91 protein-coding genes (1 of these 91 running past the window's edge) are annotated in these 115,343 nt (G+C 69.6%); 47 read left to right on the top strand and 44 right to left on the bottom strand.

The window, feature by feature from the left end; translation table 11 throughout:
- On the bottom strand, positions 1-574 hold the 5' portion of the coding sequence (locus WC969_00455) for a DUF4239 domain-containing protein (protein ID MFA6028298.1). The gene continues 203 nt to the left of window position 1, outside the view; 574 of the gene's 777 nt are visible here — the first part of the coding sequence; it begins with the start codon at positions 572-574; the stop codon falls past the left edge of the window.
- 134 nt (positions 575-708) lie between these two features.
- On the opposite strand from WC969_00455, the gene WC969_00450 reads away from it, so the two are divergent.
- Positions 709-1,341: a hypothetical protein gene (locus WC969_00450; GenBank protein ID MFA6028297.1), complete on the top strand. Its 633-nt coding sequence runs from the start codon at positions 709-711 to the stop codon at positions 1,339-1,341.
- Between the two features lie 110 nt (positions 1,342-1,451).
- Here WC969_00450 and WC969_00445 read toward each other — a convergent pair whose 3' ends face one another.
- The 5 genes from WC969_00445 to WC969_00425 form a co-directional block, all read right to left on the bottom strand.
- Entirely contained in the window at positions 1,452-1,712 is a 261-nt protein-coding gene (locus WC969_00445) for a type II toxin-antitoxin system RelE/ParE family toxin (GenBank protein MFA6028296.1), read from the bottom strand.
- Entirely contained in the window at positions 1,705-1,977 is a 273-nt protein-coding gene (locus WC969_00440; protein MFA6028295.1) for a type II toxin-antitoxin system Phd/YefM family antitoxin, read from the bottom strand. Before WC969_00440 ends, WC969_00445 begins: the two co-directional genes overlap by 8 nt.
- Positions 1,978-2,488: 511 nt before the next feature.
- The gene (locus tag WC969_00435; GenBank protein MFA6028294.1) at positions 2,489-2,815 is read right to left on the bottom strand and encodes a hypothetical protein; all 327 of its coding nucleotides are present in this window, start codon (positions 2,813-2,815) and stop codon (positions 2,489-2,491) included.
- Positions 2,812-4,056, bottom strand: coding sequence for a propanoyl-CoA acyltransferase (locus tag WC969_00430; GenBank protein MFA6028293.1), 1,245 nt, complete (start codon positions 4,054-4,056; stop codon positions 2,812-2,814). The genes WC969_00435 and WC969_00430 overlap by 4 nt, the downstream gene beginning before the upstream one ends.
- A gap of 27 nt (positions 4,057-4,083) precedes the next feature.
- A complete protein-coding gene (locus WC969_00425; GenBank protein MFA6028292.1) occupies positions 4,084-4,878 on the bottom strand; it encodes an SDR family NAD(P)-dependent oxidoreductase in 795 nt (264 codons plus the stop codon).
- A gap of 268 nt (positions 4,879-5,146) precedes the next feature.
- Here WC969_00425 and WC969_00420 point away from each other — a divergent pair, with 268 nt between their 5' ends.
- A complete protein-coding gene (locus WC969_00420; GenBank protein MFA6028291.1) occupies positions 5,147-6,457 on the top strand; it encodes a hypothetical protein in 1,311 nt (436 codons plus the stop codon).
- 48 nt (positions 6,458-6,505) lie between these two features.
- Here the strand turns inward: WC969_00420 and WC969_00415 are convergent, their stop codons facing one another.
- Positions 6,506-7,948: a glycoside hydrolase family 30 beta sandwich domain-containing protein gene (locus WC969_00415; GenBank protein ID MFA6028290.1), complete on the bottom strand. Its 1,443-nt coding sequence runs from the start codon at positions 7,946-7,948 to the stop codon at positions 6,506-6,508.
- Positions 7,949-8,004: 56 nt separating this feature from the next.
- Positions 8,005-9,030, bottom strand: coding sequence for a hypothetical protein (locus WC969_00410; protein ID MFA6028289.1), 1,026 nt, complete (start codon positions 9,028-9,030; stop codon positions 8,005-8,007).
- Between the two features lie 91 nt (positions 9,031-9,121).
- Between WC969_00410 and WC969_00405 the strand changes: the two genes are divergently transcribed.
- Positions 9,122-10,156 (top strand): ankyrin repeat domain-containing protein, encoded by a 1,035-nt coding sequence (locus WC969_00405; protein ID MFA6028288.1) that lies wholly within the window; start codon positions 9,122-9,124, stop codon positions 10,154-10,156.
- On the opposite strand, the gene pap is transcribed toward WC969_00405, so the two are convergent.
- A complete protein-coding gene (gene pap, locus WC969_00400) occupies positions 10,153-11,622 on the bottom strand; it encodes a polyphosphate:AMP phosphotransferase (GenBank protein MFA6028287.1) in 1,470 nt (489 codons plus the stop codon). The genes WC969_00405 and pap overlap by 4 nt on opposite strands.
- A gap of 28 nt (positions 11,623-11,650) precedes the next feature.
- Between pap and WC969_00395 the strand changes: the two genes are divergently transcribed.
- On the top strand, positions 11,651-13,531 hold the full coding sequence (locus WC969_00395; protein ID MFA6028286.1) for a tetratricopeptide repeat protein: 1,881 nt from the start codon (positions 11,651-11,653) through the stop codon (positions 13,529-13,531).
- Between the two features lies 1 nt (position 13,532).
- On the opposite strand, the gene WC969_00390 is transcribed toward WC969_00395, so the two are convergent.
- Positions 13,533-14,828, bottom strand: coding sequence for a FecR domain-containing protein (locus tag WC969_00390; protein ID MFA6028285.1), 1,296 nt, complete (start codon positions 14,826-14,828; stop codon positions 13,533-13,535).
- A 1-nt stretch (position 14,829) separates the two neighbouring features.
- Positions 14,830-16,233, bottom strand: coding sequence for a tetratricopeptide repeat protein (locus tag WC969_00385; protein MFA6028284.1), 1,404 nt, complete (start codon positions 16,231-16,233; stop codon positions 14,830-14,832).
- A gap of 101 nt (positions 16,234-16,334) precedes the next feature.
- On the opposite strand from WC969_00385, the gene WC969_00380 reads away from it, so the two are divergent.
- Positions 16,335-18,602 carry an adenylate/guanylate cyclase domain-containing protein gene (locus tag WC969_00380; protein MFA6028283.1) on the top strand — a complete coding sequence of 756 codons (2,268 nt, stop codon included), beginning with the start codon at positions 16,335-16,337 and terminating at the stop codon, positions 18,600-18,602.
- Positions 18,603-18,612: 10 nt separating this feature from the next.
- Here WC969_00380 and WC969_00375 read toward each other — a convergent pair whose 3' ends face one another.
- Positions 18,613-19,746 (bottom strand): hypothetical protein, encoded by a 1,134-nt coding sequence (locus tag WC969_00375; protein ID MFA6028282.1) that lies wholly within the window; start codon positions 19,744-19,746, stop codon positions 18,613-18,615.
- A gap of 122 nt (positions 19,747-19,868) precedes the next feature.
- On the opposite strand from WC969_00375, the gene WC969_00370 reads away from it, so the two are divergent.
- The gene (locus tag WC969_00370) at positions 19,869-21,482 is read left to right on the top strand and encodes a hypothetical protein (GenBank protein ID MFA6028281.1); all 1,614 of its coding nucleotides are present in this window, start codon (positions 19,869-19,871) and stop codon (positions 21,480-21,482) included.
- Positions 21,483-21,848: 366 nt separating this feature from the next.
- On the opposite strand, the gene WC969_00365 is transcribed toward WC969_00370, so the two are convergent.
- The 3 genes from WC969_00365 to WC969_00355 form a co-directional block, all read right to left on the bottom strand.
- Positions 21,849-22,331: a hypothetical protein gene (locus WC969_00365; protein MFA6028280.1), complete on the bottom strand. Its 483-nt coding sequence runs from the start codon at positions 22,329-22,331 to the stop codon at positions 21,849-21,851.
- Positions 22,332-22,551: 220 nt separating this feature from the next.
- On the bottom strand, positions 22,552-23,661 hold the full coding sequence (locus WC969_00360) for a hypothetical protein (GenBank protein ID MFA6028279.1): 1,110 nt from the start codon (positions 23,659-23,661) through the stop codon (positions 22,552-22,554).
- Complete coding sequence (locus tag WC969_00355) at positions 23,658-24,938, bottom strand: CPBP family glutamic-type intramembrane protease (GenBank protein MFA6028278.1); 1,281 nt, start codon at positions 24,936-24,938, stop codon at positions 23,658-23,660. The genes WC969_00360 and WC969_00355 overlap by 4 nt, the downstream gene beginning before the upstream one ends.
- Before the next feature lie 602 nt (positions 24,939-25,540).
- Here WC969_00355 and WC969_00350 point away from each other — a divergent pair.
- From WC969_00350 to WC969_00320, 7 genes are all read left to right on the top strand, one after another.
- Entirely contained in the window at positions 25,541-26,221 is a 681-nt protein-coding gene (locus WC969_00350) for a hypothetical protein (protein MFA6028277.1), read from the top strand.
- 62 nt (positions 26,222-26,283) lie between these two features.
- Complete coding sequence (locus WC969_00345) at positions 26,284-27,957, top strand: hypothetical protein (protein ID MFA6028276.1); 1,674 nt, start codon at positions 26,284-26,286, stop codon at positions 27,955-27,957.
- Between the two features lie 32 nt (positions 27,958-27,989).
- Positions 27,990-30,407 (top strand): M48 family metalloprotease, encoded by a 2,418-nt coding sequence (locus tag WC969_00340; protein ID MFA6028275.1) that lies wholly within the window; start codon positions 27,990-27,992, stop codon positions 30,405-30,407.
- Between the two features lie 31 nt (positions 30,408-30,438).
- Positions 30,439-32,757, top strand: a complete 2,319-nt coding sequence (locus WC969_00335; GenBank protein ID MFA6028274.1) for a CPBP family intramembrane glutamic endopeptidase — start codon at positions 30,439-30,441, stop codon at positions 32,755-32,757.
- Complete coding sequence (locus WC969_00330) at positions 32,754-34,031, top strand: CPBP family intramembrane glutamic endopeptidase (GenBank protein ID MFA6028273.1); 1,278 nt, start codon at positions 32,754-32,756, stop codon at positions 34,029-34,031. Before WC969_00335 ends, WC969_00330 begins: the two co-directional genes overlap by 4 nt.
- Before the next feature lie 4 nt (positions 34,032-34,035).
- Positions 34,036-36,468, top strand: a complete 2,433-nt coding sequence (locus WC969_00325; GenBank protein ID MFA6028272.1) for a site-2 protease family protein — start codon at positions 34,036-34,038, stop codon at positions 36,466-36,468.
- 11 nt (positions 36,469-36,479) lie between these two features.
- Positions 36,480-37,994 carry a hypothetical protein gene (locus tag WC969_00320; GenBank protein ID MFA6028271.1) on the top strand — a complete coding sequence of 505 codons (1,515 nt, stop codon included), beginning with the start codon at positions 36,480-36,482 and terminating at the stop codon, positions 37,992-37,994.
- A 40-nt stretch (positions 37,995-38,034) separates the two neighbouring features.
- Here WC969_00320 and WC969_00315 read toward each other — a convergent pair whose 3' ends face one another.
- From WC969_00315 to xdh, 3 genes are all read right to left on the bottom strand, one after another.
- Positions 38,035-38,496: a PilZ domain-containing protein gene (locus WC969_00315; GenBank protein ID MFA6028270.1), complete on the bottom strand. Its 462-nt coding sequence runs from the start codon at positions 38,494-38,496 to the stop codon at positions 38,035-38,037.
- Between the two features lie 125 nt (positions 38,497-38,621).
- Entirely contained in the window at positions 38,622-39,563 is a 942-nt protein-coding gene (gene arcC / locus WC969_00310; GenBank protein MFA6028269.1) for a carbamate kinase, read from the bottom strand.
- Positions 39,564-39,626: 63 nt separating this feature from the next.
- On the bottom strand, positions 39,627-42,197 hold the full coding sequence (gene xdh, locus WC969_00305) for a selenium-dependent xanthine dehydrogenase (protein MFA6028268.1): 2,571 nt from the start codon (positions 42,195-42,197) through the stop codon (positions 39,627-39,629).
- Positions 42,198-42,339: 142 nt separating this feature from the next.
- On the opposite strand from xdh, the gene WC969_00300 reads away from it, so the two are divergent.
- The 22 genes from WC969_00300 to WC969_00195 all read left to right on the top strand — a co-directional run bounded on the left by WC969_00300 (position 42,340) and on the right by WC969_00195 (position 68,827).
- Positions 42,340-44,574, top strand: a complete 2,235-nt coding sequence (locus WC969_00300) for a xanthine dehydrogenase family protein molybdopterin-binding subunit (protein MFA6028267.1) — start codon at positions 42,340-42,342, stop codon at positions 44,572-44,574.
- Positions 44,558-45,043 (top strand): (2Fe-2S)-binding protein, encoded by a 486-nt coding sequence (locus tag WC969_00295; protein ID MFA6028266.1) that lies wholly within the window; start codon positions 44,558-44,560, stop codon positions 45,041-45,043. The genes WC969_00300 and WC969_00295 overlap by 17 nt, the downstream gene beginning before the upstream one ends.
- The gene (locus tag WC969_00290) at positions 45,033-45,887 is read left to right on the top strand and encodes a xanthine dehydrogenase family protein subunit M (GenBank protein MFA6028265.1); all 855 of its coding nucleotides are present in this window, start codon (positions 45,033-45,035) and stop codon (positions 45,885-45,887) included. The genes WC969_00295 and WC969_00290 overlap by 11 nt, the downstream gene beginning before the upstream one ends.
- Positions 45,888-46,093: 206 nt before the next feature.
- Positions 46,094-48,772, top strand: a complete 2,679-nt coding sequence (locus WC969_00285; GenBank protein ID MFA6028264.1) for a PAS domain S-box protein — start codon at positions 46,094-46,096, stop codon at positions 48,770-48,772.
- Between the two features lie 46 nt (positions 48,773-48,818).
- A complete protein-coding gene (gene hydA / locus WC969_00280; GenBank protein ID MFA6028263.1) occupies positions 48,819-50,210 on the top strand; it encodes a dihydropyrimidinase in 1,392 nt (463 codons plus the stop codon).
- A gap of 94 nt (positions 50,211-50,304) precedes the next feature.
- Positions 50,305-52,935 carry a PAS domain S-box protein gene (locus WC969_00275; protein MFA6028262.1) on the top strand — a complete coding sequence of 877 codons (2,631 nt, stop codon included), beginning with the start codon at positions 50,305-50,307 and terminating at the stop codon, positions 52,933-52,935.
- 12 nt (positions 52,936-52,947) lie between these two features.
- Positions 52,948-53,589 carry a hypothetical protein gene (locus WC969_00270; protein ID MFA6028261.1) on the top strand — a complete coding sequence of 214 codons (642 nt, stop codon included), beginning with the start codon at positions 52,948-52,950 and terminating at the stop codon, positions 53,587-53,589.
- Positions 53,586-54,716: a cytochrome c biogenesis protein ResB gene (locus tag WC969_00265; GenBank protein MFA6028260.1), complete on the top strand. Its 1,131-nt coding sequence runs from the start codon at positions 53,586-53,588 to the stop codon at positions 54,714-54,716. Before WC969_00270 ends, WC969_00265 begins: the two co-directional genes overlap by 4 nt.
- Positions 54,713-56,614, top strand: a complete 1,902-nt coding sequence (gene ccsA / locus WC969_00260; protein ID MFA6028259.1) for a cytochrome c biogenesis protein CcsA — start codon at positions 54,713-54,715, stop codon at positions 56,612-56,614. The genes WC969_00265 and ccsA overlap by 4 nt, the downstream gene beginning before the upstream one ends.
- A 54-nt stretch (positions 56,615-56,668) precedes the next feature.
- Positions 56,669-57,013, top strand: coding sequence for a MerR family transcriptional regulator (locus tag WC969_00255; protein ID MFA6028258.1), 345 nt, complete (start codon positions 56,669-56,671; stop codon positions 57,011-57,013).
- 84 nt (positions 57,014-57,097) lie between these two features.
- A complete protein-coding gene (locus WC969_00250) occupies positions 57,098-57,265 on the top strand; it encodes a hypothetical protein (GenBank protein MFA6028257.1) in 168 nt (55 codons plus the stop codon).
- On the top strand, positions 57,262-58,341 hold the full coding sequence (gene hemA / locus WC969_00245; GenBank protein ID MFA6028256.1) for a glutamyl-tRNA reductase: 1,080 nt from the start codon (positions 57,262-57,264) through the stop codon (positions 58,339-58,341). The genes WC969_00250 and hemA overlap by 4 nt, the downstream gene beginning before the upstream one ends.
- Entirely contained in the window at positions 58,313-59,224 is a 912-nt protein-coding gene (locus WC969_00240; GenBank protein ID MFA6028255.1) for a DmsE family decaheme c-type cytochrome, read from the top strand. The genes hemA and WC969_00240 overlap by 29 nt, the downstream gene beginning before the upstream one ends.
- Before the next feature lie 40 nt (positions 59,225-59,264).
- A complete protein-coding gene (locus tag WC969_00235) occupies positions 59,265-61,172 on the top strand; it encodes a hypothetical protein (protein ID MFA6028254.1) in 1,908 nt (635 codons plus the stop codon).
- A 274-nt stretch (positions 61,173-61,446) separates the two neighbouring features.
- On the top strand, positions 61,447-62,094 hold the full coding sequence (locus WC969_00230) for a c-type cytochrome (GenBank protein MFA6028253.1): 648 nt from the start codon (positions 61,447-61,449) through the stop codon (positions 62,092-62,094).
- A 135-nt stretch (positions 62,095-62,229) separates the two neighbouring features.
- Positions 62,230-64,140 (top strand): cytochrome c3 family protein, encoded by a 1,911-nt coding sequence (locus WC969_00225; GenBank protein ID MFA6028252.1) that lies wholly within the window; start codon positions 62,230-62,232, stop codon positions 64,138-64,140.
- Positions 64,141-64,165: 25 nt separating this feature from the next.
- A complete protein-coding gene (locus WC969_00220) occupies positions 64,166-65,575 on the top strand; it encodes a HAMP domain-containing sensor histidine kinase (GenBank protein MFA6028251.1) in 1,410 nt (469 codons plus the stop codon).
- Positions 65,576-65,663: 88 nt separating this feature from the next.
- Entirely contained in the window at positions 65,664-66,053 is a 390-nt protein-coding gene (locus tag WC969_00215; GenBank protein ID MFA6028250.1) for a response regulator, read from the top strand.
- Entirely contained in the window at positions 66,050-66,589 is a 540-nt protein-coding gene (locus tag WC969_00210; GenBank protein MFA6028249.1) for a NapC/NirT family cytochrome c, read from the top strand. The genes WC969_00215 and WC969_00210 overlap by 4 nt, the downstream gene beginning before the upstream one ends.
- Complete coding sequence (locus tag WC969_00205; protein MFA6028248.1) at positions 66,586-66,777, top strand: hypothetical protein; 192 nt, start codon at positions 66,586-66,588, stop codon at positions 66,775-66,777. The genes WC969_00210 and WC969_00205 overlap by 4 nt, the downstream gene beginning before the upstream one ends.
- Before the next feature lie 41 nt (positions 66,778-66,818).
- Positions 66,819-67,271, top strand: a complete 453-nt coding sequence (locus tag WC969_00200) for a cyclic nucleotide-binding domain-containing protein (GenBank protein MFA6028247.1) — start codon at positions 66,819-66,821, stop codon at positions 67,269-67,271.
- A gap of 11 nt (positions 67,272-67,282) precedes the next feature.
- Positions 67,283-68,827 (top strand): hypothetical protein, encoded by a 1,545-nt coding sequence (locus tag WC969_00195; protein ID MFA6028246.1) that lies wholly within the window; start codon positions 67,283-67,285, stop codon positions 68,825-68,827.
- Between the two features lie 112 nt (positions 68,828-68,939).
- Here WC969_00195 and WC969_00190 read toward each other — a convergent pair whose 3' ends face one another.
- The 5 genes from WC969_00190 to WC969_00170 form a co-directional block, all read right to left on the bottom strand.
- Positions 68,940-70,475 (bottom strand): hypothetical protein, encoded by a 1,536-nt coding sequence (locus tag WC969_00190; GenBank protein ID MFA6028245.1) that lies wholly within the window; start codon positions 70,473-70,475, stop codon positions 68,940-68,942.
- A 112-nt stretch (positions 70,476-70,587) separates the two neighbouring features.
- Positions 70,588-71,955: a TrpB-like pyridoxal phosphate-dependent enzyme gene (locus tag WC969_00185; GenBank protein ID MFA6028244.1), complete on the bottom strand. Its 1,368-nt coding sequence runs from the start codon at positions 71,953-71,955 to the stop codon at positions 70,588-70,590.
- Positions 71,939-72,253 carry a Trp family transcriptional regulator gene (locus WC969_00180; GenBank protein MFA6028243.1) on the bottom strand — a complete coding sequence of 105 codons (315 nt, stop codon included), beginning with the start codon at positions 72,251-72,253 and terminating at the stop codon, positions 71,939-71,941. Before WC969_00180 ends, WC969_00185 begins: the two co-directional genes overlap by 17 nt.
- A 37-nt stretch (positions 72,254-72,290) precedes the next feature.
- Positions 72,291-73,478: a phospholipase D-like domain-containing protein gene (locus WC969_00175; GenBank protein ID MFA6028242.1), complete on the bottom strand. Its 1,188-nt coding sequence runs from the start codon at positions 73,476-73,478 to the stop codon at positions 72,291-72,293.
- A gap of 54 nt (positions 73,479-73,532) precedes the next feature.
- The gene (locus WC969_00170; protein ID MFA6028241.1) at positions 73,533-74,717 is read right to left on the bottom strand and encodes a 4Fe-4S binding protein; all 1,185 of its coding nucleotides are present in this window, start codon (positions 74,715-74,717) and stop codon (positions 73,533-73,535) included.
- Here WC969_00170 and WC969_00165 point away from each other — a divergent pair.
- Complete coding sequence (locus WC969_00165) at positions 74,683-76,821, top strand: hypothetical protein (protein MFA6028240.1); 2,139 nt, start codon at positions 74,683-74,685, stop codon at positions 76,819-76,821. The two genes, WC969_00170 and WC969_00165, sit on opposite strands and share 35 nt — an antisense overlap.
- 43 nt (positions 76,822-76,864) lie before the next feature.
- Here the strand turns inward: WC969_00165 and WC969_00160 are convergent, their stop codons facing one another.
- The 6 genes from WC969_00160 to WC969_00135 all read right to left on the bottom strand — a co-directional run bounded on the left by WC969_00160 (position 76,865) and on the right by WC969_00135 (position 81,837).
- Positions 76,865-77,161, bottom strand: coding sequence for a YciI family protein (locus WC969_00160; protein MFA6028239.1), 297 nt, complete (start codon positions 77,159-77,161; stop codon positions 76,865-76,867).
- The gene (amrB, locus tag WC969_00155) at positions 77,158-78,630 is read right to left on the bottom strand and encodes an AmmeMemoRadiSam system protein B (protein ID MFA6028238.1); all 1,473 of its coding nucleotides are present in this window, start codon (positions 78,628-78,630) and stop codon (positions 77,158-77,160) included. Before amrB ends, WC969_00160 begins: the two co-directional genes overlap by 4 nt.
- The gene (amrS, locus tag WC969_00150; GenBank protein ID MFA6028237.1) at positions 78,627-79,883 is read right to left on the bottom strand and encodes an AmmeMemoRadiSam system radical SAM enzyme; all 1,257 of its coding nucleotides are present in this window, start codon (positions 79,881-79,883) and stop codon (positions 78,627-78,629) included. The genes amrB and amrS overlap by 4 nt, the downstream gene beginning before the upstream one ends.
- Before the next feature lie 136 nt (positions 79,884-80,019).
- Positions 80,020-80,607, bottom strand: coding sequence for an RcpC/CpaB family pilus assembly protein (locus WC969_00145; protein MFA6028236.1), 588 nt, complete (start codon positions 80,605-80,607; stop codon positions 80,020-80,022).
- A gap of 25 nt (positions 80,608-80,632) precedes the next feature.
- Positions 80,633-81,325, bottom strand: coding sequence for a hypothetical protein (locus tag WC969_00140; GenBank protein ID MFA6028235.1), 693 nt, complete (start codon positions 81,323-81,325; stop codon positions 80,633-80,635).
- A complete protein-coding gene (locus tag WC969_00135) occupies positions 81,322-81,837 on the bottom strand; it encodes a sigma-70 family RNA polymerase sigma factor (protein ID MFA6028234.1) in 516 nt (171 codons plus the stop codon). Before WC969_00135 ends, WC969_00140 begins: the two co-directional genes overlap by 4 nt.
- 287 nt (positions 81,838-82,124) lie before the next feature.
- Between WC969_00135 and WC969_00130 the strand changes: the two genes are divergently transcribed.
- Entirely contained in the window at positions 82,125-83,534 is a 1,410-nt protein-coding gene (locus tag WC969_00130; protein MFA6028233.1) for a tetratricopeptide repeat protein, read from the top strand.
- Positions 83,535-83,601: 67 nt separating this feature from the next.
- Here WC969_00130 and WC969_00125 read toward each other — a convergent pair whose 3' ends face one another.
- From WC969_00125 to WC969_00105, 5 genes are all read right to left on the bottom strand, one after another.
- Positions 83,602-85,638, bottom strand: coding sequence for a M3 family metallopeptidase (locus WC969_00125; GenBank protein MFA6028232.1), 2,037 nt, complete (start codon positions 85,636-85,638; stop codon positions 83,602-83,604).
- Positions 85,635-85,826, bottom strand: coding sequence for a hypothetical protein (locus tag WC969_00120; GenBank protein MFA6028231.1), 192 nt, complete (start codon positions 85,824-85,826; stop codon positions 85,635-85,637). Before WC969_00120 ends, WC969_00125 begins: the two co-directional genes overlap by 4 nt.
- A gap of 202 nt (positions 85,827-86,028) precedes the next feature.
- Positions 86,029-86,769: a carboxypeptidase-like regulatory domain-containing protein gene (locus WC969_00115; protein ID MFA6028230.1), complete on the bottom strand. Its 741-nt coding sequence runs from the start codon at positions 86,767-86,769 to the stop codon at positions 86,029-86,031.
- Positions 86,769-88,523: a GspE/PulE family protein gene (locus WC969_00110; GenBank protein MFA6028229.1), complete on the bottom strand. Its 1,755-nt coding sequence runs from the start codon at positions 88,521-88,523 to the stop codon at positions 86,769-86,771. Before WC969_00110 ends, WC969_00115 begins: the two co-directional genes overlap by 1 nt.
- 4 nt (positions 88,524-88,527) lie before the next feature.
- Entirely contained in the window at positions 88,528-90,126 is a 1,599-nt protein-coding gene (locus WC969_00105) for a FlgO family outer membrane protein (protein MFA6028228.1), read from the bottom strand.
- A 128-nt stretch (positions 90,127-90,254) separates the two neighbouring features.
- Between WC969_00105 and WC969_00100 the strand changes: the two genes are divergently transcribed.
- Both WC969_00100 and WC969_00095 read left to right on the top strand, forming a co-directional pair.
- The gene (locus WC969_00100) at positions 90,255-91,451 is read left to right on the top strand and encodes a YgeY family selenium metabolism-linked hydrolase (GenBank protein ID MFA6028227.1); all 1,197 of its coding nucleotides are present in this window, start codon (positions 90,255-90,257) and stop codon (positions 91,449-91,451) included.
- Between the two features lie 17 nt (positions 91,452-91,468).
- Complete coding sequence (locus WC969_00095; protein MFA6028226.1) at positions 91,469-92,482, top strand: ornithine carbamoyltransferase; 1,014 nt, start codon at positions 91,469-91,471, stop codon at positions 92,480-92,482.
- A gap of 65 nt (positions 92,483-92,547) precedes the next feature.
- Here the strand turns inward: WC969_00095 and WC969_00090 are convergent, their stop codons facing one another.
- The 4 genes from WC969_00090 to WC969_00075 all read right to left on the bottom strand — a co-directional run bounded on the left by WC969_00090 (position 92,548) and on the right by WC969_00075 (position 97,225).
- Positions 92,548-92,730 carry a hypothetical protein gene (locus tag WC969_00090; protein MFA6028225.1) on the bottom strand — a complete coding sequence of 61 codons (183 nt, stop codon included), beginning with the start codon at positions 92,728-92,730 and terminating at the stop codon, positions 92,548-92,550.
- A gap of 52 nt (positions 92,731-92,782) precedes the next feature.
- Entirely contained in the window at positions 92,783-94,054 is a 1,272-nt protein-coding gene (locus WC969_00085) for a hypothetical protein (protein MFA6028224.1), read from the bottom strand.
- 215 nt (positions 94,055-94,269) lie between these two features.
- Positions 94,270-95,112 (bottom strand): transposase, encoded by an 843-nt coding sequence (locus WC969_00080; GenBank protein ID MFA6028223.1) that lies wholly within the window; start codon positions 95,110-95,112, stop codon positions 94,270-94,272.
- A 91-nt stretch (positions 95,113-95,203) separates the two neighbouring features.
- Positions 95,204-97,225, bottom strand: a complete 2,022-nt coding sequence (locus WC969_00075; protein ID MFA6028222.1) for a cation:proton antiporter — start codon at positions 97,223-97,225, stop codon at positions 95,204-95,206.
- A 98-nt stretch (positions 97,226-97,323) separates the two neighbouring features.
- Here WC969_00075 and WC969_00070 point away from each other — a divergent pair, with 98 nt between their 5' ends.
- The 3 genes from WC969_00070 (at position 97,324) to WC969_00060 (ending at position 101,796) form a co-directional block, all read left to right on the top strand.
- A complete protein-coding gene (locus tag WC969_00070) occupies positions 97,324-99,819 on the top strand; it encodes an FAD-dependent oxidoreductase (protein MFA6028221.1) in 2,496 nt (831 codons plus the stop codon).
- 73 nt (positions 99,820-99,892) lie between these two features.
- Positions 99,893-101,260 carry a putative aminohydrolase SsnA gene (gene ssnA / locus WC969_00065; protein MFA6028220.1) on the top strand — a complete coding sequence of 456 codons (1,368 nt, stop codon included), beginning with the start codon at positions 99,893-99,895 and terminating at the stop codon, positions 101,258-101,260.
- 101 nt (positions 101,261-101,361) lie between these two features.
- Positions 101,362-101,796 carry a response regulator gene (locus WC969_00060; protein ID MFA6028219.1) on the top strand — a complete coding sequence of 145 codons (435 nt, stop codon included), beginning with the start codon at positions 101,362-101,364 and terminating at the stop codon, positions 101,794-101,796.
- Between the two features lie 55 nt (positions 101,797-101,851).
- On the opposite strand, the gene WC969_00055 is transcribed toward WC969_00060, so the two are convergent.
- The 4 genes from WC969_00055 to ade all read right to left on the bottom strand — a co-directional run bounded on the left by WC969_00055 (position 101,852) and on the right by ade (position 107,497).
- The gene (locus WC969_00055; GenBank protein ID MFA6028218.1) at positions 101,852-103,087 is read right to left on the bottom strand and encodes a hypothetical protein; all 1,236 of its coding nucleotides are present in this window, start codon (positions 103,085-103,087) and stop codon (positions 101,852-101,854) included.
- 107 nt (positions 103,088-103,194) lie between these two features.
- Entirely contained in the window at positions 103,195-104,295 is a 1,101-nt protein-coding gene (locus WC969_00050; GenBank protein MFA6028217.1) for a lytic murein transglycosylase, read from the bottom strand.
- A 72-nt stretch (positions 104,296-104,367) separates the two neighbouring features.
- Entirely contained in the window at positions 104,368-105,699 is a 1,332-nt protein-coding gene (locus WC969_00045) for an NCS2 family permease (GenBank protein ID MFA6028216.1), read from the bottom strand.
- Positions 105,700-105,769: 70 nt separating this feature from the next.
- Entirely contained in the window at positions 105,770-107,497 is a 1,728-nt protein-coding gene (ade, locus tag WC969_00040; GenBank protein MFA6028215.1) for an adenine deaminase, read from the bottom strand.
- A 30-nt stretch (positions 107,498-107,527) separates the two neighbouring features.
- On the opposite strand from ade, the gene WC969_00035 reads away from it, so the two are divergent.
- From WC969_00035 to pckA, 3 genes are read left to right on the top strand one after another with little or no spacing between them, the layout of a single operon-like run.
- Positions 107,528-108,529 carry a class I SAM-dependent methyltransferase gene (locus WC969_00035; GenBank protein MFA6028214.1) on the top strand — a complete coding sequence of 334 codons (1,002 nt, stop codon included), beginning with the start codon at positions 107,528-107,530 and terminating at the stop codon, positions 108,527-108,529.
- Positions 108,526-110,046, top strand: coding sequence for a glycosyltransferase family 39 protein (locus WC969_00030; protein ID MFA6028213.1), 1,521 nt, complete (start codon positions 108,526-108,528; stop codon positions 110,044-110,046). Before WC969_00035 ends, WC969_00030 begins: the two co-directional genes overlap by 4 nt.
- Positions 110,043-111,689, top strand: coding sequence for a phosphoenolpyruvate carboxykinase (ATP) (pckA, locus tag WC969_00025; GenBank protein ID MFA6028212.1), 1,647 nt, complete (start codon positions 110,043-110,045; stop codon positions 111,687-111,689). Before WC969_00030 ends, pckA begins: the two co-directional genes overlap by 4 nt.
- 114 nt (positions 111,690-111,803) lie before the next feature.
- Here the strand turns inward: pckA and WC969_00020 are convergent, their stop codons facing one another.
- Positions 111,804-112,463, bottom strand: a complete 660-nt coding sequence (locus WC969_00020; GenBank protein ID MFA6028211.1) for a poly-gamma-glutamate hydrolase family protein — start codon at positions 112,461-112,463, stop codon at positions 111,804-111,806.
- Between the two features lie 116 nt (positions 112,464-112,579).
- Between WC969_00020 and WC969_00015 the strand changes: the two genes are divergently transcribed.
- Entirely contained in the window at positions 112,580-113,032 is a 453-nt protein-coding gene (locus WC969_00015) for a MarR family winged helix-turn-helix transcriptional regulator (protein MFA6028210.1), read from the top strand.
- A gap of 118 nt (positions 113,033-113,150) precedes the next feature.
- Positions 113,151-113,774, top strand: a complete 624-nt coding sequence (locus tag WC969_00010) for a nitroreductase family protein (protein ID MFA6028209.1) — start codon at positions 113,151-113,153, stop codon at positions 113,772-113,774.
- A gap of 53 nt (positions 113,775-113,827) precedes the next feature.
- Here the strand turns inward: WC969_00010 and WC969_00005 are convergent, their stop codons facing one another.
- Positions 113,828-115,243: a hypothetical protein gene (locus tag WC969_00005; protein MFA6028208.1), complete on the bottom strand. Its 1,416-nt coding sequence runs from the start codon at positions 115,241-115,243 to the stop codon at positions 113,828-113,830.
- Positions 115,244-115,343 lie beyond the last annotated feature (100 nt).

Raw genomic sequence — 115,343 nt, 5'->3', positions numbered from 1 at the left:
TTCCCGTGACGGCCAGGGCCAGCAGGAGCAGCGGGTGCAGCGCGCTCTCCGTCATGCTCAGCCGCTTGCGGCGGGCGTGGTTCATGCGCACGAGGCAGTCGAGGACCTCGGAGGACATGACGGCGCTGCCGCGGCCCTTGGACACGAGCGAGAGCGTCTCGCGCCAGACCTCGTTCTTGAGGCGGTCGGACTCCGGGCTCGCTTCGCCGCGGCGCATGGCCGGCCATTCGTCCTTCGCGATGCTTCCCGCGTAGTCCTTGAGCAGGGCATGCAGGCGCTCGCCGCCCGGCATGAAGCCCGCCACCCGGTAGATGGCTCGGACCTCGTTGGCCTCCTCCTGCACCACGCTCTCCGCGGCCGCGTAGTTCCCCCAGAGGTTCACGAGAGTGAAGCCCAGGATGAAGGCGAAGATCATGGAGACGAAGGCGACGGAGATGCCCACCAGGGCCTGCGCCCCTTCCTCGAGCGCGGGCTTGAGCGCCCGCCGAAGGGCGCCCAGCAGGAGCGCCAGGCCCAGCGCGGCGGCGAGGCTGGGGAGGAGATGCGCCAGCAGGAGGGAAAGGGTATTCATCATGGGACTATGATACTTCAAAAGGAAAAGCGGCCGCCTCCGCGCCGGGGTCCTAAGCGCCAATGGGTCGAAAAAAGGGGGGGGCGGTAGGCCTTTCGCTTCATCCGCCGCGGGGGGGATTCCGCTACACTCAGAGTATGCTGAAAACGCTCTGCATCGTCGTCGGCTTGTCGTCCCCGCTCGCCGCGCAGTCCTGGGACGCCCAGGTCCTCGAAGTCTCGGAGACCGCCGCGCAGTCCATACAGGACTCGAAGGTGTCCCGCCTGCAGGGCCTCCTCGTCGAAGCGCACGCGCAGGCCGCCGCGCTGACGGTGGAGTACGCGAAGGACCCGGTCGCCGGGCGCCTCGTCCTCGACAAATGGGGCTACAACCTCTCGGTCAAGACGGCCTTCGAGTGGATGGCCGAGCCCGAATCCGCGGGCGTGAATTTCGGCATCCAGATGGGTCAGCACATCGGGATTGACGGCCGGATACAGCTCCTCGGGCCGGGGGTCGGCTACGCGAAGAGCAGCCACGCCGGTCACCTGACCGAGGCCGTCACGGACTCCGCCGAACTCTCGACCGGACGCGGCGTCCGGGCGACCGCCGGCTACGTCGGCTCCGATCTGCGCTACGCGCGCGACATCCTCGCCAAGCACCTCGCCAAGCTCCAGGGCTATGAGCCCAAGAACGCGGAGGAGGCGGCCTGGAAGGCGAAGACCGTCCCCGTCTGGACCGAGCTTCTCGGCAAGATCGACAAGGCGTCCGCCCTCGCCGCCGAGCTGCGCTGACGCCATTCCGGCACCGGCTCCCGCCTCGAAGTAGACTTCGACGAAGCAGGGCGTAAACAAGCGACCCCGCGGCCTTGTCCGCGGGGTCGTTCGTTCTTTGGGTAATAAGCCTATCGGTAGATCTCTCGGCGGTGGCCGATGTCGAGGATCAAGACGACCAGCCGGTTATGCTGGATCGTGTAGATGATGCGATAGCTGCCGACGCGATAGGAGCGGTCTCCGCTCAGAGCGCCCTTCAGGGGTTTCCCTTGCAGAGGGTCTTGGGCGAGGGCGTCCAGGGCCGCGTCGATGCGCTCGAAGAGACGCCGGTCCTTCGCGGAGAGCCAGCGGTAGGTTTCTTCGGCGGTGCGGGTAAGCTCTATGTTATGCACGGCCGAGGTCGCGGCGGATGTCCGCCAGGGAGCGGGTGCGGCCGTCTTTCGCCTCCCGCTTGGCCCGGCGGAGGCGCTGGAGTCCGGCTTTGTCCTCGAGGATGTCGAGCGTTTCCAGCATCCCTTCGTAGTCGTCCGGGCTGATGACGACGGCGACGGGCTTGCCGCGCTTGGTCACGACGTAGCGGTCGAGCCGGCAGTGGACCGCCTCCATGACCTTGGGCAGCTTCGGGCGAAGGTCCTTCAGGTTTACGTAGCGGATCATGGTTCCCCTCTCCCCTGGAGTATACGCGGAAGTGTATACTTAGTCAAGGGCCGGCCCGGCTCAGAGCGGCTGGGCCTCGATCGCGGCCAAGTCGAGGATGGCGTCGGAGGGTTGCGGCCCCTCACCCTCTCCCTCTCCCGCAAGCTGGAGAGGGGAGATGTGCGCCAGGTCCGCGACACGAATGGCGGACGCCCGCAAGCGGGAGAGGGGGGAATGAAGCGGCCCGGCGAGAGATTCCCGCCGGGCCGCTTCTTTGTCTGTTGTGGGGCTCGCCCCCACCCTGCCCTGCCGCCTTCGGCGCTAGGAGCGTGCAATGGCAGCTCGCCCCCACCCTGCCCTGCCGCCTTCGGCGCTAGGAGCGTGCAATGGCAGCTCGCCCCCACCCTGCCCTGCCGCCTTCAGCGCTAGGAGCGTGCAACGGCAGCTCGCCCCCACCCTGCCCTGCTGCCTTCGGCGCTAGGAGCGTGCAACGGCAGCTCGCCCCCACCCTGCCCTCCCCGTGGGGGAGGGATTAGGGAAGAACGCTATCTTTATCCCAATGGATGAAGTTCGGATGGGTGACGTCGGGGGGGACGAGCTTGAGGTCCCCGACGCGGGTCGAGTGGTTGACGTCCGGCCCGACGATCTTCACCCCGACCGGGAAGGCGTCGCGGATGACGACGAGCGCCTTCGTCCGCGCTTCCTCCTCCGGGGCGCCCTCGAAGAGGCCGGTGCCGAGCGTCCCGGTCGTCTTCCCCTTCGTGTACTCGATGTCCCAGCCCTTCGCGCCCTTCCTGAGCGTGAAGGACATGTCGTTGTAGACGAGCTCCTTCTCGGCCGTCAGGACCGCGGGGCTCACTTGAGCCTCTTCATGACGGTGACGCAGTTGGTGACCGAGGAGCCGCCGACGTTGAAGGCCACGCCGATGTCGGCCTTCTTCGCCTTCACGCCGATGGCCTCGCCGACGAGCTGCTTGTAGATGAGCGCGTGCATCGAGGCCCCGGTGGCCCCGACGGGATGGCCCTTGGACTTGAGGCCGCCCGAGAGGTTCACCGCGACCTTGTCGTCGCGGGTGAAGCGCCCGTCGATGTAGTCGTAGCCCGCCCGACCGTCCTTGGAGAAGCCCAGCGCCTCGGTGGAGAGGATCTGGTTGATGGTGAAGCAGTCGTGCACCTCGGCGAAGTCGACGTCGGAGGCCCCGATGCCGGCCTCGGCGTACGCCTTGCGCGCGGCATCCTTGCCGCCCATGAGCTCGTGCATGTTGGGGCGCACGTTGATGGGCAGGCGCTCGACGGAATGCCCGATGCCCGCGATCTCGGCGGCCTTCTTGCGGGTCTTCGCGTTCGCGGTCGTGGTGACCACCAGCGCCGCGGCGCCGTCGGAGACCAGCGAGCAGTCGTGCAGGCGCAGGGGCTTGGCGATCATCATGTTCTTCGAGCGGCCGCGCTCGTCGGGCTGGCAGAGGGCCTTGAGGGCCTCGATCGTCGCCGGGCCCTTCTTCGCCTGGGCCAGCGGGTTCTCGGCGCCGTTCTTGTAGCCGAGCGCGCCGACGGTGAAGAGCATCTTCTCGAGGTCTTCGTCGCTGATCTTGTGATGCGCCTGATAGCCCTTCGCGTACTCCGCGAAGAGCATGGGGAACGACATCCCGCGCGAGCCCTCGCTGGGCCAGTGCGAGCAGCAGGCGAGCACGTGGGTCATCTGCGGGGTCGGCAGGAGGTTCATCTTCTCGACGCCGACGACGAGGATGTGCTTGAAGCGTCCGGACTCGATCGCGTAGACCGCGTCGTAGAGCGCCACGCTGGAAGAGGCGCAGGCGCACTCGGTGCGGGTCATCGGCTTGAAGCGCAGGGCCGGGTCGATCTCGGCGGCGAGCGGCGCCACGTGCTCCTGGTTAAGGAAGGAGGAGGGGGAGCAGGAACCGACGTAGACCGCGTCGATGTCCTTGGCTTCCAGGCCCGCGTCCTTGATCGCTCCGCGGCCCGCCTCGACGAGCAGGTCGTAGTAGGTCTTCGTGTCCGTCAGGAGGCCCGTGGCCGGGTCCTTCTTGACGAAGACGCCGAACTCCGTGTTGTACGCTCCGATGATGCTGGCTTTGCTCATGGTCGTTGTCCTCTCGGCTCTTGGCCGTTACTTCGCGATGCCTTTCGGGTAGCAGAGGCCGCCCGTGATCTCGATGGTCGTGGCGTTCATCGCCTCGTTGGTGACGCAGTGGCCGATGAGGGAGGCGATCTCCTCGGGTTCCACGAGCCGGCCCAGGTGCACGTCGGCCACGATGGCCTTCAGGGCGTCCTGGTTCATGCCCTTGAGGAGGGGGGTGGCCGTGTAGCCGGGCGCGACGGCCACGCAGCGGATGTTCTTGATGCCCCTCATCTGGAACTCGCCGATGACGATCTTGGGCAGCAGGGCGTCGGCGATCTTGGTCGAGGAGTAGTTGAGCTGTCCCACCTGCCCGACCTTGTTGATCGAGGAGATGGGGATGATGACGCCGGGCCAGCCGCCGTTGACCATGGCCTCCGCGCTGTCGCGGACGGTGAGGAAGGTCCCGGTCAGGTTGACGTCGATGACGGCCTGCCACTTGTCGAAGGACAGCTTGCGGGAGACCTTGCCGGTCTCCTTGTCGAGGTTGAGCATCGTGCCGTCGCGGATGATGCCGGCGCAGGCGACGACGATGTTGAGCTTCCCGAAGGCGTCGATGGCGGTCTTGATGAAGCGTGCGGTGTCCGCCTCGCTCGTCACGTTGGCGTTGACGCCGACGGCCTGCGCGCCCATGGCCTTCAGCTCGCCGACCACGCGGTCGATGTCCTTCTGGGACATGTCCACGACCGCGACCTTCGCCCCGGCCTTCGCCAGATAGCGGACGACGGCCTCGCCGATGCCGTTGGCTCCGCCCGTCACGACGGCTACGCTGCCTTTGATATCCATTTCGATGCGCCTCCGATGTCCGATTCGGCTCCGGGTCCTCGGCCCGCGGGGGGGAGGTTCCCGGTCCTTCTTTATTATAGCACATGAACGAGCGTTCGTTCACAATGGGGCTCCCCGGCCCCGCCCGCGCTCCGCAGACTCGATTATACGCCTGCGCGAGGCGCGACGCGAACGGACGAAGGGCCCACGCCGCAGGGGGCCTGCGGCGCGGCCGAGTCTGGGACCTCCGGCGCATGCGCGCGCGCTCGCCCGCGCGCATACTATACGCGTGAAGCGCCCGGGAACCCTTTTCGTCCCGCTGTTCGCGCTCTTCCTTTGCGCCCCGCTCGGCGCACAGAACGTGCGCGTGGGGAGGGCCCCCGAGGGCGTCGCGGCGCTCGCGCCCGTTTCGACGGCTCTCCCAGGCCTCGGTACGGCCATCGTCGGCGTGAACCTCCCGGCCCAACTCGCCGTCCCCGCGCTGCCCGTCGTCGGACCCGCGCCGAAGGTCCAGTCCCACTCAGCCGCCCAGGTCCCTGCGGCCGAGGTCCAGGCGGCGAAGGTCGCGGGGCTCTCCGCGCAGGGGAAGGCGCTTTCCCGCGAGCTCTCCGAGCTCCCGGCCGAGGCCTCCGCCGCCGACGTCCATGCCGTCGGCGAGCAGCTCGAGAAGGTCCTCACCGGAGAAGGCTCCGACTCGAGCCCGGCAGCGTCCGCTGGACCGCAGCCGCTGCCCCTCTCCCCATCCCTCTCCCGCAGGCGGGAGAGGGGGCAGGCGGGCGTCGTCTCGGCCGCGCCCTCGACGCTCGAACGCGCCTCCGCCCTCGGGACCGCCTCCGGCGTGAAAGTCTGCGGGGTCACCGACAAGGCCGGCGTGCGCGCCGCCCTGGGCGCCGCGAAGGCGGCGAAGACCGACGGGCTCATCGTCGGCTTCCTCGTCGGCCTGTTCCACGCCTCGAATCAGGAGCTTTCCGCTCCGGCCGCCGCGGACCTCCTCGCTTATCTGCGCGAGCGCGCGAGCCGGCTGGGCGTCCCGGTCCGGGTCGCCTTCGTGACCCATCATCGCAACGCCGGCGCCCTCATCCGCATGGTCGAGAGGATCTCGCGCGGCGCCGCTTCGGCTCCCGACATCCTCCAGATCCACGACGACATGCCTTTGGACGCGATCCGCAGGGTGAAGGAGGCCTATCCGCAGGTGCAGATCCTCAAGGCGCTCCACATCCCGAGGCCGGGGGACGAGCGGAACCTTTCGGACCTGACGGCCGCGGCGCTGCGCTACGCGCAGCAGCCGTACATCGACGGCCTTCTCCTCGACGTCGCCGACCTCGCGCACGACCGGATCGGGGGAACGGGCCTGGTCGGGGACTGGGACGCGGCCCGGGCGGTCATCGACGAGGTCCATCGGAAGACCGGCAAGCCCGTGGCGCTGGCGGGGGGGATCCGGCCGGAGAACGCGAAAGAGGCGCTGGAGCTCACCGGCGCCGACCTGCTCGACGCCAACTCGGGCTTCCGTTCGGGGAAGACGGAGAAGGACGGCCGCCCCGTATCCAAGGATCGCGCCGCGATCCTCTCCGTCCTCCGTCGTGTCGGGAATCTCCGGTAGAAGATCCCCGGTCTCTGATCCCGCACGTATGCCGCAGGGATTCCCTGCTTACCAGACGAAGGTGCCGACGGCGCCGGCGTTCAGGCGCGCGCGGAAGAGCTTCCCGTCCTGCCGGATGCCGAAGCTCCGCGCGGAAGCTCCGCCGTTGCGCGCGACGAGGACGAAGCGCCCGTCGGGCGTGCGGTAGGCGACGCTGCGCAGGGTGTCCGACGAGGCGGACGCGACCCGCACCGAGCCCGGCCGCACGAACTTGCTGGCATGCGCGACGATGTAGTACGCGGGGTTGCGGACGACCTCGTCGCCGGCGAGGGTGACGCCTCCGAGACACCGGTCGCAGCCGCCCTTGTCGGTGTGGGGGTCCTGGCGCGGGTCGGCGGCGAGGTTCCACTCGAGCACGGTCCGGCACCAGTTCCTGGGCGCGCCGATCATGAGCTGGTCGACGTGCCAGGCGAGGTCCTCGGCGAAATGCCCGGGGGCTCCGATCCACTGCTCGGTGAAGTAGAGGTCCTTGTCGGGGTGCGCGTCGTGCACCTTCGAGAGCTGCTCGATGGTCCCGCCGTAGAGGTGGAAGGCCGAGCCGGCCGCGTAGCGCCGCGCCCCCTGGTCGGCGAGGACCTCGAGCGGGTAGTCGATGCGGTCCGCGTTGTGGTCGTAGACGATGAGCTTCACGGGAAGCTTCGCGGCCGCGACGGCGGGCCCCAGGTGGTCGCGGAGGAAGAGCGCCTGCTCGGCCGCGCTCATGAAGAGGCTCGGGTTGTTCTTGGGGTGGAGCGGCTCGTTCTGGATGGTGAGCGCGTCGATGCGGACGCCCTCGGACGCCATCTCCCGCAGGTACTTGACGAGGTAGGCGGCATAGGCCGCGCGGAACTCGGGACGCAGACTCCCGCCGATGGGGCTGCCGTTGTCCTTCATCCACGGGGGGGGCGACCAGGGCGAGGCCATGATCTTGAGGTCGGGCACGATCGCCAGGATCTCCTTGAGGACGGGGATGAGATGCTCGCGGTCGGGGTCCAGGGAGAACTTCGCGAGCGTGGGGTCGGTCTGCCCGGCCGGAAGGTCGTCGTAGCTGAAGACGCGTTCGTCGAGGTCGGAGGCGCCGACGCTCACCCGCAGGTAGCTGACGCCGATGCCTTCCTCCGGAGAGAAGAGCTCCTTGAGCAGGGCCGCGCGCGCGGCGGAGGACATGCGGCCGATGAGCATGGCGCTGCCGCCGGTGAGGCAGAAGCCGAAGCCCTCCATGGACTGGTAGCTCTTCTTGCCGTCCACCGTGAGGAGCGCCTCCGGCTCCGCGCCGCCGGCCTCCAGGTCGGCCTGGCGCGCGAAGAGGACGGACTTGTCGGCCTCGGTCAGCCAGAACTGCGCCGAAGACGCGGCGCCCTTGCGCGTGGGCGCGGCGGGAGTCTTCGCGGCGTTCTGCGCGGCGGCCGGAAGGGTCATGGATCCGAACAGGGCGGCGAGAAGGGGGAGGCGGAGGAGGGCGGCGTTCTTCATGAGGTTCTCCCGCGCGCCGGAGCGCGCAGGCCGCATGATACCAAACGCGCGGGGGACTACTTCGAAGGCGTCGGCGCCGCGGCGGGCGCGGGGGTCACCGGGACGGCCGGTCCCGGGCACTTGGCGTAGGACTGCAGGGCGCGGGTGATGCAGTCCGAGTTCCCCAGCGCCGTCGAGTGATTCGAACAGGCGGCCGATCCCTTTTGGAAGGCGCCGAAGCAGTCCGCATGGAAAGCGAGGCTCCCTCCCTTCGCGAGGCTCGAGAAAGTGATGGTCTCGACCTCCGAGAAGTCCTGCTCGCAGTACTCCTTCCACGCCCGCTGGCGGACGTTGTAGGCGTCGAGCCGGCTCCGGTAGGACTCGTCGTCGGTCGCTCCCGAGCGGCTCGGGTAGAGCGGGGGGTGGAGCTTGCACCAGTCGAGGACGGACTTCTGGACGACCGTCACCGCGTCGTGCGCGAGCTTCTTGAGGGTCGCGAGCCGTTCTCTCTCGCGGTCGTGGTACTCCTTGAAGCTGAGCTCGGGGGAGTCTCCGCCGCTCCCTCCTCCGCCGCCCCCGCCCTTGAAGTCCAGGTCGTACGACGCGGAGCCCCCGCCCTTGATCTCCCCGAGGAGCTCCGTCTTGTCGGCTTCGAAGGCGCGGCGCCGCTCCTCGGCGCGCTCGCGCTCGAGCCGCTCCTGCTCCTCGCTCTCCAGCCTCCGGCGTTCGCGCGCGGCGGCTTCCGCGGCGGAGTCGCGGCCTCCGCCCATGAGGGCCGCGCCGATGGCCTGCCCGAGCGCGTAGCTCCCCTGCAGCAGCAGCTCCTGGCCGGGGTCGAAGCCGCCGCCGACGCTCGAGCCTCCGCCGTAGCCGCCGGAGCCTGAAGAGGCGCCCGCGTCGGTGCAGCGGCAGGTGTAGGTGCAGCCCGGGTATTGCCGGTTGGCGCTCGCCTCGTCGCGGAGGCAGCTCGCTTTGTCGGGATACGCCTGCGACATCGAGCCGGCGCGGGAGGCGGCGGTGCAGGTCCGGGAGAGGGTGCAGCCCGCCGCTGCGGGGCGCGGCGCGGCCAGGAGCAGGGCGAGGAGGAGCGCGGCGCGGCTCATCTGCGGATGCTAGCAAAAGGCGTTTCTCCGGAGAACGCCGAATTTGTCATACTCCCGCGGACGCGGATCCCTTCATGAACGAGAGGACGGCATGACCCGAATCCTGAACCTGACGGCGCTCCCGGCGCTCTGCGGCCTCCTTCTTTCCTCGGGCTGCGCGCTGCCCATACACTATGCCGCGCAGCGCGGCGACACCGCGAAGGTGCGCCGGATGCTCGACAGCGGCGGCAACGTCAACGCGTCGGCGACGATGAAGTTCTTCCAGACCCCTCTCCATGAGGCCGCCGCGGGCGGACACACGGAGACCGTGAAGCTCCTCCTCGAGCGCGGGGCGGACGTGAACGCCACCTCCGGCAATCTGGCGTACGATCACGGGGGGCCGCTGCTGTGGCTCCATCGCCATCAGCCCTGCGACGAGGAGTCGAAGAAGATCGCGAGGATGCTGATCGAGGCGGGTGCGAACGTCGACGCTCCGGGGATCTCCCGTACGACGCTGGAATATTGGGCGATGGACAAGGACGCCTGCAGCCGCGAGGTCGTCGCGATGATGCGGGACGCCGAGCGCATCAAGGCGGAGCTCAAGGAGCGGAAAGCGAAGTCTGCCGCTGAGCAGGAGCGCGGCGCGCAGATCCTGGCGGAGCTGGCCGCCAGCGGCTCGGCGATCGAGGCCGCCGAGAAGGACGGGGACGCGGCGGCCGCGGCCGGCGACGGGGCCAAGGCCGTCGGGAGCTACCTGGAGGCCTTGAAGAAGTGCCCCGCGGGCAGCGAGCCGGAGACGCGCGTGCGCGAGAAGCTCCTCCGCAGCGCGGCGTCCGCCCCGCCGCCGGTGCCTGAGGAGGCGGTGCGCATGTCCCAGCGCGCGCAGGCCTTCCTCAAGTTCGCCCAGGACCGCGCGGGCTTCGCGAAGGCGGCGGCCGAGCTGGAGGGCGCCCTGCGCCTGGCGCCCTGGTGGGGGGAGGCGTACTTCAACATGGGGCTCGTTCAGGAGAAGCTGGGGGCTCCGGCGGAGGCCATCCGCTATCTCAAGCTCTACCTGCTCGCCGCGCCCGGGGCCGCCGACGCCGAGAAGGTCAAGGTCCGGCTCGTCGAGCTCGAGGTCAAGCAGGAGCTCGAGAGGGCTCCCTAGCCGAGCTCTTCTTCCAGCCGGTCGGCGACGGTCTTGAGGACCTTGAGGCGCGCCCAGCGCTTGTCCTCGGCCTCGACGAGCGTCCACGGCGCGCAGGGCTGGCTCGTCTTCTCGATCATCTCCACGACCGCGGCCTGGTAGGCCGCCCACTTCTCGCGGTTGCGCCAGTCGTCCTCGGTGATCTTGTACTGCTTGAAGGGCGTCTTCACGCGGTCCTGGAAGCGGCGCAGCTGCTCCTCGGGGCTGATCTGGAGCCAGAACTTGCAGAGGATCGCGCCGGCGTCGGAGAGCTCGCTCTCGAAGGCCGCGATCTCGCCGTAGGCGCGCTTCCAGGCCTCGGCGGGGCAGAAGCCCTCGACGCGCTCGACGAGGACGCGGCCGTACCAGGTCCGGTCGTAGATCGTCGCGTGCCCGAAGCGGGGCAGTTCGCGCCAGAAGCGCCAGAGGTAGGGGTGCGCGCGCTCCTCGTCGCTGGGCGCGGCGACGGGCATGACGCGCGCGTTGCGCACGTCCACGGCGCCGAGCAGGCGGCGGATGGCTCCTCCTTTCCCCGCGGCGTCGACGCCCTCGAAGGCGCAGATGAGCGAGCGACGCTCCTCGCGCAGGCGCCGGGCCAGGCGCGCGATGCGGCCCTGCTGCTTGAGGAGCTTCCCCTCGTAGCCGTCCTTCGCCTTGAGCGAGAGGTCGAGGCGCGAGAGCACCGAGACCTTCGGCGGCTTTCCCTTCTCGGGCGCCGTCTTCGGCGCGGGCGCGCCGGCGCGCTTCAAGCCCGCCTCGAGCGCGGCGAGGACGGCCTCGCAGGAGGCCAGGTCGCGGTAGCGGCGGTCGGTGGCTTCGACGACGGTCCAGGGCGCTTCCGGGGTGCCGGTCTTGGCCAGCGCCCGCTCGCAGACCTCTCGGAAGCGGTCGTACTTCTTGGAGAAGGCCCAGTCCTGCTTCGTGACGCGCCAGGAGGTCTCCGGCGACTCCTCGAGCTCCTTGAAGCGGCGGCGCTGCTCCTTCTTGGAGAGGTGCAGCCAGAGCTTGACGAGCACCGTGTCCTCGCGCAGGAGCATCGCCTCGAAGGCCATCGCGCGGTCGAGCGCTCCGTCGAAGCCGCCGGAGCCGGTCTTCTTGAAGACGCGCTCCACGATGGGCCGGGTGTACCACGAGCCGACCAGGATGGCGCCCTGCCCGGAGGCGGGGAGGGTGCGCCAGTAGCGCCAGTACTCGGGGCGCTCGTTCTCCTCGTCGGAGGGGTCGCCGTAGGCCTCGACGCGCAGGCCGCGCGGGTCGAGCCATTCGAGGAAGCGCCGCGCGAGCTCGGTCTTGCCGGCGCCCTCGACGCCGCCGACGACGAGCACCAGGCGCAGGCGCGTGCCGGCCAGGGCGTGCTGGGCCTTGAGCAGGCGGGTCCGCAGCGCCTCGATGCGCCGCGCGTAGTCCTTCTTCCCCACCGACCGGCCGATCTCCGCGCTCTCGAACATGAGGGCATGATATCATAGCGCGCACGCCATGCCGCGCATCGACGACCCCGAGACCCCCGGACGCCCGCAGCTCATCGAGCGCCTCCTCCCGTACCTCGTCGCGCTCGCGGCGGCCGCGGCGTTCCTTCCGGCGCTGCGCTGCGGCTTCGTGGGCTGGGACGACCTGCAGCTCCTCGCCGGCCCGCCGTGGCTCGGGCTCCAGCCGCACCACCTGCGCTGGATGTTCACGCACTTCGTGATGGGGCAGTATCAGCCCCTGGGCCTTCTCAGTCTCGCCGTCGACCACGCGTTCTGGGGACTGGCCCCCTTCGGCTACCACCTCACGGGGCTGCTGCTCCACGGCCTCAACGCCGCGCTCTTCTTCCTGCTGGCCCGCCGTCTCCTCGCGGCCGGGATGGAAGGGCCTTTCGCGCGGGAGGAGCTGAGCGCGGCCGCGGCCTTCGCGGCCCTCGTCTTCGCCCTGCATCCCTTGCGCGCGGAGTCCGTGGTGTGGATATCCGAACGGCTCGGCCTGCTCTGCGCCACCTTCTATCTGCTCGCCCTCCTCGCGCATCTGCGTCGGACGGCGGCCCCCCGGAAGCGATGGCTCCTCGTCTCGCTGGGGGCCTATGCCCTCTCCCTGCTCGCGAAGCCCTTCGGGATGACGCTTCCCTTCGCGCTCCTCCTGCTGGACGTCTACCCGCTGCGCCGCCTCCCCGCCGATCCGCGCCGATGGCTCGAGCCCGGCCATCGGACGCGCCTCTTCGAGAAGCTCCCCTTCCTCGCGCTGGCGCTGGCGGCCGCGACCGCGGCGTTCGCGTCCCGACCCGACCCCGCGCTCCTGCGGTCGGGATCCGGCTTCCTCGAGCGCGCGGCGCTGGCGTCCTACGGGGCCGCGTTCTACCTCGCGAAGACCCTCCTGCCCGCGGGTCTGCTGCCCCTCTACGACCTCCCCAGTCCTTTCGACCCCTTCGAGCTCCGCTTCGTCGCGAGCGCCCTGGCCGTCGCGGCGGCGGCGCTCGCCCTGCTGCGCTGGCGCAGGCGAGTGCCGGGACTCGCGGCGGCGGCGGTCTTCTATCTCCTCTCGCTCTCCCCCGTGCTGGGGTTCGTCGCCATCCGGGAGCAGTTGGCGGCGGACCGCTACAGCTACATCCCGTGCATGGGCTGGGCCGTGCTGGCGGGCGGGGGGCTGCTGGCCGCCCGGCGGCGCTGGGGGAGGACGGCGCTCTACGCCGCGGCGGCCCTCGCGCTCCTGCTGGCGGTGCTCGGCTGGCGGCAGGCGGGGATATGGAAGGATTCGTTCACTCTATGGGGGAGCGTGCTCGCGCGCGCGCCGGCGACGGCACGCGCGCACAACAACCTCGCTTCGGCGCTCGCCGCGCAGGGGCGGCTGGACGCGGCGGCGGCGCATTACCGGGAGGCCCTTCGGCTGAGTCCTGGACGGGCCGATTACGGGGAGCGGCTCGCGACGGTGCTCTACAACCTCGGCAACGAGGCGCTGCGCTCAGGCCGCCCGGGGGACGCGCTCCCCCTCTTCGAGGAGTCGCTCACGCTGTCGACCGGGAGCGCGCAGGCGCAGAACAACCTCGGGCTGGCGCTCGCGCGCCTGGGACGGGACGCGCAGGCCTGTCTCCGCTACGAGGCGGCGCTGCGCAGCGCCCCGGGCTTCGCGCCGGCCGAGTATAACTGGGGGAACTCGCTGTCTTCCCTCGGGCGTCTGAAGGAGGCGCGCGGGCACTACGAGCGCGCCCTGCGCCTGGACCCGACCCTGCACGAGGCGCGCTTCAACCTCGGGAACACGCTGGCTCGAGGAGGAGACTTCGACGGAGCCGCTCGGGCGTATCGGGAACTGCTGCGCCGCGCGCCCGGCTATCCCGGCGCGGCCGAGAACCTCGCGCGGGCGCTTCTTCTGCGCGCCGGCCGCCCCTGACTCAGTTCGGGATGATGACGTCGGAGTGCGGACCCACGGCCTGACCCACGGCCGCGGTCGTGGTGGTGCCGTCGAAGTAGGAGTAGTGGACGTCGATGCGCGCGTCCTTCGCCGCGACCCCGTCCCGATTCAGGAAGGTGACCTGCGAGCCGCTGAAGACGGCGTCCGTGCCGAGGGCGGCGACGGCGTTGCCTCCGAGACTCGCGAAGTCGGCCTGAGAGACGCTCGTCGTCGCGTTGATCGAGCCGCCGGCGAGCTGGAGGACGGAGCCCCCGCCGCCGAAGGTCCGGGCGCCGAAATCGACCTCCAGGGAGAAGGAGACCGTCCCGCCGCCGCCGCAGCCCTGCGTGCAGACGTAGGCGCCGTTCCCCGAATAGGTCCCGACGCCGGTCTCGAGGGTGCGCACCTGGTCCCAGGTCGCGGTCCCGTTGGCGAACTGCGCGGCGCCTTCCTGCGTGGCGAAGGTCATGTCCTTGGAGAAGAGCGCGGCGACCTGGGACTGGACCTGGCTGTCTCCGAGCGCGTTCTGCCCGGCCGCGGTCGCGCCGCCCGACTGTTCGGCCGTCCCGCCGGACCCTCCGCCCTGCCCTCCTCCCTGGCCCCCGCCCTGCTGTTCCGGCTCGGGCTCGGGCTGCACCTGCGCGAGCATCCCCTGGGCCTGCTGGAGCATGTCGGAGGGGGGGGTCGGAGCGCCGCCGCCCGAGATGCTCGTGCCGAAGCCGGGGCGCGTGATGACCACCTCCGAGCCGCCCCCGCTGACCGAGACGGCCCCTGCCGCCTCGTTGGCGTCGTTCTGGGCGCCGGGGCCGAGCAGGATGACGGTGGCGTCGCTGCCGCTCGCCTGGCCGACGACCATGGTGCCGCGGATGCCGATGGTGCCTACCGGCAGGGCGACCTTCATGTCCGAGGGGTTCTTGCGCGCGACCTTGCCCGTCACGAAGCGGAAGACGCCCTTGGCGACCTTCGCGCTCACCTTGCCGGCCGAGGTCGCGGGGTCGTAGACGAACTCGTCGAGGACCATGTCGCTGTTCGGGCCGAGCGTGAAGACGGTCTCGTCCAGGAGGAGGACCTGGAGCCGGCCTTTCGAGTCGGTCGTGACGTGGTCGTTGAGGAAGACGGGCTTCCCGCTCTGCAGGACGCGGCCGACCGCGGAGCCCGGGGCCTGGGCGTGGACCTCTCCGGCGACGGCGGCGGCGGCGCCGATGTTCACGGGGGTCTGCGCTCCGGTGGGGCTTCCGAGCAGGAGCGCGGCCAACGCGGCGGGGAGGATTCTGCGGCTTTCGGTTCGCGGAGTCATCTCAGAACCCCCAGTCCCAGCGGTAGGTCAGCATGCCGGCGAGCTTCGCGTCGGTGTAGGCGTAGTTCTGGATGTTCGACCAGGAGTGGTAGTACTCGAGGGTCGTCGTCCAGAGAAGCTCCTTCAGCGACGGGTCGATGAAGGCGAGCGGCGTGCCGAAGGTGAGGCCCGCGCGCAGGTTGAGGTCCTTGCGGCGCGTGCGGCTGACGGCGGTGTCGGAGTCGCGGTAGCGGTCGAAGCCCAGGGTCGTCGCTGCGAGCAGGAAGCGGCCTTTGCCGACCAGCCGGAGGGCGTTGCCTCCGAGCGCCGTGCGGTGGAAGCCGAGGTAGGCGCGGCCCGCGTTCTTGAGCGAGGAGGACAGCGACCCGCCGAGCTTCAGGGTCGGAGCGACGACCCGCTCCGCGCCCAGGGTCAGGTCGACCTGGGCGCCCGTCCGGTCGACGGCGTTGGGGATGCCCGGGGTGACCGTGTAGTCCTGATAGACGTGGCGCAGTTCGGCGTAGGCGAGGGTGGAGCGGCCGAACTTGCGGTCGCCGCGGAGGCTGAAGCCCATGTTGCGCAGGTACTTGTGCTCGGCCAGCAGGACGTAGTCGAAGAGGAGCGTCGGCGTCGCGCTCATGCGCGGGGCCTTGAGGGACGCGCCGCCCTGCAGGGAGTAGGCCTCGAGGTTCAGGGAGCGGGTGTGCGTCTGCTCGGCGCGGTAGTAGGTGACCCCGCCGAAGGCCTCGTGCCCGGACTGTCCGCCGAGCTCCCGGCGGAGCTCCAGGTTGCCGAGGAGGATCGAGGAGGCGTCCTCCTTGCGGCGGGAGTCGCTCGTCAGGATCGTCTCCGTGCCGCTGAGCAGGCGCTTCCCGCTGGAGGGCGCGGCATTGCGGTTCTGGTCCAGCTCGAAGCCCGCGCCCACGCGGCCGGTGAGATGCGTGCGCTTGCGGCGGGACTCGATGCGGCGCAGGTAGTCCTCCACGTCCGCGCGCAGGCCGGCGGGGAGGTCCAGCTTGCGCAGGGTCTCGAACTCCCGCTGGGCCTCGCCGAGGCTGTCGAGGCGGTAGAGCACGGCGGCGTAGAGGACTCGGAGCTCGTGGCGCTTGGGTGCGAGGAGGAGGAGGCGCTCGAGGGTGGCCGCCGCGCCCTTGAGGTCGCCGCGCCGGATCTGCGCCTGCGCGTAGCGGGCGTTGAGCTCGACGTTGTCGGGGTCCGCGAGGACCTGCGCGAAGGTCGGCTCGGCGTCCGCGGGAAGGGCCTCGCGCGCCTGTTCGGCCGCCTGGACCGCGGCGGCCTGGTTCGCCGCGCCTTCGGCGGGGCGCTGCCCCTCTTTGTCGAGGTCCTGGGCCGCGGCGGGCGCGGCGAGCAGCGTCGTGAGGAGGAGCAGGGAACCGAGGATGCCGCGTGCGGGGGAAGATGTCATGTCGCTCCTGAACGGAAAAATGTGACTCATTATAGCCGATTTCCCTCGGTGACCGGGTCCCGGCGGTTGAATCCGCCGGAGAAATAGTCGAGAATCACCGCATGGCCGTCCGCGCGCGCATCATCCGGAACATCGAACAGCTCCGCCGCCGCCGCGCCCTCTTCTTCCGCGCGGCCCAATACGCCGTCCCGGGGCTCCTCCTCTTCGTCTCGCTCTGGGCCCGCGTCGGCGACCTGGGCCTCGTCGAGCGCATCCAGCACAAGGCCTTCGACGTCCTCCAGGAGCTCCGTCCGCGCGTCTACGAGGACGCGCCGGTCCTCATCGCCGACATCGACGACGAGAGCCTCGCCCGGCTCGGGCAGTGGCCCTGGCCCCGCACCCAGGTCGCGCGCCTCATCGACCGCCTCGACGCGCTGGGCGCCTCCTCCATCGCCTTCGACGTGATCTTCGCCGAGCCCGACCGCACCTCGCCCTCGAGGATCCTTTCGGTCTGGCCCGACGCGCCCGAGCTCCGGTCCCTGCGCGCCGCGATCGGCCGACTCCCCGACAACGACGTCGTCCTGGGACGCGCCTTCGCCTCGTCCCGCGTCGTGACGGGCTTCGCCCTCTCCTCCGAGTCCAACGCGGCCGTCCCCGCCGTCAAGGCGGCTTTCGCGCATGCCGGAGACAGCCCGCTCTCCTTCATCGACGACTACCCCGGCGCGGTCACGGCGCTCCCGGTGCTCGAGAAGCCCGCCGCAGGAAACGGCGGCATCAGCTTCGTGCCCGAACGGGACGGCATCATCCGCCGCGCCCCGCTCATCTTCCGCCGGGGGAAGACCCTCCTCCCATCCCTCTCGGCCGAGGCGCTGCGCGTCGCGCAGGGCGTCCCGAACTACGCGGTGAAGTCCTCCAACGCGAGCGGGGAGGCCGCCTTCGGGGCGCGGACCGGCATCTCGAAGGTCAAGATCGGCTCGCTGGTGCTCCCCACCGACGGCAAAGGGCGTCTCTGGGTCTACTACACGCGCCGCGATCCGCGGCGCACGCTCCCGGTCTGGAAGCTCTTCGAGAAGGGCTTCGATCCGGAGCGCGTGAAGGGCCGCATCGTCTTCGTGGGCACGAGCGCGGCGGGACTCAAGGACCTTCGCGCGACCCCGCTCGACCCGGCCGCGCCGGGCGTCGAGGTCCACGCGAACGCGGCCGAGCAGGCCCTGCTCGGGGTCTTCCTGCACCGTCCCGACTGGGCCGCCGGCGCCGAGATCCTCTACATGCTCGCCCTCGGTCTCCTGCTCCTCCTGCTCCTGCCGCGCCTCGGCGCCGGCTGGTGCGCGCCGCTCGGCTTCGGCGGGGTCCTCGCCGCCTGCGCGATCTCCTGGCGCGCCTTCACCGTCCACCGCTATCTCATCGACCCGGTCTTCCCGGCGCTCACCGTGCTGCTCGTCTACATGTCCTCCTCGCTGGTGAGCTACCTGCGCAGCGAGTCGGAGCGCACGCAGGTCAAGGGCGCGTTCAGCCGCTACATGTCGCCCGCGCTCGTCGAGCAGCTCGCGCGGCATCCCGAGAAGCTCAAGCTCGGCGGCGAGCTGCGCGAGATGACCCTGCTCTTCTGCGACATCCGCGGGTTCACGACGATCTCCGAGCAGTTCGACCCGCACGGGCTCACGCACTTCATCAACCGCTTCCTGACGCCCATGACGGAGCTCATCCTGGAGCGGCAGGGGACCATCGACAAGTACATGGGCGACTGCATCATGGCCTTCTGGAACGCTCCGCTCGACGACGCCGAGCACGCCCGCAACGCCTGCCGCTCCGCGCTCGCGATGCACGCGCGGCTCAAGGAGCTCAACGCCGAATGGGAGGCGGAGGCGAAAGCCGAGAACCGCCGCTTCATCCCGGTCCGCATCGGCATCGGACTCAACACCGGCCCCTGCTGCGTCGGGAACATGGGCTCGGACCAGCGCTTCGACTACTCCGTGCTCGGCGACGACGTGAACCTGGCCTCGCGTCTGGAAGGGCAGTCGAAGACCTACGGGGCCGACACGGTCATCGGTCCGCGGACCCGGGAGTGCGCCCCGGAGTACGCGGCGCTCGAGCTCGACCTCATCAAGGTGAAGGGGAAGACGGTGCCTGTGCGCATCCACGCGCTGCTCGGCGGGGAGGAGCTCCGCGCGGACCCGGCGTTCCGCGCCCTCGAGGAGAAGCACGGGCGGATGCTCGCCGCGTACCGTTCCAAGGACTGGGACGCGGCGGAGGCGCTCCTTGAGGAGTGCCGGACCGCTCCTTTCGCGCTCAAGACCCTCTACGACCTCTACGCCGGCCGCATCGACGTCTACCGCGAGACGCCGCCCCCGCTCGATTGGGACGGGTCCTTCGCCGCCACCAGCAAGTAAGCGGGAACCCTCAGCGCGCAGGGGCGGCCTTTTCGGCGGCGGCGAAGCTGAAGTCCTCGCTGAGCGCGAAGGGGATCGTCGGAAGCTTTTTCTTCGGCCGCGGAGAGAGGCGCTCGAGCTCCCGGGATATCGCGTCTCCATCGCTGGAGGAGTTCCCGACGCGCAGGTCGATGCGGCCCTGCGACCACGCCTGGAGCCTCTCTCCCAGGCCCTGGACGTGGTCTTGGCCGACGCTCACGACCAGGGCTCGCCCCTCCTCGGCCGCGGCGCAATAGACGTCGGCGATGTTGTCGAACATGTCCCGGTTGCGGATGCGCACGATGGGCGTGTCGGAGTCGAACCTGAACTTCGCGTAATCCCAGAACGCTCTCATCGACGGCCAATCCTCGGGGACCGCATACAGAGGGCCCTCGATCCCGAGGTCCGACGCATACGCCTCATTGACCCACGCGACGAAGGCGGCATCGATCTTCCTGACGAGACGGATGAACCTCGACTCGTCCTCCGGCGTGAAATCCCCCAGCAGCTTGCCCAGGGCATCCGGCCGGGCGTTCATGGCCTGATCGAACACGCGCGCAAGGGGCTCGAGCTCCGTCCCGACGAATCCGTCCTCCCGGTCGCGCACGATCTCCCAGGCATGACGGACGAAAGGATTGTCCTGGAGCAGGAAGAGGAAATGGAGGCAGAGCTTCGCGGGAGCGTAGGCGTCGTTCGCATCGGCCGAGCGCCGAAACCGCGCGAAATCGTCGAGCGCGTGCTGGTGGCAGCCCGCCAGCCCGTACATGATGGGGGAATCCACCCCGAACACGCGCGCATCCTTCCCGAAAGGGGTTTTGAACTGTTCGGAGATCATCCACGCCTGCCAAGGGGTGTAGCCTTCGAGCGCCGCATAGAGCTCGCCCTTGGCCGCCCGATCGATCATCTCCTTCTTGACCTGCCACGCGCTGATGCTGTCGTGGTCTTCCCCGACGAGGACGATCGGCGGCCGGTTCTTCAAAGAGCCGGGGTCGCAATGGCGTCGGCCGGAATCCCGCACGCCTTCGATGGGTTTCGAGAGCGGCTTCTCGAGGGCGTTGAGCGCCTGCGTCGAGGAAGCGAGGACGAAAGCGGCGACAAGCGCAAGACGGGAGGGCTTCATGTCCATAGGGAGAGTCTACAACCGCCGCTGCGATCAGGCCTGAGGCGAAGGGCCCGTCTCCCGCGTGGGCCGCAGGCGCCGGCATACGCATACCGCCCGGTCGGAGCAATGTGCTATAAATCCGGACGATGGGGAGACATTTCGCGTCCCTGCTGAAGAGGATGCGCCATGAGGCGGGGTTCCGCTCCAGCTACGCCTTCTGGCGGGACAACGGGGGGAAGAAGATGTTCCCCTTCTCCGACGCCTATTACGCCAAGATCGAACGCGGGAGCGCGCTGCCGCGTCCCGGCTGGGTCCCCACCCTCCTCGCCTCCCTCCGGCGTCCCACCGCGAGCGGGAGCCGCCGGGACCTCATCGCCGCGTTCCTGAAGGACGCCTTCGGCAACGACGCACTCTTCGACGAGACCTTCGCGAAATGGCTGCGGGTCGAGCCGGCGCCTCCGGCGCCGGTGAGATCGCTGCGCCGCATCTTCAACTTCCTGCTCCGCAACCTGAGCATCGAGGAGACGGACGTCCTCCTCTCCGGTCCGGGCGCGTTCTGGAGCTTCATCTGCCTCTCGAAAAGCCGGGAGCCGCTCTCCCTGGAGGAACTCGTCGGGCTGACCGGGCTCACGGCCGCGCAGCTGCGCTCGGGCCTCGAGACGCTGCGCGCGCGGGCCTTCGCGAAGCGCGGCGGCGACGGGCGCTGGTCCAGTCCCCTGCTGGAGGGCTTCAGCAGTCTCTCCCGTCATGGGCGCGGCGCGGACCGCCCATGGGAGAGGATCCGGGCGTTCGTCGAGCGGAGTCCCCGTCCGGGGAAGGAGCTCCTCTCCCGCTTCGTGCTCCTGCGGGCGGGCGAGCCCGACATCCGCCGCGTCTGCGGGGTCCTGGACGACGCGTTCCAGTGCGCGTTCGGCAGCGTGGTGGACGCCCCCGGCGAGGACACGGGCATCTTCTACGGCAACGCGTGCCTGCGCAGGATCTCCATCCCGTCCGAACACGCAGCCTTCCCCTCGCTCCTGGCGGCCCAGCGCGCGAAGCGGGGCCACGACACCGCGTACTCCTTCTACCAGTCCTGCGGAGGCCGGCGGCTGCTCCCCTTCACGTACGCCCTCTACGCCCGCGCCGAGGCCGGGCGGGCGCTGCCCCCGGTCTCCGCGCTCCCGGTCCTGCTCTCCGCCCTGGACGTCCCCGCCTCGGGAAAGGAGTATCGCGCGCTCCTGAGCGCCTATCTCCGCGAGACTCTCGCCGACGACGCGTTCTTCGACGATCTCGTCTCCCCCTGGCTCGAGCCGGAGGGCGACGGCGTCTTCCGCCTCCCCGACGTCCCCGCGGCGGCGGTCGCCCCCGACGCGCTCTGGGCGTTCCTCCATCTGGCCTGCTCCGACGAGCCGATGTCCTGCGGGCAGATCGCGGAGAAGACGGGGCTGTCCTCCGACGGGATCGCGAAGGGGCTCGCACTTCTGCTCTCCCGCAAGCTCGTCCGCCGGGTCGGGAAAGCCCGTTTCCGCGCGGCGCCCGGACGCTTCTTCGCCTCCGCGGACGAGGCCGGGCAGGAACGCTTCCGGAAGCTCCTCGAGCGCGCTCCGCTCGGCCGGGAGGTCCTGTGGAACTCCTTCATCATCCGCGCGGAGCGCAAGGACATGCTGCTCACCGCGCAGTCCATGACCCGGGCCGTCGAAGCCGCCGAGGCCGGCAAGGACGACGCGGCGCCGGGCCTCTTCGCCCTCGAAGTCTGCCTGAAGGAAGTCTTCCCCTTCTAGGAGTCCGTCCGAGTAATAGCATGTTCTCCGGTCGCGCGCTATTGGAGCGAGACAAGGAGCGAGGAGCGCGCATAGCTGCGGCTATGTAAGCGACGAGCGACGCCGTCGCAGCCCGATAGCGCGCGACCCGCTCCTCCCATGACTTCTGAGGAAGAGCGGGAGGCCCCATCCCGGCCGTGCGCCGCGTTGCTCCTCGCTCACATAGCGGGGCTATGCTCGCTCGTCGCGCCTTGCGCACGGCTCAGGCTTGGGCCTCCGGGGAATACGCTATTACGCGGACGGACTCCTAGGAGCACCCGGCAAAGGACGAGGCCCCGTCCCTGCGGGCGGGGCCTCGCGTACGTCTCACCGGATTCGGACCGGGATCTATTTCGCCGCGTTCTTCAGCTGTTCCACATAGAGCACCCGCATCTTGGTGCAGGCGGCCTCGCTGTGGATGCCGACGTTCTCCGTCTCCTTCTCCTCTACGATTTCCTCGAAGCTTTCCTTCTGACTGCCCGCGATGATGGACTCCGAAACGGTGCCGCCCCCAAGAAAGGTGCGGCTGTCTTTCACTTCGACGAGGTAGTGCTCGACCTTCTGCTTGTAGATGAGCTGGAAGGCGAACTTGTCGAGGAAGTTTCCCTCCGCGCTGCGGTAGCATTCCCCGACTGCGACGAGCTGCCTTTCTCCGATCGCGCGCATGCGCGTCTCGATCCGTGTGTCCACCTTCTCGGCTTTCTCCGCTGCGGCGACGAGTTGGGTCGCCGAGCCGAACGCAGTCGACAGGTCCGGCGCCTCCTCTCCCTTTGCGAAAGCCGCCGGTGCGGCCGCCAGGGCCATCACGACCATCATCATCATGCGCTTCATCCTCGGCTCCTCCCGAGCGCCGGCGGGTCTGCGGGACCCGGCGGCCTCATGATGAGAGGATACTCGCGGAAGCCGCCGCACGCCTGAAGCCTCCGGGCCGCTGCGGGCCGGATTTCGGTCTAATCCGGGGTGTTCTCAAAAGCACGAGGGCCGTAAACCGCGGGGGGAAAGGGAGGGGCCCCATCCCTGCGGATGGGGCCCCGGGTTATTCGGACCGGATCTATTTCGCGGCGCCGGCTTCCAGCTGGTCGGCGAGCTCGTCGTAGCGCTTCTCGAAGAACTTGCGCGCCTTCTTGTAGAGGCCGTTGTCGGAGAAGAACTCGACGGCTTCCGTGCACTTCTGCACGTGGGAGGCCGCGTCCTCCTCGGTCGGCGCCATGGAGAGGCGCATCTGGAGCTCGGCGACGACCTCGGGCTTCGTCGCGGGATCGGCGATGAGCTCCTTGTACTTCCGGATGCCCATGAGCTTGCGCTCGAGCCCGGGCAGCTGCTCGCGATAGCGCGTCTCGAGGTCCTTGCGCTCGGACTGGAGGATGAAGGGGAGGCCGTAGTACATGCCCACCATGGACTCGAGGCCCGGGACGCCGTCGGCGGCGGCCTTGGCGACGAGGGCCTCGAGGGCGTCGGGCTTCTTGAGGACCGGCTTCCACATCTCGGGATGCGCCTTCACCGCGGCGGCCTTCACGACGGCCTGGTCGGCGAAGCTGAGGGTCTCGCCCTCGGCCAGCGCGGCGTGCAGCGGACGACCGACCGCCTCGGCGAGCGCGGCGCTCGTCATGCCGTGGCGGACCTCATGCGAGATGAAGGGGAGCAGGCGCCAGGAGACGACGGCGAAGAGCTCGTCCTTCTTCGTGACGCCCTGCGCGTAGAGCTCGGCGAAGAGCTTCCCGAGCGCCAGCTGGTTCACGTAGACCGTGCCGTCGATGAAGGCGGCCGGGGACTTCCCCAGCTGATGCTCCTTGGGCGAGACGATGAGGATGGGCACCTTCCCGGCCTCGAGGAACTCGGAGTGCTCCTTCGTGGCGGGAAGCTCGGCGAAGTTCTTCTTCCACGCGGCGACGAGGGCGGCGGCGTCCTCGGCCGGCATGATGAACTCGGGCTCGGCCGCGGGGACGGGCTTCGGGACGTCGGGGACCGCCGGGGCGGCGGGGGCCGTCACCGCGGCGGGCTTCTTCGTCTTGACGGTCTTTCGGGCGTCGAAGTTCACGGTTTGGAGCGCGTCCGGCTCTCCGGCGAGCAGGCTCTCCATGCCCGTGCCGAAGCGCAGGCTTCCGGCATGCGCCGGTACGCAGAACGAGACGGCGAGAACGGCGAGGGCGATGCGGTTCATGCTTTCTCCTCAGGGTCCGGACTGAGCGGCGACAGCCAGGAGGGGAGGTGGAGCCCGCGGTCGGAGACCGCCCGCCCCCACTCTCGACGAAGGTCCTTCAGCGATTTGAGCGAGCCCAGGGCGTACGCGGCGGCCAGCACCGCCGCCGTCGTCGCCGCCGCGGCCGGGCCGTAGAGCCCGGTCATCAGCACCTGCGCCTGATAGAAGAGGTTGTGGAAGCCGTGCATCGCGAGCGAGGAGGCCAGCCCCTCGTGCTGGTACGAGAAGGCGTAGAGGAGGGCTCCGGCGAGGTAGACGGCGATCCAGGCGGGGTGCACCACCCCCGCGTGCTGGGCCACGAAGGCGACGGAGGTCAGCGCTCCGGAGAGCCAGGGAGCGGCCTTTCCGAGGCCGAGCTTCGCGAAGATCCCGGTGAGGAACTCCATGAGGCCCGCTCGGAAGATGAGCTCCTCGATGAGCGGCGCGACGAGCGCGCCCTTGAGGAAGTAGGTCACGTAGGCGGAGGCGGGGAGCGCGACGGCCGCGAAGCCCGAGGAGGCGCGCACGCGCGCGGCGGGCAGCGCGATCCCGAGCCAGGAGGCGACGAAGGGCAGGGCGTACTCGAGGAGGAGCTGGACTCCCGCAAGGACCAGCCCCAGCTTCACGGCGCGCGAGAGGCTCGGAGCGCGCCCTTCGGCGGGGGTCGGGACGGGCGTCTGAGAAGAGGCGTCGGAGACGGGCGCGGCGAGCGCGGACGGGGAGGGGGTCGCCGCGGCCGCGACGACCGAGGACTCGTCGTCGGCTGCGGAGCGCCGGGTCTTCCCGAGCTCGAAGAGCCGGGAGAGCGTCCCCGGCGCGCGCTCGCCCTGCGGGTCGGAGTCCAACTCCTTCTGCGCGAGCGCGAGGGGGGAGGCCGCGGACGGGAGGACCGCGGCCTTTGCCGCGGGGGTCTCGACGACGGCGACGGCTTCGGCGGCCGGGGCCTTTCCCTTATATAGAGCCGCTGCGGCGGCCTTCGGGATGAGCGTCGCCGGCGCCGCGGCGACGAGCGCGAGTCCCGCGGAGGGCTCGAGCTTCGGCAGAGTTCCCGTCACCAGGGAGAGCGTTCGCGGCAGTTCGACGCGTCCCGGTACGAGGACGGAGAGCGGCACGACCGGCGCGGCGAGCGCGGCGACGGCTCCGCGGGGCGCGAGCACGGCGACGGTCTGGGCGAAGAGCTCGGGCGCGGAGGAGAAGAAGAGGCTCGAGGCGACGAGCGCGGCGAGGACGGAGCGGGGAAGGTCGTGTGCGCGTTTCATGTACACCGAGCATACCCGCTCGAGGCGGCCGCGTCTTGGGACTAACGCTCCGCGCACGCCGCATTTTCCGGCCCATGCGATTGATGGGCCCGCGGTCCCGACGTCATCGAATCAACCGCGGCCATGAACCGCGGTCATGGACATCGCGAACGGATTATGCTCTCCGCGAACGTCCGTCGCCGGAAACCCTGGGCCCTCCCCGGTAGGTCCGTGGGTAATCCGCGGGGGCGCGAGCATATGCGCGAATACATAACCTCGCGGTTATCAGCGCCGCGGCTCCGCCCGCGCGCGGCGGCCGCGCGCGCGTGAGCGCGCTTCTCGACGGAGAAACACCGCCCTCGGGCTCTGCGCCGGGCCGCGGGGGAGGCCGCCGGCGCCGCCGCGGCGGCCGGGAGGCCGCGGGCCGGACTCCGTCGCGGAGCCTTCGGGGCGCGCATCGGCGCGAGGGCGAAAGACTCCCGCGTTTCCGCCATACGACCCATGACCGCCCCGGAGTCCTCGTGGTTCAATGATGTCGGACAGCGGGACCGAGAGGAATCGGGACGCGGTCCGACAAGCGCCAGACGCTCCGGCGCGACGGGACTCAACGGAGGAACGTAGAAATGAAGATCGTGTCTTGGGGATTGACGGCGGCGCTCGCGACCGTGCTCGCGGCGTCGGTTCAGGCGTTCGAAGTTCCCACGTTCGACGCGGCGCCGGTCGCGGACCAGCCCGCGGTCGAGGCGCAGACCACCGGGAACGCGCAGACTCTCACCATGTCGTTCGAGACCAAGGCGAAGGCCGAGGAAGTGCTCGCGAAGGTCGCCGAGTATCTCGGACCCCGCCTGGTCGAGAAGAACATCGTGGAGAAGGGCAACAGCGCCGAGATGGTGGTCAAGCACACCGGAGAGCCGCTCTCCATCTGGCTCGCCGCCTATCAGAGGGAAGACATGGGCAAGGGCCTCTACTACTACGGCCCGAAGCTCACCGACGAGCAGGCCGCCCAGCAGCAGCAGCTCGGACAGCAGGCCCTTCAGGAGATGGTGGACTGGCTGACGACCGGCAGCGAGGGCTTCGCGGGCTTCTTCGCGCGCCCCAAGGTCGCCGTGGTCTACTCCTACTGCATGTACGGCCGCGTCAACGGGAAGTTCCACGACGACAAGGCCAACAAGTACGTCAAGGGTGAGATCGCCTCTCCCTTCCCGTACGTCATCCTCGACGGGTTCCTGCAGGACAACGTCCGCTCGCACCTGCTGAGCAACCGCTTCCGCCTCGTCATCACCAGCAAGGAAGCCGGACAGTAATAAGGAACGTCACTCCCCAGGGGCCGGCAGGCTTCGGCCTGTCGGCCCTGGGGAGAAACCTCATGAGTCAGGGTCAGCGGCCGACGCGGGCGAAGAGCGTCTCCTTTAAGAGGGCGCTCGCCTCGTTCCTGTGCGCGGCGCTCCTCTCCTCGAGCGTCCCCGGCGCCTTCGCCCAGACCGCGGTCGTTCCTCTATCCGCGGCCGCCCGGGGGACCGTCGTTCCGGTCTTCGCGCCCCTCATCGTCCCCGGGCGCCTCGGCACGCGCTCGGTCACGACCCTTTCGCTCTCTCCCATCCAGCCGGGACTCTCCGTCCTGCCTCCGCTCGAGCTCATCCGCCCTCGCGCGCGGGAGAAGGCGTTCTCGCTCCCCGTCGAGGGACAGGCCCTCCCCGCTCTTCCCGCTCCGGTCGTCGCGGCGGGCGGCGCGGCCGTGCGGCCTTCCGTCGTCGCCGCGCCGCTCGAAGCTTCGGCCGACCTCCCTGTGAGCTTCGCCGACGCGCCGGTCTCCGCGCAGAGCGCGGAGACGGCCCCCGCGGCCGCCGTCCGAGGCCTCAAAATCCTTTCCCTCTCCGCCGAAACCGACTCCGGCCGGGTCTTCGACGGCGCCCTCGCGCCGCTGGCTCACCTGGAGGTCTCCGCGTCCAAGGGCCGGAGCCTCCGCACCGACGCGGACGGCGTCCTCATGGTCCCCGCCGACGCGAAGGGGTCCGTCGAGCTGACCTTCCGCCTGCGCGGACGCTATGCCCGGGTGAAGGACGCCGAAGGCCGCGACCTTTCCGTGAAGGTGACGGCGCAGCCGGGCGAGCGCCTGCGCGCCGTCTTCGATCCGACGGACTCCGATGAGAACGCCCGCGCCCAGCTCGCCGCCTACGTTCACTCGACGAAGGCGCACGACGCCCTTCGCTCCGCCGGCGTCAAGAGCTGGTTCCTCGACCGCTCCGCCCGCATCTCCGTCAACGGGGAGGAAGGGACCGCGAAGTACACTCCGCTCTTCATCGGCCTGCTCCTCTTCATCCTCCCCATCGGCTGGACCATCCCCCGGCTGTACTTCGGCCGTCCCGGCGAGAGCTACGGCAGCTCGGCGGTCGAGGAGATGATCTACCACGAGTACGGCCACCTCGCGCACGACGCCACCGGCGGCCTGCTCGGCGACTGGGGCGCGGCCCTCGGCGAGGGCTGGGGGGACACCCTCGCGACGTTCGTCTCCGGCCAGCCGCTCATCGCCCGCGGCTTCGTCCGGGGCGACCCGCAGGGCTTCCTCCGCACGGGAGAGAACGACTATCGGTACGGCGGCCCCGGCGACGAGCACGTGAAGGGCCAGGCCTGGATGGGCTTCAACTGGAAGCTGCGCGCGGCCCTGAGCGCCTCTCTCGGAGAGGCGCGGGGCGCCGCGCTCGCCGCTTCGCTCGTCTTCCCCGTCCTTCTCATGAAGCCCCGCAGCATCCTGCGGGCGGTCTACGCGGTGCTCCAGCGGGACCTCGGACCCGACGGGACGGCCCCCCATTACGACGCGATCGCCGCGGCCGCGGCCGCCCACGGCATCCATCTCCGCCGTCCCGGCGAGGCCGGGCCCGTCCTGTGGACCGACGCCGGCGGCGCCCCCTGGTGGAGCATCCTGCGCGGGAGCGCTCCCTATCGGTTCCTCCAGTCCCTATCCCGCCGGTTCCTCCAGTCCGTGCACCGCCGGGCCAAGGCCTGGTGGTTGTGGCTGCTCGCGGCCGGGGCGCTCCTGTGACCCCGTGCATAGACGGAACGAAGAGGTCTGATATGAAGAAGAGCATCGCCGTCGTCCTCATCACGGCTCTACTGGTCGGCATCCAAGGTCCGGCCGTCACGAGCGCCGCCGCGCAGGTCGTCCAGAGCGCGGCGTCCTTCGCCTCCCCCGTCGCGAACGTCCCGGCGGGTCTCGGTTCCCTCCCCATCGGCTCGGGACTCCAGGCCGGCGGCCCGGCCGCGATGGGCGCCTCCCTCTCCCTCGAGAAGCTTCCTGCGCTCACCGCGACCCCCGACGTCGCGGCCCGCGTCCAAGCCGCCGTCCAGAGCTTCTCCCCGGCCCTTCCGGCGGCTCCCGAGGCTCCGGCCCCGGCGTCCGCCGCCCTCACGCCCGCGCCGCGCAAGTCGAGCGGCGGCTCGCTCGGGTACCGGGCCCTGCGCGCCTACGCCGAGCGCGAACGCGCGATCAAGAAGTCCAAGAAGCTCAACGAGGACGGCGACCAGAAGCTCATCGAGCGGGTCGTCGCGATCTCGGACTCCCTGGAAGCCCGCGAACTCGGTTCGAACCCCTCTTCCGAAGCGATGCGCACGGCGTCGGACTCCGCCTGGGACGCGACGGCGAAGGCCGCCGCCTCGGAGGCGGCGCAGACGCCCGCCGAGGAGTCCTCACCCGCCGGCAGCGGCCTCGTCGCTCCCGCCGCTCAGACCGGCGCCGAGGCGAGCGCCGACTCCCGCGCCCCGCCGCGCCCGCACGGGAAGCTCCGCAGCATGAGCGCCGGCCTCAAGGGCCTCCTCATCCTGGGGCTGCGCGCGGTCTTCTCGAGCAAGGCCGCCCCCGAGGCGGCGAAGCCGGAGGTCGCCGACGCCCGGCCGTCCAGGATCCTCTCCGCCGTCTCCAGCGTCCTCGACCCGCTCTCCGGACCCGTGCGCGTCGCCGTCGTCGCGACGGCGAGCGTCGTGCTCGACTTCGCCGCCCGCACGCTCCTCCCGACCGTCTTCGGCCTCGCCCCCGTGGCGGGGGCCTGGGTCGTCGCGGGCATCGGCGCGGTGGTCGCGCCGCTCCTCATCGCCGACCGGGTCCGCCTCGGGCGGCAGAAGGACGGAGCCCTGCTTCCGCTCAAGAAGTACGAGGACGTCCTCCTCGGGGCGTTCTTCGGCGCGGCCTTCGTCGCCGCGCTCGGGGCCCTGAGCGCGGGACTTCCGCTCGGCGCCCTCGTCTTCGGCGCGTTCGGCGAGGCCGCGGGCGCGTTCGCCCTCGCGCCGTTCCTCGGCCTCCTGGCGCTCATGTCCGCGCTCCCCATCCTCTATTCCAGCGGGCAGATGGCCTACGGGCTCATCCACAAGGTCCTCGTGAAGCCGGAGCTGCCCTTGCCGTTCCTCTTCAAGCTCCTCCTCTTCAACATCGTGCTGACGCCCGGGCAGTTCTTCATGTATCTCCTCGGACCGATCTCTCTGCCCTTCACGGCCGCGTTCCTGGGGATCCTCCCCGCCCTCATGTACTTCCAGAGCAGCAAGCGCCTCGTCGCCATGAGCAAGCGCAACGCCTCGGAGGAGGAGCTCGCCGTCGAGAAGCAGTACGCCCAGCAGCCCTGGACCCGCGGCCTCCTCGGACCGGATCCCGAGTACGGCCCGGAGTGGAACGTCGGCAACGGCGCATTCCGGCCGGAGGCCGTCGAGGGGGCGATCCGCCGGGCCAAGGTCCGCTCGTACGCCTGGCTCCTGGCCATGTTCCCCATCCTGCTCGCCCTCTTCGGAGCCTTTCACATGTCCTTCGCGCCGCTCGCGGGGATGGTCCCGAGCATCCTCCATCAGATGAAGATCGCCGTGCCGATGTTCATGGCCTCGGGCTTCATCGCCCCGCTCTTCATGGGGGCCAAGCACGTGAAGGACGGCCCCGTCGTGGACATGGTCTCGGACCTGGCGAAGCGGGCCGGCCTGCCCATGCCCAGGGTCTACGCGGGCAAGGACGAGAAGAAGTCGCCCAACGCCTTCGCGTCGGGCGCCCTCTACCACCTCTCGGTGGTCGCGGTCATCGGCTCCATCCGGAAGCTCCTCACCGACCGCGAGCTGCGCGGCGTGCTGGGCCATGAGCTGAGCCACGTGAAGTTCCGCCACATGCTCATGTTCCTCGCGGCCATCGTCCTCATCCAGCTCATGAACTTCGGCGAGGCCGCGACGGTCTTCCAGATGGCGCTGTCCGTCTGGGCGCCCGCGGTCTGGCTGCTGAGCTTCCTCGCGGTCATGCGCTCCAACGAGTACATGGCCGACGCGGGCTCGGCGAGGATCGTGAAGGACCCGCGCGCGCTGGCCACGGGCCTGCGCAAGCTGGTGCTCATGGGCGCTCTCACGAACAAGGTCCCGGGCAGCGCGGGCTCATGGTTCTACCGCCTGTTCCTCACCCACCCGACGTCGACCGACCGCGTGAACGCCCTCAACGGCATGATGGACCCGGCCCCCGGGCAGGGAAGCTGAAGAGACTCATCATCGAAAGACGAGGATTCCGATGAACGAACGAACCGTCGAACGCCTCCGCAAGCTCGCGGCTTCCGTCCTGGCCGCCGCCCTCCTCGTCACCGCCCCGGGCCTCGAAACGGCCCGGGCGGCCGGCGCCGTCGTCGCGGCGCTCGGGGTCCAGAGCACCCCGGCCGGAGTCCCTCAGGTCGGAGCCGTCTCGGCGACGCTCTCGCCGCTGCTGCGCACGGACGTCGGGCTGCGTCTGGAAGGCCTGGAGGGGGGGAAGGCGCTCGTGCTCCCCTCGGCTCCGCTCGTCCGGGCGGGGATCCTCCCGGCCGTTCAGGGCTTCGTCCCTGCGGCGAAATACGACGGCGCAGGGACGTCCGCATCGGCGCAGAGGCCCGCGCCGGAGGCGATCGTCGCGGCGCAGACGAAGCTGCAGTCACCCGCCGCGGTCGTCGCGGCCCCGAGCGCTTCCGAGGGCAGGACGCTCGTCGAGCGGTTCACGGGCTGGTTCACGGGCGCGCAGAAGGGAGGGGCCCTCGAGACCTCCCGCGCGCCGAGCACGCTCGGCGCGCTCTTCGAGAACGGACGGCGCGCGAACGCCCTCGACGAGTCCCCGGTCCCGGCCGCTGACGAGGCCTCGCTCTCTTCGAACGGCCTCGAGGCGTCCGCGCAGGAAGGGAAGGGACGGGTCTCCGAGGTCCCCGCGCCGGAGGCGGCGAAGTCCGCCGCTCCGCGCTCGACCCTCTCGCGCTCCGTCAAGGTCGGCCTCCTGATGGCGGTCATCGGGCTCGTCAGCGCCTTCATCATCCCCGCCGTCGCGGCGGCTTTCGGCTACCAGGTCCACTCCAACTACCGCTCGCCGGCGAGCATCCCGCTCCACAGCCTCTTCGACGTCGCCAAGGTCGCGACCGCCGCCTCCGTGATGGCTCCCGTCACCGAGGAAGTGATCTTCCGCGGCGGCCTCATGGGCGGGCTCTCCTGGCTCGCGGCGAAGTACACGAAGAGCACGTTCGCGCGGGTCTACCTGCCCGCCATCGTCAGCTCCGTCATCTTCGTCGCCGTGCACGAGACCGCCGATCCCGTCCTCTTCGCCGCGCGCCTCGTCCAGTCCCTGCTGTTCGCGGCCGTCTATCAGAAGGAAGGGATCATCGCCTCCATGGTGATGCACTTCGGCAACAACATCATCCCCACCATCGGGATCGTCAGCACCTGGGTGCTCGGCAACGGCTCCGTCGCCCTCCTCGCCTTCGTCCTCGAGGCGGCCTACGCGTGGGGCGCCTTCAACGACCTGAAGGCCGAGCGCGCCCAGCGCGCCGACGGCCGCATCGTCCCCTATCGGCTGACCCCCGTCCGCGCTCTCGTCCTGGCGGGCGTCGCCGTCTTCGGCCTGCTCGTGTGCAGCCTCACGCTCAAGACCACGCTGATCTGGGGAGCCGCCGCGCTCCTGCTGCTCGGCTACGCCCTGGTCCAGGGACGCAGGGAAGGCTGGCCTTGGAAGAGCCCGGACCTCGGCGCGCTGCGGGCCTCCCGCCGCGGAGTCTCCGAGGAGTCGAAGTCCGCTCCCGCGCAGGCCGTCGCTCCTGCGTCCGAGAACGCGGACGCTCCGAGGGCGCCGCGCCGGGAGCTCTCGCGTTCCATCAAGTACGGCTTCGTCATGGCCGTGCTCTCCTTCGCCCTGAGCATGCTCCTTCAGGCGGCGGCGGCGAAGCTCGGATTGCCCGTCCCGCCGCCGACGCCCGCCGGCGTCCCGGCGGCGCTCACCGCGCTCCCCGCGGCGATCGCCGCCGTCACCGTGATGGCCCCCATCGCCGAGGAGGCGCTCTTCCGCGGCGGTCTCCTGCGCGGCCTCGGGAAGGTCTTCGGCCGCATCCCGGGGACGTTCTGGAGCTTCTGGCTCCCGGCCGTGCTGAGCTCCGCCGCGTTCGTCCTGTTCCACATGAACGCCTCCCCGCTGATCGCGCTCATGCGATTCGCGAGCTCGATGTTCCTCAGCTGGACCGCCCATCACGAAGGCATCGCCGCCGCGATGGCCCAGCACTCCCTCAGCAACGCCATCGAGATCCTGCTCCCCGCGTCGGCGATGTTCGGGCCGATCGGAGGGTTCACGGCCATCGCCCTGATGGGCTCTCTGTTCATGAAGACCCGCCAGGAACTGCGCACCGACGAGCCGGCGCGCTCCGCCGGCGACATCCAGCCCTATCCGCTGACCTGGAAGAGCGCGGCGCTCCTCGCCGCGGTCCTGGGCGCGGGTCTCTTCATCGCTCCGACGCCGCTGCTCGCCCTCATCTGGGCGGCCGGCGCCGCGGCGCTGACGGGCTGGGCCGGCTGGGACTACTACCGCACCCATCGCTCGCGCGCATGAGCCGGCGCCTTCTCGCCGTCCTGCTGTCCTCGGCCCTCCTTCAGGGAGCCGTCGTCCCCGCGGCGCTCGCGCAGACGGTCGTCGGGACCCTCGCGGCGTCGCGCGGGGCGGTGACTCCGCTCGCCTTCGTCTCTCCGTCCGTCATGAGCAGCCTCCCGGGCCTGAACGTCGGCATCCGGCTGGAGACCGGGACGCTGCCCTCGCTGAACGCGCTCCCGCAGCTCCGTTCGAACGCCGTCGCGCCCGCGCCCGCGGGCTTCGTCCCCTCCGCGTTCGTCGCCCCGAAAGCCGCTGCGACGGCTTCGCCCGGCGCGCACGTCGCGGCCCTCACGACGGTCCGCGTGGACGCCCGCACTCCCGTCGTGGGGGAGCTGCTCCAGACGGGAAAGGAGCTTTCCAACGACGCGGACGGGAAGAACACCCCGGGAGTGCTGAGGCGGCTCTTCGAGCTCGGCGGCCTGCGTCGCTCCGCGCAGGACGAAGCGCTCCCGACGGACGCCTCCGGGACGGCCGCGCGTCCCGTCGAAGGGCCCGCCCCGAGCTCTGTCGAGGGGCTGAAGCCGTCCGTCGAGACCTCCGCGAGCGCCGCGGCCATCCCGGCGCCCGCGACTCCGGAGGGGACGCCGCCGTCCTTCAAGCGCGCCGCGATCCTCGGCTTCCTCCTGGCGGGGGTGCAGCTGACCCTCGAGTACGTCGTCCCGCTCGTCGCCGCCTACTTCGGCTACGAGTGCCATGCGAACTACGCCGCGAAGGTCTTCGGCGCGGGCAACCCGCTCTTCCCCGCGCGCGAGCCCTCGCTCGCCGGGGTCGTGGGCATGGCCTTCAAAGGCGGCCTCCTGGCTCCGCTCGTCGAGGAAGTCCTCTACCGCGCGGGCGTCATGGAGTGGGTCCTCAAGGGCCTGACCCGGCTCGGCATCCCCAGGGCCGCCCCCTGGATCGCGGCGCTCAGCACGTCGCTGTTCTTCGTCTGCCTTCATGAGACCGCCGACCCGCTCATGATCGGGATCCGTCTCGTCGGAGCGCTCATGCTCTCGTACGCCTACTACAAAGAAGGCCTCATGTCGTCGATCGTGATGCACGCCCTCCACAACGGCTTCCCCGGCGTGCAGGCCGTCCTCCGCGTCGGCGTAGGCCCCGACGCGAAGACCCTCTTCACCGTCGCCGCCGCGCTCGTCTACGCCGGTCTCGCCTGGCTGCTCGTGAAACTGCTGCGCAAAGGGCCCCAGGGAGCGGTCTCCAACCGCCGCTACCCCTGGCCCGAAGACGTGAAATAGAGGCATGAACATGAAGAAGTCCATCGCATCGCTCCTCGTCGCGGCGCTCCTGATCTCCATCCCGGGCCCGGCCGTCCAGACCGCGCTCGCGCAGAGCGTCCAGGCCGCCCATGTCTCGAACGCCGTCGTCGGCGGCATGCCGGTCGGCGTCGCGGGGGTCCAACTCAAGACTTTCGACGCGACCAAACCGGGGGCGAACCTCTCCCTCGCCGTCCTGCCGACGCTGAACGACTCTCCGAAGCTCGTCGTCCCCGCGGCGTCGGTCCTTTCCGCGGCCAAGGGAACGGAGGCCACCGCGGCGCTCCCCGCCGCCGTCCTCCAGGAGCATCACGACCTCGGGAAGCGCTACGCCGAACTCTCGACCTACATGGAGGAGGCGCAGAAGGCGGACTCCACCTGGGATGGGGCGATGGCCTCGACCCAGAAGGAGCTGCTCGCGATCGCGGCGCGCGTCAAGGAGCTGGAGACCCTCCAGCCTTCTCTGCGTGAGAACGCGCCCGGCACGATGAAGCGTCTCTTCGCGAGCATCAAGACGTTCGTGAACGCGCGCCGGGCCGTCGAGGACCCCTCCGGGGCGTTCGACAACGCCGCGCAGGAGAAGAAGGCGGAGGCCGTCCGTCTCGAGGGAGAATTCCGGTCCGCACTTTCGCGCGTGCAGGGGCTGACGGAAACGAACGGGACGCCCGACGCGAAGGACATCGCCGCCGTCCGGGACCTCCCCGCTCGGATCGAGCGCCTGAAGGCCGCGCCCGCGGCCGTGACGGGCGCCGTCGAGGCCAAGAGCTCGTGGAGCTCGGCCATCGGCCGCGTCGCCTGGGGCGCGACCTTCGGGGTCGCCCTCAAGAGCATGATCGGAGGCATCTTCGTCGGGCTCGCCGTCGGTCCCACCACGATCGCCTTCAAGGTCTTCGCCGGCTCCCTGCTCTTCTGGAGCATCCTCGGCTCCATCGTCCTCCATGAGATGGGGCATGCCTGGACCGCCGAGAAGCTCGGCGACATCACCCCGCGCAACTCCGGTCAGCTCACGCCGAACCCGCTGCGCTTCACCGGACCCATCGGGGCGACCATCCTGCTCGTCACCGGCCTCATGGGCTTCCCCGCCGGCGGCTTCGCCACCAACCCCCAGCAGAGCTTCGACAGCCCCGAGAACCGCAAGGCGACGGGCCTGGTCGCCGTCGCGGGGCCCCTCGTCAACCTCGCCATCGGGCTGCTGAGCGTCGGCCTCATCGTCGGGCTCAAGACGTTCGCTCCGGGTCTGGTGGCCATGCCCTGGATCGGCGGGACGCTGCGCATCCTCGTCATGAACGCCATCATGAACTTCGCGCTCATGCTCTTCAACCTCATCCCCTTCGGCCCGCTCGACGGGCAGAAGGTCCTCACGGGGCTCGTCCCCGAGAAGTGGCATAAGATCATCGAGAAGGTCACGATGTGGACCGGCATCCTCCTGCTGGGCGGGATCACGATCTACTACCTCGGGATGAGCGCCCACACCGCCGTCACGCAGGGGGGAGCCGGCACGCCCTTCGGCAACACGGGCAGCGCCTTCGTCATGGCCGTCACCGCCAACGGCGTCGCGCTGTGGCTGGGCGCGGTCTGGCCGGCGATCCGGGACTTCTACCGCGGGATCGTCGAGCGGGTGAAGGAGGCGAAGATCCTCGCGAAAGGCGGGGTCGCCCTCAACGTGACCATCCCGATGATGCTGGGGAAGGCTCCCATGGGGGTGAACGTCCCCATGCGCTTCGCGATCCCCTGGTCGTGGAAGGAGGGGGGGATGACGCGGGAGGAACTCTCCAAGAACGACTACCTCGTCGCGGGAGTCCCGGACCTGCTGGCCCTTCCCGCCGAGCAGCGCCGCGTGCTCCGCGCGACCGACGGCGAGGCCCTCGCGCTCGACGACAAGTTCGTCGAGGACGTCCGCGTCGGCCGGCTCCTCCTGCTCGTCGCCAAGGACCGCTCGTTCCACATCGCCGTCCCCTCCGACGTCCTCGGCGGGACCGCCGAGGTCCTGGAGCTCGTCGAGACCGGCTGGCTCGCGTCGATGGGGGATGGCCGGCGTCTGCTCAAGCCCGCGGAGATGAAGCTCGTCATCGGGCTGAGCAAGCTGGTCGGGACGCCGATCTACGAGATGGGCTTCGCGCCCGACGCCGAGCATCCCTCGCTCGCGCGCTACGCCCGGACGGAGCACGGCATGGCGTTCTTCCTGCGCGAGGACGTCATCGCGGCCGTCGCCGCGGCGCCGGAGAAGGAGCGCGCGGAGATGACGAGCGCCCTGCAGGCGTACCTCCTGCTCATGATCCTCTCTCAGACCGAAGGCCCGGGTAAGCTGACCTGGATCGAAGCCGAGCAGTCGTTCTTCCGTTCCCATCCGGCGTTCCGGGCCTGGGCGGCGCCGGAGCGCCTGTCGGCGCCGGTCGTCGTCGAAGCGTCCGCACGCTGAGGGCCTGAAGCATGCGCGCGACGGCCGTTCTCGCGCTGTCCTGGGCCTGCGCCGTCCTCCTCGCGGCGAGCGCGGAGGCGGCGCCGGCCGGACGGCGAGGGATCCTCGAGGTCGAGTTCGAGCGCTGCCAGGCGGAGTATCGCGCGCCGTACGCCGCGCACTACGCGCTCGACCCGGACGCCTGGGCCGGGTCCTGCAAGGCGCGTCTCGAGGCGCCGGACATCCTGGCCCTCGCACAGCATTCCTGCCGTGCGCGCTACGACGAACCCTCCATGTTCCCGCTCGGCCTCTCGCGGGAGCGCTGGGACGCCTTCTGCGGCGACGCCGCCGCGACGCTCTCTCCCGAGCAGTTCCTGGCGGACGCGCTCAAGGCCCATATCGCCGTCCCTCCCTCCGTCACGGCGGGCGCCTTGGCGCTGCGCCGTCGGCGCGAGCTCGAGCGCATCGCCTCCCTGGACCCGAAAGACGCTCCCGCCGCGCTCGCCCGCTTCTTCGACGGCGCGCGCGTGCCGGGGGAGGAACCCCTCGCGGTCGATGCGGGCGGAGCCTCCGCTCCCCGACGCCGCGGGAAGCTCGCTCCGGCGGCCCCCGCGCGCGACAAGGAACAGGCCGCCGTCCTCGAGAAGATCGCCGGGCTGGAGGCGCTGCGCAAGGAGGACGGGACGCCGCGGCACGACCCGCGGACGATCGCCGCCCTGAGGAGCATCGTCGCTCCCGTCTCCGGGCGCGGACGGCCCCAGACGCCGGGACTGACGGCCTGCGCCGACGCCTCCCGCGTCGTGGAGGCCCTCGAGCGCGGCGTTCGCGTCGAGTGGACGACCGACGGCGCGCGCGACGAGAACTACATCCACGAACCCCTGCGCAAGGCCTTCATCAACGTGCGCGGTTCCGACGGACGGGCGCTCTCCCCTGAGCAGCTGGCCGGCCTCCTCCTGCACGGTGTCGGGGGGCATGCGGACGCTTTGAGCCGCGGCGGCGGGACCAACATGCTCGTCAACGAGCTCGACGCCTGGTACCTGCAATACCGCTATTACGCCGACGTCCATCGCCGTCTCGACGAGGAGACGCGGGCGCTTCGGCGGGACCTGCGGCGCGCGCGTGGAGCCGCCGCGAAGACGCTCACCGTCGCTCTGAAGAAGGCGGAGGCCCGGCGGGACGGCTTCCTGGAGTCTCATTACGCGAAGTCGCTCAAGTTCTTCGAGGAGTCTCCGGAAGCGTTCGAGCGGGATTTCGTGGGGCCGTACTACCGCTCGGAGCTCGATCCCGGGCTCGTGACGCCCGCGCAGCAGCGGACCGTGCTCCTCGAGCTGCGCGGAAAGGGCGCCCGCGCCGTCCTGAACCGGGTGCTGGGCGTCTTCGGGCTGACGCTGACGGCCGCGGAGATCGACGCGAAGCTCAAGGCGCTGGAGCTCGACGAGCGCCTCGAGTGGGAACGGGTCCGCTCAGACCGGCTCTGGCGCGCGCGGATGCGCTCGGACTGCCTGCGCGCCGGCGGCAAGGACGCCGCCTCCTGCCTGGTTCGCTGACTCGGAGCTCCAGGGAATCCCCCGTTTGGGGATTCCCTGCCTAGTTCGAACCGCCCAGAAGCCGCATCTCCTCTTCGTCCTCGGCCGGCTCCTCCGTCGCGACGGGGGCCGGCGCGGGCGCCGCGGCCTGAGCGGGTGCCTTGACGCGCTTGCGACCCATGTAAGGAGGAAGGATCTGAGGCGTCGCCGGTCCCGCGCGATGGACCCAGAGTCCGTGCCGGAAGGTGCCGTCCTCGAGCGGAAGGATGTTGACGACCTCTCCCTGGATGTCGATGCCGTTGGGCAGCCGCAGGTGAAGGACCATGCCCTTCTCGTAGCGGACGCCGAGCCGGACGGCGGCCCCGCCTTCGGAGAGCTCCACGAGGGCTCCTCCGGGCTTGAGTTCCCCCGCGGGGGGACCCTTCAAGGGGACGTTCGCCGGGGTGCGGTCCGTCTTGCGCCTTTCCTGCTTGGGTGCGGTAGCCGCCTTGCGGGCGGTGCCGGCCTGGGGGAGTGTTCTCATGCCATGATGATAGCCGGAGCGCACTCCGCCAGACAGGGACTTCAGGGGGAAGGGTGCGATGTCGTTCGGTCTATCCGGCCCGGTTAGGGACCGCGGCCGAACGATAATGAGTTGGTTCTCAGGACCTACGGCACGACGTGGGTCCCCGTCCCTCCGGCGATCGCCTTCTCGAGGTTCTCGGGGTTCGTGATGATGGCGCGCTTCCCTCCGCCCTCGAGGAACTCGACGATGGCCTGCATCTTGGGGAGCATGCTGCCGGGCTTGAAGTGGCCTTCCTTCATGTAGCGCCGGACCTCCGCGAGGGTCATGAGGTCGACCGTTCGCTGGGTCGGCTTCCCGAAGTCGAGGCAGACCTTCTCGACGCCGGTGGAGATGACGAAGAGGTCGGCCTTGAGCTGGCGGGCGAGGAGGCTCGAGGCGAAGTCCTTGTCGATGACGGCCGCGGCGCCGACGAGGTCCCCGTTCGGGCCCTCGACGACCGGGATGCCCCCTCCGCCCACGGCCACGACGACGAGGCCCCTGGCGAGCAGTTCGCGAACGGCGTCGAGCTCGAGGATGCGCCCGGGGCGGGGGGAGGCGACGACGCGTCGCCAGCCGCGTCCCGCGTCCTCGACGACGTCCCAGCCGTCCTTGGCGCGCCGCATCTCGGCCTCGTCCTTGGACATGAACGAGCCGATGGGCTTGTTGGGGCTCTTGAAGGCGGGGTCGGCCTTGTCGACGAGGACCTGGGTCACCACGGTGGCCGCCTGCTTCTTCATCCCGTTGCGCTTGAACTCGTTGTAGAGCGCGCGCTGGATGTGGTAGCCGATGGCGCCCTGGGTGTCGGCGCCGCAGGAGTCGAGCGGCACCATGTGCAGCTCCTTGCTCGCGAGCTCGGAGCGGCGCAGGATGAAGCCGACCTGCGGGCCGTTGCCGTGGGTGATGACCACGTCGTAGTCGTGGCGGATCATCTCGGCGATGTGCTTGCAGGTCTCCACGCAGGCCTGGTACTGGTCGGGCACCGTCTGGTGCTCCTTGTCCGTGATGAGCGAGTTCCCGCCGATGGCCACAACAGCTATCTTTCCCATTACATTCTCCTCATTGCCTCCCTCCCCCGCGGGGAAGGGCCGGGGCAGGGGGGCTTCCCCTTGTTATTTCTTCCTCTTCAAAGGTAGGGACCGTCTGCGCACCCCGTCGAACCTGGCCAAGGCGTTGGCGACGGCGCCGGCCGTCGGCACCAAGCCGATCTCCCCGACGCCTTTGGCTCCGTGCGGGCCGTGGACGTCGGGGACCTCGACTCCGATGACCGTCAGCTTCGGCGTCTGGTGCGCCCGCAGGATCCCCAGGTCGCGCAGGCGCGTGCTCTTCGGGCGTCCGCCCTCGAGCTCGAGCTCCTCGCAGAGCGCGTAGCCCAGGCCCATGTGGAGAGAGCCCTCGATCTGGCCCTCGAAGAGGGTGCGGTTGACGATCTTCCCGGCATCGTGGGCGGCGACGATCTCCCGGACCTCGCCCTTCTCGTCGAGGTGGACGACCTGCGAGGCGTAGCTGTAGGAGTAGTGGGTGCAGACGGGCTTGCCTCCGGTGTCCGCGCCCGGCTTCGTGGACCAGTCGCAGACCCAGGTCCCCGGATAGGTCAGGCCGGCCATCTTCGCGAGACCCTTCTCCTTCAGGTCCTTCTTGAAGGCCTTGCAGGCGTCGATGAGCGCGTGCCCGACGAGGCTCGTCGCCCGCGAGGAGGTGGTCATCCCGCAGGGGACGTCGTCGGCGGTGTCGGTGCGGACGCTCACGAGCTCCGGCGGGAGGCCGGTCTCCTCGCAGAAGGTCTGCACCGCGACCGTGTGCACCCCCTGTCCCATCTCGGTCCAGCCGTGGTAGAGCTCGATGCGCTCGGGCGAGCGGACGAAGATCTTCGCGTTGCCGACGTCGTTCATGCCGTTGCCGATGCCGCAGTTCTTGATCCCGCAGGCGAGCCCGGCTTTCGGGTCCTTGTAGAACTCCTCCTGGACCGCCGAAAGGGTGGCGCGCACGCCGACGCTGCGGTCGAGGATCTGGCCGGTGGCGGTGGCGCGCCCCTCGGTCAGGGCGTTCTCCCAGCGGACCTTCCAGCGGTCGAAGCCGCCCTTCTCGCAGAGCTCGTCGAAGGCGCTCTCCATGGCGAAGGTCGCCTGGTTGGCGCCGAAGCCGCGCATCGCGCCGCAGGGAAGGTTGTTCGTGTAGACGGCGACGGCGCGGATGTCCACGTTGGGGACGTCGTAGGCGCCGGCGGCGTGCCCGCAGGCGCGCTCGAGCACCTTGCCGCCGACCGAAGCGTACGCGCCGGAGTCTCCGACGATGCGGGCTCGCAGGGCGAGGAGGCGGCCCTGCGCGTCGCAGCCGAGCTTGTACTCCATGCGCAGCGGGTGGCGCTTGGGGTGGAGGCGGATGCTCTCATCGCGGGTGATCGCGGTCCGGACCGGCTTTTTGAGGAGCCAGGCGGCCAGGGCGGTCTGCCCCTGCACCGACAGGTCTTCCTTGCCGCCGAAGCCTCCGCCGTTGGGGACGAGGACGACGCGGACCTTCGCTTCCGGCAGGCCGAGGAGCTTCGCGATCTGCTTGCGGTCCTCATAGACGCCCTGGGTCTGGGAGTAGACGCGCAGTCCGTCCGCGTCGGGCTCCGCGAGGCAGGCCTCGGTCTCGAGGAAGGCGTGCTCGACCAGCTGGGTCGTGTAGACCTGCTCGACGATATGGGCGCATTCCTTGAAGGCCTTCTCGACGTCGCCCTTCTTCGCGACGGAGACCTCGAGCTCGTTGCCGGCGGGATGGACCTTCGGGGCGCCCGGCTCCAGCGCCTTGAGCGGGTCGAGGACGGGCTCGAGGACTTCGTAGTCCACCTGTATGAGCGCGGCGGCCTCGCGCGCGAGCTCCCGCGTCGCGGCGACGGCGACCGCGAGCACGTCGCCGACGTAATGGGTGGTCTCGCCCTCGGCGATCAGGACGGGCCAGTCCTTCACGATGAGGCCGACGACGCGGTCCCCGGGGACGTCCTTGGCCGTGAGGACGCGCTCGACGCCGGCGAGCTTCAGGGCCTTCGAGGCGTCGATGCGCCGGACGACGGCGCGGGGGTGGTCGCTGAAGCGGAAGGCGGCGTGGAGCATGCCGGGGACCTTCAGGTCCGCGACGAAGGGGCGGCGGCCCAGCACGACGTCCTTGATGTCGTACTTCGGGAGGCGGCTGCCCCATTTCCCGGTCTGCTTCGGGACCGGGACCGGCTTGCGGGTCCGGAGGGCCTCGGCGGCGAGCAGGATGGAGTCGATGATCTTCACGTAGCCGGTGCAGCGGCAGAGGTTGTGCTGGAGCGCTTTGGCGACTTCCTCGCGGGAGGGAGAGGGGTTCGTCTTGAGGAGCGCGTCGGCGCGCAGGATGAAGCCCGGGATGCAGAAGCCGCACTGGGAGCCGCCCTTCTGGGCGAAGGCCTCCGCGAAGGCCTCCTGCACGAAGGGGTCGAGGCCTTCGATGGTGACGACCTCGGCGCTCTCGAGCCGTCCCATCTTCGTCGCGCAGGCGAGCGTCGCCTTGCCGCCGACCTGCACGGTGCAGGCGCCGCAGGCCGCCTGGGGGGAGCAGCCGTCCTTGGCCGAGGTCACCCCGAGCTCGTCGCGCAGGTGGTGCAGCAGCGAGCGTTCGGGGGAGCCGCGGTACTCCCGGGGCTTCCCGTTGAGCGTCCAGCGGACGATGGTGTCCATAGGCATCTCCGTTTTTCCTCACTGTCCTCCCCCGAGGGGAGGGCAGGGTGGGGGGCATTCTCCCTCCCCCGCTCCTTCACCGAAAGGTAGGGGGAAACAACGCCCGCTTCTCCGGCTCCGTTCTTATCATATAATACCAAGGATGGCCTCCGTAGGAGCCGACGTCCCGCGCAAGGAAGGGCCCGAGAAGCTCGTCGGGGCGGCCAAGTACATCGACGACTACGAGCTTCCCGGCTGTCTCTACGGCGTCACCGTCCGCTCCTCCATCCCCCACGGCCGCATCAAGCGCATCCACTACGCCCCGCACTTCCCGTGGGCCGAGTACGTCGTCGCCGTCGCCAAGGACATCCCCGGCCGCAACGTGGTCGCCTGCATCGACATGGACCAGCCGCTGCTCGCGGCGACGGAGGTCCGGCACCCGATGGAGCCCATCGCGCTCATCGCGCACCCGGACCGGGCGCGGGCCTATGAGGCCCTCCAGCACGTCACCGTCGAATACGAGCCCCGCGTGCCGGCGCTCACCATCGACGAGTCCATGGCGCTCAAGGCGCTCGTGCGCGAGCCGGACAACGTCTTCAAGGACATCCTCATCGAGAAGGGCGACCTCTCCACGGGCTTCGCGCAGGCCGACCTGGTGGTCGAGGGCGAGTACCTCGTGCCCCACCAGGAGCAGGCGTACATCGAGCCCAACGGCGTCGCCGCCTGGGTGGAGAAGGACGGCACCCTCACGGTGCTGGGCTCGCTCCAGTGCCCCTATTACGTGCACAAGGCCCTCCAGGAGGCCTTCGGCCTCCCCGCCGAGAAGGTCCGCGTGATGCAGGCCGTCACGGGCGGCGCCTTCGGCGGCAAGGAGGACTTCCCCTCGGTGCTCGCGGGCCACGCGGCCCTGCTGGCCTGGAAGTCCGGCCGTCCGGTGAAGATGATCTACGACCGGCCCGAGGACATGGCGTCGACGACCAAGCGCCACCCGGCCCGGGTACGCCACCGCACGGGCGTCTCGAGGGACGGCCGGCTCCTCGCGCAGGACATCGAGGTCTCCATGGACGGCGGGGCGTACATGACCCTCACCCCCGTCGTGATCTCGCGCGGCGCCATCCATGCCGCGGGCGCCTACGACTGCCCCAACGTGCGCATCCGCGCCAAGGCCTTCGCGACGAACACCCCGTCCAACGGGGCCTTCCGCGGCTTCGGCGCCCCGCAGACCCTTTTCGCGGCCGAGCTCCACATGGACAAGCTCGCCGAGGCCCTGGGGCTGGACCCCGTCGAGATCCGCCGGCGCAACGTCCTGCGCGTGGGCGGGGTCACGGCCACCGGGCAGACGCTGAAGGACAGCGTCGGCGCCGAGGACGTCCTCGAGGCCTGCGCCAAGCGCTCCCGGTTCGACCGGCGCCGCAAGGAGTGCGCGGCCTGGAACCGGAAGGCCGGCGCTCCGACCTGGCGCGGCATCGGGTTCTCGCTCGCCTATCACGGCGGCGGCTTCACCGGCAGCGGCGAGGACTACCTCGCCAGCAAGGCCGGGGTCGCGCTCGACGCCGAGGGGCGCCTGCGGGTCCTGGCGGGCTCCACCGAGATGGGCCAGGGCGCCTCGACGGTCTTCGCGCAGATCGCGGCCGACGCCTTCGGCGTGCCCTACGACTGGGTCGTCGTCCAGCAGCCCGACACCTCCAAGGTCCCCGACAGCGGTCCCACGGTCGCCAGCCGGACGACGATGGTGGTCGGGCGCCTCGTCGAGCGCGCGACGCGCCGTCTCCGGGAGGAGTTCGTGAAGGCGGTGGGCCCGGTGCCCGCGTCCCGGCCCGCCTTCCGCCGGGCCGCGCTCCGCTTCCTCGCCGGGGCCCCGTCGCGGGAGTCCATCGTCCAGTACGAGCGCCCTCCGGGCATCGTCTGGGACGACAAGACCTATAAAGGAGACGCCTACGGCTGTTTCGCGTACGCGGCCCTCGCCGTCGAGCTCGAGGTGGACAAGCTCACCTTCGAGGTCCGCGTCCGCAAGGTCTGGACCGCGCAGGAGATCGGGACGGTCGTCCACCCGCGCTTCGCCGAGGGCCAGATCATGGGGGGGACCCTGCAGGGACTGGGGTACGCCCTTTTCGAGAACCCCGTCTACCGCGACGGCGTCATGCGCAACCCCCATTTCACCGACTACATCATCCCGACCGCCGTGGACGCGCCGCCGATGGACGTGCTCATCCTCGAGAAGCCCTACGCCTACGGGGGCTTCGGCGCGAAGGGGCTCGGAGAGCTTCCCATGGACGTGCCGGCGCCGGCCGTCGCCTCCGCGCTGCGGCAGGCCCTGGGCCGCTGGTTCACCGAGCTCCCGGTGCTCCCCGAGCGGATCTGCAAGGCGCTCACCGAACCCCATGAACATCACGCTTAAGGTCAACGGGAAGAAGAGGACCTACCGCGGCGAGCCGTTCAAGCGGCTCATCGACGTGCTCCGCGAGGACTTCCGCCTGACCGGTACGAAGGAGGGCTGCGGCGAGGGGGAGTGCGGCGCTTGCACGATCCTTCTCGACGGAGCTCCCGTCAACAGCTGCCTCATCCCGGTCTGTCAGGCCGACGGCCGGGTCGTCGAGACCGTCGAATCCCTGGGCACGCTCAAGCAGATGAGCGCTCTGCAGAAGGCCTTCCTCGAGGAGGGCGGGGCGCAGTGCGGGATCTGCACGCCCGGCATGCTCATGTCGGCCGCCGCGCACCTGCGCGCGGGCGGGAAGACCGACGAGGCGAGCATCCGCAGGGCGCTGGGCGGGAACCTCTGCCGCTGCACCGGCTATCAGCACATCGTCGACTCCGTCCGGAAGGCCGCGAAGGCCCTGGGCGCTTCCGGGAGGCGCCGTGCGCGGTGACCCGAAGACGGTCTTCGTCCTGCGGCCCGCCGACCCGGGGGAGGCCGTCGAGCTCTACGGCTGCAACCCCGACGCGGTCCCGCTCGCCGGGGGGACCGACCTCCTCGTGGGCTTCAACGCCGGACGCTTCAACGGGAAGAAGGTCCTCGACCTCTCCCGGCTCTCCGCCTGGACGCGCATCGAGGCGGTGAAGGGCGGCGTGCGCATCGGCGCGCTCGTCACCCACTCCCAGATCGAACGGCACCCGCTCGTCCTGCGGCGCCTGCCGCTGCTCGCCGAGGCCTGCTCCACGGTGGGGGCCATCCAGATCCGCAACCGCGGCACGCTCGGAGGCAACATCGCCAACGCCTCCCCGGCCGGCGACAGCTTCCCGGCGCTCGCGGTCTACGAGGCCTCCGTCCACGCGGTCTCCAGGGAGGGGCGCCGCTCGCTGCCCGTGCTCGACCTCTTCACCGGGGTGAAGAAGACCGCGCTCGGCCCCGGGGAGCTCATCGAGGTCGTCGAGGTCCCTTTCCCGAAGCGCGCGCCCGACGCCCGGCTCTTCCGCAAGGTGGGCAGCCGCCGGGCCCAGACCATCTCGAAGACGGTCTGCGCCGGCCTGCTCTGGCTCAAGGGCGGGAAGGTGGAGGAGCTGCGCTTCGCCTTCGGCTCGGTCGCGCCCACGGTCCGGCGGCTGAAGAAGATCGAGGCCTTCCTCGCCGGCGGCCGCCTCACCCGCGAGCGCGTCGAGGCGGCCTGCGCGCTGCTCGGCGACGACATCTCTCCCATCGACGACCTCCGCTCGACCCGCCAGTACCGGCTCGAAGTCTCCCGCAACCTCCTGCGCTCCTTCCTCGCGCGGTAGTCCTCCGACGGGCTCCCCGTCCTTGGAGACCATGCGTTAAAGTCACAATGCCTTATACTTGACAAACAGAATAAATGGATAGATACTCTAGGTGTCGACGTTCCGGAAGCCGAGGGCCGTAGTACGCTGAGGCGCGCGAGCCGCGGGTCGGAGAGCGCCGGGCAAGCCAGACGGATCGACGGCTGATGTCGACGGGAAGACCACGCTTGCTCATCGCGCGTCCGAGTTCCGTGCCGGACCCCGCCGCCGGGAGCGCTCCCGAAGGCGCTTCGCGCCGTTCTTCCGCCGAAGCCCCTGTCCCGACGGCGTCCCGCCGTCCCTTCGCGCGGCTGCGCTTCACGACCGAGCTCCGCGTCCTGCTCGAGGCCGTCGGCGCGCTGGTCGCCGTCGAGTTCCTCCTTCTCGTCCTGACCGGGGGGAGGGCCGGCCTGGCGCGCAGCGCGGTCGTCACCGCCGCGACGGCCTTCCTGTGCGCGCCGTTCTTCTACGTCTGCATCGTTCGCGGCCGCTACCGCCAGCTCGTCGCCGAGACCCGACTGCGCAGGGATTTCCAGATGCAGAGCTTCCTGCGCGCGATCGAGGAGGCCTGCCGGGAGGATGAGCCGCTCACGGTGACCTTCGAGCGCGTGCTCGGGGTCTTCCTCTCCTCCCCCTGCGTGCCCCTGCTCCCGAAGGCGGCCGTGCTCGTCGCGAGGCCGGACCGCCGGGGCTTCGAGGTCGCGGCGCGCCAGGGCCTGGACCTCTCGACGGAGTCCTGCTGGGAGGACGGCGCGCGGAGCTGTCCGCTCGGAGCAGGGGCCTGCCCGTGCGTGCGGCCGGTGGCCGAGCTCCCGAGGGAATCCTTCCTGGCGAGCCCCGGGCGCTGCTGCATCCCCGTCGTCGGCGGAAAGAAGACCCTGGGCCTGCTGGCGCTGCGCGTCCCCGAAGGGCATGCGTGGAGCGAGGAGGAGCGCTTCTCTCTGCGTTCGGCGGCCGACCTTCTCGGCCGCCACCTGGCCCGCCGCGAGGCCTTCTCGGAGCTCGAACGCGTCGAGCGGCGCGACCGACGCATCGTCGAGGCGTCTCCGGAGGCGATCCTGCTCGCGGGGGCCGACGGGACGATCATCGACGTCAATCCCGGGGCGGTGCGCCTCTTCGGAGGGAGCCGGGAGGCCCTCTGGGGCCGCACGCTCTCCGAGCTCGTCGACGAGAAGGACGGCCCCGAGCTGCGCCGCTTCCTGCACGATGTCCTCGCGGGCACGGGAGGTCCGCGCCGCTCGCACTGGCGGCTGGGCCCGGCGGGAGGGCGGAGACACGTCGAGGCCTTCGGCGCGGTCCTCCTCGAGGAGGGAGGACCGAGGGTCGTCGTCTACGCCCTGGACGTCGGGGAGCGCTGCGACGCCGAGGAGGAGTGCCGCCGTTTCGCGGCGGCCGTCGAGCAAGCGGCCGAGGCCGTGGTCGTCGCCGACGCGGCCGGCGTGGTGCGGCACGTCAACCCCGCCTACACGGAGGTCACCGGCTACCCGGCGGCGGAGGTCGTCGGGGTCGGCGCCGAGGTCCTGCGCGGCCGCGACGTGGACATGGGCTTCTTCCGGACCCTGCGCAACGCCGTCAAGGCCGGGGCCTCCTCGAAGGGACGGATCATCAGCCGCCGCCGCGAAGGGACCTTCTACGAGGAGGAGGCCACGATCCATCCGGTCCGCGGCGCCTCCGGGGAGATCGTCAGCTACGTCGGCGTGCGCCGCGACGTGACGACGCAGGCCCGCCTCGAGGAGCGCCTGCGCCAGGCCGAGAAGATGGAGGGGGTGGGCATGCTGGCCGGCGGCGTGGCCCACGACTTCAACAACCTCCTCACCCTCATCATGGGCTACAACGCTCTCATCGCCGACGGCCTCGACAGCAAGAGCCCTCTCAACGCCTTCACGCGCTCCATCCGCAAGGCCGCCGAGGGGGCCGCCGCGATGACGAAGCAGCTGCTCGCCTTCAGCCGGCGCCAGGTCATCGCGCCGCGCGTGCTGGACCTCAACGCCGTCGTCACCGACGCCAGCCGCATGCTCCGCCGGCTCGTGCGCGAGAACATCACCTTCATCGAGGACCTCCAGCCGGGGCTCTGGAGCATCCGCGCCGACCCGGGGCAGGTCGACCAGGTCATCCTGAACCTCGTGGTCAACGCGAGGGACGCCATGCCCAAGGGCGGGAAGCTCACGATCGGCACGGCCAACGAGACGCTCCCGGCCGGGACGCGCCCGGACCCGCGCACGGGGCTCAACCCGGGAGACTACGTCGTGCTCACGGTGAGCGACACGGGGACCGGCATGGATGCCGCCGTGCGCGAGCGCATCTTCGAGCCCTTCTTCACGACCAAGGAGCTGGGGAAGGGCACCGGCCTGGGTCTGGCCACGGTCTACGGCATCGTCAAGCAGAACGCGGGGAGCGTCACGGTGCGCAGCGAGCCGGGGCGCGGCTCGAGCTTCGAGATCCGCCTGCCCCGGGTCGAGGGCGAGCCCGTTTCCCAGCGCGCGCGGCCCCCTGGCCGCTCGCACGGCGGGCACGAGACCCTCCTCGTCGTCGAGGACAGTCCGGAGCTGCGGCGGCTCATCGAGCGGACCCTCCGGGAGAGCGGCTACAAGGTCCTGCACGCCGAGAGCGCGGAGGAGGCGCTCGCGCTCTCCAAGGACTACTCCGGAGAGGTCCACCTCCTCCTCACCGACATCGTGCTCCCCGGCATGGGGGGCATGGAGCTCGTCCGCACCCTCTCCGACCTCCGCCCCGAGATGAAGGTCCTCTGCATGTCCGGCTACGCGTGGGCGAGTGGCCACGAGGCGCTGCCCTACAACGCGGTGCTCCTGCACAAGCCCTTCGACGGCGACACCCTCCTGCGCAACATCCGGCAGACCCTCGGATAGCCGGGAATCCCAGGACGGGGATTCCCGGGCGATGTATAATCCCCGTATGCGATTCGACCTCGTGGTGAAGGGCGGGACGATCCTGTCTCCGAAGGGCAAGGTGCGGGCGGACGTCGGCGTGCGCGGGGAGAAGGTCGCGGCGCTGGCCCCGCGGCTCGACGAACGCGGCGCGCGGACCGTCGACGCGAAGGGCTGCTTCGTGCTCCCCGGCGGGGTCGACGCGCACACCCATTTCGACCTCCCGTACCGGGGGACGACGACCGCCGACGACTTCGCGACGGGGACGCTCGCCGCGGCCATGGGGGGGACCACCACGGTCCTCGACTTCGCCACGCAGGAGCGCGGGGGCTCGATGCTCGACGCCCTCGACGAGTGGCACGGGAAGGCGAACGGGAAGTCGTTCACGGACTACGGCTTCCACATGGCCGTGACCGACCTCCCCGAGACCCGCCTGCGGGAGCTCGACGAGGTCGCGGCCGAGGGGTGCCCGAGCTTCAAGTTCTACATGGCCTACCCGGGCGTCCTCATGCTCGAGGACCGGCACATCTTCCGGGGGATGCTGCGCCTGCGCTCTCTGGGCGCGCTCGCGATGGTCCACGCGGAGAACGGCGGGCTCGTCGCCGAGCTCGTCGCGCGCGCCCGTGCCGAGGGGAAGACCGCTCCGCGCTGGCACGCGCGCACGCGGCCCATGGCGGCCGAGGCCGAGGCGGCGCACCGCGCCATCGCGCTCGCCGAGGCCGCGGACTGCCCGCTCTACGTCGTGCACGTCACCTGCGGGGCCTCCATGGAGGAGATCCGCCGCGCGCGCGAACGGGGCGCGAAGGTCTACGGGGAGACCTGCCCGCAGTACCTCTATCTCGACGACCGCCTCTACGGGCGCCCGGGCTTCGAGGGCGCCAAGTTCGTCATGTCCCCGCCGCTTCGGCCGCAGGGGGAGCGGCGCAGGCTCTGGGAGGCGCTGCGCCGGGGCTGGCTGCAGACGGTCGCCACCGACCACTGCTCGTTCAACTACGGGACCGGCCGGGGCGCCTCCAAGCGGCTCGGCCTCCGGGACTTCAGCCTCATCCCCAACGGCGCTCCGGGCGTCGAAGCGCGCCTGCTCCTGATGTGGGACGCCGTGGCCGGGGGGACGCTGAGCGCCGGGCGCTTCGTCGAGCTCGTCAGCGAGGCGCCGGCCCGCCTGCACGGGCTTTATCCGCGCAAGGGCTGCCTGAAGCCCGGCTCGGACGCGGACATCGTGGTGCTCGACCCGCGCCGCCGCCACCGCTTCCGCGCGAAGACGCATTTCGCGAACGTGGACTACGAGCCCTACGAGGGGCGGGCCGTGCGGGGCTCCGTGCGCGACGTGTTCCTGCGCGGACGGCCCCTCGTCGAGGGATTCAAGCCCGCCGGCGCCCCGCCGAGCGGGGTCTTCCTCAAGCGCAAAGCCGTCCACTGACCGGGATCCCCGGTCCGTTCAGGCACGCTGCTCCCGAAGGGGGGTGTGACTTGAGTATACTTGACTTTGAAAGTCATGTATATTATGCTATGAGGTGACCTCCCCACCCGCGATGGCTCCCCATCCCGCCGCGACGCCGCTGACGCCGGAAGCGCTCGCCCGCCGCATGGCCGCGCGGGTGATCGTGTTCCTCATCCTCGTCGAAGCGGCGGGTCTGTACCTTCTTCCCGTCATGGGCCACGCCGTCCACGGACCCGACTACGCCGACGCGCTCATCGAGACCGCGGCCGTCTCCGCGTTCCTCTATTACTGGCTCGTCCGCGAGGGGCGCAAGCGCCGCGAGGCCGAGGAGAACCTGCGCCGCGGGTATCAGGTCCAGCTCATCCTCAACGAGATCCTCGAGCATTCTCTTCGGGATGCGCCGCTGGAGGAGCTCCTCGAGTTCTCGGCGGACCGGCTGCTCTCCGTGCCCTGGATGCGCCTCGTCCCGAAGGTCGGGGTGTTCCTGACCTCGGAGGACGGACGCTCCCTGCGTCTGGTCGTCCACCGGGGCCTCGAGAGCGTGCTGGCGACCTGTTCGCGCGTCGAGTTCGGGAAGTGCCTCTGCGGCCGCGCGGCGGAGCGCGGCGAGCTCCTCTTCAAGCAGCACCTCGACGAAGGCCACGAGACTCGCTACGCGGGGATCGCGGACCACGGGCACTACTGCGTGCCCATCCGCTCGGAAGGAAGGACCCTCGGGCTCATCGTCCTCTATGCCGCGGCCGGGCACGAGGCGCGAAGGGAGGAGACGGTCTTCCTCGAGTCGCTGGGCAGCACCCTCGCGGGGATCATCGAGCGCAAGCGCGCCCGCGCGGCGGCGGGGGAGAGCGAGCGCCGCTTCGGGGCGCTCATCGCCAACGCGCTCGACCTCATCACCGTGCTCGACGACAAGGGGGTCGCGACCTTCGTCTCTCCCTCCATCCGGGCCATCCTGGGCTACTCCCCCGAGGAGTACGTCGGGCGAGACGCGTTCTCCTTCGTGCACGAGGAGGACCGGCCCGCCGCGCAGGAAGCCTTCGGGCGAGCCCTCGCGCAGCCGGGCTCCAAGCAGTCGGCCGAGTTCCGCTACCGCCGCAAGGACGGCTCCTGGGTCTACCTGCAGTCCTTCGGCAGCGCGCTCCAGCTCCCGGAGGGGCGCCGGGTCATCGTCAACTCGCGCGACCTCACCGAGCGCCGCCGCGTCGAGCAGGAGCTCACGCGCCTGGCCACGGCCATCGAACAGACGGGGGAGTCGGTGGTGATCACGGACGCCGAAGGGCGCATCGAGTACGTGAATCCCGCTTTCCTCCGGGCGAGCGGCTACTCGCGCGAGGAGGCCCTCGGCCGCAACCCGCGCTTCCTCAAGAGCGGGAAGCACGACGACGCCTTCTACCGCGGGCTCTGGGAGACGGTCTCGGCGGGGAAGGTCTGGAGGGGCCGCATCACCAACCGGCGCAAAGACGGCGCGCTCTACGAGGACGACACGGTGATCTCCCCCGTGCGCGACGCCGAGGGTCGGCTCACCCACTTCGTCGCGGTGCGCCGCGACGTCTCCGAGAGCGTGCGCCTCGAGGAGCAGCTGCGCCAGTCCCAGAAGATGGAGTCGCTCGGCCTGCTCGCCGGAGGGGTCGCCCACGACTTCAACAACATGCTCACCCTCATCATGGGCTACAACGAGTACATCGCCGACGCGCTCGGCCCCGAACACGCGCTGCTGCCCTTCGCGCGCTCCGTCCGCAAGGCCGCCGACGGCGCCGCCGCGATGACGCGCCAGCTCCTCGCCTTCAGCCGGCGGCGGGTGCTCGCGCCGCGGGTCTTCGACCTCAACGCCGCGGTCGCCGAGACCGGCCGCATGCTGCGCCGCCTCGTGGGGGAGAGCATCGACTTCCGCATCGACCTGCACTCGGAGCTCTGCCCGGTGAAGGCCGACCCCGGCCAGCTCGACCAGATCGTCCTGAACCTCGTCGTCAACGCCCGCGACGCGATGCCCGGGGGCGGCCGCCTCGAGGTCGAGACCGCGGGGGTCGTGCTTCCCGACGACGACTCCCGCGCGGGCTCCTCCCTGCCCCCCGGACGCTACGTCCGGCTCTCCGTGCGCGACACCGGCACGGGGATGGACCCGGCCGTGCGGGAGCGCATCTTCGAGCCGTTCTACACGACGAAGGCCCCGGGCAAGGGGACGGGGCTCGGCCTCTCCACGGTCTACGGCATCGTGCGCCAGAGCAGCGGACACATCGACGTCGAGAGCGTCCTCGGGAAGGGGACGACCTTCCGCGTCTATCTTCCGCGCGCCGAGGAGCCCATCGAGACGCTCCCGGCGCGTCCGGGGGGGGACGGACGCAGCGGCGGGGAGACGATCCTCCTCGTCGAGGACGACGGCGACCTCCGCGAGCTCGTCGAGAAGACCCTGCGGCGCTACGGCTACCGCGTCTTCGCCGCCGGGGACGGCCCGGCCGCGCTCGACGCCGCCCGCCGTCACCCCGGCGAGATCCATCTCCTGCTCGCGGACGTGCTGCTGCCCGGCATGAGCGGCATCGAGCTCTCCCGCCGCTTCCCCGCGGTGAGCCCGGCGACGAAGGTCCTGTTCGTGTCGGGGTTCGCGAACACCGGCGTCTGGGAGCTCCTCCCGCGCGGCGCGCGACTGCTCGACAAGCCGTTCACCGGCGACAAGCTCGTCGAGAGCGTCCGACGGGCGCTCGATTCTTGATATGATGCGCCCGTGAAGAGACTCCTGCCTCTCGTCTTCCCTCTGCTCTTCGCCGCCTGCCGGGGCGAGGGCGTCAGCGAATACCAGGAGCCCAAGGACTCCTCCTCGGCCGTCGACGCGGCCCGGGCCGGGCGCGCGCAGAGCGGCCCCGCGCACGCTCCCGGCCAAGACTCCCGGCGCTCCTCTCTCGAATGGACGGACCCGGCCGGCTGGACGCGCGCGCCCGCCGACGGCTTCCGCCTGGCGAGCTACCGCGTGAAGGGCGCCGACGGCGAGGCCGAGCTCTCGGTCGTCGTCCTCCCCGGCGAGGCCGGCGGCGTCCTCGCAAACGTCGAGCGCTGGCGCGGCCAGCTCGGACTGCCGCCGCTCGGGAGCGCGGCGGCGCTGGCCGCCTCCTCGCAGAAGGTCTCCACGAAGGCCGGCGAGGCGATCTTCGTCGACCTCCAGGGGCCGCGCGCTCGCACCGCGGGGGGCCCCTCGATACCCCCGAATGCGGCGCGAGAGGAGAACGGACCGCGCGCTCGCATGCTCGGAGCCGTCCTCCCGCGTCCAGGAGAGACGTGGTTCCTCAAGATGACGGGGCCCGAGGGGGCCGTCGGCGAGGCGCGGGCGGCCTACCTGGCCCTCCTCTCCGGGATGAGGCCCGCGCGATGACGAGGAAGGTCCTGCGCGCCGTCTCCGACATGCGGGTCACGATGGCCTGCACCCTGCTGCTCATGGTCGTCGTGCTCTTCTGCACCTTCGCCCAGACCCGGGTCGGCGTCTACGCGGCGGTCTCCGAGAACATCCGCTCGTTCTTCATCTGGTGGAGCCCGCACGGCACCGGTTTCCGGATCCCGGTGTTCCCCGGCGGCGCCCTCATCGGCGTGGTCTACCTCGCGAACCTGCTCGCGAGCTTCTTCGTCCGACTTCCGCTGGAGCCGCGGCGCTCCGGGCTCTGGCTCGTGCACCTCGGCATCGCCCTGCTGGTCGCCGGCGAGTTCGTGGCCGGAGCCTTCTCGGTCGAGGCGCGCATGGCGCTGCGCGTCGGCGAGACCCGGGCGTACGCCGAGGCCGACCGGCGCAGCGAGCTCGCGGTGCTCGATTCCTCCGACCCCGCCTTCGACCGCGTCCTCGCCTTCGACGAAGCCCTCCTCGCGCGCGGCGGCGAGCTCCGCCGCGCGCGCTGGCCGTTCTCGCTGCGCGTCCTGCGCTGGGAGCCGAACGCGGGCCTCGAGCCTTTCTTCACCGGCGTCCTGTCCCCGGCCGTGACCCAGGGGAAGGGCCGGACCCTCGCCGTCCGCCCTCTGCCGCGCGCCCGCTCCGACGAAGCCTCCGACGAGCCCGCCGCCTGGGTGGAGGTCCTCTCCGGGGGGCGGTCCCTCGGCGTCTGGCTCCTCTCCCGCGGTCTGGAGGAGCAGTCCTTCTCCGTCGAGGGCCGCGACTACCGCTTCCTCCTCCGGGAGAAGCGGCTCGCGCTGCCGTTCTCGCTCACTCTGCTCGAGTTCCGGCGCGAGACGTATCCCGGCAGCGACATCCCGAAGAGCTTCGCGAGCTCCCTGCGCCTTCACGACCCGGGCGAGGGCGCCGACCGCGACGCGCTCGTCTCCATGAACAACCCTCTGCGCCACCGGGGCCTCTCCTTCTATCAGGCGAGCTACGGCGAGGAGGACCGGCTCTCGGTGCTCCAGGTCGTCCGGAATCCGGGGCGGCTCCTCCCGTACCTCGCCTGCGTCCTGGCCGGTTTCGGGCTCCTGCTCCACTTCGGCTGGCTGCTCCTCTTCCCGCGGAGGGCCGCATGAAGCTTCCCCGCGCGCAGGTCTCCTGGCTGGTCCCCGCGTTCTGCGCGCTCTGGCTCGCGGCGTCCCTGGCGCCGGAGCGCCCGCGCGGAGGCTTCGACCTCGCGGAGGTCGGCCGCCTGGGCGTCCTCCACGAGGGGCGCGTGAAGCCGCTCGACACCGTGGCCCGCTCCGCGCTGCTCATGCTGAGGGGGAAGCAGACCTTCCATGACGGGACGCGGAGGGAGTCGGCGCTCGAGTGGCTGCTCGACGTCATGGCGCGGCCCGCGCGCGCCGACGCGCAGGCCGTCTTCGTCGTCGACGACCCCGACGTGCTGGGCATGCTGGACCTCGAACCCCAAGGCCGCTACTACTCCTACGCCCAGCTGCGTCCCGGCGAGGGCCTCGTCGCCGCGCAGGCCGAGCGCGTCGAGCCCGTGGAGCCCGGGCGCCGCTCGCGCTTCCAGTCCGCGGTCCTCGCGCTCGACCAGCGCCTGCGCCTCTACCGCGGCCTTCAGAACACCCTTCTGCCGGCCGGGACCGAGGATTTCCCGCGCGAGCTCGCGGCGTGGAGCCGGGACCTCTCCGCGGCCCGCGGCGTCATGGCCGCGCATCGGAGCGGCCGGGACCTCGGGCGGCGCGCCATGGAGCCCATCGCCCGCCGCTTCGGGACCTTCCAGCTCCTCGAGCAGTCCGCCGTCTTCAGGCCCCTCCCTCCCGAACCGGGGGAGGGGGCAGGGGCCTGGAAGAGCTTCGGAGAGGCGCTGCTGGGATCTTTCGAGACCGGGAGACTCCCGGAGGGAGTCCCCGCATACGCGGAGCTGCTCCAGGCCTGGCGTGCGCGCGACGCCGGCGCCTTCGCCGGGGCGTTGAAGGTCCTTCCTCGCGCGTCCTCGGAGGCGTCGCTCGGGGCCGGAAGGGAGGCGGCGTTCAACCGCTGGGAGCCCTTCTATAAGGGGATGGTCCTCTATGTGCTCGCGCTCCTGCTCGCCTGCGCCTCCTGGCTCCTCTGGCACGAGGAGCTCCGGCGCGCCGCGTGGTGGACGCTCCTGCTCGCCCTCGGCGTGCACACGGCCGGGCTGCTCTTCCGCGTCCTCATCCAGGGGCGGCCGCCCGTCACCAACCTCTACTCCTCCGCGGTCTTCGTCGGCTGGGGCGCGGCCGCGGCGGGCGCCGTCCTGGAACGCCTGCACCGTCGGGGCGCGGCGGCCGCCGTCTCGGCCGCGATCGGCTTCGTCACCCTTCTCGTCGCCCATCACCTGGCGGCCGGAGGGGACACGATGGAGGCGATGCGCGCGGTGTTGGACTCGAACTTCTGGCTGGCGACCCACGTGGTGACGATCACCATCGGCTACAGCGGGAATTACCTCGCCGGCCTGCTCGCCCACGTCTTCATCCTGCGCGGACTCCTCGACCGCTCCTTCGGCGACGAAGACGCCCGCGCGCTCGCGCGCATGACCTACGGCACGATCTGCTTCTCCCTCTTCTTCACCTTCCTCGGCACCGTCCTCGGCGGGATCTGGGCCGACCAGAGCTGGGGCCGCTTCTGGGGCTGGGACCCCAAGGAGAACGGCGCCCTTCTGCTCGTGCTCTGGGGGGCGTTCATCCTGCACGCCCGCAGCGCCGGGACCGTGAGGGCCCGCACCCTGGGGACCCTGTCGATACCCCAGAGTGCGGCGCGAGCGGAGTACGGACTGCGCGCGCGCGGCATGATGGTCTGCGCCGTGCTCGGGGTCGTTCTGACGAGCTTCTCCTGGTTCGGCGTGAACATGCTCGGGGTCGGCCTGCACTCCTACGGCTTCATGGAGCGGGCCTTCCTCTGGCTCGCGGGCTTCTCCGCGCTCGAGTTCGCGGTGGCCGCCGCGGGTCTCCTGCCTTCCGGGAGCTGGCGTTCCCGGTCCGCGTTCCATCAGGAAGCGTAGCCCGGAGCCCCGTCCACTTGTAAGCGCTATTTCCATATAGTATGCTTGCTGTGCATGAAGGAACCTTCCTGCAAGGCCTCTCCCTGCGCGGACGACACCGGCAGCGAGCCGGTCTACACCATCGGCATCGCCGCGCGCATGCTCAAGGTCTGTCCCGCCACCCTGCGCATCTGGGAGCGGAAAGGACTGGTCAAGCCCTCACGCCTGGGCAAGAACCGCTTCTACTCCAATCGTGACGTCGAGCGTCTTCGGATGATCCGCTACCTCATTCAGGAAAAGGGGCTGAACATCGAGGGCGTCAAGGCTGTTCTCGAGATGAAGCACTGCTGGGAGATCCGCAAGTGTTCTTCATCCGACCGGGCGCACTGTCCGGTGTATCAGCAAGTCGCGAGCGCTTGACCCTTCCCCGCGGACCTGTCAATCCGATTACAAATCACTTGCATTTTGGAATTGACCTGGCCTATAATTACAATTGATATGCCAATGAGCGCGGATCACAAGGCCCCGGCTGTTCATGGATTTAATCGAACTTCCCTCGGCCGCGGAGCCTTCTCCGTCGGTCCGTGCACCTGGATGACGCTCGGGCGTCCGGCGGCCGTCATCTCCACGCTCGGCGAAGGCCGGATCCAGTGGAGGAGCTCCTCCCGGTGAGCGCGGAACCCCTCTTCGTCGTCGGTCTGAGCTACTTGAGCGCGCACGCGGGCGACCGCGAGCGCGCCGCGGTCCCCGCCGCGGAGCTCTCCGCCGCGCTCGAGGCCCTGCGCGGCCTCGCCCTGCGCGAGACCGTCGTGCTCTCCACCTGCAGCCGCGTCGAGGTCTACGGCCTCGGCGCCGACGCCGGCGCGGCCGGGCGCGTGCGGGAATGGTTCCGCGCGCGCGTGGGAGAGAAGATCGCCTCGATGCTCTACGAGAAGCGAGGCGACGAGGCCGTCGCCCACCTCTTCCGCGTCGCCGCCGGCCTCGACTCCTGGATCGTGGGGGAGACGGAGATCCTCGCGCAGGTGAAGACGGCCTACCAGTCCGCCTTCGCGCTGAAGGCGACCGGCCCCGTCCTCAACCGCGTCTTCCAGACCGCGCTGAGCGCCGGCAAGGCCGTGCGCGCGGGGACCGGCATCCAGAACGGCATCCACTCCATCGGCGGCGCCGCCGCCCTGCTCGTCAGCCGCATCTTCAAAGGCGGCACCGACGGGGAGACCCTCGTCTTCGGCGCCGGCCAGGCGGCCGAGGCCGTCGTTCGGCACCTCTCGGCGAAGGAGTTCAAGCGGGTCTCCGTCGCGAACCGCACCCTCGAGAAGGCGGAGGCGCTCGCCGCCGAGCTCGGCGGGACCGCGGTCTGCTTCGACGAGGGCTTCCGCCTCCTCGAGCGCGTCGAAGCCGTCGTCTTCTCGGTCTCCACCCCCGAACCCCTGCTCGACGCCGAGCGGCTCGCTCCCCTGCTCGCGAAGCGCGAGCGGCCCCTTTTCATCGTCGACCTCGGACTGCCGCGCAACGTCCACGCGCGCTGCTCCGAGCTGCCGGGCGTCTACCTGTACGACCTCGACCACCTCGAAGGGGTGGTTCGCGAGAGCATGGAGCGCAAGGCCGCCGAGAAGGGCCGCGCCGAAGTCCTCGCCGCCGCCGCCGTCGAGAAGTGCGTCGCCGAACTGGAGAAGGCGGACCGCGCGTCCGCCTCCCGCCGCCGGACCCAGGAGAAGAAAGATGAGCCCCAAGAAACCGTTCTCGCCTGAGCGCCTCCTCGCGGCCTTCGCCGCGGCGCTGTGCCTCTCGGGCTATGCGTACGCCGCGGAAGTCGCCAAGGCCGAGGCGCCGAAGAGCGCGCCCGCGGCCAAGTCCGATCTCGTCGGCTCCGAGGCCTGCCTCGCCTGCCACGCGGACCGCGCGGAGTACAAGAAGACGACGCACGGCAAGGCCTGGGCCTCCGTCAAGAAGATCGGCTCCGAGCAGGCCTGCGAGACCTGCCACGGCGCCGGCTCCCAGCACGCCGCCGCCGCCGGCGACCGGAACAACCCCGGCTTCTCCACCATCAAGAGCGGCAAGGAGCTCGCCGCCGACGACGGGAGCTGCCTCTCCTGCCACAAGCAGAAGAACCTCATGATGTGGGGCACGAGCGCGCACAAGCAGAACGGCGTCTCCTGCGCGAAGTGCCACAGCATGCACGACGGCGAGGGCCGCAAGATGCTCGCCAAGGGCGCGACCGAAGGCTGCGTGAAATGCCACGCGAAGCAGCGCGCCGACATGCGCCTCCCTTCCCACCACCCGGTGCCGGAGGGCAAGATGTCCTGCACCTCCTGCCACAACCCGCACGGCGGCATCGAGGGGAACCTCAAGGCCGACTCGGGCGAGGAGCTCTGCGCGAAGTGCCACTCCGAGAAGGTCGGTCCCTTCGCGTTCCCGCACGCGCCGATCGAGGAAGGCTGCGGCAGCTGCCACGTCGTGCACGGCTCGGTCAACGAGCGGCTCCTCAAGCAGCAGCAGCAGTATCTCTGCGTGGGCTGCCACGTGAAGGTGCACTCCCAGACCACGAAGGACCGCATCCTGGGCAAGTCCCGCTGCACGGACTGCCATCAGGAGATCCACGGTTCCGACCGGTCCGCGACCTTCAAGCACTGAGGCTACGATGCGATCCCATAAACACCGCGAGGGGACTCATATGACCCGATGGATGATGGCCGTCCTGATGCTGGCCGGCTCGCTCCCGGCGTACGCCGCGGAGAAGTCCTACGAGGCGTCGGCCTCCGTGCGCTACGTCGACCTGGATTCCAAGGGGAACAAGGGCGGGGCGATGGAGTACGACGGGAAGATCTACAAGGGCGTGCACGGCGACGTCGGGGTCTCCAACGAGGGCCCGAACGGCCTCTTCGACTTCCAGGCCCGCGACCTCGGGAGCAACGAGGAATCGGCCGACCTCGAGCTGTCGTACAAGTCCAACCTCCAGGTCCGCGCGAAGCTCGACACCCTGCATCACCGCCAGAACTTCATCCGCTCGGGGATGATCATGGACGGGTACTGGCAGCCGATGCCCGTCAAGTACGGCGTCTCGATCTCCACGGGCGACGAGCTCCTCTTCCGGCGGACGGAAGGAGAGGTCGGAGTGAACTGGCGCGGCGCCGAGGACACCGCGAACTGGATCTCGCTCGACTACTGGGCCGTCGAGAAGAAGGGCGGCCGCGCGGTCCGTTCGACCTCGAACATGGTCAACGCCGGCAACGTGAGCAACGTGAAGCAGGACCTCACTCTCGGAGTCGGTCTCGCCGCCGGAGACGACGGCGCCGTGAGCGTGGACCTCGTCCACAGCTCCTTCCAGGACGAGGGCTCCACCGCCCCGTGGCGTCAAGACGCGCTCGCGATCGTGCCCCTGCCGCGCCAGGAGATGAACGCGGCGGAATTCAAGTTCCGCTATAACGCGGGCAAGGCCTTCTCCCTGACGGGGGCGTTCACGGGCCGCCGGCGCGAGAATCTGGACACGACCTACAAGACCGACACCGTCGTGGCCGCCCTCAACGCGGCCTACCGGGCCAGCGAGAAGCTCTCGCTGCTCGCGCGGCTCTACCTGCGCGCCTATCAGGTCGACGAGTCCCACAACTACCGCGGTCCGACGACGACGCTCCGATTCGGGAACTACAATCAGATGGACAAGACCTCCGTGCGCGGCGAGTTCTCCGCGAGCTATCGCCCCGTCGAGCCGGTCAGCGTCAAGGCGGGGTACAAGGCGGAGATGAGCCATCGGCGCGACGCGCCGACGCTGGCCCTTCCGGCCCAGTACCGCTACTACGCGGACGGGACGGTCTTCTCCTACGGCGGCTACAGCTCGAGCGTCGCCCCGGAGGACGTCAAGCACACCGGCTCCCTGGGCCTGAAGGCGGAACTGCCCTTCGGCATCGAGGCCGAGGCCGACTACAAGAAGCTCCAGGCCAACCGCTCCTCGCTCGGCAACACGGCGAACCGCCGCGACGACGTCAACGGCTCGCTCACCGTCCCCCTGCCCCTGCGCACGGAGCTCACGCTCGTGAGCGGCTACGTGCAGGAGACCGGGAACCAGGCCCCGTGGAACCACCGCCTCAACGAGAACACCTATCGCGGCTCCCTGGACTGGGACGCCAGCAACCAGGTCTTCCTCGGCATCGACGGCTCCTATGAGACCATCCGCTACTTCACCGACGGCTGGATCGGCGAGGGCGGGACCACCGCGGCGGCCGGCACCGCAGCCGCCGCCTGGCACGAGTCCGGCATGAAGAACCATCAGAAGAACACGGCGGCCGGGGTCCATGGACGGATCGTCCTCCCCAAGGGCTTCGTGGTCTCGGGCAACGGCTCCTACGTCTGGGCCATGCTCAGCACGCCGATGCACTGGAACTCCGGCGTGGGCATCGTCGGCGACGACACGCCCAACGACACCCGCATCGCCCGCGGGACCCTCGCGCTGGAGTACACCCCCGAGAAGTTCAAGAACATCACCGCCCGGGGGAGCTACAGCATCGAGGACTGGCACGACATGACGGACTCGAACAACAACGGCCGCGCGAGCGTCGGGCAGCTCGGCGTGACGGCGAAGTTTTAGTACATTGGTGTTCCTCACTGCCCTCCCCTGCGGGGGAGGGGCAGGGGAGAGGGGGAACATCCGTTAGAACGGCGATTCTCCCTCCTCCGGCCTCCCCCCGTGGGGGGGACGGTGAAGGAAGAAGTCGTCTGGAGGTTGGAGAGGAGAAGACGCGGATACTCCCCCACCCAGCCCTCGCCGCCGCGGCCTCGGCCGCGCCGGGAGCGAGCGCAGTAGGGAAGCTGATAGCTCGCACTCCCGAAGGGGAGGGAGTCAAGGAAAAGGAGGACGCTCCATGCGCACCCTGGCACTCGTACTGCTCGCATCGCTCACCGCACCCGCTTTCGCCGCCGACGCGGCCAACGGCAAGAAGCTCTTCGACGCCAAGTGCGCCACCTGCCACGGCAAGGACGGCAAGGGCAGCCCGGCGATGCAGAAGATGCTCAAGGTGGGCGCCGCCGCCCTCGACGTGACCAAGGCGAAGGACTTCGCCGCGGTGACGGAGAACGGCCGGGGCAAGATGCCCGCGTACAAGGGGAAGCTGAGCTCCGCCGAGATCGCCGACCTCCAGGCCCACATCGGGCCGAAGACGGCCCCCAAGGCCGAGGCGAAGGCCCCGGAAGCGGCGGCCGACAGCGCGCCCGCGGCGGTCCCCGCCGCCGGAAGCGGCGAAGGCAAGAAGCTCTACGACGCCAAGTGCGCGTCCTGCCACGGCAAGGACGGCAAGGGCAGCGCCGCGATGGCCAAGGTCCTGAAGACGGACGCCGCGGGACTCGACATGCTGGACGCGGCCTCTTTGGGCGAGAAGGACGAGCAGTGGCTCGAGGTGACGAAGAAGGGGGCCGGGAAGATGCCGGCCTACGGCGCCAAACTCTCCGACGCCGAGATCATGGGCATCCTCAGCCACGTCCGCGGCCTCGCGCCCAAGACGGAAGGGAAGTAACGAGACGGCCGGCGGGCGCGAGAGCTTCCCCGGAAGGGCCCGGGGTGCCTCCTTAGACGCGTCCGCCGGCCGCCTCCCCTGAGCCGGGGAACGCTCACGCGTTCCCCGGAACGTTTTAGTAGGATACGAGGGGACATGACGAGCATCATGCGCGGACGATTGCCGGCGGCGCTCCTTCTTTCGGTCATCCTGTCCGTGCCCGCCGGCGCCGTCTCGCCGGAGGCCGAGGGCTGCCTCGCCTGCCACAACGACCCTTCGATCGCCCGCAAGCCCGAGTTGGGACGCCTCGACGCCTCCGCCCACGGCAAGCTGGAGTGCACGGCCTGTCACGCCGACGCCTCCGAGGCCCCGCACCCGAAGCGTCCCCAGGCCGTGAACTGCGGGAAGTGCCACAAGGAGCCCGCCGCGGGCCTGCGCTCGACTCATCACGGCCAGCAGAAGCTGGGCCAGGGGCACACCCTCCAGCAGGTCTGCTCGATCTGCCACGAGAAGGAACCCCACGGCATCCTCCCCATCGCCGACCCGAAGTCGCGCATGGCGCGGGCCAACGAGCCCGAGACCTGCGCCTCGTGCCACGGGGGGGAGAACCCCGTCGTCCTCGACGAGCGCGGGCGCTCCCGCGTCGACACCTACAAGCACACCGTGCACGGGGAGGCCCAGCGCGCCGGGGTGACGGGGGCGGCCACCTGCTCGGACTGCCACGGCGAGCACGCCATCCGTCACTCGAACGACCCCGCTTCGCGCGTCTCCGCGCGCAACGTGCCCGATACCTGCGGGAAGTGCCACAAGGACGAGAAGAAGGCCTTCCTCTCCAGCGTCCACGGAGCCAACCTGCTCAGGGGCGTGCGCGACGTCCCCAGCTGCACCGACTGCCACGGCGAGCACATGGTCCGCCGGCCGGGACAGGCGGGCGCTCAGGCCTCGGTGACGGGGACCTGCTCCTCCTGCCACGCTTCCGAGCGCATCTCCTCCAAGTTCGGCCTGGCCGCCGACCGGGTGAGCACCTTCATGACTTCCTATCACGGCCTGGCCTCGAAGCTCGGCAACACCGAGGTGGCCGACTGCTCCTCCTGCCACGGCTGGCACGACGTGCTGCCCTCGCGCGACCCGGCTTCCCGGATCAATCCCAGGAACCTCGCCAGGACCTGCGGCGCCTGCCATCCCGGCGCGGGGGCCCGCCTGGCCGCGCTGAAGGTCCACGAGACCCTCGCGGGCACCGGCGACGCGAGTCCCGCCGCGAACCTCGTGCGCTCCTTCTACATGCTGATGATCCCGCTGGTGCTGCTCGGCATGTTCTTCCACAACCTCATCGATTTCCGGCGCAAGGCGCTCGCGAAGAAGCCGCTCGTGCCGCTGCGCGACGAAGAGGAGGTCATGCTGAACCTCGACGAGAGGGTCCAGCATCTGCTCCTCACCGGCTCCTTCACGCTCCTCGCCTACACCGGCTTCGCGCTCAAGTTCCCGGACGCCTGGTGGGCGCAGCCCTTCGTCCACTTCGGCGGCGACCACGCGCGCCTCATCGCCCATCGGGGCATGGCCCTGCTCTTCGTCGCGCTCGGGGTGTACCATGCCGGCTACCTGAGCCTGCGCAAGGCCGGCCGGGCCCGCCTGCTCGCGCTGCTCCCGGTCGGGCGCGACCTCCTCGACCCGGTGCGCCTCATCGCCTTCAACCTCGGGGTGCTCAAGGAACAGCCGAGGCTCCCGCGCTTCTCCTACATCGAGAAGTCGGAGTACTGGGCGCTGGTCTGGGGCTCGCTGGTCATGGTGGCGACCGGGGCCCTGCTCATCTCCCACGACTTCGTGCTCGCGCACTTCCCGCTCTGGGTGCTCGACGTCTGCCGCGTCGCGCACTACCTCGAGGCCGTGCTCGCCTGCGCCGCCATCTTCGTCTGGCACGCCTACTGGACGGTCTTCGACCCCGAGATCTACCCGATGAACTGGGCCTGGATCACGGGGAAGGTCCACCGCCATCCACCGGATGAGCCGCACCCGGCGCCGGTCGCGCCCGCCCCGAAGAACGACGGGGACGCAGCGAAGAAGGATTAGCCCCCCACGGGGGGCTGGAGCAGTGATGGACGCGTTCGCCGATACGCTCGCCGCCCGGCTCGACCGCGCTCCCGCCGCCCTCAAGGAGGGCCTGCGCGAGCGGGAGGTCAACCGCCGCCTGTTGTGGTTCCTCCTCCTGCGCGCCGCCGTCGCCTCCGCCTTGACGGGGGTCGCCCTCTTCAAGGGCCTCCTCTTCCCCGAACTCCAGGTCCCCGCCGGAGGCCTGTTCGCCTGCGCGCTCATCCTGCTCGGCGCCGACGGGCTCTTCTGGCTCCATTACCGGTCCTCGGTGGGCGAGGGGCCCCAGTCCTTCCTGCTCAAGGCCGAACGCAACCTCCAGGCCCAGATCGTGCTCGACTTCCTCGTCCTGGCCTACCTGGTGTTCGAATGCGGCGGCATCGAGTCGCCGCTCGCCTACTTCTTCCTCTTCCACAACGCGCTCTCCTGCCTTTTCTTCCGCAGACGCGTGAGTCTCGCCCACACCCTCCTCTCCATCTCCATCCTCGTCGCGCTCGAGGCGCTGCGCCGCGCGGGCGCCGTCCCCGAGCGCCACTTCATCGCCGTCGCCTCCTGGCCGACCCCCGCCGTCCCGTCCCGGGTGAGCGCCTACTACCTCTCCGGGCTCTCGTTCTTCTACCTCGCCGCCTGGTACCTGGTCTCGACGATCACCGAGCGCCTGCGCCTGCGCGAACATCAGCTCGAGGAGAAGATCGATGAGCTGCTCGAGGTCGACCGTACGAAGACCCGCTACATGCTCGTCACGACGCACGAGCTCAAGGCCCCGTTCGCGGCCATCCAGAGCTACGCGGAGGTCCTCCTCGACGGCTATGCCGGCGAGCTCTCGCCCAAGGCGCGCGAGATCCTGGAGCGCGTCCAGGTCCGCTGCCAGAAGCTCCTCGGCATGCTCAAGGACATGATCCGTCTCTCGAACATCACGACGACGAAGGAGCGCCGAGGAGCCCTCGCGACCGGGCTCATCGACCTCGGCCTCGTCGGGCGCGAGGCGGTCGAGCCCTTCCGCGAGAGCGCCGCCCGCAAGGGGATCTCCTTCGACTTCTCCCGACTCGAGGGGGGGCGCCATCTCATCGAGGGCAACCTCGAGCAGATCCAGATCCTGCTGAGCAACATCGTCGGCAACGCGGTCTCCTACTCCCACTCCGGGACCACGGTGCGCCTGTGGGCGGAGCACTCCTCCGGCGCCGAGGAACTCTGCGTCGCCAACCGCGGCCTCGTCGTGCGCCCGGAGCACGCCGAGAAGGTCTTCCTCGAGTACTTCCGCTCGGAGGAGGCGGTGAAGGCGAACCCGAACGGCACCGGACTCGGGCTCGCCATCGCGCGCCAGATCATCGGCGTGCACCGGGGCCGCATCGGGATGGAGACCGACGAGAAGGGGGAGACCGTCGTCCGGATGCGTTTCCCGAGGACGTTCCTGTAGGATAGCGGAGGCCCCCTCACCCCCCGACCCCCTCTCCCGCGCGGCGGGAGAGGGGGGGCGGGCGGGAGAGGGGGCAAAGGAGAGTGCGATGGCCAAGAAGATCTTCATCATCGACGACGACCGCGACATGGTGGACGCCCTGACCCTGGTGCTGGAGAAGCACGGCTACGCCGTGGACTCCACGCTCGAGGCGCGCGGGGCCGTCGAAAAGGCGCGCCAGGCGAAGCCCGACGCGATCATCCTCGACGTCATGTTCCCCGAGGACCCCTCGCAGGGCTTCGAGCTCGCCCGCGAGCTGCACGGCGACGAGGCCGTGGGGAAGATCCCCGTCCTCATCCTCTCGGCGGTCAACGACCGCTCCAAACTCGGCTTCTCGGACCAGGACCGCGACGAGGACTGGCTGCCGGTGTTCCGCTTCATCGAGAAGCCGGTCTCCCCGGCGAAGCTCGTGGCGCACGTGCGGGAGGCCCTCAAGTGAGCGAAGAGAACGACGATAAGAACCGGCGGGGCCGCGCGGAGCTGTGGCTGCAGGCGCTGCTCATGCTCGGGGTGGTCGCCGTTCCGGGGCTGCTGGCCCTGCTGACGGCCGGCCTGTCCTTCGAGCGCGCCAAGACGGTGGAGTTCTGCTCCTCCTGCCACGTCATGGGGCCTTTCGTGCAGGGCGTCGAGGACACGAAGAGCGACCTGCTCTCGGCGAAGCACTTCCAGCGCCACTGGATCAACCACAACAACTGCTACACCTGCCACACGAACTACGACTTCTTCGGGCCGGTGGACGCGAAGATCCGGGGCCTGCGCCATCTCTATTCCAACTTCACGGGCTTCAAGAAGCGTCCCAGGCTCTTCAAGCCCTTCCCGAACGGGAACTGCCTGCAGTGCCACGGGAACACCCGCAAGTACCGCGAGAGCCCGGCGCACGAGCCGATGCTCGAGCAGCTCGGCAAGGACGAGATGAAGTGCATCGAGTGCCACGGCCCGGTCCATCCGCAGGGCGAGACGGGAGGCAAGTCATGAACCGCTACGCCAAGATCGCGGTCGCCTGCGTCCTCGCGATGATCGTGACCGCCGTGCCCTGTCTCATCAAGACGACGCCCGTGACGATGACGCTCTTCTTCTTCCTCGGCCTGCCGCTGATGGGCCTGGGGCTTCTGAGCTACCTGGCGTCCGTGGCGGAGTTCATCCGTCAGCACTGGACTTGGTAGGGTTCGTTCTTCCTTAAAAATCGTAAGCTACGCTCCGTCCCATGGAAAAGCTCCCCATGACGCAGGACGGCGCCGTGCAGTTCACCCGGATGGTGCGCAAGATCCGGCTCTTCTCCGACATGCAGATGGCGCTCCTGGAGAAGATCCTGGCCTGGGTGTGCCTCTACCGCTGCGAGAAGGGCGAGAAGATCTGCCGTCAGGGCGAGCTCGGGGACTCGTTCTTCGTGGTCAGCACGGGGAGCGTGAGCGTCTCCGTGAAGAAGGGGCTCTTCTTCTCCACGCAGGTCGCCGTCCTGCGCTCAGGCGACTGCTTCGGCGAGATGTCCCTGCTGGGACGCGCGCCCAGGAACGCCACCGTGACCTGCGAGGAGGAATCCCGGGTCTTCGTGCTGCTCTCGGAGAACTTCAACGACATCCTGAAGAGCAACCCGGCCTTCGCGGAAGAGATCAAGAAGCTCGCGCGGCAGCGGGAGTTCGAGGACGGGAAGCTCTGACTCCCGGCACCGTGACGTCGATGGAGAGCCCCGAGCGCAGCCGTGCCTCCTGCGTCGCCGTGCTGGTCGGGGCGCACGCCGCCGCCTACGGCGTCTTCGCCTTCCGCCTGGGCTTCTACCATGACGACTGGGCGATCCTGGGACTGCTGCACGGCGCGGGCTTCTGGGGCGGGGTCCAGGCGTTCGCGGCGTCCAACTTCTATTGGGCGCGGCCGATGCAGATGCTGCAGTTCCCGGCCCTCTTCGCGCTCGGGGGCATGCATCCCTGGTTCTACCAGCTCGTCCTCCTGCTCCTGAGTTCCGTTGAATCGTGCCTCCTGTTCCTCCTGCTGGAGCGGCTGACGCGCTCCAGGCGCCTGGCCCTCACGGCGGCGGCGCTGAGCGCGCTCTACCCGGGCGCGTTCATCGAGCACATCTGGCTCTCCAACTCCTCTCAGGTCCTGACCAACGTCCTCTCGCTGGCCGCGATGCTCCTGCATCTGGATTGGATCGAGACGGGCGCCCGCCGGCGCCTGGTCCTGGGACAGGGCCTCTATCTCCTCGGAGGGCTCTTCTACGAGTCCTGCTTCTTCGCGCCGCTGCTGCTGGCGGGAGGGCTGTCGGCCGCGAGGGTCCGCGATGGCTGGAGCTGGCGCAGGGCCTTGGCGCGGACGGCTCTCGAGATGCTGCCTTTCGGCCTGACGCTCGCGGCCGTCGTCGGCTGGCAATGGGCGGGCGTCCGGCTCGTGCCCGGAGGCTGCAACCCGAAGTCGGCGGAATGGTCCTTCTCCTGGACTCATTTCCTCCGCGCCTACGGCGCCGGCTTCGAGTGCCTGACCAACCGCGTCGTGCATGCGGCCGCGCTCACTCTGCGCGGGGCCTGTCGCGAGTTCGGGCTCGGGCGATGGCTGGCCTGGGGTGCCGCGTCCGCCGCGCTCTGGGCCGCGCTCGTCGATGGGAGCGTCGGGGGAGACGCTCCGGCGAAGATGAGGACCGCCGCGGGCGCGGGGCTCGGAGCGTTCGTGGGCGGGTATCTTCCGTATGCGGTGCACTCCGCCTATCTGCCGCAGATGTTCGGGATCATGTCGCGCACCAACGGCTGCGGCGCCTGGGCGGCGGGGATCCTGCTCGCGTGCCTCCTCCACGCGCTGAGGCGCGCCGGGGGCACGGGCTTCCGGCGCTGGTCCGGTGCGGCGCTGGCCCTGGTGCTCGGGGCGTTCCTATGGACCGACTGGCAGTTCGCCCGGCAGTGGGCGGAGGCCTGGCGCATCCAGCGCGAAGTCCTGGCCGAGTGCGTGCGAAGGGCGCCCGCCCTGCCTCAAGGGTCGACCGTTCTGCTCGCCGACTTCGACCACGTCCACGGCTGGGCGATCGTCTTCGACGCGCCCTACGAATTCCGGAACGCGCTGAGGATCTCGACCGGGAGGAAGGACCTCGTGGGCCGGCTGGCCGGCACGGAGGAGGAGAAGCCTCCGGCGGGCTCGTCGGCGGCGGTCCGCCCCGGCTATGTCTTCCGATACGCCGCGGGGGAGTTCAGCGAGCTTCCGCCGGGACGGGGTCTGAAGCCGGCGCCCTAGCCGCCCCAGAACTGCAGGCAGCGGGCGAGGTCGAAGGGTGGGCGGCGACCCCGTCTCCCGGAGGCACCTGCAGGTTCCCTAAGGATCGCGGTGGGACGGCTGGTCCTGCCGTCTACCAGCCGTAGGTCGGCGTCAGGTACATGGAGTGTTGGAGTTCCTCCCTATTGGGGCGCCGGGATGGCTGGGCCGCTTGATTGACGGCGTTGCGGCGATATCCATTCATGAAATAGCCGAAGATGTCCTTGATCGCGTCGGCCTGGCTCTGGCGGGCGAGTATGTCGCCGAAGTGGAAGCCCAGATAGAACCAGGGTTCGACCGTGCCGACCTCCAAGACGATCGTGCCCCCACGCGTGAGCATGAGCAGGGACTCCGCCAAGGCGGCCTTCGCGAAGGACCGCACCAGGGAGATCACCGCTCGGGACTCCATGTAGGTCCTCTCCCAGACGTTGCTGAGATCGAGCACGCCCAGCGGGACGGCCGAACGCGCGAGGGCCTCGAGCAGGCCGCGGACGGCCTCCTCGTCGGTGAGGTCGATGGCGACGGTCTGGATATGGCCCAGGTCCGCCATCGCCTTGAGCTTCTTGAACATCCCCTCGTCGCGCACGTAGTTGACCCCGGCGAACTCCGGCGTGCGGTCCTCCGCGAGCGGATACTTCGAGGGGAGCAGCCTCGGCCGGACCTCCGCCCAGCGGTCCAGGGCGCGGCTCCACCACGAGTCCTTCAGATTGCGCCGCTGGAAATATCTCCACTTCTCCCAGGTCTCCGGGGCCTCGAGCAGCGGGAGGAGGTCCGTGAGCCCCCGCTCCTTCGCGAGGGAGACCCATTCCCGGCGGCCGGCCTTGCTCCGAAGTCGGGAGTATTCCTCCCGCGTCCGCGCAAGGCGCAGGAGAGCGATGTTCGTCCGGTCGTAGAGGATGACCGCGGGATCGAGGTCCATGAGGACGAGATGCGTGATCCCCCGACCCAGCGCCGCTCCGATGAAGCCCCGTTCCGTTCCCACCGTCATGTACGCTCCTCCGGGACTGTGCTCCAGGATGGCGCGCATGTCCTCCGGATGGCGTTCATTGGGCACGACGAAACTTCCGGAGGCCTTGGCATCGAGCGGCGGGGTCTTGAAGCGCAGGTCCCCGAGGAAAGCCTCGATGCGCGCGGACGCCTCCTTCATCCCGTCGGAATGGGCCGGTCCGGTCGGGACCGGCTGCGCGGAGAGGCCCGGCACCGCGGCGCCGTCGTCCAATGAAGGCGCGTCAGGGAGTTTCGCGGAAACCGGAGAGTCGACGGTCGTCGACGGGGTCTGGGGCGGCGCGGTCTGGATGGCCGGCAGCGCGGATCGTCCCTCGACCGAGCTCGGGACGGTCTTCAGCGCCGGTTCTTCGACGGAGTTCAGGGACGCTCCCGTGACGGCCGTGGGAACCAGAGAGGGAAGCACGGTCCCTGCGAGGTTCTTCCCTGATAAGGTGGAGCCGACGAGCGGCGCGGAGACCTGGACGGCCTGTACCGGCAGGGTCGTCGAAACACCGGTCCCGACGCGGGCGGCCTGTCCCGCGCTCAGGACCTGGGCGGCGGCCGGTCCCGCCGCGGAATGCAGCAGAACCGCGCACATCAGCGCGGCGAGCGCGTTGCGGCGGTTCTTCTCCCTGGCGGTCATCCACATCATGATAGCCGGGGAGCTCCGCGGACGCATGGGCGGCTCGGGCAGGGGAGGACGGTTTTTCGTCCTAGTCCCGCGTGTTCACAAACGGCGGGGAGACTAAACCCGCTCAGACGGCGACTTTGGGGAGCCGCTTCAGGGCCGCGTCGATCGCATCCTGCGGGTGCTCGTGGTCCGTCAGCTTCCCCGACAGGAACTTCTCGTAGGACGGCAGGTCGAAGTGGCCGTGTCCCGAGAGGTTGAAGACGATGACCTTCGAGCGGCCTTCCTCGCGGCAGCGCAGGGCCTCGTCGACGGCGACGCGGATGGCGTGGGAGGACTCCGGCGCCGGCAGGATGCCCTCCGTCTTGGCGAAGGAGAGCGCCGCCTCGAAGCAGGGGCGCTGGGGGACGGCGCGGGCCTCGATGTGTCCCTCGTGGACGAGCTGGCTGACGAGGGGGGAGGCGCCGTGGTAGCGCAGGCCGCCCGCGTGGATGCCGGGCGGCATGAAGTCGTGGCCGAGCGTGTACATCTTCATGAGCGGCGTCATCCCCGAGTTGTCCCCGAAGTCGTAGGCGTAGGTCCCCTTCGTCAGGGTCGGGCAGGAGGACGGCTCGACCGCGATGACCCGCGTCTTCGTCTTCTTCTTGAAGTTGTCGCCCAGGAAGGGGAAGGCGATGCCGGCGAAGTTCGAGCCGCCTCCGTGGCAGCCGATGACGAGGTCGGGGCCCTCCCCGAACACCTCGAGCTGGCGGCGCGTCTCCAGGCCGATGACCGTCTGGTGCAGGAGCACGTGGTTGAGGACGGAGCCGAGCGCGTACTTCGTGTCCTCGCGGCGCACCGCGTCCTCGACCGCCTCGGAGATGGCGATGCCGAGCGAGCCCGGGCACTGCGGGTCCCGCTCGAGGATCTTCCGCCCGGCCTCGGTGTCCCGGCTCGGGCTGGGGACCACCTTCGCGCCCCAGGCCTCCATCATCAGGCGCCGGTGCGGCTTCTGATCGTAGCTCACCCGGACCATGTAGACCTTGACCTCGATGCCGAACATCGAGCCGGCCAGGGAAAGGGCCGTGCCCCACTGCCCGGCGCCGGTCTCCGTGGCGATGCGGCGAGTGCCTTCCTGCTTGTTGTAGTAGGCCTGCGGGACGGCGGTGTTCGTCTTGTGGCTCCCTGCCGGGGAGGTCCCTTCCCACTTGTAGTAGATGTGCGCCGGCGTCCCGAGGGCCTTCTCGAGACCGAGGGCGCGGACGAGGGGGGTGGGCCTCCAGATCTTGAGGATATCCCGCACCTCCTCGGGGATGGGGATGAGCCGCTCCCGGGAGACCTCCTGTCCGATGAGCGCCATGGGGAAGAGGGGGGCGAGGTCCTGCGGCCCGACGGGTTTCCCGGTGCCGGGGTGGAGCACCGCCGCCGGCGGCACGGGCATGTCGGCCTGGATGTTGTACCAGTGGGTCGGGAGCTCCGAATCCGGCAGTACCACCTTCCTAAGGACGTCGGACATGGGGGGGCCTCTTTTCGGGGGGGATGCGGGCGAGCGGGCCGTCCGTCTTCTTGAGCTCCCGGGAGCCGCGGGTGATCTTGCAGAGGGAGACGCCCAGGCGGGCGGCGATCTCCCGCTGCGTCATCCCCGCCCTCAGGAGACGCACGATGCGCCAGCGCGAGCCGATCTCGGCGTACTCGTCGGGGGTCAGGAGCTGGCGCAGGAAGTCGTGGATGAAGCGTTCGTCGCGGCTGGCGGCGAGGAGCCGCGCGAGCTCGCGCATGGAGGCCTTGCCCGAGTCCGCCGGTCGTCCGCGCATGTTTCTATTAAAAGAAACATCCGGTCCGCTTGTCAAGCTAGCGCCGGGGCTTGGGGTAGGCCTTCCCCGTGTCGATGGGCTGCGCGTAGGCGCAATCCCAGAGCTGCCCGTGCAGGGCCCGGGCGCGGGCGGCGAGCGCCTCGTCCTTCACGACGACCTCGAGGTTGCGCGAGTCGTCGAGGTATCCGCCCTTCCAGTTGCTCGTCCCCAGCCAGAGGGCCTTCCCGTCGAGGACCATGTACTTCGCGTGGACGACGCGCGCGTAGGGGATGTAGCCCCCCGCCGCTTCGGGGAGCGTGACGATCTTCACCTGGACCCCCGGCACGAGCGAGAGACTCTTGAGATGCTCGACGGCGGGGTAGTCGGTGTTCCAGTTCGAGACCAGCAGCTTCACGGAGACTCCGCGGGTCGCGGCCAGGCGCAGGGCGTTGTCGATGGGCGCATAGAAGCGCTTCTTCCCGTCGAGCGGGGCGTAGTCGAGGAGCTGGACCGCGACCTCCTTCTCGGCGGCGCCGATGAGGCGGACGAGCTCTCTCTCGGAGTCGCCGACGCCGGGCGGGTCGAAAGGCCACGGGCTCGCGACGAGGTAGGCGCGCCGGTCGGTCTGCGCTTTCGGCCGGGAGCGCTGGAGGGGCGCGACCGGCTTGCCGGCGGCCACGCGCTCGTACGCCTTCCAGTCCTGCGCGAAGACGGCCGACATCTGTCCCAGGATGCGGGGTTCGCTCACGCGCAGGCCGAGCTCGTGGATGTGCTTGAGCGAGCGCCAATCGAAGTTCTGGCTTCCGAGGTAGCCTTCTCTTCCGTCGACGATGAAGTACTTCGCGTGGGTGATGCCTCCCTTGCTGATCGCCGAGAAGTCCTGGACCCTCAGCTCGAGGTTCGGGATCTTCCGCAGGAGCTCGAAGCCCTCCAGGGAGTTCTCGGCCATCTTGCGCTCGGCGATGAAGCGGATCTTCACGCCGCGCTCTCCGGCCTTGCGCAGCGCCTCGATGGAGGGCTCGAGCGGCTCTCCGGGCGCGTTCACGATGTAGAACTCGGAGATGTCGATGCTCTTCTTCGCGGAAGCGAACATCTCCGGCCAGACCTCGGCGGCCGTGCGCAGGTCCCCGGGGGAGAGCGTCGTCTCGGCGGGGATCGAGCAGACGAGCTCGAAGCCCGGGACCTGAAAGGCGGACCAAGCGGGGAGGGGAAGCAACATGAGCGTCATCAGGAGGGCGGGTTTCATGGCAGTTTCCTCATTGTCCTCCCCCACGGGGAGGGCAGGGTGGGGGAGCGCGTCTCATCTCACCCCTCCGGCGAAGACCAGGGAGAACAGCGACCGCACGGCGGCCGGCACGAAGAGCGCGCCGACCGTCCCGCCGACGACGAGGGCGCAGAAGACGAAGACGGCCCGGGCGTCGAGCAGCGACGCCCAGCCGCTGCCGCGTCCCCGCAGCGCGCGGCCGAAGACCGTGTAGCCGATGCCGGAGGCCGCGCAGGCGTCCATGCACGAGCCGCAGCGGCAGCAGTAGGGGAGTACCTCCGGCGGGGCGCCCTCCCGGCGCGCGAGGGAGAAGGTCGGGCAGGCGTCGACGCAGGCGCCGCAGGCGGTGCAGGCCTCGGGCGCGACGCTCACGCGGAAGGGGTTGAGCCGGCCGAAGAAGGCCTGCCAGGCCCCGAAGGGGCAGAGGAGGCCGCAGAAGGTGCGCTTGCCGGTGAGCAGCGGCAGTCCGACGAGGAAGACGAGCCCCGCGCAGAGCATCAGCGCGAGCTGGAGGCGCCGGGTCGCGCCGTCGGGATCGAGGAAGGCGGTCGTCATCTTGAGCGGGCAGAGCCAGAGGCAGAAGACCGGGAGCATGCTCGAGAGCGAGACGAGCAGGAGGAAGACGAGCAGGGCGGCGGGGAAGTCGCGCAGGCGGCCGGGGACGGAGCGCCAGCGCAGCAGGGGGCGGGGAAGGAGCCGGCTCAGCGCGTCGTCGATGCCGCCGTAGAAGCAGACCCACGAGCACCAGGCCTGCCCGAGCGCGAGCGTCGCCAGCAGCCAGAGCGCGCCCAGCGAGAGCGGGCCCCAGGCCTTCCAGCTCCCGCTCATCCAGGCGAGGTACTGCTGGTAGAGCGTCCCCAGCGCGGTGGAGGCCATCGCGATGTGGCAGTAGGGGACCTCCTGCGGCGACTCGGAGAGGAAGAGGCGCCCGGTGGCGAGGAAGAGTTCCGCCTTGAAGCGCACGAGGAAGCCGAGCGCGACGGTCGCGAAGAAGAGCGCTCGCCAGCGCGCGACCCGGCCGCTGCGCAGGATGAGCGCGCCGATGGCCCCGGTGTAGAGGGCCCAGAGGGCGGAGGCGGCGGCGGAGGGGGAGAGGGGGCGCGCGAAGAGGAAGACGGGGACGGCGACGAGGACCCCGAAGACGAGCGATGGGAGGAGGTCCCTGCGTTTTTCTATGCTATCGCCGATGTCCATGCTCGCCGCGGCCTTCGGGGCCGTCACCCTTCTCTCCCAGACCTATGCGCTGCGCGAGATCTGCGGCCTCTTCCTGGGCCACGAGAGCTCGCTCGCCCTCGCGCTCGCCGGCTGGACCTTCTGGTCCGGTCTCGGCGCCGTGTGGGCCCGCCCGCACCCCACGGCACCGGCCGAGAGGAGCACGACCCCGGCCGGCTCCGCGAAAGGGCCGAGGGTCGGTGCGGCCGCCGCGCTCGCGGCCTTCTGCGCCTGCGCCGCGCTGACCCTGCCGCTCGCGCGGGCCGCAGCCCTGCTCGTTGCGACCGGAGGCCTGCCCGGGCTCTTCGCCGTCCTGTCGCTGAGCGTCCTGCTGAGCGCCCCCGCGGGCTTTTGGGCGGGCGTCTTCTCCGCCGAACTCCTTTCCGGCACGCCGGAGGACTCGACCGCATTCTACATCTTCGAGGCGGCGGGGGCATGCGCGGCGGGACTGCTCCAGGCCTTCGTCCTGGCCGGGCGCGTACGGGCCGCCGACGCGGTCTGCGGGGGGGCCGCGCTCCTGCTCGTCTTCGGCGCGTCGTTCGGGCTGCTGCGCGGTTCGCGAAGGAGCGCGGCGCTCTATCTCATGGCCCTCTCGCTCGTCGGCGGCGCATGGTCGCAGGATGCGCGCAGCCGGCAGTGGCGCTATCGCGGTCTGCGCGTGGAGAAGGAGGTCGAGACGCCCTATGGACGCGACGCCGTCGCGGCGCTCGGGGATCGGAAGGTCTTCCTGGAGGACGGCTTCGTCACCGCCGACTATCCCGACGACGCGGCCCAGGAAGAGCTCGCGCATCTCCCGCTGCTCGCGCATCCGAAGCCGGGGCGCGTGCTGGTCCTGGGGGTTCCGGGCCTGCTGGCCGCCGGGCAGATCCTCGGGCACCGGCCGGAGCTCCTGGAGTACGCAGACCCCGACGCCGCGCGCTCGACGCTCGCTCTCTCCCTTCTTCCCGCGGCCCTGCGCGTACGCGTCGTCGTCCGCACCGAGGACCCTCGGCGCCTTCTGCGCGCCTCCCCGGGCGTCTACGATGTCATCTTTCAGACGGTCCCCGAGCCCGTCAACGCCGGAGCCAACCGTCTCTTCACCGACGGCTTCTTCCGCGAGGCCCGCGCGGCGCTGCGTCCCGGAGGCCTGCTCGCCTTCTCTCTTCCCTCTTCCGAGACCTATCTCGCGCCCGAGGAGGCCTACCTGGCGGCCTGCGTCCTCAAGACCGCGCGCGAGGCCTTCCCCGCCTCCGCGCTCGTCCCGGGGAGGAGGATGCTCGTCCTGCTTTCCGAGAAGCCGTTCGAGCTCACGCCGGAGGCGCTGGGACGGCGCTGGGAGCGACGCGGGCTCAAGGCCCGCGCGCTCGTGCCCGGCGTCCTGCCGGTCCTGCTCCATCCCGAGCGCCGCGCGTGGCTGGAGCGCTCGCTCGCCGGGGTGCGGGCGGTCGCCGTCAACCGCGACCTCTTTCCGCTCGCCTACTTCCACGCCTGGCGGGTCTGGCTCTCGAAGTTCGTCTCGCCCGGCTATCTGCTCGGCCTCGCGGCCCTGGCCCTCGCCCTCCTCTGGGCGCTCGGGCGTCTCTGGGCGCTGCGCGGCGACTGGCTCGATAAGCCGGCGCTCGCCTTCGTCTTCGCACTCGGCTTCTGGGGGATGGCGACGGAGTGCGCTCTGGCCCTGCTCGCGCAGTCGGCGCTCGGGAACCTGCATCGGGTCATGGGCGCGGTGTTCGCCGCCTTCATGCTGGGGGCGGCGCTCGGCTCGGCCGCCGGGCGGCGCATGAAAGGGGCCTGGGGTGGCGTCGTCCTGCTCGCCGCGGCCGCGGCGTGTTCGGCGGCCCTGGCGCGCGCGGCCGGGACGCTCTCGCTGCTCGAAGGCGGGTCGGGCCTGACGGTCTTCCTGCTCCTGCAGGGGGGCGCGGGGCTGCTCGTGGGGGCTGCTTTTCCGGTCGCGCTCGCGCGAGGAGAAGCGCCCGCCGCGGAGCTCTACGGGAACGACCTCTGGGGGGCCAGTCTCGGGGGGCTGCTCGCGGCCGCGGTCTTCATCCCGCTCTTCGGCTTCCGCTGGACGCTCGTCGTCGCGGCGCTGCCCTGTGTCCCCGCCGTCTTTTTGGAGCTGCTCCGCCGCCGGAAGTAGTCTATCTCAGCTCTATCGGGAATCCCCGGCAGGGGATTCCCGATCAGAGAAGGTAGCGGTTCTCCCGGTTGGCGAGCTCCCAGGTGCGGAGCTCGTAGGACTCGAATCCCGACTTCACGAAGGGGTCGCTCTCGGCGATGCGCCGGGCCTCGTCGGCCGAGCCGGCCTTCACCACGACCATCCCTCCTTTGAAATCCTTGAAGGGGCCGCAGAGCACGAGCTTTCCGGCGTCGTCCAGATCTTCGAGATGGGCGACATGCTTCTCAACGAGCGTCTTCGTGATGAGCTCCGGCTTCTCATGGCGCATCAGGTACGCGTAGACGAGCGGTCCGTCGCTCATTCTGCCTCCTCGATGACTCCGACGGTGAAGACCCGGAGCTCGGTCTGCGGGTCCTTCCAGCAATCGCGCGGCAGACCCGCCTTCTGCGCGCAGAGCTCTCCGAGGAACTCCGCCTTGTCGGGTATCCCCTCCCAGACCTGCGGCAGGAAGAGCCCGGAGCGGCGGCCCTGGCTCAGGATGACGCCGTGCTTCTTCGGCACGACGCTCGCGTGGCTCGGGACCTTCCGCGAGGGGGAGAGCAGGGAGACCTCGAAACGGAGCTTCGGGAGCTCCTCCTTCGTCACCGGCGGGAAGCGATGGTCCTCGAAAGCCGCCGAGTACGCGCCGTAGGCCACGGCGTCCTGCAGGGGCATGCGCGCCTCGACGGTGCCGATGCATCCGCGCAGAGCGCCTCCCTCGGTGAGGGTGACGAAGGCGGCGGCGGGCTGGTTGAGGACGGGGTCCTCGGAGAGAGAGGGCGCGGGCTTCCGGCCTTCGACGCCCTCGGAGACGACCCGGCGGGCGAGGGCCAGCAGCGCGCTCTTGTCCTTCGGCGTCAGGGGGATGTCGGAGGGCGAGGGCTTGCCCGTCCGCACGAAGGCCATGGCGGCGTAGCCCACGGTGCGGTCCTTGTCGCCGATGCCCGGAGTCTCTCCGGAGTTCGCGTAGCGCAGCAGCGTCCCGCGGTCCGCGCCGAGGGCGCGGGCGGCGGCGAGGCCCGCCAGGAGGCCCGCCTCCCCGCAGTAGACGGTGTCGAGGCCCTTCTCCCCGCGGCTCATCAGGATGCGGTTCGCGAGCCGGAAGTAGTCGGGGTCCATGCGCTCGAGGGCGAGCAGGGTGCTTCGGTCGACCCGGGACGCGATTCCGGCGGGAGGGTAGTGGGAGAGGTCGGAGGAGACCACGATGAGCGCCTTGCGGCCCTTGAGCGCGCGGCCGAGCGCGCGCCCGACGCGCAGGGCGACCTCGGGGTCCTCGGTGTTCATGACGATGGGGACGAGCTTGAAGCCCTTCTGGAGACGCCGGACGAGGAAGGGGAGCTGGACCTCGATGGAATGCTCGCGCGCGTGCGCCTCGGGCATGTCCTTGAAGAGCGGGTCCTTGAGGAGGAGGCGGTTCACCTCGTCGTCGACGGGGACCGTCCCGAGCGGGGTCTCGAAGGGCCCGCCCGCGTAGAGCGCGGCGCCGGGGACCCGGACCGTGTGGGCGGCGCCGAGCACCACGACCGTGTCGTAGGCGTCGGCGACGGCGCGGTAGCCCGTCGCGGCGACCGGGGCGGAGTAGGCGTAGCCCGCGTGCGGGACGAGGAGGGCGACGACGGGGCCCGGCAGCTTCCCGGGCGCCGGGGCTTTCGCGAGGTAGCCGTCGACGGACTTCGCGAGCAGCATCGGGTCGCCGGGGTAGAACCCGTCGGCGACCGCGCACTTGCGGGGCGCGGCCGAGGCCGAAGGGAGGGCGAAGAGGAGCAGGGCGCAGAGGAGGGCGTTCGTCACGGGGTCACCACCGGGTGCGGCCTCTGTGCGGGCGTCCAGAGGCCGGGGATGCGGGTGCCGTCGAAGGGGCAGCGCCCGCCGGCGCCGGTCGCCGCGAGCAGGTTCTCGAGCACGGCGAAGCCCGCGCGGCGCACGAGGACGCGTCCGCACTTCGGGCAGTAGGTGTTCTCCCCCGGGTCGCCGGGGGCGTTGCCGACGTAGACGAAGCGCAGGCCTTCCGTGAGGGCGAGGGAGCGCGCGAGCGCGAGCGTGTCGGCCGGCGTCCCCGGCAGGTTCTGGAGGCGGTAGTTCGGGCTGAAGCGGGTGAAGAAGAGCGGGGTGTCGGCGCCGAGCTTCTCCCGGACCCAGGCGCTCAGGCGGCGCAGGTCTTCCGGGCGGTCGTTGCGGGTGGGCACGACGAGGTTGACGACCTCCGTGAGGACGCCGTACTCCTTGAGGCGTTCGAGGGTGCGCAGGACGAAGCGGAGCTCGCCGCCCGCGAAGTCCCGATAGAAGCGCTCGTCGAAGCCCTTGAGGTCGACCTTCACGACGTCCATGTAAGGGGCGAGCGCCGCGAGCGGGCCCGGCTCGATGTAGCCGCCGGTCACCATCACGTTGCGCAGACCCTTCTCCCGGGCCAGCTTCGCGGCGTCGAACATGTACTCGTAGAAGACGACGGGCTCCGAATAGGTGTAGGCGACGGCCCTCGAGCGGGTCGCCAGCGCGCCCCGGACGATCTCTTCGGGCGAGACGAAGGCGAGCTCCTTCTGCGTCATGCGGCCGTAGACCCCGCCGTCGCCCGCGCGGAAGAGCTCGAGCCCCGCGGGGACGAGCGTGCTCGGCGGGGACTGCTCCGGCCAGGCCTGGGAGATCTCCCAGTTCTGGCAGCCGGTGCAGCGCAGGTTGCAGCCCGCGGTGGCCAACGAATAGACCCAACTCCCGGGCTCGAGATGGAAGACCGGCTTCTTCTCGATGGGGTCGACGTGGACGGAGACCGGCTTGCCGTAGACCAGCGTCTTGAGCTCGCCGCCGACGTTCATGCGCACGCGGCAGCGGCCGCGCCCGCCCTCGGGCAGGAAGCACTTGAAGGGGCAGAGCCCGCACTGCACGCCGTTGCAGACGGGGCGCCAGAAGCGGGCCTCACGGACCCAGGGGTTCTCGGCGGAGGCGAGCCGCGCGAAGGTGGCGGGCGGGGGGAGGCGCGAGACGAGCAGGCCGAAGGCGAGCGCGAGGGAGACCGGGACGAGGGCCAGCAGCGGCGTCAGGAACCCCACGCCCGGAGTCTATAAAATAACTCCCCCTCTCCCGCCACGCCGGGCGCCCGGACCATCAGGCTCCTCAGCGCGTCCGGTCCCGGCACTATCAGCGCCGGTGTGCCGGCGAGGGGAGAGGGGGGGTGAGGGGAAACTCTTACTTGAAGAGTTTCCGGAAGCTCGCCATCTCCATGGGGTGCATCTCCGTGTCGCCCCGCGAGCGGATGGAGATGTGGATCTGCCCCTGCATGATGCTCAGCGCGGCGTACTGCGCCTCGTTGGGGTTGAGCAGGAGCTCCACGATGCCTTCCTTGTCGTCGGCCTTCGTCGGCTTCTGCACGTTCACGACGAGGACGTTCTGGAGGATGGTGGCGGTCACCTTCTCCTTGCGGTCGTCGGCCATCTTCGCATCGAAGGTCACGAGAACGTCCACGCGGTCGCCCTTCTTGAGGAAGACCACCTGGTTCGAAGAGATCGGCAGAGCCACGCCGCGATAGCCCGGATAGAGCCCGCCCTCGTCGGCGTCCGATTTCTTGAGCGGCGGATCCTGGGGCGTCTCCGGCGGCCGGACCTTCTTCACCTCGGCGCCCGCGGGGCCCACGACGGCCTCCTTCCACCCCTTCTGATCCGCGGATAGCGGGGCCGCGGGAGCCGTCTTATCCTGCGCCTTCGCGCCCTCGTCGGCCGCCCACGCGGCGCCCGAGAAGGCCAGAACGCACGCCGCCAGCATCAGCAGCTTCTTCATGACACGCCTCCTTGTTGCGATATCCTCACAGTTCCGGCTTCCCGAAGATGTCCTCGATGCTCACCGGCCGGCTCTCGAGCGCGAACGTCGCGCCTTCGAACTCCCAGACCACGGCCCTGCCGCCGTCCAGGGCCGTCTCCCGGCCCGCGACGACGGAGATCGGACTCCCGGCAACGACGGCGATCGGGCTTCCCGCGACGGCCTCGAAAGGAGACTCCCCGGCGGGAGGGCGGGTCTCGAAGGGGGTCGTGAGCGGGAGAGGCTCGAAGGGGCCCTGCGCCCCCGGCGCGGTCTCCGAGCGGAGCCGCCCCGGCAGCATCGGCAGACCCTCCGGACCTCGCGGGAAGTCCATGGCCTCGGAGGCGGGCGGGACCTCGACGACATCCGACGAGAGCGGCGCAAGCGCCGTCCGCGGAGCGCGCAGGCGGATCCTCCCGGGGAGGAACGGCATGAGGAGGAGGGCCGCGGCGCAGGCGGCGGCGAGCGCTCGCGCAGGGACGCTCAGGCCGAGGAAGGGACGGCGCTCCGTCTCTCCTCGCTCCAGCAGGCGCGCGCGCAGGGCCGAGCGGACGCGGCACTCCCGCGCCAGATCCGCGCCCGCGAGGGCGCGCGCCGCGGAGAGCGCTCCACGGTCGGCGCCGGCCCCGGGTTCCTTCCCGGACAGCACGGCCTCGAGGTCGCGCGAGAAGTGCAGCGCCTTCCGCTCTTCTTCGTTCATGCGTCCTTCTCCAGCTCCGACTGCAGCCGCTTCACGGCGCGGTGGATCAGCACGGCCACGTGACTCTCTCCGAGCCCGAGGGTCGCCGCGATGTCGCGGTTGGTGAGACCGGCCTGGAAGCGGAGCGCGAGCACGTCGCGCGTGCGCTCGTCGAGGCCCTCGAGGGCCTCGACGAGCCGGCGGCGGTCCTCGTCGTCCTCGAGGCGGTCCTCGACGCGGGGCTCGCCGCTCGGGCGCTCGAGCGCGTCGTCCAGGGAGAAGAAGGAGCGCCAGCGGCGCGCGCGGTAATGGTCGCGCACGGCGTTGCGGGCGACGGCGAAGAGCCAGGCCTCGAAGGAGCCACGCTCGGCGCGGTAGCCGGGCAGCGCCTCGAGGACCTTCTCGAAGACGCGGGCCGCGACGTCGTCGGCCTCCGCCGCGCTCGCGACGCGGCAGCGTACGTAGCCGTAGACCCGTGAGAAGTAGCGGTCATAGAGGGAGGAGAAGTCCTGCGGGGCGTCGGTTGGAGACATTCGCCGGACCTCCCTTCATCTCAGGATACGCGGCCCGGGCGGGAGTATTACAGGAGGTCCGGGCGGATTGTAATACATTAAGGGTGAGCCGTATTTGGGTTCCCTATTGCTCCCCCCCGCGGGGGGAGGCAGGTAGGGGGGCTAGCCTTCGTCTAGGGGCTCTCCCCCCTGTATGTCCCCCCGAGGGGGGACGCAGTAGGGAACTGTAGCGGGTGTGATCCTGATGGTGTAATACTTCTCCTCCAGGAGCGTATCCCGTGAAGGAGGGGGCATCCTCCGGAGGAGCCATGCCGAACATCGCCCGGTCGGCGTCCTGCATGCTTCCGCTGCTCGCGCTGCTCTGCGCCTGCCGCGAGGAGCGGAGCTGGCTCGCGAAGTCGCACGCCTCCATCGCGCTCTATGAGTCCGGCCGCTTCGAGGAGGCCCTCGTCCCCGCCGAGGAGGGCCTCAAGACCGCGCGCGAGCGCTTCGGTCCCGACGACCTGCGCACGGCCTATGCGCTCGATCACGCCGGCAAGACGCTGATGCGGCTGGGACGGCTCGCCGAGGCGCGCCCATATCTGGAAGAAGCCCTTGCCGCCAAGGAGCGGACGCTCGACCCCGCGGACCCTCGCCGGGCCTATTACCTGCTCGAGCTCGGCGAGCTCGAGGCCCGGCTCGGCGCCCACGACGCGGCGGAAGGCCTCTACCAGCGCGCCCTGGAGCTCTATCGCGGCGCCTACGGCGAGATCAGCCTGCCATCGGCCATGACCCACGCCCGCCTCGGAGCCTTGTACAGGGATTGGGGTCTCCATGAGGAAGCGGAGCGGACCCTGCGTCGCGCCGAGGCCATCAACGGGCGCCTGGAGGGGCTCGACCCCGGCGTCGCGTCCGCCGTGGACGCCTCTCTCTGCGGGATCTTCGCCGAGGATGGGCGGCTCGGCGAAGCCGGCGGCCGCTGCGCGAAGGGGCTTGCGGGCCTGCGCGTCGCGCTGCCGCCCGGGCACGCCGACATCGCCCGCGCGCTGAGCGACGAGGGTCTCTATCTGCTGCGCACCGGGAAGCCCGCGGCGGCCCGGGAGGACCTCGAGCGGGGGATGGAGGTCCACCTCCGGCATCCGGGCGGCGATCCTCTGGGCTACCTCTCCAACCGGCTCGCCTGGGCCGAACTGCTGGAGGCGGAGGGGAAGTCGGCCGAGGCCGAGGCGATCCTCGACTCCGCGCTCGCCCATTTCGAGGGCTCGCACGCGGCGGTCAAGGCGCTGCTGCGCGGCGCGGGCTTCTACGCGCGCCGGAGGCAGGAGGCGATGGCCGAGACCCTCTACCGGAGCGCCCTGCTGAAGCATGAGGAATCTCCGATGGCCGACCGGGTCGACCGGGAGGCCGCTTGGGCGGGGCTCATCGCGCTCTACGCGCGGACCGGGCGGCGGCCCGTGGCCGAGCGTCTTCTGGAGCGCGCCTGGGAGGAGCAGGTGCAGTTCCAGGGACCGAGGCACCGTGCGCTGGCCGAGGCCCTCGTCGCCTGCAGCGCGGCCAGCCTGAAGGCCGGCGATCGGCGCACGGCGCGCCGCGACCTCGAGCGGCTCGAGCGGCTCCTGGCGACGAACTTCCCGTCCCGGGACCCCTTCCGCGTCGCCGCGTCGGCCGAGGCCGCCGCCCTGCGGGCCCGGCTGGGCGTGCCGGAGGAGCCGCGTCCCGCCTCCCACCGCACTTTTTAGTCAGCAAAAAACACCCCCTCTCCCGCAACGCCGGGAGAGGGGGATGGGGGGTGCGGGGAAGCCGGCGCTATGGTTTCGTCGTCTTCGATTGCGCCGGCTTCGCGCCGATCCCGATCGCCTTGAGGAACGCGTTGTCGTCGGGCTCCCGGCCGAGGAAGCTCCTCAGGGAGACCTCCTCCCCGAGCGAACCGCCCGGCTCGAGCACCCACTTGCGGAAGTCGCGGCCGACGTCCTGGTTGAGCAGCCCCTCCTTCTCGAAGCGCGAGAAGGCGTCCTGGGCGAAGACCTCGGACCAGAGGTAGCTGTAGTAGCCGGCGTCGTAGCCCATCAGGTGCGTGAAGCTCGTCTCCGGCATGACGCCCGCGGGCATCGGGATGAGCGCGATCTCCTTCATGAGCTTGCCGTAGAGGGCCGTCGTGTCCGCGACGTCCTGCGTGTGCAGGGTCAGGTCGTAGGTCGCGAAGAAGTTCTGGCGCAGGTACTTGAGTCCCGAGTCCACGGTCTTCGCGGCGATCATCCTCCGGATGATCTCCTTCGGCAGCTTCTTCGCGCGGTCCTTGTAGAAGCCCGACATGCGGTCGAGCACGCCCTCGTCCCAGACCCAGTTCTCGAACATCTGCGAAGGGGTCTCGACGAAGTCGCGGGCCACCGAGACGCCCGAGAAGCGCTGGTACTTCGCGTGCGTCAGCGTCATATGCATGAGGTGGCCGAACTCGTGGAAGAGGGTCTCCACGGCGTTGTGATCCATCAAAGACGGCTTGTCGGCGGTCGGCTTGTCGAAGTTCGCGACCATGGAGCTCGAGGGCTTCGAGTAGGAGCCGTCCGGCAGGACGCGTCCCTGGATGAGCGTGAAGGCGGCCGCGTGCTTGTACTTGCCCTCGCGGGGGTAGAGGTCCATGTAGAAACGGCCGAGGTCCACGCCGGTGCGCGAATCGCTGACCGCGTAGAGCTTGACGTCCGGATGCCAGGCGTCCGATGGCACGACCTCGGTGAACTTCACGCCGAGGAGCTCCTGGTACACCTTGAGCATCTGGTCGATGACGAGGTCCACCGGGAAGTAGTCCTTGATGACGTTCTGGTCGACCTGGTACTTCGTGCGCATGAGCTTCTCATGGTAATAGCGCCAGTCCCAGGGCTGGAGGATCCCGTCCGACTTCGGGCCTTCCTCCGCCTTCTTGAGGGCGAGGAGCTCCTTGAGCTCGGGGCGGGCCTTCTCGTAGAGGCGGGTCCGCAGCCGCTCGAGGAAGGGCATGGCGCGCGAGACGCTCCCCGCCATGCGGTCCTCGAGGACGAAGTCGGCGTGCGTCTTATAGCCGAGGAGGCCCGCGGCTTCCTTGCGGAGCTTGAGGATCTCGGCCAGGCGCGTCTTGTTCTTCTCGCCGCCCCGCATGTTGAACTTCTTGTAGAGGAGCGCGCGCGCTCCCGGGTCCGTCGCATTGTCGATGAAGGGGAAGAAGTCCGGGTAGTCGAGCGTCACCTTGTACTTGCCGTCGACGACCTCGAGGCGCTTGACCATGTCCTCGGGGAGGCCGGCGAGCTGGGCCTTCGTGAAGAGCGCGAAGTCCTTGGTCTCCGAGACCTCCTTGGTGAAGTCGTTGGAGAGGGAGACGAGCTTCTGGCGGATCTCGCGGAGCTTCGCGCGCTCGGCCGGGGGCAGGTCGAGGCCGCTGCGCTTGAAGTCCATGAGGGTCTTCTCGACGAGGCGCGCGTCCTCGCCCGCGAGGATCTCCCGGCGGTCGGCCGCGGCCTTGAGGACCTTGAAGAGGTCCTCGCGGGTGTAGACCTCGACGAAGTACTTGGAGATGTCGGTGTCGCACTCCATCCCGGCGTCGCGCACGGCTTTCTCCGTCGAGACCTGGCCGAGGAACATCGGGACGGCGGCCTCGTCGCTGAGGTCGGAGAGGGCGTCCGAGAAGCCGACGATCGCGTTCTGGAAGGTCGGGGCTTTGAGAGCGGCGAGGTCTTTGAGCCGGGACTCGGCCTTGGCCTTCGCCGCCGAGCAGGCGCCGGCCAGCGTGCTCGAGGAGAGCTTGAAGTCGAGCGGATACGCGTAGAGCCGTCCCGGCAGGACGGCGAGAACGGCGAGCAGCAGGCACTTCTTCATGATGCGCGGCTCCCGGCGTCGGCGACGCCTTTATTCCCGTACTTGTCCTTCCACGCACGCCAGGCAGGGCACCAGGTGCCGTGCCACTCCATCGCCTTGCCGAACCAGTGCGACGGGTTGTCCCGCGCGAAGCGGCACATCGTGCAGCCGTCGCAGTGGTCGGCCAGGAAGTCCTTCAGTCGGCGCATGAGGGCATTCTCACAAATAGGACGGGGCCGCGCAACGGCGTTAGAAGCCATCCGGAAATCCCGTTGATACGCGAAAACGTGGATTTCGCGCCTACGGCTAGGCGGGAGGACCGCAGCGTACTGGAGGTACGCAGCGGTCCGAGCAACGACGCCGGAGACCGAAAGCCGCGTTTGCAGGCGCAGCGGGGTTCCTGGATGGCTTCTAGGGGAGAAGGGCGAGGTCGTACTTCAGGCGGTCCTGGGGGGCGGCGAGGTTGACCGGGACGTGCAGGACCTTCGAGACGCGGGCGAGCTCGGCGGCCTCCTCACGGTGCGCGCGGCTGCGGTCCTTGTAGGAGAGCCCGGCGTCCTCCAGGTAGCCGTTGCGGTAGCGCGTCCCGGAGACGCTCACCCGATAGCCGGCGTCGGCGAGGCCCGGGACCGTCAGCGAGTAGACGCCCCGGGCGTCGGTCCGGGTCGTGAAGACCTTCCCGGTCTCGGGGTTCTCGAGCGAAAGGGTCAGGCCCGCGACGGGCGCGAGGGTGAGGAGGTCGTACGCCTCCCCGTGGATCGTCCAGCGCGCGGGGAGCGGGGGGCGGGTCTTCTCCCCGTCGCCCGGGAGGGAGGAGAGGGGCGTCGTCCTCTCCGGGCCGGGAAGGCTCCGCGCGTCCTCCGGGACGCTCGGGGGAGCGGCGGGCGCGGGGACGGACGCCGCGGCGCGCTCCGGCGCCTTCGCGGGACGCGCCGCGAACGGGCTTTCGACGAAGCGGAAGCTCTTGAACGCGAAGGGGGCGATCGCGGCGGCGACGGCGAGCCAGAGGAGGAACTTCCAGTTCGTCTTCGGCTTGTCCGAGACGCGCAGGCCGGCGATCATCTCCTGGCGCGTGCGCTCCCGCATGCAGACCTCGCAGCGGGTCGCCTGGGGGTCGAGTTCGGACTTGCAGGCGGGACAGAGGACGGGCATCAGGCCGTGGTGTTCGTGAGGACCTCGTCGACGCTCGTGATCCCCTGGAGGACCTTGCGCCAGCCGCTCGCGCGCAGGTTCCACATCCCGGAGCGCCAGGCCGCTTCCTTCAGCTTCGAGATGCGGCCGCGCTCGGCGACGATGATCTCCTTCATCTCCGGGGTGACCCGGTAGACCTCGTAGATGCCGATGCGCTTGCGGTAGCCGGTGCCGGAGCAGCGCTCGCAGCCCTTGGCCTTGTAGAAGGGGAGGTCCTTCGGGATCGACGCGGCGTCGAGCGAGGTCTCCTTGAGCACCTGGGCCATGAGCGCCGCGTCGGGGGCGTAGGCGACCCTGCACTCCCTGCAGAGCACCCGGACCAGGCGCTGGGCGGCGACGAGGGCGAGCCCGTCGGCGAGGAGGAAGGGCTCTATGCCCAGGTCGAGGAGGCGCGCGGCCATCGACATGGCCTCGTTGGTGTGCAGCGTCGAGAGGACGAGGTGCCCGGTGAGAGCCGCGCGCACGCAGATCTCGGCGGTCTCCTGGTCGCGGACCTCGCCGACGAGGATGACGTCCGGGTCCTGGCGGAGGAAGGAGCGCAGGGCCGAGGCGAAGGAGAGGCCGATGCCGGGCTTGACTTCCACCTGGGTCAGGCCCTTGAGCTTGATCTCGACGGGGTCCTCGATCGTCATGAAGTTGAGCGAGGGGGTCTTGATCCTGCTCAGGATGGTGTAGAGCGTGGTGGTCTTGCCGGAACCGGTCGGGCCGGTCAGGAAGATGAGCCCGTGGGGGAGGCTCGCCGCCTCGAGGAAGTCCCTCTTCTGGCGGTCCTCGAGCCCGATCTTGTCGATGTCGAGCTCCACGGCTTCCTTGTCGAGCAGGCGGAGCACGACCTTCTCGCCGTACGCCGCCGGGCACACGGAGACGCGGATGTCGATGGGGCGGTCCTGGAGGGTGATCGTGAAGGTCCCGTCCTGGGGGAGGCGCCGCTCGGCCACGTCGAGGCGGGCGATGACCTTCAGGCGGGAGACGACCGAGAGGAACACGTCGCGCGGCGGAGGGGTGCGCTCGAAGAGCATCCCGTCGATGCGGAAGCGGAGGATGGGCTGGTCGTCGAAGGTCTCCAGGTGGATGTCCGAGGCCCGCTCGGCCACCGCCTGCTTGAGGATGGCGTTGACGAACTGCACCGAGGAGGCGCCGCGCACCCCGATGATCGTCTTGTCGAGGTCCAGCTTGCTCGCGGTGACGTCGACCTGCCCGGAGCCGGAGTGGGGGTCGGCGGCGCCCGGCGAGGCCGCCTGGGAGTCGATGGTCTTGTCGATGAGACCGGTGCGCGCCCCGTAGAGGGCGTCGATCTCGCGCAGGATCTGGGAGCGCGTCGCCACGAAGGGCTGGATCTCGAAGCTCGTCAGGACCTTCAGGTTGTCGACGACCATGAGGTCCTCGGGCTCCGCGAGCGCCACGGCGAGGATGCCGTTGTCGAGGAGGAGCGGCAGGACGAGGTGGTCGCGGGCGAAGGCCTCGGGCACGATCTTGTCGAGGTTCTGGCCCGGCTCGAAGCTCAGCAGCTTGTTGGCGGTCGAGGCGAAGGCGATGCCGAGCTTGTCGGCGATCGCCGCCGCCACGGCCTCCTCGGAGGCCAGCCCTTCCTTGACGACCGCCTGGGCGAAGGTCCAGTCGTTGAGGCGGGCCCTCTTCTCGACGAGCGCGCGCTGCTCGGCGTTGAGGACGCCCTTCTTGACCAGGATGTCGCCGATCTCGGGCTTGCCGAACATGGTCTCAGTTCTTGAACTTGAAGCCCTTCTTCGCGGCCTGGGTCCGCACGGCGCCCAGCACGGCGGCGTCGAGGGTGGAGCCTCCCTTGCCCGCGAGTTCCTTTTCCTTCTCGGCGACGTAGCGGCGGCGCTCCTCGCTCAGGCGCTGGATCTTCGTCTGCAGCGCCTTGCGCTCGTCGGCCTTCTTCTGGATGTAGGCTTTCCGGCCGGCTTCGTCGAGCTTCTGCATCTCGGCGGGCAGGTCCTCGGCCTTCATGTCGGACTCCTTGAGCTGGCCCGAGGCCACGGCGCTCACCGCGTCCCAGGACGCGGCGGCGCCCGCGTATTGGGGGGCGGCGGCCTTGAAGGCGGCGCGCTCCATCGCGGCGCCGCGCACGGAGGAGAGCGCCTGGTCCTGCGCTTCCTGCTTCACCTTCGCCGCGCGTCCGCCCGCGCCGTAGGGGATGTAGGTCCCGTTGAGCTCGCCGTTGAGCTTGAGGATCTCGTCGTCCTGCGGGGCGGCGATCTGGGCGACCCGGACGTTCTGGTCGATGTTGCTGAACTCTCCGCCGCCGAGCTCGGCGCCGGCCTTCCACATCGTCGCCAGACCCTGCGGGCGGTCGCCGCAGAAGACGGTGTTGACGGCGATGCCTTTGCTCTGCGCCTCGGCGGCCGACGCGCGGAAGTCCGTCGGGCCCTGGGTGAAGGGCTCGTTGCCGGCGATGAAGATGACCTTGTAGACGTCGGCGTGCTTGTCCCACGTGAGGTCGGCGACCGCGCGGCGGAGGACCTCTCCGCAGAACTCCTGTCCGCCGTTGGTCTTGAGCGCGAAGAGCTTCTCGGAGATGTTGTCGAGGTCCTTCGTGAACGGCGAGACCTGGCGGATCCAGTTCTCGGACTGCCCGAGCCCGTCGTTGCCGTACTCGTAGAGCGCGACCTGCACCTCGGGGCTCCCGCTGCCCTTCTCGGCGCGCGCGAGCTCGTTGACGATCCTCCAGAGCTGGGTGCGGGCCTGGTTGATGAGGCCGTCCATGCTCGAGCTCGTGTCGAGGAGGATGGCGAGCTGGACGAGCGGCTTTCCCAGCAGGGGGCCGGTCGGGGTCGCGGGCGTCTGGACGGTCGTCCCGCCCTGCCGGACCGGGGCGTCGGTCCAGGTGCGCTCGATCTGCGTCTGGGCCGCGGCGAGGATCTTGCCGGTGCCGGTCTCGATGACGCGGGCGTTGACCTCGGTGCGGTCCTTGGGGAGGTCGTTGAGCGTCCCGGTGACGATCGCGCTCACGCCGAGCACCTTGCCGAGCTCCTGGGTGGTCTTGGAGTCGAGCACGCCGGCGGCCTCGAGCTTGTTCTCTTCGAGGAGCTTCGTCAGCAGGCTGCGCTCGACGACCTCGACGCCGCCGCCCTGGACGAGGAAGGTGGTGAGGCGCTCCTGGACGATGTTCGAGCCGCTGCTGGTGCCTCCGCCGACGTAGGAGAAGCTCAGGACCGCGACCTTCTTGTCGGGCTGGTCCTTGAACGCCTTCTGCAGCTTGTCGGAGAGCTTCTTGAGGGGTTCGGCGGCGCCGGCCTGGGCGGCGAGCAGAACGGCGGCGAGGACGGCGAGCGCGGCTCGGCTGAAAAGCTTCATCGGACCTCCGGGTGCGGTCGTCCCGGATTCTTCCATAATACGCCCCGGGGTTCAATCCCGCGCCCTTTGCGCAAAACCCGTCCAAGATGTAGAATCGCGCTGACGCCTTTCTTTTTCAGGAGACTATCATGTTCAACGCCGACCTCCTCCGCCGCAAGGTCCGCAGCTACGAAAAGGACATCGTCCGCTTCGCCCGCGCCATCGTCGCAACCCCCAGCTTCTCCGGTCAGGAAGGCGCCCTCGTGCGCCTCATCGCCAGGGAGATGAAGAAGGTCGGCTTCGACGCGGTCCAGGTCGACCGCATGGGCAACATCATCGGGCGCATCGGCAAGGGGAAGACGAAGATCATGATGGACGCCCACATCGACACCGTGGGCATCGGCGACAAGAGCGCCTGGAAGTGGGACCCGTTCAAGGGAAAGTACCAGAACCGGACCATCTACGGCCGCGGCGCCACCGACCAGAAGCTCTCCATGGCCTCGATGGTCTACGCCGGCAAGGCGATCAAGCAGCTCGGGCTCACGGGCGACTACACCCTCTGGGTCGTCGGCTCCTGCCTCGAGGAGGACTGCGACGGCCTGCCGCTGCTCCACCTCATCGAGAAGGAGGGCTACAAGCCCGACTTCGTCGTCATCACCGAGCCCACCGACCTCAAGGTCTACCGCGGCCACCGCGGCCGCATGGAGATGAAGGTCGTCACGAAGGGCCGCTCCTGCCACGGCTCCGCTCCCGACCGGGGCGACAACGCCGTCGCCAAGATGTCGCCCATCGTCGCGGAGATCGAGGCCCTGCGCCCGAAGCTGAAAAAGGACCGCTTCCTCGGCCAGGGCACGGTCTGCGTCACCTGCATCGAGTGCAAGACGCCGTCCTTGAACGCGGTGCCCGACGAGGCCACCATCTACCTCGACCGGCGCCTCACCGCCGGCGAGACCCTGAAGAGCGCCGTGCGCGAGATCGAGGGCCTGAAGTCGGTGAAGAAGGCCAAGGCCAAGGTCCACGTCCTGCACTACGACGCGGTGTGCTGGACCGGGCTCAAGGTCGGGCAGGAGAAGTACTTCCCGACCTGGGTGCTCCCCGAGAGCCACAAACTCGTGAAGGCCTCCGTGAAGGCGGGACGCGACGCCCTGAAGAAGACCCCGGTCGTGGACAAGTGGACCTTCTCCACCAACGGCGTGGCGAGCGCCGGCCGGCTCGGCATCCCGACGATCGGCTTCGGCCCCGCCAACGAGGTCTACGCCCACACCGTCAACGAGATGATGCCCGTCGACGACCTTTTGAAGGCCGCGGTGTTCTACGCCGCGCTGCCGCAGTATCTGCGCAAATAAAACCGGAGGCCGAGAACATGCAGAGCATGCTGAGAGGGAAGGACTGGATCGAGACCGTGGACTGGAGCAAGGAGGAGCTGGAGACCGTCCTCCACACCTCCTGGAACCTGAAGCAGCGCTTCGCGCTCGGCGAGCCGCACCGCCTGCTCCAGGACAAGACGCTGTTCATGATGTTCTTCGAACAGTCCACCCGCACCCGCAACTCGACCGAGGCCGGCATGACGCAGCTCGGCGGCCACGCGCACGACCTGACTCCGGACAAGATGCAGATCTCCCACGGCGAGACCCCCAAGGACACCGGCAAGGTGCTCTCCCGCTACGGGCACGGCATCGCCATCCGCAACTGCTTCTACGGCGTCGGCAACAAGTACATCCGCGAGGTGGCGGAGCACGCGACCATCCCGATCATCAACCTCCAGTGCGACGTGGACCATCCCTGCCAGTCCATCGCCGACCTCATGACCGTGCGCGAGAAGTTCGGCAGCAACCTCAAGGGCATGAAGTTCGTCATCTCCTGGACCTACGCGCCCGCCTACGCGCGGCCGCTGTCGGTGCCGCAGGGCCTCATCACGCTCATGCCGCGCTTCGGCATGGACGTCGTGCTCGCCCACCCCAAGGAGTTCAACCTCATGCCGCGCACCGTCGAGGCGGCGAAGAAGTTCGCCAAGGAGTCGGGCTCCAAGTTCAGCATCACCCACGACATGGACGAGGCCTTCAAGGGCGCGACCGTGCTCTATCCGAAGTCCTGGGGCTGCCACCAGTACCTGGCCGACCAGGGCGTGCCGGAAGAGGACAAGAAGCGCGTCGGCATGGACATCCTCAACAAGTACAAGAAGTGGGTCTGCACCGAGAAGCGCATGAAGCTCGGCAAGAAGGACGCCGTCTACATGCATCCGCTCCCGGCCGACCGCGGCGCGGAGGTCGAGGACGCCGTCATCGACGGCCCGCAGAGCATCGTGTTCGACCAGGCGGAGAACCGCCTCCACACCGTGAAGGCCATCCAGTCGTTGACCATGGGTGGACGCCCCTGAAGTAGATACGGCACAAAAGGAACGCCCCCCGGCGACGAGCCGGGGGGCGTTCCTTTTGTGGGTGTCTAGAACGGGATGAGGACCTGCGGGCAGGCGAGCGCGGGCGGCTCGGCGACGGGCTTGGTGATCGTGCGGCCGTCGGGGCAGGAGTACACGCACTGGTCCTTCACGATGTCCTTGAGCGTGCAGACCGTGAGGCCGGCGGTCGTCGCAGCGGCGGCCGCGGCGGTGAAGGGACGGATGTTCATGGGCATTGCCTCGCGTCCGCTTCCGGGCGGACAGCCAGATTGTAGCACGAGGTCAGGGTTTCGGAGAGCCCGACTTCAGGCACAACGCGGGGGCGGCGAAGGAGGTTCCGGCCATGAGGAGGACCTGCCCGGGGGAGCCGTCGCCGGCGGGGTCGAAGACGACGGTGCCGGCCGCGCTCGCCGTGAAGTGGAAGCGCATGCTCTTGTCGAGGTAGGGGCCGTGCCGGCGCAGGGACTCCGCGCGGGCGCCGTCTATGCGGAAGAAAGCGATCAGGTCGTCGACCCGGTAGAGCCCGTCCTGGAGCTCGCTCGTCAGGCGCTCGACGCCGCCGGGCGTGTCGCGGCGGATGATGTCGAGCTCCGGGTCCTTGGTGGGCGTGCGCAGGACCTCGGTCATCGGCTTCCCGGCGTAGGCGGCGGCCAGCGGGGGGCCCTTGCTCATGAGTTTCGCGTCGAAGTCGCCGAGGCCGTCGCCGTTCACGTCCACATTCCCGTCGGCCGTGCGGCGGAAGGCGTACTCGCCGGGCCGCCAGACGCTCGTCAGACCGTTGTCGGCCGAGGAGGCGGCCTTGCGGCCGTCGCGGCCGATGGAGCCCACCGAGACCGTGCCGGGGAGGAAGCCGAGGAGGTTGACCTTGCCCGGCCCCTGGTTGCCCGCGGCGAGGTAGATGGGGACGCCCTTCTTCGCGATGCGGGCGGCGATGCGCGAGAGCTTCCCGTAGTGGGGGCTGCCCTTCTCGTTCATGAGCTTCGCGATGGCGGCGTCGACCTCCGCGCGGTGCGCGAGGAACTGCTCCGAGCCGTAGGGGAGGCCGAGGTCCTTCTGGACGTCGCTGAGCGGGACGTCGACGCACTGGGAGACGTTGATCGCCGAGAGGGCGAGGGAGCCCTTCTCGAGCCGCGCGGCGACCGGGCCGAGGAGCGCGACGAGGTGTTCGATGCTTCCGTCCCCGCCCATGTTGAGCGGGCGCGTCTTCTTCCCGCTCGCCTTGTAGATGGCGCTGACGACCTCCCCGTGCCCGGCGTCGGGCTTGCCGTCGCCGTCGACGTCCATGTAGGGGGAGACGGCGTCGGTGCCCGCGGCGAAGTTGTCGAGCACCAGCACCGGCAGCGGCGAGGCGCAGACCTTCTCGATGCGGGCCTCGTCGGGTCCCTGCAGGGCGCGGCCGACGATGTCGGCGACCGCCGCGCCGGGGGCGACGGCGACCATCCTCAAAGACTCGAGCGCGGAAGCCGGTTCGGGCCGGGCGGAGAGTCCCGCCGCGAAGGAGGCGGCGGGGAGGAGTCCGACGGCCGCGAGCAGCACCGACGATCGCGCGCTCATACTATAAGGGTAGCCGTACGGCGAAATGAACCCAGGAGCGAGCGCCCCAGTCCGTCCTAGGCCAAAGGGCCTATATGGCGGAATCCTATACAGCGGCGTCCATATCGCAGCGTCCCATATCGCGGCGTCATATCGCGGCGTCAGGCACCGCAACTTTCGCAACTTATCCGGGGCGGGGTCAGACGTGAACTTTTGCAACTTGTTCGGGTGGTGCGCTATGGCGTGCGGGGGGGCGCGGCGTTATAGATCGCCGACGGCGATACGCTCAGGAACCGGGCTAATGAACTCCTGGCGGCCCCGATCTGCAGAGCGCGCCGGATGAAGGCGTTCCTGACGACGGTGACGGCACGCCGGCGTGTCTTTCCGCGCAGTTCGTCCATGGATATCCCCGTCTCATAGATGCACACCTGCGCGATGGATTCCAATTCGGGGAGAGGTTCCGCTCGCACGGTCTGCAGAGGTCGGCTGTTCTCCGGAGGCGGAGGGATGACGAGGGGGGAATGTGAAGGAACGGGGGCGTATGCGTCGACGAAGCTGCGGTAGGCCTCTTGGGCGTGTGCGCGGTCCGAGTGGAACATCGCGAGAGGGAAGTCCGTGTCCAGCAGGTGGACCGAGGAGCGCCCGAGGTACTCCAGATGCCCGGACCACTCCCACTCATCAGGACTCGAGACGAGCTCCGCGCGTACGGGGTTCAGGTGGATGTAGCGCAGAAGCTCGAGAAACTGCGAATCCTTGTCGCAATGGACGGAGTTGAAGCGGCCTTGAAAAAGATGCCCGTTCCGGCCGTGTCTCCGGTTGATGATATGCGTGTAGACGGATTTCAGGCGCTGCATGAACTTCGAAGTCGTCGCTTGGATGACGCGCACGAGCAGGTGAAAATGGTTGGGCATGAGGCAATACGCGAATAGCTCGAAGGGCAGACGCCGCTTCGTCTCGGCGAGTTCCGCCATGAAGTCCCGGCAATCCTCCGGCTGGAAATAGATCTCCTGCCGGTTGTTGCCGCGGGAGGTCAGGTGATGGATCGTTCCGGGGAGGCTCAGTCTCGGTTTTCGGGGCATACCGGGATTACGGCTGAGGGCGGCGAAAAGTTCCATAAGTTGCGATGCCTGACGCCGGTGAAATGACGCCGGCGAGGGGGCGCGGAGGGGGTCAGCTCTGGAGGAGGATGGAGAGCGCCTTCTGGCGCTCGTCGGGCTCTCCGAAGAGGACGACGACGTCGTCGGCCTTGAGCTCCTGGGTGGGGGAGGGGTTGGCGATGTGCTTGCCCTCCCGGTAGATGGCGATGATGCTGGCGCCGCTGCGGCGGCGCACGTCGAGCGCCGCGATGGGCTTGCCGACCGCCGCGACGCCCTCGATGATCATGACGGGCTCCGTCATGCCGAAGAAGAAGGGCTGCTCCTCCTTCGACTGGCGCAGGGCCTGGCGGGTGGGCTCGCTGGTCGCCAGGCCGATGACTTCGTCGAGGAGCCGCTCGGCGCGCTCCTGCAGGGCCGCGACGCGGCGGCGCTCGAGCGTGCCGGCCAGGATGAGGAGCCCCGCGGTCGCCCAGACCGGCCAGACCCGCGCGAGCGAGGAGGCCTCGAAGACGAGGAAGCCGAGTCCGAGGGCGAGGACGATGAGCGCTCCGAGCGCGTTGTAGAAGCGGTGGATGTCGAGGTAGCGCAGGAGCTGGGAGGACTCGCGCGCCGCCAGGCCGCTGGTGACGAGCAGGAGCACGAGGTGGCCGCCGTACTTCGAGACGCAGGCCCAGAAGGGGAGCGAACCCAGCGCCGCGGCCGTCCAGAGCGCCCACAGCACGCCCGCGCTGCCCGGGGCCGCGGCCGCGGCGAGGCCCGCGAAGCTCTGGGTGCCGAGCACGATGCCGACCGAGAGGACGATGTAGATCACGAGACGGATGAGGTAGCGCGAGAGGATGGCGGTCTCGGGGGGGAGCTTGCGGCCGTGCGCCTTGCCCGCCCACTCCTCGTGGCGCTTGATGAGGCCCCGCGCCGGCGCGGGCAGGAGGGCGAGCGCGCGGTCGACCGCGGGGTCGACGCCGCGCAGAAGGCGCGGGGCGGCGAGCGCGGTCAAGAGGGAGACCGAGGTCGCCACCGCGTAGAGCGAGTCGCCGGCCAGGCGCGAGGTGGCGCCCACCCCGGCGATGACGAAGGAGAACTCGCCGATCTGCGCGAGGCCGGCGCCGACCTTGAGCGAGGTCTTCAGTCCCCGGCCCGAGGCGAGCGCGCCGGCCGCCCCGCCGAGCGTCTTGCCGGCGAGGACGGCGAGCGTGAAGGCGAGGATGGCCCAGCGGAAGTCCCAGAGCATGTCGGGGCGCATGAGCATCCCCGCCGAGACGAAGAAGAGCGCGCTGAACATGTCGCGCACCGGCAGGATCCAGGATTCGATCTGGGGATGCTCCGCGGAGGCGGCGACGATGGCGCCGGTGAGGAAGGCCCCGAGGGCGGGCGAGCCGACGACCTTCGCTCCGAGCAGGGCGCCCAGGAGGCAGAGGCCGAGGGAGACGATGCCGAGCACCTCGCGGGTCTTGAAGGCCGCGACCCAGGCGAGCAGGCGCGGGATCGTCGAGAGGCCGAGCACGATGTAGAGCACGACGAAGAGCCCGGTCTTGGCGAGCGCGCGCGCCGCCTCGAGGGCGTCGGCGCCGGCGCTCGAGCTCAACCCCGAGACGATGGAGAGGAGCAGGACGGCCGCGACGTCCTCGAGGATGAGCACGCCGAAGACGAGCTGGGAGAACTCCTCGTGGGCCAGGCGCAGGTCTCCGAGCATCTTCACGATCAGCGTCGTGCTGGAGATGGCGACGATGCCGCCGAGGAAGACGCTCTCCACCGGGCTCCAGCCGAAGAGGCGGCCGAGCTGGTAGCCGAGCCAGAGCATGAAGAGCACCTCGACGGCCGCGGCGAGGGCCGCCGCCGGGCCGACGCGGCGCAGGCGGGGGAGGTTGAACTCGAGGCCGAGGGTGAACATCAGGAAGGCGATGCCGAGCTCGGCCATCGTGCGGATGCTTCCCATGTCGCTGACCAGCGCGAAGGGCGGGGTGTAGGGGCCGACGAGGAGCCCGGCGAGGATGTAGCCGATGGCGACGGGCTGGCGCAGGCGATGGCAGAGGAGCATCGCGGCGCCGGCGACCGCCATCACGATGGCGAGGTCCTGCAGCAGGGAGGCGGAGTGCACGAGGCTTTAAGTTTAACCGCATGACGCCCTTTGTCAAGACGCGCGCGGGCGGTATAATGTAGATTCATACGCCGCAGACGCCGGACGAGAGGGAGACCATGGCCAAGGACAGCCCCCGCTTCATGACGGACGCGCAGCTCCGCGAGGAGCTCGACAAGTGCGAGTACTGCTCGGAGAAGCCCTGCCGCGAGGCCTGCCCCGCGCACTGTTCTCCCTGCGACTTCATCATGGCGGCCAAGGTCGGCGAGCCCTCGGACTTCCGGCGTTCGGCGGGCATCATCATGGGCAGCAACCCTCTCGGCGGAGTCTGCGGCGCGGTCTGCCCCGACCGCTTCTGCATGAAGGCCTGCGTGCACCGCACCTTCGACAAGCCCCTCGAGATCCCCTCCATCCAGGCGACCATCGTCCAGAAGGCCAAGGACCTCGGCGTCATGCCGCCTTTCCGCACGGCGAAGCCGAACGGCCGCAAGGTCGCGGTCGTCGGCGCCGGGCCCGCCGGCTACGGCGCGGCGGCGATGCTCGGCCAGCTCGGCTACCGGGTGGACATCATGGACGCCGCGAAGGAGCCGGGCGGCATGGTCAACCTCATCCCCGACTTCCGCCTCGACAAGCGCGTGCTGAAGACCGACCTCGAGTATGCGCGCAAAACCTTCGGCGACATCCGCCTCGTCCTCGGGAAGAAGGTCCCCGAGCCCGAGAAGCTCCTGAAGACCTACGACGCGGTCGTCATCACCACGGGCCTGGACCACCCCTTCACGCTCGGCATCCCGGGCGAGGGCGTCGCGGTCGCGGCGCTCGAGTACCTTTGGAACCGGAAGAAGCATCCGGTGAAGGGACGGCGGGTGGCCGTCATCGGCGGCGGCGCCATCGCCTGCGACTGCGCGGAGAACGCGGTCCAGGACGGGGCCGAGCACGTCGAGATGTTCGCGCTCGAGAAGCTCTCGGAGATGCCGCTCACGAAGAAGGAGCTCGAGGGCATCGTCGAGGCGGGCGTGCACCTCAGCGGCCGCGTGCGCATCTCCGCGGTGCTCGTAAAGGGCGGCAAGGCCGCCGGGCTCAAGACGCTCAAGGTCGTCCTGCCCAAGGGGAAGAAGTTCCACCCCCGCGAGGTCCAGGACGTCCCGGGCTCCGAGCAGACGCGCCTGGGCTTCGACAAGGTGATCCTCGCCATCGGCGCGCGGCCGAGCTTCGCCCGCAAGGGGACGCCGCGGGTGTTCTTCGCCGGCGACGTCGAGAACGGCCCGACCACCGTCGTCGAGGCCGCGGCCGCGGGCAAGAACACCGCCCTCGAGGTCGACGCCTGCGTCACCGGCAAGCCGCTGCCGAAGTTCGAGAAGCGCACCAAGAGCCGCGTCCATCTGCCCGGCCTCATCGCCCTGCCGGTGCCGCTCGAGACCGACTTCTTCGGCCGGAAGCTCCCCTCGCCGTTCCTTCTCTCGGCCGCGCCGCCCTCCGACGGCTATGAGCAGATGAAGAAGGCCTACGAGGCGGGCTGGGCCGGCGGCGTCATGAAGACCGCCTTCGACGGGATCGACATCCACATCCCGGGCGAGTACATGTTCGCCTTCACTCAGAACACCTACGCGAACTGCGACAACGTCTCGGGACACCCCATCGACCGCGTGCGCCGCGAGGTCGGGAAGCTCGTGCGCGAGTTCCCCGACCGGCTCACCGCCGTCTCGACCGGCGGCCCGGTGACCGGCGACGACGAAGCCGACCGGGCGGGCTGGCAGAGCAACACGAAGAAGCTCGAGAGCTGCGGGGCGATGTGCATCGAGTACTCGCTCTCCTGCCCGCAGGGCGGCGACGGCACCAAGGGGGACATCGTCTCCCAGGACGCCGAGCTCACCGCGAAGATCATCGGCTGGGTCCTGGAGGTCTCCGACCCGAAGGTCCCGAAGCTCTTCAAGCTCACCGCCGCGGTCACGGCGATCTACCCCATCATGGACGCCATCCGCAAGGTCCTGGCCAAGTACCCGCACAAGAAGGCCGGCGTGACCCTCGCCAACACCTTCCCGACCCTCGCCTTCCGCAAGGGCGCGAAGAAGGGCTGGGAAGAGGGCATCGTCGTCGGCATGAGCGGCGAGGGCGTCACTCCCATCAGCAACCTCACGCTCGCCAGCGTCTCGAAGATGGGCGTCCCGGTCTCCGGCAACGGCGGGCCGATGGACTACAAGGCGGCCGCGAACTTCCTGGCGCTCGGGGCCAACACGGTGCAGTTCTGCACAATCGTCATGAAGCACGGCTACGGAGTCATCGACGACCTGCACTCGGGCCTCAGCCATCTGATGGAGGCGCGGGGCATGACGTCGATGAAGGACCTCGTCGGCTGCGCGCTGCCGGGCCCCGTGACGGGCTTCATGGAGCTCACCGCGAAGAAGAAGATCTCCTCGGTGACCCGCGAGCTCTGCCAGCACTGCGGCAACTGCACGCGCTGCCCCTACCTCGCCATCCGGCTCGACGAGGAGAAGGTCCCCGTGACCGACGCTTCGCGCTGCATCGGCTGCTCGATCTGCGCGCAGAAGTGCTTCTCCGGCGCTCTCGCCATGCGCGAGCGGACGAAGGCCGAGGCCGAGATGCTTCAGGAGTCCTGAGCCTCGGCCCCCTCACCCCCTGCCCTCTCCCGGCGTGGCGGGAGAGGGGGAGAAAATCAGAAGGAGACCTCGAATGAAGGCGAAGAAGACGAAGGCGGCGGCGAAGCCGGCGGCGGACTCCCTCCTCATCAAGGGCGGGTTCCTCGTCACCCTCGGCGCCGAGAACAGGGTGCTCAAGGACCACGCGATCCTCTGCGAGGGCGGGCGCATCGTCCGCATCGCGAAGGCCGCCTCCTTCAAGGGGAAGTACCGCAAGGTCGTCGACGCCTCGGGCAAGGTCGTGATGCCCGGCTTCATCAACGCGCACATGCACTTCTACAGCACGATGGTGCGCGGCCTCGGCAAGGCCAAGCCCTCGAAGGACTTCGGCGAGGTGCTCGAGAACCTCTGGTGGCGGCTCGACAAGAAGCTCGCGCTCGAGGACTGCTACTACAGCGCCAAGCTCCCGCTCATCGACGCGGTCAAGCGCGGCACGACGACGCTCATCGACCACCACGCCAGCCCCTTCGCCTGCCGCGGCTCGCTCGACCAGGTCGCCCGGGCGGTCACCGAGGTCGGGCTGAGGGCCTCGCTCTGCTACGAGCTCTCCGACCGCGACGGCGCGAAGATCGCCCAGGACGGCATCGACGAGAACGTGGAGTTCATCCGCCGCTGCAAGCTCGAGGGCGGCGAGCGGCTCAAGGCCCTCTTCGGCCTGCACGCGTCCTTCACCATCGGCGACGAGACCCTGAAGAAGGCCGCCGAGGCCGGCCGCCAGCTCGGGGCGGGCTTCCACGTCCATACCGCCGAGGCCAAGAGCGACCAGGACTTCAACGAGAGCCGCTTCGGGATGCGCGTCGTCGAGCGCCTCGCGAAGCACGGCATACTCGGCCCCAAGACGATCGCCGCTCATTGCGTGCACGTCAACGAGTACGAGATGGACCTGCTCGCGAAGACGAGGACCGCCGTCGCGCACAACCCCCAGTCGAACCTCAACAACGCCGTGGGCATCGCCGACGTCCTGCGCATGTGGGAGAAGGGCGTGCTCATCGGCCTGGGCACCGACGCGATGACGGTGAACATGATGGAGGAGGTCCGCGTCGCGCTCTGGGCCCAGCACCTGCGCCAGGACAACCCCAGCTGCGGCTTCGTCGAGATGCTGAGCACCCTGCTCTTCAAGAACGCCGAGATCGCGAACCGCTACTGGGGCGTGCCGCTGGGCGTCCTCAAGGAGGGCGCGGCGGCGGACATCGTCCTCGTCGACTACCACCCGCCCACGCCCTTCGGCGCGGACAACTTCCTCGGGCACTTCGGCTTCGGGCTGACCCAGAGCTTCGTGGACACCACGATCGCCGACGGCAAGGTGCTCATGGAGAACCGGAAGCTCAAGCTCGATGTCGACGAGGAAGAGCTCGCCGCCAAGTCCTCCGCGCTCGCCAAGAAGCTCTGGGAGCGCTTCTAGATCGAGGGGCCAGGGGCCTACGCGCGCAGCGGGCCCACTGAACATCCGTTCATTGACATCGGTCAATGAACGGCGGCCGGAGGGTCTGCTACAATCGGCTCATGCGGAGCTACATCCTCGTCGTCGATGACGACCCCGTCCTCGCCGGCCTCATCTGCGACTTCCTCGAGAGCCGCGGCCTGCGCGCCACCTCCTGCGGCGACGCGGCGCAGGCCATCGTGCAGGCGTCCACGCTGAGCGTGGGCGGACTCGTGCTCGACATCGCGCTCGGGAGCTACGGCAGCGGCGTGGACGTCTATCGCCACATCCGTCATGGCGCGCACCATCCCAAGGACCTTCCGATCCTCTTCCTCACGGGGATGGCGCCGGAGACCGCGCTGCCGATGCTCCCCAACGACGACCCCCACGTGAAGACCCTCTTCAAGCCCATACGGCCGGAGAAGCTCTTCGAGAACCTGCACGCGCTGGGCAGCGGCCGCTGGCTCGCGGCCTGCCGCACGACGCTCCCGCCTCACGGCGGGCCTTCCAGAAACTAGCCGGAAAGACCCGGCGCGAGACCGGAGCCCTTCCTTCCGAGGGGACGCCGCGCTTTTACGGCTGGGGAGGGGGAGTCGTCTCCGTCTCGGCGGCGGCCGGGGCGGAGGAGGGCGCTTCGGCGGCCGCGGCGGCCTCCGGAGCGGCGAAGGTCGGGACGATGTAGACGATGTTGTTCTTCTCGTCGAGAGAGAGCGCGAAGGCCGGGGGAGCGAAGCGACCGATGTCGCGCGCCGCGATCTCCTGGAAGCCCACCGTGTCGTAGCTGAACAGCATGAGCCTCGGCTGCTTCGCGGGGTCCGCGGCGGAGAGCGCCTGCACGTCCGCCGCCTCCAGGATCCGGCTCGGCCCGGCCATGGCCAGGGCCTCCGCCTTGGCGGCGGCTTTTTTCTTCTCCTCGGCCCGCTTCGCGAGGACCTTCTTGACGATCGTGCTGACGACGAAGAGGCCCGCCTGGATGGCCAGGGCCTTCATCGTGAACATGCTCTTGAAGCTGAACGACTCCAGGAAGGGGATGGCCGGCATGCCGCTGCAGCCGGTCAGGAGCAGGGCCGCGCCGACGAGGAGGGCCGTCATGAGGACGGGCTTGGCGTAGGGGCGCAGGCGCTCGACGATGGAGGGGCGGGCGGAGGTTCCGGGCGCGGGGACCTGCGCGGACACGGCCTCTCTGCGGGCCGTGAGGGCCGGGCGGAGCGAAGACTTCGAAAGCCAGCCGGCGGCGCGGCCTACGGGGACGCTCAGCGCGCTGGAGACCTTCCCGGCCGCCTGCTTGCCGTAGGCCAGGACGTCGAAGCTGTTCCCGCCCCAGCCCTTCGAGCTCGAGTCCGAGGCCATGTCCTGGGAGGAGGGCTTCAGGAAGGCGGCTTCGGGGGCGGCTTGCCCCTTCGCATCCGCGCCGCGCGCCCCATGCAGCAGAACGCTGAAGAGGCCGGGCTGGACGGCCTCGGCCGGGCGGCTCAGGACCGCGCGCGCCACCGAGGAGTTCCCCAGCGCCGCGTTCGCGGTGGGGACCGTCTGCGCCGGCACGACCGCGTTCGGGACCGTCGCGGCGACGTTGACCGCGCCGAGGGAGGGCATGTTCGAAAGGGAGAGGTTCGCGGCCTTCAGGGCGCCCGTCGTCATCGAGCCGTTGAGACCGAGGGGCGCGACGGCGACCGGGACGATCGGGGTGACGGGGGCATGCGCCGCGCCGGCCGCGACGGTCTGGGCCAGGGCCTCATAGGGAGCGAGACCGGGGCAGGCGAGCAGGAGCGCCGCTGCGAGGACCGCCGCCGGGACGCGTCGTCGTCTCATCACCCTCCTAAGATAACAGGAAGGGGGCGGAGGCGGTTGGGCCGGAATGCTCCGGAAGACGGGGTGGAAAGACCCATGCGAGAATGGGTCCTTGGACTGGTCGCGGCTCAGGGGGCGGCCACGCGCTCGGCGATGAAGCCGATGGAGGTGGCGAAGTAGGCGGAGCGGTTCCAGTTGAGGATGGTCTTGAGGTTGGGGTAGGCGAGCACGGCGGGCGCCGCGATGCCGCCCGGCAGCATCAGCGTCGCGGACAGGTTCTTTTCGGGGAAGCTCTGCGCCTCCCAGGGCTTCACGCCGAGGAGCTTCCACTCGGAGAGCGGGTGGTACTTCCCGTCGGCGAGACCCGCGTCGAAGCCGGGCGGGAGGAGGACGCGCTGACTCCAGGGCTCGCCGGCCTTCCAGCCGACCTTCTGAAGATAGTTGCCCGCCGAGGCGAAGACGTCCTCGGGGGTGTTCCAGATGTCCCGCCGGCCGTCGCCGTTGCCGTCGACGGCGAGGCGGCGGAAGCTCGAGGGCATGAACTGGCACTGGCCCATCGCGCCCGCCCAGGAGCCCTTGAGCCCGGCGGAGGGCATCCCTTCCTCGGCGAGGATCTTGAGCGCGTGGTGCAGCTCTCCGCGATAGAAGGCGGGTCGCTTGCCTCCGAAGGCGAGGGTGGCGAGCGCCGCGACGATGGGGTAATCGCCCTGGCGCTGGCCGAAGTAGGACTCGACGCCCCAGAGCGCGACGATGATCTCGGAGGGGACTCCGGTGCGTTCCGTGACGGCGGCGAGCGCGTCCTTGTGCAGGGCGAGCTTCTCGCGGCCGAGCGCGATGCGCTTCTCGGAGACGACGCGGGCCAGGTACTCCTCGTAGGTGATGGTGTGCTCGGGCTGGGTGTTCTCGAGGTCGAGGACCTTCGGGATGGGCTGGAGCGCGTTCAAAGCGTCGTCGAGGGTCGCGGCCGGGACGCCCTGGGCGGCGGCCTCCTTGCGCAAGTCCTTGAGCCAGGCGGCGAAGGCGGCGGCGTCGACGGTCGCCGGGGGAGGGGGAACGGCCCGCGCGGCGCCGATGTCGGGGATCTCGAAGGCGGCGAACTCGAGGCCCGCGGGAGCGAAGCCCTCGAAGGCGGGCGCGGCGAAAGAGGGGGGCAAACGGAGGGCGGCCGTGGCGGCCGAGGCGGCGCCGGGCATGAGCGCGGCGAGCGAAAAGACGAGGAGGCGCTTCATCCCCGATACTATATACGCGCGCGTCCGGGGGCGCTTGGGCTGAAGGACCCCGTGCGGACGGGGCTGATGGACCTATGCCGCCAGGAACGCGTAGCGCAGCAGGAAGAGGGCGGCGAGACCCCAGAGGAGCGGCGGGACGTCCTTCCCCTTGCCGGCGGCGGCCTTCAGGGCCGGGTAGGAGATGAAGCCGGCGGCGACGCCGTCGGCGATGTTGAAGGTGAAAGGGATGACGACGAGCGTCAGGAAGGCCGGCAGGCCCTCGCTGGGGTCGTCCCACTCGATGCGCCGGACCATCCCGAGCATGAGCGCGCCGACGAGGATGAGGGCCGGGGCGGTGACGGGATGCAGGACGAGCCCGCCGGGCAGCGTCACCGCGCCGCTCACGAAGCCCACCAGCGGCGCGAAGAAGAGCGCGAGCAGGAAGAGCGCCGCGACCGTCAGCGCGGTGAGCCCGGTGCGCCCGCCCTGGGCGACGCCGGTCGCGCTCTCGATGTAGCTCGATACCGTCGAGGTCCCCAGCAGCGCGCCCGTCGTCGTCGCGACCGCGTCGCAGAGCAGGGCCTTCGGGGCGCGGGGGAGCTTGCCGTCCTTCATGAGACCCGCCTGCACGCCCACGCCCACGAGCGTGCCGAGCGTGTCGAAGAGGGTCATGAACAGGAAGATGAGGACCACCGAGAAGCCGTCGCGGGTGAGGAGGCCCGTGAGGTCGAGTTTGAAGAGGGTGGGGGCGAGCGAGGGCGGCGCGCTGAAGACTCCTCCGTAGCGGAGCCAGCCGAAGGCCCAGCCCAGGGCCGAGGTGGCGAGCATGCCGAGGAGCAGGGCGCCGCGGACGCGGCGCACGAAGAGGGCGGCCGAGAGGGCCAGTCCGAAGAGGGCGAGGAGCACCGGTCCCGCGTGGAGCGGGCCGAGCTTCACGAGCGTCGGGGCGTTGGCGACGACGAGGCCGGCCTCCTTGAGGCCGATGAGCGCGACGAAGAGCCCGATGCCGGCCGCGATGGCGTGCTTGAGCGCGTCGGGCACGGAGTTGACGAGGGTCTCGCGGATGCGGGTCAGGGTGAGCGCGAGGAAGACGAGGCCGGAGACGAAGACGAGGCCGAGCGCCCTCTGCCACGGCACGCCCATGCCGAGCACGACGGCGTAGGTGAAGAAGAAGTTCTCTCCCATGAGCGGGGCCTGGGCGATGGGGTAGTTCGCGAGGAGCCCCATGAGCGCGCAGCCGAGCGCGCTGGAGAGGCAGGTGGCGGTGAAGACCGCGCCGGGGTCCATCCCCGCGGCCGAGAGGACCTGGGGCTGGACGAAGAGGATGTAGCCCATCGTGAGGAAGGTCGTCAGGCCGGCGGCGAGCTCCGTGCGGACGGTGGTGCCGTTCTCCTTCAGTTGGAAGCGCGTTTCGAGGAAATCCATGCGATTCTCCTGCGATGTTTCATTCTCCCTCCCCCTGCCCCCTCCCGAGGGAGGGGGAGTTAGGGAAGTATCACACGAATAACGGGACTACCTTGAACCCTATAGCGTCAATCAGTCCACGGTCGGTGATCTTGAGCGCGGGAATCGGCGGCAGCGTCAGAAACGACATCGCCATGTAGGGGTCGTCGAGCCGGCAGCCGAGGGTCCGCGCCGCGGCGTTGAGGCGCTGGAGCTTCTGGCGCACGAAGTCGGCGCTGCGGTCGGACATGAGCCCGGCCACGGGCAGCGGCAGGGCCTCGAGGACCTGTCCGTCGCGGGCGGCGACGATGCCGCCCTGCATCTTCACGACCTCGACGGCGGCCGCGTACATGTCGCCGTCGTCGACGCCGACGACCACGATGTTGTGGGAGTCGTGCGAGACGGAGGAGGCGATGGCGCCCCGCTTGAGGCCGAAGCCTTTGACCAGGCCCTTGCCGATGCGGCCGGAGGCGAAGTGGCGCTCGATGACCGCGATCTTCAGGACGTCCGCGGAGGGGTCGGAGACGACCCATCCTCCGTCCTGCTTGACGGGGAGGGTCAGCGACTTCGTGACGATCTGATGGGGGACAAGGCCGATGACCCGCGCGCGCCGTCCCTCGGCCTTGATGGCGAAGTCCTCGTGTTCGATCCAGCGCACGTTGATGGTCCCGCGGACCTTGCCCTTGTACTCGGTGGCCGCCGAGGGCTCGAGGACTCCGTCGCGCGCGACGAGGCGTCCGTCCTTGAAGACCTTGGAGATCTTCAGGCGCTTGAAGTCGTCGAAGACGATGAGGTCGGCGCGGTAGCCGGGGGCGATGGCGCCGAGGTCCTTGATGCCGAAGTACTCGGCGGCGTTGATGCTCGCCATCTGGATGGCGCGCACGGGGTCGACGCCGAGGCGGATGGCGGTGCGGACCAGGTGGTCCATGTGCCCCTGCGTGAAGATGTCCTCGAGGTGGCGGTCGTCGGTGACGAAGAGGCACTTGCGGCTGTTCTCGGAGTTAACGAGGGGGAGGAGCGCGCGTAGGTTCTTCGCGGCGGTGCCCTCTCGGATCATGATGTACATGCCGGCGCGCAGCTTCTCGCGGGCCTCGCGCACGTCGGTGCACTCGTGGTCGGAGCGGATGCCGGCCGAGACGTAGGCGTAGAGGTCCTTGCCGCTGAGCAGGGGGGCGTGGCCGTCGATGCGCTTGCCTCTGGCGATGCGCAGCTTGTCGAGCACCTCGACCTCGCGATGGATGACGCCGGGGTAGTTCATCATCTCGGCGAGGCCCAGGACGCGCTCGTCGTTGAGGAGCAGGCTCAGGTCGTGGGCCGAGAGCTCGGCGCCGGCGGTCTCCAGGCGGGTGGAGGGGACGCAGGAGGGGAGCATCGCGTAGACCCGGAGCACGCAGTTCCAGCTCGAGGAGAGCATGTACTTGATGCCGTCGAGGCCGAGCACGTTGGCGATCTCGTGGGGGTCGATGACCGCGGTGGTCGTCCCGCGGGGGACCACGATGCGGCCGAACTCGGGGATCTTCACCATCGAGCTCTCGATGTGGATGTGGCCGTCGATGAAGCCGGGGGCCAGGTAGGCGCCCTGGAGGTCGATCGTGCGCGCGGCCTTGTAGCTCCCGAAGCCCACGACCCGGTCCCCGTGGACCGCCACGTCCGTCCTGTGGATGTCCCCCGAGAAGGTGTTGATGACCCGGGCGTTGCGCAGGAGGAGGTCCACGCGGCGCTGGCCGCCCGCGATGGCGATGGTGTCCTGGAGGTCGGTGGGGAGTCGGGGATTATCCATATGGATACGATACTTTATATCATCTTGGCGGTGAACCCGCCCCCCTCGCGCTTCGAGCCCCACAAGAGCGGCCAGGACCAGGCGCCTCCGCGCTGCCCCTGCTGCGGGGGAGGGCGCGTCGCGAAGGCCTTCGACAGCATCGAGGAGGGCTTCTCCGTCCTGCGCTGCCCGGACTGCGGCCTGGGCCGGACCTGGCCGGTCGTGCCCGGCCCCGAGATCGGGCGCTGGTACCCCGAGGTCTACTACGGCCGCGAGAACGTCCGCTTCAACCCCGTCTTCGAGGCCCTCACCCGCCTCTTCCGCCGCCGCCGGGCCTCCGTGCTCTACAACCGCGTGCCGCGGGGGCCGGTGCTCGACGTGGGCTGCGGGCGCGGATTCATCCTGCGCTACCTCAAGGACCTCGGCTACGAGGCGCACGGCACCGAGTACTCCGAGACGGCCGCCTGGCACGCGCGCAGCGTCCTCGGCCTCGAGGTCAGCACCGGGGACTTCCTCCAGTCCCCGCACGAGAAGGACCGCTACCACGCGGTGGTGTTCTGGCACTCGCTCGAGCACATGCCCGACCCTTTCGAGGCCGTCGCCCGCGCCCGGGAGCTCCTGAAGACCGGCGGCCTGCTGGCCGTCGCGGTCCCGAACTTCGAGAGCGCGCAGTCGCGCGCGTTCGGCCGGCGCTGGTTCCACCTCGACGTCCCGCGCCACTACTACCATTTCGGGGCCCGCTCGCTGGAGGCCGTGCTCCAGCGCTACGGCTTCCGCGTGGTGCAGCTCGACCATTTCAGCTTCGAGCAGAACCCCTACGGCTGGCTCCAGAGCCTCTTCGACGCGCTGGGCTTCGAGCACAACTTCCTCTACGACCTCCTGAAGAGCCGCGGCGCCCGCTCGCGCCGCATCCGCCACCATCCGTTCCAGGCTCTGGGGACCCTGCTGCTGCTGCCCGTCCTCGTCCCGCTCGTGCTCGCCCTGACGCTCTGGGAGACGGCCGCGCGCACCGGGGGCACCATCGAGCTCTACGCCATCAAGGAACACGAATGAACTTCCACCTCAGCCGCCGCTTCTGCCTGACGGTCATCCTCCTGGTCTCCGTGCTCATGCACCTGAAGGGCCTCGCGGCGCCCGTGCTCGACTACCACTACCACCGCCAGTGCAACACCGCGGCCATCGGCCGAAACTACTTCGAGCACAAGCTCCAGTTCTTCCATCCCCGCATCGACTGGATGGGGTCCTACGACGGCCGGGCCGCCACCGAGTTCCCGCTCTACATGTTCCTCATCGGCGTCCTCTGGCCGTTCTTCCTCGGCGAGCTCTGGGGCCGCCTCCTCGCGGTCCTGTTCTCGGCGCTGACCGGGGTCTACCTCTTCCGCTTCCTCGAGGAGAAGCTCGGGCGCGAGGCCGCCTTCTATTCCGGAGTGCTCTTCTCGTTCATCCCGCTCGAGATCTACTTCGGACGCACCGTGCAGCCCGAGGCGCTCGCGCTGCTCTCGACGGTCGCCGCCTTCGACCACTGGGAGCGCTCGCTGACCCCGGACCGCCCTCCGGGCGACTGGCTCGCGGCCGTCTTCTTCGCCTTCTTCGCCATCTCGCACAAGCTTCCCTACGTCTTCATGCTCATCCCCATGGCCTATCTGGCCTGGCAGAAGCTCGGGAAGATGGCCCTGCGCGACGCGGGGGTCCTGCTCTCCTTCCCGCTCATCGGGCTGGGCGTCTACGGCTGGTACCACCATGCCGCCGGCGGGGCCTACGTCGTCCCCGCCCACCAGGGGGAGTTCCTCGCGCTCCTCGACTACAAGCATCTTCCCTACTTCGTGCAGTTCCAGTTCGTCTCGCGCTTCCCCGAGCTCGCGGCGACCTACGGCGGCCTGCTGCTCATGTTCTTCGGCTTGCGCGAGGTCGTCTTCCGCAAGAAGATGGTCTTCTTCGCGGTCTGGTTCGGCGCGATCTGCGCGCACCTCATCGCCGGCGGCCGCTACACCTTCAGCCACGAGTACACCTCGCTCCCTCTGGTGCCCGTGAACGCCGCCTTCATGGGCGAGGGTCTGCGCCTGCTGCGCGAGCGCGCCTCGGCGGTCCGGCGGGACATGCGGGGCTGGGCCTGGGCCGCGCTCGCCGTGCTCGTGCTCTCCATCCCCGTGCACGCGACCCTGCGCATCCACCACTGGTACAAGCTCAGCTACCCGTTCCTCCTGCAGGCGGAGAAGGTCGTCGACGGCTTCAGCGCGCGCGAGGACCTCTTCGTCACCAACGACCGCACCGGCTCGGTGTTCCTCTACAAGATCCACCGGCGCGGCTGGGGCTGGGACTTCCGCCAGTACGGGGAGAAGGACACGCTCGCGCAGATCGAGGAGCGCCGAGGGCAGGGAGCGAAGTACCTCCTGACGGAGAAGACCGGGGTCTTCGCGGACGCGACCGACCCGATCGCGAAGCGCGTCTACGCGCGCTGGCCGGTCGTGCACGACGGGGACGGGATGGTCGTCTTCCGGCTCGAGGAGAAGAAGGTCTCCGCGCGCGCCGCCGCGCGGGGAAAGGGGAAGAACCCCAGGATGAGGAAATGAACACGACATTGGAACCCGTGAGCCGGACCCCCGCGGAGGCCGAGGCCGAGGCGCTCAAGAGCGACCACGGGCTCGAGCTCCACGGCATCGAGGGCGCGCGGAAGGTCTATTGGAACCTCCCGACCGAGGCCCTCGTCGAGGAGGCCCTGCATCGCCGCGAGGGGAAGCTCTCGCGCGGAGGCGCCTTCGTCGCCGACACCGGCCGCCACACCGCCCGCTCGGCCAACGACAAGTTCATCGTCCAGGAGTCCACCTCCGAGAAGAACGTCTGGTGGGGACAGTACAACCGGCCCATCGAGGCCGCCCGCTTCGAGACGGTCTACCGCCGCCTCGCCGAGTCCTTCCGCGGCAAGGACCTCTTCGTCCAGGACTGCTGGGCCGGCGCCGACCCCGAGTACCGCCTCCCGGTGCGCATCATCACGGAGAAGGCCTGGCACAGCCACTTCGCTCGCAACATGTTCATCAAGCCGGCGACTCTCGCCGAGCACCGGCGCCACAAGCCGGAGTTCACGGTCATCAGCGCGCCCTCGGTGAAGGCGGACCCCAAGCGCGACGGGACGCCCTCGGAGACCTTCATCCTCCTGAACTTCCAGAAGCGCGTCTGCATCATCGGCGACACCGCCTACGCCGGCGAGATCAAGAAATCGGTGTTCACCATCCTCAACTACCTGCTGCCGCTCAAGGACGTCTTCCCCATGCACTGCTCGGCCAACGTGGGGAAGGACGGCGACGCGGCCATCTTCTTCGGGCTCTCGGGCACGGGGAAGACCACGCTCTCGGCCGACCCCCTGCGACGGCTCATCGGCGACGACGAGCACGGCTGGAGCGGGAGCGGCGTCTTCAACTTCGAGGACGGCTGCTACGCGAAGGTCATCCGGCTCTCGCCCAAGGCCGAGCCGGAGATCCACGCCGCGTCCCACGCCTTCGGCACGGTGCTCGAGAACGTGGTCATCGACCCCGCCTCGCGCGTCCCGGACCTCGACGACGACTCCAAGACCGAGAACACCCGGGCGTCCTACCCGCTCGCGGCCATCGGCAACTCGGTGCCGGAGAAGCGCGGCGGGCACCCGAAGAACGTGGTCTTCCTCACCTGCGACGCCTGGGGCGTGCTGCCGCCCATCTCGAAGCTGAGCCCGGACCAGGCGCTCTATCAGTTCCTCTCCGGCTACACCTCGAAGGTCGCCGGCACGGAGGCCGGCACGGGCAAGGACCCCCTGCCGACCTTCAGCACCTGCTTCGGCGCGCCTTTCATGGTGCACCATCCGGCGGTCTACGCGGACATGCTGAAGAAGAACATCGCCGCGCACGGCGCGACCTGCTGGCTCCTCAACACGGGCTGGATCGGCGGCGCCTTCGGTACGGGCAAGCGCATCAGCATCGCCCACACCCGCACGCTGCTCAACGCGGCGCTCTCGGGGAAGCTCGCGAAGGTCCCGTGCACCACGGACCCCGTCTTCGGCTTCCAGGTGCCGCAGACCTGCGACGGGATCCCGGCCGGGGTCCTCGACCCGTCCGCGTCCTGGAAGGACAAGGACGAGTACATGCGCAAGTACAAGGCGCTCGCGGTCAAGTTCGCGGAGAACTTCAAGAAGTTCCAGGACAAGTGCACGCCGGACGTTATAAGGGCAGGCCCTAAGGTGTAGTTTTTCCCTACTGCCTCCCCCCACGGGGGAGGGCAGGGTGGGGGGAACTGGCGTTAAGAAGAAGGCCCGCTTCGGCGGGCCTTCTCTTTTTCGGGTCCTACCCAGGAGTCCCGGTCAAGGCGCGGGGTCCGTCAGGGCGGAACGCACGGCGGCGCGGAACTTCTCCCGCGCCGCCGCGTCTTTTGCCAGGCGCTCAAGGAGGAGTCGGGGCAGCTCGAGCTGGAGGCCGCCCTCGCGGGCGCGGTTGACGAGGTTCGCGGGGGTCTTCCCCGGCAGGCGCCGGCAGGGCTCCTCGACCTCGAAGCCGGCCGCCCGCAATCCCATCGCCGCACGCTCCCGCAGGGCCGCGGAGGAGCCGCCGAGGCAGGCCTTCTCGCCGGCGTCGCGGCTGCCGTGCACGGAGACGGCGCGCCGGCTGCGAGCGGCCAGCTCCAGCGCGCGCGGCTCGTCGTACTTCGCCGAAGTCAGGTGGATGCGGCGCGAGCGGCCCTGCCGCAGGGACTCGAAGAGGTAGAGGTTCCAATCCCCGCCCGCCAGGACGCGCGCGAGCTCGGAGGTGCCCGGCTCCAGCGCGCCCCCGTGGGGGGCGAAGACGGTGAAGGAGGAGCGGCGGTCCTCCACGCTCACGCTCCAGTCGGTCCCTTCATTGAAGACGGAGACGAGCTCCGCCCAACTGCGGCACTCCGGCGTGCAGGGGGCGTCCGCGCGCGCGGGCGCCGCCGCCGCGGGGGCGGCGAACAGGGCGCTCAAGAGCAGGGCGGGAAGGAGCTTCACGGACATAGGGTAGGGAATCGGAGGGGGGTGGCGCAACCCGTCGGGTCGGGCGCGGGGGGTTGACAAAAGGCGGAGCCGGGGATATACTTTAATATCAAACGATTGGAGATTAAACGATGCCGACCCACTACGCCGGCGGCGAGGGTGAGACCCGGGCCCTGAGCGCCTACATCAACCTCGTGCGCGCCTCCGAGAGCGTCGTCGCCCGGACCCACGCGCGCCTGGCTTCCTCGGGCCTCACCGTGACCCAGTTCGGGGTCCTCGAGGCGCTCCTGCACCTGGGGCCGATGTGCCAGAACGAGCTCGCCGCGAAGCTCCTCAAGAGCGGCGGGAACATCACCTTCGTCCTCGACAACCTGGAGAAGCACGGCCTCGCCGAGCGGCGCCGCGGCGGCGAGGACCGCCGCAAGGCCGTCGTCCATCTCACCGCGAAGGGACGCGCGCTCATCGCGCGCCTCTTCAAGGCGCACGCGAAGGCCGTCGCCGCGGAGTTCGCGGTCCTTTCGAAGGGCGAGCAGGACGAGCTGCGGCGGCTCTGCCGCTGTCTTGGCTGCGGGAGGAGGGCGTGAATCCCCAGAGGGGATTCGCGGGGGTTCTCGAGGTCCTCGGGCAGCGGACCCGTACGGTTTAAGCAAACAGCGCCGGGAAATCCGGTTCGGTACGGATCTCCCGGCCCAAGGAGGAGTCATGGACGTCCTGGAAGCCATCCGCAAGCGCGCCTCGGCCAACAAGTTCGACCCGGCGCGGCCTCTCTCCGAGGCGCAGGTCCGCGAGCTCGTGGAGCTCGCGACGCGCGCCCCGTCGTCGTTCAACATCCAGCACTGGCGCTTCCTCGCGGTGACCCGCAAGGAGGACCGCGAGAAGCTCAAGGGGCTCGCCTACAACCAGCAGAAGGTCGCCGACGCGCCCGTCGTCTTCGTCGTGCTGGGCGACCCCCGCGCGCATGAGAACCTCGCGCACGCATTGGAAGGCTCGGTGAAGGCCGGGCTCATGGACGCCAAGGCCGTGCAGGGACTGTCGGGGATGGCGGCGGGGATGTACGCCGACCCCCGGGCCCAGCGCGATGAGGCCATCCGCTCCGGCGCCTTCGCCGCGATGACGCTCATGCTGGCCGCGGAGGCGAAGGGCCTGGTCGCGGGGCCGATGATCGGCTTCGACCCCGACGCGGTGAAGAAGGAGTTCAAGATCCCGGAGCGCCTTATCCCGGTGCTGATGCTGCCGGTGGGCTACGCCGCGCCCGGCAACTGGCCGCAGAAGCCGCGCCTGCCGGTCGACGAGGTGCTGGCCTTCCACGACGGCGCGAAGCTCTGAGCGGGAACAGCCGAGGGCCGGCATAGCCGGCCCTCGCCCCGCGGTTTGTCAGGTCAGCGCTTCAGGCAGGTGTTACCGGGTTCGATACAGGGGTTGTATCCGGGGGGCGTCTTTCCTACGGGTTCCACATAGGGCTCTTCTCCCTGGGCAGGGAGAGTCATGGATTCGGATGCTTTCTTTTGCAGCCAGGCGGCGGAGAGCTTCTGGCCCCAGGCAAGGCGGTTGCTCGCATCCAGCATCGCGTCGAAAAGCTCTTTCACGCAGCCCGATAGGGAATCCGCGAACGATGTGGGGTAGGGCGCTTTCTGCGGGAACCACCAGATGGAATCCAGACTCTCCTGGGTTATCTTCTCGGGAGAAGAGCAGGCTCTTTCCGCCAGGTCTTTGATGTCGGAGTATATCGCGGAGTCCGTCGCAAGTCCTCGGGCGGGAGCAGGGGTCACGGTCGGGAAGTTCGGAGAAGGACTCGTTTCAATGGGGGACATCTCCTCTGAAGTCTCCGCGGGAGCGCGATGTTCGGACTCTCTCCGTTTCTCGCGCGCGCGTTGAGCAGCTTCCACATCGAGTTGCTCGTTGAGTCTGTCGGCATCCTGAATAATGGCGAGAGCCTCTTCGGAGGGGATTTCAGAGGCGTAGCCGGGCTCTAGGTCTTCCGGTGCCGTCACTCCGAATCCTTTGAGATTCCGCGCGACGTTGTTGGAGAGGCGTGACAGCATGGAGCCAAACTTCGCTTTTTTCGTGTTGTAAGTGCGTTCTTGATCGTCTTGAACCGAAAAAAGTTCATTGCGAACACGCTCATCATCACTCAATTTGGATAGGTTCGCACGGACACGAGACAGTACCATCCCCTCCAACTCCAGTTGGGTCTTCGCGTCTCCGGCGCCTCTTTCCCCGAAAAGATCAAAATGTTGCCTTTCATGGAGCAGGAGCATCGCGAGTCGGTCGGGACTACGGAATGCATCCGCGGGTATCAACGTTAATCCTATCCCCGTAGTCATGCCGATTGCCGAATTGGGTATTTCTCTGGTCATCCGTTTCCCATTTTGCAGATAGATGATATAGGGAACCCCTCTATCCCAGAATACAGGGACCCATTGGCGGGGGGACCCCAAGGGGTCGAATAGATTTTCTTTCATGCGCGGCATGAAAGGGCGCCCGTCATCTTGGGATTCGACGATATCGTAGGCGACGAGTGTCTTTCGAAGGGCTTTTTGGTAAAGCAACTTCTTTTCACGTTCGAGTTCCTTGATTTGCTCATTGTAAAAACGAATATCCTCACGATCTCCCTTAAATTCTGCGCGTTTCTGCTTGGCCTCGGTTGTGGCGATATCGGCTTGTTTTTCCTTAGCGTCGGAAATGAATCGTGAAATCTCTGCCCGGGATTCTTCGCTTGCGGGATGGAGTGCGAAGCCAGGACTTGAGATGCCCGTAATGAGAAGGAATGGAAGGAGAGGGAGGTTGAGAGTCATGGCGACGTCTCCCCGCCTTTCAGGCCACGGCCAGCTGTGAGTTCCTAAGATGAATCTCAGCATACTCTCGAGGCGTTAAGCCACCGAGAGAGCTGTGCGG

It is taken from the genome of Elusimicrobiota bacterium, assembly GCA_041660925.1.
Taxonomy (GTDB): Bacteria; Elusimicrobiota; Elusimicrobia; order UBA1565; family UBA1565; genus JBAZUV01.
The sequence above is the reverse complement of the archived record's forward strand: the minus strand, read 5'-3'. Positions and strand labels throughout refer to the sequence as shown.

Coding starts and splice junctions, on each gene's coding strand:
- WC969_00365 (MFA6028280.1), bottom strand. CDS start 22,331: ATGAAGCGCATGATGATGATGGTCGTGATGGCCCTGGCGGCCGCACCG.
- WC969_00335 (MFA6028274.1), top strand. CDS start 30,439: ATGAACGAACGAACCGTCGAACGCCTCCGCAAGCTCGCGGCTTCCGTC.
- pckA (MFA6028212.1), top strand. CDS start 110,043: ATGAACACGACATTGGAACCCGTGAGCCGGACCCCCGCGGAGGCCGAG.
- WC969_00375 (MFA6028282.1), bottom strand. CDS start 19,746: ATGGACATGAAGCCCTCCCGTCTTGCGCTTGTCGCCGCTTTCGTCCTC.
- WC969_00410 (MFA6028289.1), bottom strand. CDS start 9,030: ATGAGCCGCGCCGCGCTCCTCCTCGCCCTGCTCCTGGCCGCGCCGCGC.
- WC969_00430 (MFA6028293.1), bottom strand. CDS start 4,056: ATGAGCAAAGCCAGCATCATCGGAGCGTACAACACGGAGTTCGGCGTC.
- WC969_00450 (MFA6028297.1), top strand. CDS start 709: ATGCTGAAAACGCTCTGCATCGTCGTCGGCTTGTCGTCCCCGCTCGCC.
- WC969_00415 (MFA6028290.1), bottom strand. CDS start 7,948: ATGAAGAACGCCGCCCTCCTCCGCCTCCCCCTTCTCGCCGCCCTGTTC.
- WC969_00390 (MFA6028285.1), bottom strand. CDS start 14,828: ATGACTCCGCGAACCGAAAGCCGCAGAATCCTCCCCGCCGCGTTGGCC.
- arcC (MFA6028269.1), bottom strand. CDS start 39,563: ATGGGAAAGATAGCTGTTGTGGCCATCGGCGGGAACTCGCTCATCACG.
- WC969_00005 (MFA6028208.1), bottom strand. CDS start 115,243: ATGACTCTCAACCTCCCTCTCCTTCCATTCCTTCTCATTACGGGCATC.
- WC969_00045 (MFA6028216.1), bottom strand. CDS start 105,699: ATGGATTTCCTCGAAACGCGCTTCCAACTGAAGGAGAACGGCACCACC.
- WC969_00190 (MFA6028245.1), bottom strand. CDS start 70,475: ATGACCGCCAGGGAGAAGAACCGCCGCAACGCGCTCGCCGCGCTGATG.
- WC969_00380 (MFA6028283.1), top strand. CDS start 16,335: ATGGCCGTCCGCGCGCGCATCATCCGGAACATCGAACAGCTCCGCCGC.
- WC969_00030 (MFA6028213.1), top strand. CDS start 108,526: ATGAACTTCCACCTCAGCCGCCGCTTCTGCCTGACGGTCATCCTCCTG.
- WC969_00220 (MFA6028251.1), top strand. CDS start 64,166: ATGGACGCGTTCGCCGATACGCTCGCCGCCCGGCTCGACCGCGCTCCC.
- WC969_00315 (MFA6028270.1), bottom strand. CDS start 38,496: ATGAGAACACTCCCCCAGGCCGGCACCGCCCGCAAGGCGGCTACCGCA.
- WC969_00360 (MFA6028279.1), bottom strand. CDS start 23,661: ATGAACCGCATCGCCCTCGCCGTTCTCGCCGTCTCGTTCTGCGTACCG.
- WC969_00255 (MFA6028258.1), top strand. CDS start 56,669: ATGAAGGAACCTTCCTGCAAGGCCTCTCCCTGCGCGGACGACACCGGC.
- WC969_00090 (MFA6028225.1), bottom strand. CDS start 92,730: ATGAACATCCGTCCCTTCACCGCCGCGGCCGCCGCTGCGACGACCGCC.
- WC969_00200 (MFA6028247.1), top strand. CDS start 66,819: ATGGAAAAGCTCCCCATGACGCAGGACGGCGCCGTGCAGTTCACCCGG.
- WC969_00175 (MFA6028242.1), bottom strand. CDS start 73,478: ATGAAACCCGCCCTCCTGATGACGCTCATGTTGCTTCCCCTCCCCGCT.
- WC969_00165 (MFA6028240.1), top strand. CDS start 74,683: ATGTCCATGCTCGCCGCGGCCTTCGGGGCCGTCACCCTTCTCTCCCAG.
- WC969_00340 (MFA6028275.1), top strand. CDS start 27,990: ATGAAGAAGAGCATCGCCGTCGTCCTCATCACGGCTCTACTGGTCGGC.
- WC969_00240 (MFA6028255.1), top strand. CDS start 58,313: ATGAGCCCCAAGAAACCGTTCTCGCCTGAGCGCCTCCTCGCGGCCTTC.
- WC969_00395 (MFA6028286.1), top strand. CDS start 11,651: ATGCCGCGCATCGACGACCCCGAGACCCCCGGACGCCCGCAGCTCATC.
- WC969_00050 (MFA6028217.1), bottom strand. CDS start 104,295: ATGAAGCGCCTCCTCGTCTTTTCGCTCGCCGCGCTCATGCCCGGCGCC.
- WC969_00215 (MFA6028250.1), top strand. CDS start 65,664: ATGGCCAAGAAGATCTTCATCATCGACGACGACCGCGACATGGTGGAC.
- WC969_00070 (MFA6028221.1), top strand. CDS start 97,324: ATGGCCAAGGACAGCCCCCGCTTCATGACGGACGCGCAGCTCCGCGAG.
- WC969_00295 (MFA6028266.1), top strand. CDS start 44,558: ATGAACATCACGCTTAAGGTCAACGGGAAGAAGAGGACCTACCGCGGC.
- ssnA (MFA6028220.1), top strand. CDS start 99,893: ATGAAGGCGAAGAAGACGAAGGCGGCGGCGAAGCCGGCGGCGGACTCC.
- WC969_00180 (MFA6028243.1), bottom strand. CDS start 72,253: ATGCGCGGACGACCGGCGGACTCGGGCAAGGCCTCCATGCGCGAGCTC.
- WC969_00130 (MFA6028233.1), top strand. CDS start 82,125: ATGCCGAACATCGCCCGGTCGGCGTCCTGCATGCTTCCGCTGCTCGCG.
- WC969_00055 (MFA6028218.1), bottom strand. CDS start 103,087: ATGAGACGACGACGCGTCCCGGCGGCGGTCCTCGCAGCGGCGCTCCTG.
- WC969_00015 (MFA6028210.1), top strand. CDS start 112,580: ATGCCGACCCACTACGCCGGCGGCGAGGGTGAGACCCGGGCCCTGAGC.
- WC969_00355 (MFA6028278.1), bottom strand. CDS start 24,938: ATGAAACGCGCACACGACCTTCCCCGCTCCGTCCTCGCCGCGCTCGTC.
- WC969_00265 (MFA6028260.1), top strand. CDS start 53,586: ATGACGAGGAAGGTCCTGCGCGCCGTCTCCGACATGCGGGTCACGATG.
- WC969_00235 (MFA6028254.1), top strand. CDS start 59,265: ATGACCCGATGGATGATGGCCGTCCTGATGCTGGCCGGCTCGCTCCCG.
- WC969_00205 (MFA6028248.1), top strand. CDS start 66,586: ATGAACCGCTACGCCAAGATCGCGGTCGCCTGCGTCCTCGCGATGATC.
- WC969_00135 (MFA6028234.1), bottom strand. CDS start 81,837: ATGTCTCCAACCGACGCCCCGCAGGACTTCTCCTCCCTCTATGACCGC.
- WC969_00105 (MFA6028228.1), bottom strand. CDS start 90,126: ATGAAGCTTTTCAGCCGAGCCGCGCTCGCCGTCCTCGCCGCCGTTCTG.
- WC969_00320 (MFA6028271.1), top strand. CDS start 36,480: ATGCGCGCGACGGCCGTTCTCGCGCTGTCCTGGGCCTGCGCCGTCCTC.
- WC969_00250 (MFA6028257.1), top strand. CDS start 57,098: ATGAGCGCGGATCACAAGGCCCCGGCTGTTCATGGATTTAATCGAACT.
- WC969_00330 (MFA6028273.1), top strand. CDS start 32,754: ATGAGCCGGCGCCTTCTCGCCGTCCTGCTGTCCTCGGCCCTCCTTCAG.
- WC969_00085 (MFA6028224.1), bottom strand. CDS start 94,054: ATGAGCGCGCGATCGTCGGTGCTGCTCGCGGCCGTCGGACTCCTCCCC.
- WC969_00145 (MFA6028236.1), bottom strand. CDS start 80,607: ATGAAGAAGCTGCTGATGCTGGCGGCGTGCGTTCTGGCCTTCTCGGGC.
- WC969_00225 (MFA6028252.1), top strand. CDS start 62,230: ATGACGAGCATCATGCGCGGACGATTGCCGGCGGCGCTCCTTCTTTCG.
- WC969_00230 (MFA6028253.1), top strand. CDS start 61,447: ATGCGCACCCTGGCACTCGTACTGCTCGCATCGCTCACCGCACCCGCT.
- WC969_00160 (MFA6028239.1), bottom strand. CDS start 77,161: ATGAGCGACGGACCGCTCGTCTACGCGTACCTGATGCGCCATGAGAAG.
- WC969_00370 (MFA6028281.1), top strand. CDS start 19,869: ATGGGGAGACATTTCGCGTCCCTGCTGAAGAGGATGCGCCATGAGGCG.
- WC969_00125 (MFA6028232.1), bottom strand. CDS start 85,638: ATGAAGAAGTGCCTGCTGCTCGCCGTTCTCGCCGTCCTGCCGGGACGG.
- WC969_00080 (MFA6028223.1), bottom strand. CDS start 95,112: ATGCCCCGAAAACCGAGACTGAGCCTCCCCGGAACGATCCATCACCTG.
- hydA (MFA6028263.1), top strand. CDS start 48,819: ATGCGATTCGACCTCGTGGTGAAGGGCGGGACGATCCTGTCTCCGAAG.
- WC969_00010 (MFA6028209.1), top strand. CDS start 113,151: ATGGACGTCCTGGAAGCCATCCGCAAGCGCGCCTCGGCCAACAAGTTC.
- WC969_00350 (MFA6028277.1), top strand. CDS start 25,541: ATGAAGATCGTGTCTTGGGGATTGACGGCGGCGCTCGCGACCGTGCTC.
- WC969_00110 (MFA6028229.1), bottom strand. CDS start 88,523: ATGTTCGGCAAGCCCGAGATCGGCGACATCCTGGTCAAGAAGGGCGTC.
- WC969_00425 (MFA6028292.1), bottom strand. CDS start 4,878: ATGGATATCAAAGGCAGCGTAGCCGTCGTGACGGGCGGAGCCAACGGC.
- ccsA (MFA6028259.1), top strand. CDS start 54,713: ATGAAGCTTCCCCGCGCGCAGGTCTCCTGGCTGGTCCCCGCGTTCTGC.
- WC969_00385 (MFA6028284.1), bottom strand. CDS start 16,233: ATGACATCTTCCCCCGCACGCGGCATCCTCGGTTCCCTGCTCCTCCTC.
- WC969_00120 (MFA6028231.1), bottom strand. CDS start 85,826: ATGCGCCGACTGAAGGACTTCCTGGCCGACCACTGCGACGGCTGCACG.
- WC969_00185 (MFA6028244.1), bottom strand. CDS start 71,955: ATGTCCGACGTCCTTAGGAAGGTGGTACTGCCGGATTCGGAGCTCCCG.
- WC969_00140 (MFA6028235.1), bottom strand. CDS start 81,325: ATGAACGAAGAAGAGCGGAAGGCGCTGCACTTCTCGCGCGACCTCGAG.
- WC969_00115 (MFA6028230.1), bottom strand. CDS start 86,769: ATGCCCGTCCTCTGTCCCGCCTGCAAGTCCGAACTCGACCCCCAGGCG.
- WC969_00405 (MFA6028288.1), top strand. CDS start 9,122: ATGACCCGAATCCTGAACCTGACGGCGCTCCCGGCGCTCTGCGGCCTC.
- WC969_00345 (MFA6028276.1), top strand. CDS start 26,284: ATGAGTCAGGGTCAGCGGCCGACGCGGGCGAAGAGCGTCTCCTTTAAG.
- WC969_00300 (MFA6028267.1), top strand. CDS start 42,340: ATGGCCTCCGTAGGAGCCGACGTCCCGCGCAAGGAAGGGCCCGAGAAG.
- WC969_00100 (MFA6028227.1), top strand. CDS start 90,255: ATGTTCAACGCCGACCTCCTCCGCCGCAAGGTCCGCAGCTACGAAAAG.
- xdh (MFA6028268.1), bottom strand. CDS start 42,197: ATGGACACCATCGTCCGCTGGACGCTCAACGGGAAGCCCCGGGAGTAC.
- WC969_00325 (MFA6028272.1), top strand. CDS start 34,036: ATGAACATGAAGAAGTCCATCGCATCGCTCCTCGTCGCGGCGCTCCTG.
- WC969_00095 (MFA6028226.1), top strand. CDS start 91,469: ATGCAGAGCATGCTGAGAGGGAAGGACTGGATCGAGACCGTGGACTGG.
- WC969_00060 (MFA6028219.1), top strand. CDS start 101,362: ATGCGGAGCTACATCCTCGTCGTCGATGACGACCCCGTCCTCGCCGGC.
- WC969_00440 (MFA6028295.1), bottom strand. CDS start 1,977: ATGATCCGCTACGTAAACCTGAAGGACCTTCGCCCGAAGCTGCCCAAG.
- ade (MFA6028215.1), bottom strand. CDS start 107,497: ATGGATAATCCCCGACTCCCCACCGACCTCCAGGACACCATCGCCATC.
- pap (MFA6028287.1), bottom strand. CDS start 11,622: ATGTTCGAGAGCGCGGAGATCGGCCGGTCGGTGGGGAAGAAGGACTAC.